The sequence below is a fragment of the Lentzea sp. JNUCC 0626 genome (assembly GCF_043632865.1).
GTDB lineage: Bacteria > Actinomycetota > Actinomycetes > Mycobacteriales > Pseudonocardiaceae > Lentzea.
On the sequence record NZ_CP171635.1, the window covers coordinates 3,374,954 to 3,490,296 of the forward strand.

Sequence of the window (115,343 nt, forward strand, 5' to 3'; positions counted from 1 at the left end):
GCGATCTCGATGCACCGTTGGACGTCAGCAGGCGAGACGACGCGGGCGATCGCGCTCGGACGTTGGGCGTCGTAGTGCGTGAAGTAGCCGAGCTTCGCGTCTCTGTAGGCGGCGTCGCCGGGCCTGATCAGCTGGACGTCCATTGTGGACTTGCCGGCCAACGCCGACACAGCTCCGAGCGCGACCGTTTGCAGAAGTGCCCTGCGACGCAACATCCCACGAACGTAGGAGTCGGACAAAGCAGGGCACAACGGAAGAACAGACCGGGACGAATCCCGGCTATGGGTTCACAGCCAGGAACAGGAACGCCGCCAGCAGAACCAGGTGCACGCCACCCTGAAGTCGCGTCGCGCGGCCCGGCACGACCGTCAGCACGCTGACCAGAACCGTGAGCAGCAGCAGGATCATCTGCGTCGACCCGAGGCCGAGCGTCAACGGTCCGTCCAGCCAGATCGTGGCCAGCGCGATCGTCGGGATGGTCAGGCCGATGGACGCGATCGCCGACCCGTAGCCGAGGTTGATGCTGGTCTGGATCCGGTCGCGCAACGCGGCCCGTGCGGCGGCGATCGTCTCCGGCAGCAGCACCAGCAGGGCGATCACGACGCCGACGAACGACTGGGGGAAGCCGGCCGCGCGCACGCCCGCCTCGATCGCGGGTGACTCGATCTTGGCCAGGCCGACCACCGCGATCAGGGCGACGAGCAGGAACCCGAGGGAGATCAGCGCGGCCTTGCCGGTCGGGGCGTCGGCGTGCTCGTCGGCCTCGATCACGCCGTCCTCGTCGACGGGCAGGAAGAAGTCGCGGTGCCGGACGGTCTGGGTGAACACGAACATCGCGTACAGGCCCAGCGAAGCGAGCGCCGCGAAGGCGAGTTGGGCGCCGGAGAACTCCGGGCCGGGCGTCGAGGTGGTGAACGTCGGCAGCACCAGGGTCAGGGTGGCCAGCGTGATCACGGTGGCGAGCGCGCCGCCGCTGCCTTCCGCGTTGAACAGGATCGTGTGGTGCTTCAGCGCGCCGAGCAGCAGCGAGATGCCGATGATGCCGTTCGTGGTGATCATGACCGCGGCGAACACCGTGTCGCGTGCCAGTGAAGAGGCCTCGGGGCCGCCGGACACCATCAGGGTGACGATCAGGGCCACCTCGATGATCGTCACCGCGACCGCGAGGACGAGGGAGCCGAACGGTTCGCCGACCCGCAGCGCGACCACCTCCGCGTGGTGCACGGCGGCGAGCACGGTCGCGGCGAGGACCACGGCGACGAGCGCGACGAGCACGCCCCCGAGGTCACGTCCCCAGAAGACGGCGAGCAGGACCATGCCGAGCACGGGGGTGATGGTCGTCCAGTGGAGCAGCGGGAAGCGCGGGGCGGCGGCCATGATCACACCTTCGCATACCTGACAGGCCTGCCGCCATTCGGCGCAGCAGTGATTTCGCCCGCAAGAAAATGTGGTGCGGAGCGCCCCTGCCGCGCCCCGCACCACATTTCTTTTTTGGTGCCGTGTCCGATCGTCAGAAATCGAAGAGGGCACCCGTGTGCGCCAGCATGACGCACGAGTTCGGGTAGGTGTGCACCTCGTGCACGGGCTGACCACGCCAGAAGCCGAACATCGAGACCTCGACCGGTGCGTAGTGGAACGTGCACGCACGGTTGTCGGCCTGCATGGTCGCCAGCTGCGTCCCGGCGGAGGCCAGCGTCGCGCAGGCGAGGGCCCTGCGCGGGTGCTGATCACCTCGTTCGCAGGTCAGCACGGTCGCCTTGAAGGCGTTGTCGTCGAACTCGGAGTACTGGGCGGTCAACACCAGGGCGGTGTTCCCACGGGGAGCGGGCGCGGCCTGCGCCGTGCCGGTGAAGGCGAAAAACGACGCGAGCAGAGCAACGAACGCACAAATGCGGCCGGACATGAAAGCGGTCCTCCTGAGACCTCACAAAAACGGGCCGGTTCTCGGCCGCCGCAGATGTTGCCACCCGGAATCGCCGTTGCGAAAGGGGCCAGGAAACGTTCACCGATCACATTTGATCGCCGCATCTAAAGTATCGTTGAGCCGAACGGATGTGTCGCGCGACACGTTCGCGGAGACGCAGCTGCCGACGGACTGTTACGGGTTGCTGACAGACCTCCGCCGCAAAGGACGTATTATCCGATTCATGTCCAAGACCTCCAGACGCGTCGTGTTCGGCGTGCTGCTGATCGTCACACTCGTGGTTTCCACTGGCGGTGCGCTGGGTTACCTGGGCAGATTGACGCTCGTGTTCGACCGCCATCCGGGAAAGCCGCTCGCGATCTTCGAAGAAGTGCCCGGACCGCCGGACGGACCGAACTGCGCGATCGACGCGCGGTACTTCGACGAGAAGCCGGAGGGCCTGCGCCCCGAGGTGCTCCAGGCGTGGCTGAAGCTCCGCCAGAAGGCCTCCGAGCAGGGCGTCACCCTCTGTCTGAACGACGGCAAGCGCAGCCGCGGGCAGCAGCAGGCGGAGTTCGACGAGGCGGTCAAGAAGTTCGGCACCGAAGAATTGGCGTCGAAGTACGTGCTGAACCCGCCGGACCGTTCGATGCACGTGATCGGATTCGCCGTCGACATTCAACCCATCGAATCCGCTCAATGGGTCGAGAAAAACGGCAACACCCTCGGCTGGTGCCGCCGTTACGAAAACGAGCAGTGGCATTTCGAGTACAACGCCGACTACCCCAGGGCTGGTTGTCCGGCCCTCATCCCCAGCGCGACGGGCAGCTGACCTCCCACGCAAAGGTCTAGACGCCTGAGGTGCGGGCGGGGTTGCCCGGACGTAATCTGACAAGCCCAGTTACCAGATTGGAGCGCCCCGGTGGCCCGTGCCTACGGCGGAATCTCACCCGAGCAGCGCAGGGCCGAGCGCCGGGCGAAGCTGCTGCAGGCGGGCCTCCAGCTGTTCACCAGCGCCGGGTTCACCACCACCAAGATCTCCGAGCTGTGCACCGAGGCGGGCGTCTCCACGCGCAACTTCTACGAGGAGTTCGCCTCCAAGGAAGAGCTGCTGCGCGAGCTGCACGACCTGATCAACGCCACGGCGTTCGCCGAGGTCCGCACGGCGCTGACCGAACTGGCCACCGCCGACCTCGACACCCGGATCACGACGCTGCTGGAGGTGTTCGTCCGCAGCGTCACCGCCGACCCGCGCGCGCCGCGCCTCAACTACGTCGAGGCCGTGGGCGTGAACGCGGAGATCGAGCAGCAGCACGTGCGCTGGGTCAACACGTGGGCGGAGTTCATCGAGTCGGAGGCGCTCCGGGCGGCGGCCGCGGGCGTGGCACCCCAGCGTTCGTACCGGCTCACGGCGATAGCGCTCGTCGGCGCCATCACGGGCCTGCTGCGCGAGTGGCAGGCGCACGAACCGCCACTCGCCATCGACGAGATCGCCGCCGAGATCCGTGAACTCATGCTGGCGTCGATCACCCGGCCAGCGGCCTAGGCGCTGTCCTGCAAGTTCGTCAGGTGGCAGGTGCGGGCGAGCGACCCGGAGACGGTGCCGCCGCAATGCCCTCATACCGGGCGTATTCGGGCTTTGCGGCGGTGCCGTCTCCGGGTCCCTCGGCCGCCACGGACGCCCGACGAGACTTACAGGACAGCGCCTAGGCCCCGAGCGACGCCAGCAGCTCGCGCAGGATCCCCAGCTCACCGGGCGTGAGGTCGGTGCCGGTGCCGGCCAGCAGCACCAGCAGGTGCCGAGCCGCGTCGGCCAGCTCCGACGAGCCCTCCGACACGACCAGGATCGAGGCCAGCACGGCCTCGCGGGTCCGTTCGGAGAGCTTCTCCATGCCGGGCTCGGACGGGTTCGTGATCAGCAGGATCGTGGTGCCGACGGTGGCCGCGTGCACGGTCTGCACGGCGTCGTCGACCGGCATCCGCAGCAGCCCGGCCTCGCCGATGCGCGTGATGATCCCGCGCAGGATCTCCTGGCCGAGCGCCATGGACGGGTGCGGCACGCTGCGGCCGCCGTACATCAGGCCGTAGATCGCGGGGTTGCGCACGCCGAACTCGACGTGGCCGTCCCAGCCGCGGCGCAGGTCCTCGACCGGGTCGGCGGACGGCTCGCGGGAGCGCTTCTCGGCGAGGTACCGCCCGAACCCGGCCGCGGCGACGGCGTCGAGCAGCCCGTTCTTGTCGCCGAAGTAGTGGTAGACGGTCGGCGGCGTGACCCCGGCCGCCGCGCACACGTCGCGGATCGACGCGTCCACGCCCAGCTCGGTCGCCGCGGCGAGGATGCGGTCCCGGACCTGGGAGTGCTCGCTCATCAGCGCGAACTATCGCATTGTAACCGCGTTATACCGCTTGTTGTCAGCGTTACAGAGATCGTGTTAGCGTCGATTCGGACATCACGCTATCAACGCTAACCAACGGGAGAAAAGTCATGAAGCGCGTCCTCGCCGCCACGTTCGCCGCAGCGCTCGCGTTCCCCGCCGTCGCGCACGCCCACCCGGACCATCCCGTGGCACCGCCGACGGCACCGGTGACGAACCCCGTCTACGGCGCCGGCTGGCAGTTGCGAGCACCGATCACCGGTGGCCCGCGCCAGGAGCACAGCGTCGCCGCGCTCGGCCGGCACGTGTACGTCATCGGCGGCATCCGCCCGGACGGCGCTGGCGGCGTCACCACCGTCGCGGACGTCGAGGTCTACGACACGCGCGCCAACACGTGGCGGCGAGCGGCCCCGCTGCCCGTGCCGATGAACCACCCCAACGCCGTGGCGGTCGGCGGCAGGATCTACGTCCTCGGTGGACTGTCCGGCGGAGCGTCGTGGCAGGCGCTGGCGGACAGCTTCGTCTACAACCCCGTCACGGACCGGTGGACGAAGCTCCCGCCCATGCCGAAGGGCTTCGAACGGGGCAGCGCCGCGATGGGCGTCCTCGGCACCCGCATCTACCTCGCGGGCGGCATGCGCACCCTCACGCCCGGCCCGGGCGGCCTCCAGGACACGATCGCCGACGTGCACACCTACGACGTCGTGACGCGCCGCTGGGCCACCCTGCCGTCGCTGCCGGAGGCCCGTGACCACGTCGGCGGCGCGATCGTCGGCGGCACCTTCTACGTCGTGGGCGGCCGCGACCGGGGCCAGGTCAACGTCCGCGACACCGTCTACGCCTACAGCCGCGGCAAGTGGACCGAAAGGGCACCGATGCCGACCCCGAGGGGCGGGATCGCGTCGGCCGTCGTCGGCTCGAAGATCTACACCTTCGGCGGCGAGGGCAAGGTCGTCGACGGCGTGAACACGGTGTTCTCCGAGACCGAGGCCTACGACACCCGCGCGAACCGCTGGGAGGTGCTCGCACCCATGCCGATCCCCCGCCACGGCACGGCGGCCATCGGCGTCGCCGACACGATCTACATCCCCGGCGGCGGCAACCGCGGTGGCGGCGCCCCCATGGACGTCAACGACGCCTACAAGCCCCGATGAACCACTGACGCATCGCTGTCCGTAATCCCCCGTGTGAGCCGATTCGCCGTTCTCGCGCTGCTCGTCGTTCTGGGTGCCTGCTCCGCACCAGCGGAGGAGGAGACAGCCTCACTGGACGAACTGGAGGCCGCTGCCGGTCCGGTCGTGGGGCCCACCCGGGTTCTTCCGAACGACATCGCGAAACTGCAGGTCGAGGAGTCGCCCGCGGTCGGCGCCGTTGTCGCCGACCGCGAGCACTACACGCTCTACTTCACCGTCCAGGACGGACCGTCCAAGTCGACCTGTCTCGAAGCCGACTGCACGCTCGTGTGGCCGCCGTTGCTCGCGGCCGGCGGCAAGATCGAGGCACCCGCCCTCGACGCGCAGCTCCTGGGCACGATGAAACGTCCGGACGGCACGGAGCAGGTGACGATCGCCGGCAAGCCCGTGTACCGGTACGTGGACGACGAGCAGGCGGGCGACACGACGGGCCACGGCGTCGACGACAGGTGGTTCGCGATCTCACCTAATGGGACGAAAGCGACCAAATAGCGGCCCGAAAATCCGGCGTCCCGCGCAACAGCGCGCAGTGACGCCGAGGGCACACACTGGAACCGGCAGCTCCGAAGGGTTGCCGGTTTGTCGCGTTCGGGTTACTCAACCGATTCGTTTGTACCGGAAATCCTGAAACCGGTTCCGCGCGGAACCGGTTTCAGGTATCTACTGTGAGAGCGCTCCCATAGACGCTGCCGCCGCACGAGCCCTCTCGGAGACCACATGGATCGCGACAAGGTGCCCTACCTCGACGCCACGCTGCCCACCGCAGAGCGGGTCGCCGACCTCCTCGGCCGCATGACGCTGGCCGAGAAGGTCGGCCAGATGATGCAGCTGGACTCGAGGGAGGACCTGGACGACCACGTGCTGCGCAAGCACGTCGGGTCGATCCTGCACACCTCGCCGGAACGAGTGCTGCGCGCGCAAGACCTCACCACCCAGACACGCCTGCGCGTGCCGTTGCTGATCGCCGAGGACTGCATCCACGGCCACTCGTTCTACGAGGGCTCGACGATCTTCCCGACCCAGCTCGGCATGGCCGCCTCGTGGGACCCGGCGCTCGTCGAGCAGGTCGCCCGCGTGACCGCCGTCGAGGCCGCCGCAACCGGCGTGCACTGGACGTTCTCGCCGGTCCTGTGCATCTCGCGGGACCTGCGCTGGGGTCGCGTGGACGAGACGTTCGGCGAGGACCCGGTGCTGATCGGTGAGCTCGCGGCCGCGATGGTGCGCGGCTACCAGGGCACCGGCCTGGCCGACGAGACGGCGATCCTCGCGACCGCGAAGCACTTCGCCGGGTACTCGGAGACCCAGGGCGGGCGCGACGCGAGCGAGGCGGACCTGTCGCGGCGCAAGCTGCGGTCGTGGTTCCTGCCGCCGTTCGAGAAGGTCGCCCGCGAGGGCTGCGCGACGTTCATGCTCGGCTACCAGTCGACCGACGGCGTGCCGATCACGGTCAACTCGTGGCTGCTCGACGAGGTGCTGCGCGGCGAGTGGGGGTACAAGGGCACGCTCATCACCGACTGGGACAACGTCGGCCGCATGGTCTGGGAGCAGAAGCTCCAGCCCGACTACATGCACGCCGCTGCCGCCGCCGTGAAGGCCGGCAACGACATGATCATGACGACCCCGCAGTTCTTCGACGGCGCGTTGCAGGCCGTCGAGGAGGGGCTGCTCGCCGAGTCCGATCTGGACCGCGCGGTCACCCGCATCCTGACGCTGAAGTTCGACCTGGGGCTGTTCGAGAACCCGCGCAGGCCCGACGCCGAACGCCAGCGGGTCATGATCAACCACGACGACCACGTGGCGTTGAACCTGCAGGTCGCGCGCCGGTCGCTGGTGCTGCTGAGCAACGACGGCGTGCTGCCGTTCGCGCAGCAGAAGGCCAAGATCGCGGTCGTCGGCCCGCTCGCGGACGACGCGCAGACGCAGCTCGGCGACTGGGCCGGGTCGTCCGGTCAGGCCGACTGGCTGCCCAACGGCCACCCGCGCGAGATGATCACCACCGTCCTCGACGGACTGCGCGAGCTGTCCTCGGGCGAGGTCACCTACGCCCGTGGCGCCGACATCCTGACGCTGGAGCCGGACCCCGAGGGCGACACGTTCCCGGACGGCCAGCCGCGCCCGAAGATCGTGCAGGCCTGCCCGCCGGACGCGAACCTGATCGCCGAGGCCGTCGCGGCCGCCGAGGACGCGGACTACGTGGTCGCGGTCGTCGGCGACCAGATCGAACTGGTCGGCGAGGGCCGGTCCACCGCCACGCTCGACCTGATCGGCGGCCAGATCGCCCTGCTCGACGCGCTGGCCGAGACCGGCAAGCCGCTGATCGTGGTGCTGCTGGCGTCGAAGCCGCTGGTGCTGCCGCCGTCGGCGCGCAACGCCGCCGCGCTGCTGTGGGTCGCGAACCCCGGCATGCAGGGCGGCCGGGCGATCGCGGAGGTGCTGCACGGCCTCGTCGAGCCGAGCGGCCGCCTGCCGATCTCGTTCGCCGCGCACGCCGGTCAGCAGCCGACGTACTACAACCAGATCCGCGGCCAGCACGGCACGCGCTACGCCGACCTGACGCAGGAGCCGGCGTTCGTGTTCGGCGAGGGCCTGTCGTACACCACGGTCGAGTACGGCGACCTGCACGTGGAGACGGCGGTGCTGCGCCCGGACGAGACGGTGCAGGCGTCGATCACGCTGACGAACACCGGGTCGCGGCCCGCGCGCGAGACCGTGCAGGTCTACGTGAGCGACGCCGTCACGTCGGTGAGCTGGGCGGACAAGGAGCTCAAGACGTTCACGCAGGTCGACGTGGCACCCGGCGAGACCGTCAAGGTCGACCTGGAACTGCCGGTGTCGGACTGCACGATCGTCGACGCCGCCGGTCTGCGGGTGGTGGAGCCCGGCGAGTTCGTCCTGCTCGTGGGGCCGAGCTCGAAGGACCTGCGCCGGGCCGAGTTCACCGTAAAGCCGCTGCCTTGAAGGGGCCGGGCGTGATCGTGAGGTAGCGGGGAGGAATCTCCACCGCCTTCGTGATCGCCTTCCGGACCGCCGGGACGAGGTCCGCGTCGACCAGTGCGACAGCGGGCCTGCCTGGTGGGTCGATCAGCATGCTGGCGCCGCGTGCGCCTGCCTGCAGCGCGGCCTGCACCACCGCGTCCTGCTCGGGATCCGGGCTCTGGGCGCGGTGGTAGGCCGTGAGTTCCGCCCCCAGGTCCTGAGTTCCCGGGGTGTACGGGCGCTCTTGCTGCGGTTCGTCGCGGCGGACGCGGGTGTCGATCACCAGCAACCGCTGGCCGGGCAGGTCGAGCACCTCGGTTTCCGGCTGGTCGGCCTCGTCGAGCGCGAGTTCGATCGCCGCGTTGAGCGCCTCGCTCGCGGACAGACCACTCCCCCGCGGCAGGTCCACGCTGCACATCAACGTGGCGCCGCCCCTCGCCCGCACGCCACTCGCCCAGGCCGGAACGTCCTCGGACGGCAGCACCGCGCGTTCGGCGGGCCGGTTCACCGACACCAGTTCGAGGACGCCGTCGTCGCGCCGATCGCCCGCGACGATCGCACCCCACCTGGCGGGCACCTTCACCGCGCCACCCAGCAGGTTGAGCATCCCTGGCGAGTACCAGACGCCCTGAGCAGGCCTGCCGAACGTGCGCCGGAACGCGTGCGGGACGAGCCGGAGTTCCGGTGCGATCTCCGGCCGGTCCGCGATGTCCGTCATGACTTCTGCGCCAGCAGCCGGTAGGCGTTGCCGTTGCCGGTGCGGGCGGCGATGAACCGGTTGACGGTCTGGTCCAGCGCCAGGGCGACGAAGAACGCCGGGATGCCGAGCGTCCACACCAGGAAGCTGCGGGTGCGGCGGAGCCTGACCTTCTCCGGACGCCACGGCGCGGGCGTGCGGGGCGCCTTGTCCCCCAGCCACAACAGCAACGCGAGCGTGAAGTCGTTGCAGAGGTGGGCTTCCTTGCGCTCGGTGGCCACCGTGGTCAGACCGCGGTCGGCCAGGGCGTGCTCCAGGTTGCCGATCGGCATCATGTGCTGGTGCTGCGGCTGGAACCACGGCATCCAGTACTGGCCGAACAACCGGCCGAGCCGCCACTCCGGGTCGGGCAGCTCGATCAGCAGGTACCCGCCCTGCGGCAGCACGTCCGCCACGAGGTCGAGTTCCTCCCACGGATCGCGCACGTGCTCGAGGTAGTGGTGCATGCTGATCACGTCGTAGCGGCCCTTGAGCTCGCCCGCGAACTCCTTGAAGTCGCCCCGGTAGGACTGCTCGATCCGGCCGAGCTTCGCGGCCTCCTCGATGGCCGCGCCCTGGTCGAGCCCGTCGAACTTGGTGTGCGGCAGCACTTCCTTGGCACCCAGGCAGAAGTGCGCGTGCCCGGAGCCGACGTCCAGCCACCGTTCGGGTTTCGTGAACGGCTCGACCATGCGCGCCCGGCCGTAGTAGGGGTCGGTCTTGCCGGAGAACACCGCCTCCGCCGACATCGCGCCGAGGCCGTCGTAGAAGTCGCGGTAGTAGAAGCCGAGGCCTTCCCCGGTGAGGCGCGGGTTCTGCCAGACGTGTCCACATCGGACACACCGGTCCATGGTGAACTTCCCGGGCTTGCGCTGCACCAGGTCCGTCGCGGTGACCCAGCGGCGGAGGTCGGTGCTGCCGCACGACGGGCAGTCCTCGCGCGGCGCCTCGTGGAAGTTCTTGCCGCGGTTCTCCTCGTACCAGGGCGTGGCCTGCTCGAGGACCTCGGCCTGCCGCTTCTCATCGGTGGACTTCTTGCCACCGGACGTCTTGAACCACAGGTACGGCGTGCGCAACACCCGCGGCACCCACAGGTCACGCGGCTTCAGCGGAGTGCCGGCGAACACCAGGATCGGGTGCGCCCAGTAGGCCGCGAGCGCGACGAGTCCCCACTGCCAGTTGGTGATCAGCGCGCCGACGACGGTCGCGTACCCGATGACCGAGCCCGCGATCCACAACGACGGCCGCTTGCCGAGCCGGCGGAGCATCGCCGCCCGGTACCCGAGGTCGTACGGCCCGGCCTTCAGCCCCGGCGCCACGGCGATGTCGACCTTGGCGTGCACGTGGTCCTTGACCCGCCGCACGAACGCCACGAACTCCGTGGGGTCGTCGGCGTTGAACTCCTCCACGTACTTCTCCCGCACCAGCACGGCCTGCGCCGCGCTGATCCCGCGCGCCCACTGGTCGTCGCGGTACTTGCCGGGGTCGACCGCGCCGAGCAGGTCGAGCGCCGCCACCGTCGGCAGGTCCCGCGGCACCAGGTCCACGAGGTCGTCGTCGATCTCCCACGAACCCTCGGGATGGACCCCGGTGGCGGCGAGCAGCGTGTGCTCGCCCGCGCCCTGGGCGAGCACACGCAGCTTGGACGCACGGGATCGCAGGCGCAGGACGTCCAGCAGGACGACCAGCACGACCACCACGGTGAGGATCACCCGGCCACCACCTTTTCGAGTCGGTCGGCTGCGGCGGCCGCGCCGCCCGCCGCCAGGAACGAGTCGCGCACTGCCCCTGCGGCGGCCGCGTACTCCGGCTCGTCCAGCACTGAGGTGAGTGCGCTGCGGATGTCTGCTGCTCGCGCCCGCGAGTACGTGAGCCGGACGCCCGCGCCCGCCTCGACGACCTGGGCGGCGACCGTGGGCTGGTCGTCGCGGATCGGGGCGACGACCAGCGGAAGTCCGTGGGCCAGCGCCTCGCAGACCGTGTTGTGGCCGCCGTGCGTGACGACGGCGTCCAGGTGCGGCATGAGCGCGAGTTGCGGGACGGACGGGAGGACCAGGACGTTGGACGGCGCCGGGCGGGGCTCGGCGACCATGACGACCTTGACCGGCAGGTCGGAGACCGCTTCCAAGGCCTGGCCGAGAAAACGCTCACCGGCAGGTCCGTTGAGGGTGCCGAGGGACACGAGCACGCACCGCTGGACCGGCTCTCTCACCAGCCAGTCCCACGGGAAGCCGCCGCGTTCCACCCGGTGCGCGAGCGCGGGTCCGACGAAGGCCACCTCGTCCCCGAACTCCCCCGCCACCAACGCCGTCGAGCTGTACACCAGCACCAGCCGTTCGGAGAACCTGATGTCCCCACCGGCGAAGTCGTGCAACAGGTCCCGCACCCAGGCGTCGACCTTCGGCATCGTCCTCAGTGGATTCACCAGCTCGGCCGACGTCGACGCGGACGTCACCCAGGGCAGTCCGGCCTCCCGCGCCACCACCGGTCCGGCCAGTGCCTGCTGGTCCGCGACCACCGCGTCCGGCCCGAACGCCCGCACCGCCGCCTCGACGCCGGGGACCATCGAGTGCCCGAGCGGGATCAGGAACTCCTCCCAGAAGAACTTGAGCACCGCCATCCCGCGCAACGCGAGCCACCGCTCCCGCTTCGCGCGGATGTCGGCCTCCAGCTCGTCGTCGATCGCCGGGAAGATCCTCGCGTTGTCCGGCAACAGGGTCCGCAACGTGCCGGGGTGCCCGACCCACGCCACCTCGTGCCCGCGCGCCAGCAACTCGCCGCCCACCGAGGCGGTCGGGTTGACGTGGCCGGTCAGCGGCGGCACCACGAACAGGAACCGGCTCATGACGGCAACCAGTCGAAGAGCACCTCGAGCAGTTCGGGGGTGGCCTCGCGAAGAACCGTGTGGCCCAGCCCGGACACGACGTGCAGGCGGCACGACGGGATGCGCTCGCGGAGTTCGGCGGCGGCACCGATGAGTTCGGACTCGGCGCCGTAGACGCCGAGCACCGGGCAGCGCACCTCGGTCAGGTCGAGCTTGGCGCCGGAGCCGAGGTCGTCGATCAGCGTCGTGCCGTTGAGCAACGCGTTGGCGTTCACGGCGAGCTTCGCGATCTTGCGCTGGCCCAGCGCCATCAGCTGGTCCTGGGTGCGGTCGAACTCCAACCCGAGCGCCGCGACAGTCAGGGTGTTGGTGATGTCCTCGAACCACGCGTCGCCGACCACACCGCCGACCGCCGACTCGACCAGCACGACGCCGCCGACCCGGTCGGGAGCCTGGACGGCCGCGTGCATCGCGACGACGCCGCCGTAGCTGTTGCCCAGCAGGTAGACGGGCTCGGTCACGCCGATCTCGTCCAGCACCGCGACCAGGTCGAGCGCGCTCTCCTCCGGCGTGTACCCGGTGGGCGGGCGTTCGGACAGGCCGTGGCCGCGCAGGTCGAACAGCACGGTGCCGAACCCGGCCTGGGCCAGCGGCGCGGCGAGCGTGTAGTAGAAGCTCGACAGGTTGTCCATGACCAGGCCGTGCACGAACACGACCGTCGGACCTTCTGACGGCCCGAGCCGCTGCACGTGGAACCGCAGCCCTCGGGCGTGAACGTCAGACACGGGCCGTGATGTGGTCGACGAGACGACCGACGGACATCGCCATGATCTCGTCGATGTCCATGTCCGCCAGGAAGGCCACGAGATCGACGCCGTAGTGGGCGTTGAGCTTGTCGGCCAGCGCGACGAACTCGATCGACTCCAGGCCCAGGTCGTCGCTGAACGTGGTGTCGCGGGTGATCTCCACGCCCAGCAGGAAGTCGGGCCCGACCACCTCGGTGATCAGCTTCGCGACCTGCTGCAGCACCTCGTCCATCAGATCTCCGTTCGCACGCGGGCCGCGGCGTGCCCTCGTTCACTGGTGACTTCGACGCGCGGGACGGCGAAGGCCCCGCGCACCCGTCCGTCGGCGGTGACGGTCAGTTCCGCCGGGTAGACCGGACCCGCCCCGCGACCCCACAGCCAGGTGCGGACGGCGTCCTTCAACGCGATCACGCGCAGCAGCCAGTCGCGTTGCGCGGGCACGTCCAGATCGCCGTAATGCCTGCGCTCAGCCGAGTTCAGGTAGCGGCGCATGATCAGGTCGCGGGTGGCGCTGTCCGACCAGTTCTCGGTGACGCGCGACCACTCACCGTCTGAAGTGGACAGCATCTCGGTGCCCGGCTTGAGCTTGACCTGCCAGATGCGGTCGTCCGTGGTGAAGCGCCGGGTGGTCCAGCCGGTGATCCGGCACCACAGCACGCCGTCGACGGTCAGTTCGAGGTCGCCGACCATGGTCTGATCGGTGAGTTCGCGAATCCACGCGGTGCACTGCACGTCGCCGGTCGGGGCAGGACCGTGGAACGTGATCCGCTCGATCCCGGTCGGCAGCACCGTCTGGTCGACCGTGTGGCAGACCTGCATCCAGTGACCGATCAGCTGCCCGGCGCTGTCCAGCAACGCCCCGGGAGCGGGCAGCGGGGTCAGCACGCCCGCGATCCCGTTGTCCGCCAGGCAGTCGATCTTCGTGACGCCCGCGAACGCCGGTCCGTGGAACATCCAGTTGTCCCGGTACAGCTCGCCGGCCGACACCGGGGCCTCGCGGACGCCTTCGAGCTGCTTGCCGACGCGTTCGGGGGTCTGCGGGGACATCAGCACGACGCCCTCGGCGTAGTCGCCGACCTTCACGACCACCCGGTCCGGACCTTCGGAGCGGGCCGAGATCTTGACCGTGGTGGCGGGCAGCGCGGTGAGCCAGCGCTTGGCCCTGACCTGGTCGAACCCGTGCACGGTGCCGCCGGTGAGCCGGCGCGCGGCGTCGGCGAACACCTCCAGCAGGCCGGTCGCGGGCACGATCGGGAACCCGTCGGCCAGGTCCGGCCAGCCGGGGGCCTGCGGGAACACCGAGTGGTCGACGAGTTCCGGCATGGTCCGCAGCGAGAACTCGCGGGTGAAGCCCGCCTCGTTCGGCCGGAGCGCACCGGCGACCTCGCGCGCCACCGCGTTGGTGTGCGCGAGCAGTTTGTTGACGGCGGCGGACATCGGGCTGTCGTCGTCGACCACGACCGGTTCGGTGCCCAGGACGGGTGCGGTGCGCAGCGGGTCGACCTTGATCTTCGGTGTGCCGAGCCGGAGCTTGACCTTGTGGGCCGTGCCTCGCTTGAGCCCGAACGCCCACAACGCCTCCGGCGCGATGTCGGCGTTGACGGCGATGTGCGGCTTGTCGTTCAGGATGTCGCCGACGAACCCGGGCAGGCTGCCCTGTCCGATCTGGACGAACGCCCGGAAGCCGTTGCCGTGCAGTCGTTCGAGCAGCGGCCGGAACCGGACGGGCTCGACCAGGTGCCGCAGCACGAGTTCGCGGACGTCGGCGGCGGCCATCGGCGCGAGCGAGTTCGCCGACCACACCGGGATGTCCGACGCGCGCACGGGCAGCGCGTCCAGCATCTCCTTGGCCCGGCCCAGGTACGGGGCGAGCGCCGGGGTGTGGAAGCCGGTGCGGAACGGCATCAGCTGCGCCATCACGCCGTTGGCCTTCAGCGTTGCCAGCACCTCTTCGAGCTTCTCGATCGGACCGCAGATCACCGACTGGTGCGGGCAGTTGTCGTGGCTGATCGTGACGCCGTCGATCAGGTACTGCTCGGCGGTGTCGGCCGAGCACCCCAGTGCGGCGTAGGCGATGTCGACGACGGCGACCGCGCCCGGTCCGAGGGCGGAGACGAACTGGTCGATCGTCGGGTAGATGCCGCCAACGACCATCGCGGTCCACTCGCCCATGCTGTGCCCGGCGAGCGCGCCCGGCGTGATGCCGAGCGCCATGAGTTCGCGGGCTTCCTTGCGGCCGTCCTGGAGCAGGCCGATCGCGTGGTCCACGACCTCGCCGCTGAACTCGCGTTCGAAGCCGGGGAACAGGAACGCGACCTGGTCGGTACCGGTGAGCAACGGTTGCGGGCTGAACCAGATGTCGTGCCGTCCCGGCCACGCCTTGCCCTGCTCCAGCACGCGTTCGGCGAGCTTGAGCTTGCGGTCGTCCGGGTTGCCGATGGCGAGCCGGAACGCCCGGTCGGCACTGGAGGTCCGGCGTTCCTTCAGCGCCCGGGCCAGTTCCTCGGCAGTGTCGGCGGCGAACGTCAGGACGGGCTTGCGCGGCTTGGCGATGGTGTGGCCGTCGAGGACCGCGTGGGCGTTGATCCCGCCGAACCCGAACGCGTTGACGACCGCGCGATGCCGTCCGGTCCACTCGCGAGCACTCGTCACGGGCGTGAACCTGGTGCCGGTCAAGCTGCTGTGCGGGTTCTCGACGTGCAGGGTCGGCGGAAGCGTGTGGTGGTGCAGGGCGAGCGCGGCCTTGATCAGCCCGGCCATCCCGGCGGCGGGCATCGCGTGGCCGATCATCGACTTGACCGTGCCGATGCCGATCTCGTCGCCCTGCTCGCCGAACGCGCTGATCATCGTCTGGAGCTCGGCGGCGTCCCCGGCGGGCGTGGCGGTGCCGTGCGCCTCGATCAACCCCGGTGCGTTGCGGCGCGGGTCGAGTCCGGCGCTGGCCCAAGCCCGTTGCACGGCCAGGAGTTGGCCTTCGGGGTTCGGCGTCATCATGCTGGTCGCGCGGCCGTCGCTCGCCGAGCCGATGCCGCGGATGACGGCGTAGACGCGGTCGTCGCCGACGTCTTCGAGGCGCTTGAGCACGACCATGCCGACGCCCTCGGACAGCAGCGTGCCGTCCGCGTTCGCGTCGAACGGCCTGATGCGCTCGGTCGGGCTCAACGCCCTGAGCTGGGTGAACACGCTCCACAGCGTCGGGTGGTGGCAGACGTGGACGGCGCCCGCGATCATGGCGTCCGCGCGGCCCTCCTGGAGTTCGCGGACGGCGTGCTCGACGGCGACGAGCCCGGACGCGCAGGCGGCGTCGACCGTGTACGCGGTGCCCTTGAGGTCGAACCGGTTGGCGATGCGCGACGCGGCGAGGTTCGGCACGAGTCCGATGGACGACTCGGGCTGCTCCGGCCCGAACCGCTCGCGGATGGCCTGCCGGACCGTGTCGATCTCGCTGCCGGCCAGGTTCGGGAACAGGTCCTTGACGACCGACACGACCTCGTCGGCGAGACGGACCCGCTGGTCGAGCCGCGCGCACCCCGGCGTGAGGTAGCCACCGCGCCCGACGACCACGCCGACGCGGTCGCGCGACGGCAGCGCGCTTTCGCCGCCTGCATCCGCGATGGCCTCGGCGGCCGTGGCGAGGGCGAGCAGCTGGTCGGGCTCCGCGCCATCCACAGTGGACGGCATGATGCCGAACCTGGTCGGGTCGAACTCGGCGAGGTCGTCGACGAACCCGCCGCGCTGACAGTAGAACCGGTCGCCGGAGCGGCTGTCCTGGTCGTAGTAGGTGGCCGGGTCCCAGCGTCCTGCCGGGATCTGGCCGATCGCGTCGACGCCGCCGGCGATGTTGCGCCAGAAGGCCACCGCGTCCGGGGCGCCGGGGAAGACGGCGCCGATCCCGACGATCGCTATGCCTCCCATCGGTAGACCACCTGCACGTCCTGGCCGGCCGCGAGTTCGTTCAGCAGCGCGTCCACGCCCTGGCCCGGTTCGATCAGCGGGATGCCGCGGCGCGCGTACTCGTCGGCGAGCCCGACGGCCATGCCCGCACCGGCCCAGGGACCCCAGTCGACGGCGACGACCCGGCGTTGCGCGCCCCAGAAGCGGGCCATCCGGTCGAGCGCGTCGTTGGCGGCCGAGTAGTCGGCCTGGCCGCGGTTGCCGAACACTCCGCTGACACTGCCGAACAGCACCAGGAAGCCGTCGTTGAACGCCTTGGCGCCGTTGACCTTCGTGGCCCAGACGCGGTCGAACGACTCCTGCGTCTTGGCCTCGATCAGCTTGTCGTCCAGCACGCCCGCGCCGTGGATGACGCCGTCGAGCCTGCCGAACCGGGCGGTGATGTCCTCGACCACCTTGCTCACGGCCTCGGCGTCAGTGACGTCACACTCGTGGTAGCGGACACTCGACGCCTTGTCGCGCAACCGTTCCATCGTCGCGCGGACCTCGCGTTCGGCGAGGACCTTGCGCGCCCGGGCCGGGACGTTGTCCTTCTCCCCCAGCTCGAACAACGCCTTCACCAGCTCGGGTTCGGTGGCGGCGTGGCTCAGCCGGTGGTCTTCGGCGGCGATCGGTGTGCGGCCGATGAGCTCGACGTGGCACCCGGTCCGTTCCGCGAGTTCCAGTGCCGCCAGGGCGGTGATGCCGCGAGCACCACCGGTCAGCAGCACGACGCTGTCCGCGCCCAGGCCGAGAACTCCTTGCGGGAGTTCAGCTTCGATCGCCTCGATGAGCTGGCGACGTCCGGCGTGATAGCCGACGACGGCCGGGCCGGGCCCGATCTCGGCGAGCAGGGCGGTGGCGATGTCGCGGTGGCTTTCCTTGGGGTTGACGTCGACCGAGCGCACGACGAGGTCCGGGTACTCCAGCGCGGCCGTGCGGATCAGGCCGTGCAGGCCGATGTCCGCGGGCAGCTCGTCGGGCTGGTGGTCGAAGCCGAACGTACCGCCGCCCGTGGTCACGACGACGAGCGCGACGCCGTTCGTCACGCAGGCCTTGACCTCGCTGAACGCCTCCGGCAGCCGGGCCTGCAGCCGCACGACGACGTCGACGCCGCTGAGGTCGTCCGGGAACGCGGGTTCGATGCGCGGGACGGCCTCGTGGCGTTCGAGGAGGTCGGCGAGTTCGAGGCCGATGCCGTTGTCGTCGATGATCAGCACGGACTTGCCGGTGAGATCGGCGGGTGAGGCGGGGTCGGCCGGGACGACCTGGGGCACGAGCCGCACCAGCCGTCCGGTCGAACCCGGCACGATCTGAGGGGCAGCGGGCGCGGGCGCAAGTGCTGGGGTTTCCCCGAACCAGGCGACGATCCCGTCGATCGTCTTCAGCTGCGCCAACTCGTCCACCTCGCCCGGCGCCCCCAGTTCCTGGGCCAGTTCGCCCACGATCTCGGCGCGCTTGATGGAGTCGATGGACAGGTCGGCTTCCAGGTCCAGCCCCGGTTGCAGCATCTCGACCGGGTAACCCGTCCGCGTACTGATCGTCTTCAGCACCACGGCCCGCACGTCCTTGCCCGGCAGGGCGACCGGGGCCGCCGCGCCGAACCAGCCGACGATCCCCTCGATCGTCTTGAGCTGCGCCAGTTCGTCGACCTCGCCCGCCGCGCCCAGCTCCGCGACCAGCTCGCCGACGATCTCGGTCCGCTTGATCGAGTCGATGGACAGGTCGGCTTCCAGGTCCAGGCCCGGCTGCAGCATCTCGACCGGGTAGCCGGTGCGAGCGCTGATCGTCCGCAGCACGACCGCGCCGACGTCCTCCTGCGGCTTGATCACGGGCTCCGCGACCACGACGGGCTGCTGGTCGATCACCTGCCGCGGCGCGGGCACCTCGGCGGGTGCGGTGCCGAGGTAGCTCAGCAGGACGTCGCGCTGGGCGCTGACCGCGTCCCGCATGCCGTCCAGGAACTTCTCGATGATCTCGTCGCGTCCCAGCCCGGACCCCACCTTCAGGGTCGGGAACTCGGTCGCGGGCCGCAGCCCGCCGGGCAGTGCGTTGCCGTTCGCGTCCCGCACGAGACCTCCATCCACGTACCAGCCCGGCCGCGGCGGCACGACCGTGGCGGGTTCGGCCCTGTCCTCGAACAGCGGCGCGGTGTCCACCTCGACACCGGCGACCGCGAGTGCGGCGAGCGTGCGCAGGAACGTCACGTGGTCGTCGCAGCGCAACGCCTGGTGCGGCCGGTCGCCGAGGGTCTTGCCGACCAGCGACGTGAGCACGCCACCGGGTCCGGCCTCGACGAAGATCCGCGCGCCCGCCTCGTACATCGACTCGATCTGGTCCACGAACCGGACGCGGCCCGCGAGTTGCGCGGACAGGCCTTCGCGGACGTCCCCGTGCGGTCGCGCGGACACGTTGGACCACACCGGGAACCGCAGGTCACCCGTCTCGACCTCGGCGAGCCTGGCAGCGAACCGGTCGCGCGCACCGGCCATCAGCGGGCTGTGGAACGCGGCGGCGACCGGGATGTTCTTGACGGTCAGCCCGGCCTCGCGCAGGACGTCGACCGCGCGATGCACGGCGTCGGTCGGGCCGGAGATCACGACCTGGTCGGGCGAGTTGTGGTTGGCGACCACGACGTCGTTCGGCAGCAACGCTTCCACGGCGTCGACCGTGGCCGTCACGGCGGCCATCGTGCCGGGGTCCTCGCCGACGGCCTCCAGCATCGCCTCGGCCCGTGCGGCGCTGAGGTCCAGCAGGTCAGCGGGTTCGAAGACACCGGCCGCCGCCAACGCCACCAGCTCGCCGTAGCTGTGTCCACCGGCCAGATCCGGCCGCACGCCAACGGAATCGAGCAGCGACGTGACCATGAGCCCGGCGATGCCGAGCGTCGGCTGGGCGTTGCGGGTGTCGGTGATCTCGGCGCGCTGCCGGGCCACGTCGTCGGCGGTCAGCGCGGCGGGCGGGTACATCACCCGCTCGTACCGGGCGTCCAGGAAGTCCTGCAGGCGCGGGAAAGCCGTGACGAGGTCGAGCAGCATGCCCGGCCGCTGGCTGCCCTGGCCGGGGTACAGGAACGCGACCTGCGGCCGTTCGCCGGTGCGCCACGACACCACGTCCGACTCGCGCCCGGCCTCGACGTCGTCCAACGCCTTCCGCAGCGCGGCGTGATCGCTGACCACGAACGCCGCCTGAACCGGTCCGGTGCCGCAGGCTGCTGCCAGTTCTCGCAACGGCGTCCGCTCGTCGGCCAAAGCCTTGAGGCGAGCGGCTTCCTCACGCGCGGCACCGCGGATCAGGAACAGCTCGGCGGGCCAGGCGGTCAGGCCGTGCCGGGGTTCGTCGGCGCCGGTGTAGCCGGTGAGCACGGTGTGGAAGTTCGTGCCGCCGAAGCCGAACGCGCTGACGCCCGCGACCCGGTGCCGGCTCGCCCACGTGCGGTGGCCGAAGGTGAACGGGCTGGTGGCCGCGTCCCAGAAGGCGTTAGGCTGCTGGACGTGCAACGTGCCGGGCCGGATGCCGGTGTGCACGGCCAGCGCCGCCTTGATCACGCCCGCGAGGCCCGCCGCGCACTTGGTGTGCCCGATCTGCGACTTGACCGAGCCGATCGTGCAGGTCCCGGGTTCGAGGCCGGCGAACATCTCGGTGAGCGCCGCGAGTTCGGTGCGGTCGCCGACGACCGTGCCGGTGCCGTGCGCCTCGACCAGGCCGACCTCGGTGACCGGCAGCCCGGCGGAGGCGTAGGCACGGGTCAGGGCGCGCTGCTGGCCTTCCGGGCGAGGTGCGGTGAGGCCCCGGGACCGGCCGTCGCTGGACGCGCCGATGCCCTTGATCACCGCGTACACCCGGTCGCCGTCGCGTTCGGCGTCGGCGAGGCGCTTCAGCACGACCGCCGCGACGCCCTCGCCGAGCGCGATGCCGTCCGCGGCCGAGTCGAACGTGGCGCAGCGTCCCTTGGCGGACAGGGCTTTGACCGACGCGAACATCTCGTAGTCGTGCGCGCTGTTGTGCAGGTCGACCGCGCCGCACACGACCATGTCGCTGGTGCCGCCGACGAGTTCCTTGCACGCCACGTCGAGCGCGGCGAGGCTGGACGCGCAGGCGGCGTCGACGGTGTAGTTCGCGCCGCCGAGGTCGAGCCGGTTCGCGACGCGGCCCGCGATGACGTTGCCGAGCACGCCGGGGAACGAGTCCTCGGTCAGCGCCGGCAGGTGGTCGTCGAGGCCGCGGATGCCCAGCGCGGGCAACGCGGTGCGGACGGTGTAGGCGTTCGCGAGGTCGGCACCGGCTTCCGCGCCGAAGATCACCGAGGTGCGTTCGCGGTCGAACACGCGGGTGGCGTACCCGGCGTCCTGCAGCGCTTTGGCCGAGACTTCCAGCGCCAGCAGCTGGGCTGGTTCGATCGAGGTCAGCGAGGCGGGCGGGATCCCGTACGCCAACGGGTCGAACGCCGTGCGCGGGATGAAGCCACCCCAGCGGAACGGGCTGCCGTAGCGTTCGGGCGACCAGCGGTCCGGCGGGATCTCGGTGATGGAGTCGGTGCCCGCGAGGACGTTCGCCCAGAACTCGGCGACGTCGCGCGCGCCCGGCATGATCGCGGCCATGCCGACGATGGCGACGTCGAGCGGCTGCGTTTCGGTGGTCTCCCTGGTGGTTTCGGGGAGGACGCCGGAGGTGATGTCCTCGTGCAGCTGCGCGATCGTGGTGCGTTCGTGCCGCAGCGTGGCGACCTGGCCGATCATGAACATGCCTTCGCGGCGTTGCGCGTCCTCGCCGACCTCGGTGAGCACGCCGTTCTCGCGCACGAGGCCGCGGCTGGCGAGCCGGAGCCTGCCGAGGTTGAGCTGTTCGAGCTGTTCCCAGCTCTCCTGCTTCGACAGGCCCTTGAGTTCGTCGCGCGCCTGCTCGAAGGTGTCCACATAGGACGTCTGGGCGCACCGGACGGCGTGGCCGGGCGAGGTCTCCAGCAGCGCGGTGTCCTCGCACTCCAGCGCGACCTGCTGGAACACGGGCTGGATCGCGCCGTGCTGGACGGCCTCTTCGGTGAACAGGTAGGCGGTGCCGACGAGCACGCCGACCGCCGCACCCTTGGCCGCGATCGGCGCGGTCATGGCGTCGATCATCGCGGCCGAACGGGCGTCGTGGATGCCGCCGGCGAAGAGCGCTGTCACGTCTTTCTCACGCCCTCGCAGCACGTCGATCTGCTGCTGCCACAACGTGAAGCTGGTGCGCGGACCGGTGTGCCCGCCGCACTCCGAGCCCTCGAAGACGAACTTGCGCGCGCCCTCGTCGAGGAACCGGCGCAGCAGCGCGGGTGACGGCACGTGCAGGAACGCCTCGATGCCGGCGTCCTCCAGTTCACGGGCCTGGGTCGGCGTGCCGCCGGCGACGATCGCGTACCTCGGCTTGACCGCCAGCACGGCCGCCATCTGGCGGGCCCGGAGTTCGGCCGGCGCGAAGCCGAGCAGACCGACGCCCCACGGCCGTTCGCCGAGCTTGGCCGCCGTCTCTTCGAGGAGCGCGCGGACCGCGTCGCCCTCCATCAGCGCGAGCGCGAGGAACGGCAGAGCGCCGCCCTCCGCGACGGCTGCGGCGAACGCGGGCTGGTCGCTGACGCGCGTCATCGGCCCCTGCGCGATGGGATAGCGCAGGCCGGGCACGCGGTCGCAGAACGGTCCGCCGGGCCGGACGGACCTCCGCTCACCCGCCAGGGTGAGATTGTGGGTCACACCCTGCCGAATGGCCCCTACGACGCCTCCGACGGTCCCAAACGAGGTGCGGTAAGAATCGGCAAAGGAACCTTCTTGACCAATTTCGAGCGTGTTTTGACGAACATGCACGCGTAACCCGTCGTTCACGACGGTGTCGGCCCCGTCCATCATCCGGACCGCGTTGACAATTTCGCCGGAAATATGTTTTCGGGCCTCCGCCACGAGCGCGAGCTGCCCTTCCAGCACCACCCCGCGGGCACCGCCGGCGAGGGCCGCAGCGGCGGTGTCAGGCCCGATCGACCCGGCCACCCAGACCGGCAGATCGGTCAGCGCGAGCACCTGCTGGAGCAACACGAACGCGGGCGAACCACCCACTCGGCCGCCGGACTCGGCACCCTTCGCGATCAGCCCACCGGCCCCGAACTCGATCGCCGCAGCCGCCTCCGCCACCGAGGTGACGACCGCGAGAACGCGACGTTCGCCCAGTTCAGCGAGTTTCGGACGATAGCGGACAAGATCGACCACGACGGTGTCGACAGCGTCCGGGAGAGGCACCACCACCGGCCCGTGCAGCCGCACCCCGAACGAGCGCGGGTGTCGTGCGGCGACCCGCGCGAGGTCGGCGGCGGCGTGTGGCCCGAGGTCGAGCACACCGAGTGCGCCCGCCCGTTCGGCGGCGACCACGAGGGCCGGGTTGGGGGTGCTGAAAGGGCTCAGGCACAGCACCCGATCTCGATCCGACAGCATGTTCACTGCGCTCACTTCCTCACCCTGCAGGGGTGGGGAGAAAGGAATTCAGCTAGGGTTCCTACTGACCGGTACGGTTACAGCGCGCTCACCGTACGCACAAACCGGAGGCGGCGTCGAGGGGGTAGTGAAACTTTCTCACATACGTAACCTGACGAATGGCACCAGATGGCGGGGCGCCTTACTCCGGTTCGCGGCTAGCGCGATGTGCTATGCCGGGTGAGGGTTTTCACCGCGTCCAGACGGGCAGACACCGGCGTCGCTGACGGAGATGTCGTGTCCGCCGCGACAGGTCGTCCACGGCTCGCCGAGGCAGAAGATCGCGTGGTCAGAGCCGCTGAGTTCCAGCTCGGTCAGGCCGAGGTCGCGTCGGCGCGGGAACCGGGCACGCACGAGTCCGTCCACAAGGGACGGAATCAGCCCTCCCAGCCCGGGCAGAGCTGGTCGAGCGTGCGGGTCGCGATGCCCGCGAGGAACCGGTTGGTGTCGCGGTAGTAGGGCAGCGCGATCACCGCGAGGTGCAGCGCCCAGCCGCTCGCCCTCGCCCAGGTGGCGTCGTCGAACTCGCTCAGCTCGCACCGCAGCCGTGCCCGCCCGCGTTCGTCCAGGTAGAGCCAGGCGGTCATGAGGTTGGCCGCCGGGTCGCCGACGCCCGCGCTGCCCCAGTCGATCACGCCGGTCAGTTTTCCCTCGCGGAACAGCAGGTTGCCGATGTGCAGGTCGGCGTGCACCCAACGGCTGGGCTCGGCCCAGGCCGGTGCGCTCAGTGCGTCTTCCCAGATGGCCATCAGCTTCGGGTTGCCGCCGAGCGCGGCGATGTTGAGGCGGACCAGTTCGTCGTCGTCGGGCGTGACGGGGCGGCCCCGGTTCGGGGTCCAGGTCCGGTCGGTCGCGTCGATTCCGTGCAGCGCGCGGATCACTGCGGCGAGCGCGTACGGCGTGTCCTCGCTGACGTCCTCGATCGGCGCCAGTGAGCCTTCGATCCAGCGCACCACCGACCACTGGTACGGATAGCGGTCACTTGGCCGGCCGAGCGCGACGGGTTCCGGTACCGCGACCGGGATGTGCGGCGCGACGTGCGGGACGATCGCCGCTTCCTTGGCCGCCTCGTTCCAGGCCCACTCCCGCCGGGGCAGCCGCACCGCCAGCTCGTCACCCAGCCGGAACAGCGAGTGGCTCGTGCCGCCATGTCGAACCTCGCGCAACGGCAGACCGTGCCAGCGCGGGAACTGAGTGCGGACAAGTTCGTCCACCAGCGACACGTCGATGGCGATCTCGCCGTCCTGCATCGATCAGCTCCCCCAGGTCTCCGTTGCCCCCGCATGCAACACGGGTGGCGCCGGTCGGGGCAACTCGATAAACAGGCCCACCTGCGCAGAGCAAAGGCAGGTGGGCCTGTCGGAGAACTACACGAGCGACTCCACGTGCGGCACGACGGACTCGACCGGCGGCAGGGCGAGCATCTCCTGACGAGCGCGCCGGACCTCCTGCTTGATGGAGGACGAGGAGAGCACGGCCTGGCAGGTGTCGTGCACGTCGGCCGCGGTGGTGGCGGGGATCGTCATCGCCAGGCCCAGCTTCTGCAACTGGTCGGCGTTGAACGGCTGGTCGCCGAACTGGGGCAGCACCGCCATCGGGGTTCCGGCGATCATCGCCTCGCGGATGCTGTTGTACCCGCCGTGGGTGATGAACAGGTCCGCGCACTGCAGCAGCAGCGGCTGCGCCATCTGGTCCACCACGTGCACGTTGGATCCGAACTCGACGCCGTCCGTGGGCAGGCCGCCGGTGGCCAGCACGGCGTAGCAGTCCAGTTCGGACAGTCCGGCCGCCAGCGACTGCAGCAGGACCTTGAACGGGTCGACGTCGGACGGCGGGCCGTACTGGGCGAACTGCCACAACGCCTTCAGCACGGTCCCCATGGCGGCGACGACGAGAGGCTTGTCGGTGGGCAGATCGGCGATCTCGCGGGACAGGACCTCGTCGCGGGCGACGGTGGCCGGCTGCCGGTAGCGGATCGCGGGCGGCAGGTCGAAGGCCGAGAACGCGTACCGCTCGGGCACCGAGTCGAACCGCCCGAACCGGTACAGCGCACCGGGATCGGACTTGGGCGTCAGTCCCAGTTCTTCCCTGCGCTCGTTCAAAGGCTCGACGAGGCGCTCGATGTCGATCAGCGGCGTGACCCCGGACGGCCCCGCGACGTGCGGCAGGCCGAGCTCCTCGGCGACCAGGGTGATGGCGACCTCGGCCGAGTCCCTGACCACGATGTCGGGCTGGAAGTCCTTGGCCAGCGCCATGATCAGGTGGTAGGTCGGGGTGATGTGCGGTCCGCCGGCCATCACCAGCATCTCGTCGAACACCGTCATGGGAGGAGGCGGGCGCTCGGGCAACCCGGACTCCGCCGCCTCGCGGGCTCGCGTCTCGGCACCGGCCCGGATCACCGCCATGATCGAGTCGGACATCTCGGGCAGGACGGCCTCGACGCGCACGGCCTCGTTCGCGTAGACCGGCGCCAGGGACGGCGGCAGCACGACCAGCACGTCGTGACCTGCTTCGGCGATGGCGCGCACCAGCGGGAGCATGTCCCGCGCGTGGCCCTGCGATCCGGTGATGCTGGTGAGGACTCGCATGGCGAACCCAGCCTCTCTGGTGGAGATCGGAACGGGAACCGTTCACTTCATCGGGAACTTGACCTGCCCGGACACGATCGGGTTCACGTAGTTGGTGCTGCTGATCTGCATCTTGCGCATGGCGAGCCCGGTGATGACCTCGAAGACCGCCCGGCGGGCGTTCAACGCGGTGGAGTAGCCGGGGTCGATGTTGGGCGCCACCTCGACGACGTCCATGCCGATCACGTTGGTCTCGTGCGCCAGCCTGCGCAGCGCGGGGAAGAGCTCGCGGGTGCTCAGCCCGGCAGGCTCCGGGGTGCCGGTGCCGGGCGCGTGGCTGGGGTCGAGGACGTCGATGTCGAGCGACAGGTACACGTTGGGCACGTGCGAGACGTCGGCGATGAGCTTGTCGATCACCGCGTTCATCCCGATCCGCTCGATCTCGGCCATGAAGTGCGACTTCATGCCCTGCCGCCGCATCCAGTTGAACTGCTTGTCGTCGGGTGCGGAGTGGGCGCGCAGACCGCACTGGATGATGTTCGTACCGGGGATCTTCTCGTCCTCGATGAGCCGGTAGATCGGCGTCGTGTGACTGACCGTGTTGCCGTAGACCTCCGCGTGGCAGTCGGGGTGCGCGTCGAAGTGCACGACCGCGACGGAACCGGGTCCGTGGACCTCGTTGAGCGCGGCGACGCTCGGCCACAGCAGCGTGTGGTCGCCACCGAGCAGGATCGGCGTGGCGCCCACCGAGGCGATCTCCGTGACCATCTCCTTGATGGGTGCCATGGAGTTGGGGTGGCTGAAGGGATCCACGGCGGCGTCGCCGTAGTCCACGACCCGCAGCTGCTGGAACGGGTGCACTCTGGTGGAGGCGTGCACCAGGTCCTCGTAGTTGTTGAACAGGTACCGCTCCTCGGAGCGGATGGCGCGCGGGCCGAAAGCGGCGCCGCGGTGACCGACGGACTGGTCGAGCGGAACACCCATGATCGCGACGTCGACCTCGCCCGCCCGCAGGTCCTCCTGCGTCAGGCAGACCGGCACACCCATGAAGGTCGCGATGCCCGAGTACGCGGGCTGGGCGAAGTTCCGGCGCAGGTCGATCGGTCCCGGCGTCCGCTGGGGGTTGATGGACGGTTGGATCCGGTGCGGCCAGCTCTCGTCGATCACGGTAGTGCCTCAGCTCTTCTTCGCGGGTTTCAGTGCTGTCTTCGGTGTCACGGCGGTGACACGGAAGTTCTTGGTCGTGCAGTGGAGTCGGTGGAAGAGGTTGTCGGCTCCGGTGAACCAGAGCTCGGTCACGTTCTCCTCGCGCAGCCCGGTCACGACGTCCGGCCAGTTGATCGGCTGGTCGAAGGTGTCGAGCAGCATCGTGCGCATGTCGGCGGCGGAGGTGACGACGGAACCGTTCTGGTCCGCGATCACCGGGATCCGCGGCGCCTCGACCTGGTAGCGGGAGAACACCTCGTCCTCCGCCTTGCGCCGCAGGTCGCCGAACGCCCTGGCGTGCACCGGCGGCCGCATCGAGTACATGGAGTACCCGCCCGCAGCCCGGATGCGCGACTTGAAATCGTCCAAGAAGGACTCACGGACGGACACGAAGTAGAAGTCCGAGTCGAGGAAACCGGAGATCTCGTGCCACTCCCCGACCGCCTCCATCTCCGCGAGGATCTCCATCGTCCGCTCCTTCGGGGCGCGGACGAAGGACTGGGTGACGACGTCGGAGTACTGGGTGGAGAAGAACTCCTCCTCGCACCGGGCGAGCTCCGCCGTCATCCGCACGACGTCGGCGAACGGCAGCGACCCGACGAACGCGGTCGCCGCCTTCTGCCCGAAGCTCGGGCCGACGCACACGTCCGGGGACAGCCCCATCACGTCGACGGCCCGGTCGGCCAGAGCCACCGAGTTGATCAGGAACGCGATCTGCGTCGCCTCGGAGTACTCGTCGTCGGCGCCGCGGAAGCGTTCCAGCACGGAGTACCCCAACGCCTCGTCGGCGGCGGCCAGCCGCCGACGGGCGTAGCGGTCGAGCACCATGTACCTGCCGACGTCGGCGAAGCTGGACGGTCCCATACCAGGAAACACGATGGCGGTGCGACCCTGTTCAGCCTCGGCCGTTGTGTTCTGCTTCTCCTCCACGGTGTTCCCCTCCCTCCCCTGGATGCCCAGTGGCTCTGGCGAATCGGTTGTGCTGACTGACTTCCTGGAAAACCTGACGCTCAGACGCTCAGGCGTGCGGCCTCTTCTTCGAGGGTCTCGGTGGCCACGCTCTCGACGCTGGTGAGCGCGATCTGCTCCAGCTGCAGGCGGTCGGGCTTCCCGTTGGCGTTCAACGGGAACCGGTCGAGCACCTGCACGCGGTTGGGCCACTCGTAGGCCGGCAGGACCTTGCAGAGCAGCTCGCGCCAGAACCGCGGTGCGCGGTTCTGCGAGTCCTCCACGAAGAACACCAGCTGGCAGCCGCGGCGGTCGTCGGGAACGGAGACGACCTTGGCCGAACAGCCCATCTCGGCGACCTGACGCTCGATGATCTCCGGGTAGAGCGTGTACCCCATGCGGGTCACGGCGAACTTCCTGCCGTACACCGACAGGTTGCCGTGCTCGTCCAGGCTGCCGAAGTCACCGGTCTGGTACCACGTCTCCCGGTGCGGCACGAGCGTGCCGTCCTCGGCGAGGTAGCCCTCCATCACGTCCGGGGTGTAGACGAGCACCTCGCCGATCTCGCCGGCGGGCACCTCGTTGCCGTCGTCGTCGACGACCTTGAGCGCCAGACCGTCCATGGCCTGGCCGCAGACGAACGGGTTCTCGAGCGTGGCGAACGAGACGTTGCCCATCTCGGTGCTGCCGTAGCTGTCGAGCAGTGGCAGGCCGAACCTCTCGACGTAGTCCTGGCTCAGCTTGGGGTCGAGCGGCGCGGCGCCGCTGCAGAACATGCGCACGGTGATGAGCTTCAGCCCGGCGTCCGCGCGCTTCTCCACGATGTTGAGCATGCTGCGGTAGGTCGAGGGGGTGGCGTCCACGACGGTGACCCCGGTCTGGCCCGCCATCACCAGCGCGCGGTCGATCCGGCGGTACGGCGCCACCACGAGGGAGCAGCGCTCCTGCCACGCGATCAGCACCATGGACAGGCCGTACTGGTGCGAGAACGGCAGCAATGGCATCAGCACGTCACCCTCGCGGTGCCCGACCTGGGCCGCGTTGCGGCGGAGGTTCTCGAGGAACTTGCCGCCGGACTTCACGATCCCCTTGGCGGAGCCCGTCGAGCCGGACGACCACATGAGCAGCCCGTCCGGGCGCTCGGCCCACTCGGTGAAGTCGAGCTTGTTCCGCAACGGCACGCGGCTGGCGGCGGCGACCAGCAGCTCGTAGACGTAGATCTTGCTCTGGTCGTGGGTGAGTGGCGCGTCCTCGTCGACGATGCACATCTTCACGCCCGCCTGGTCGGCGATCCGCCGCGTCTGCTCGGCGCGCTGCTGGCTGTCCACCATCACGATGGACGCTCCGGAGTGCATCAGCGCGAGCAGCGTGATGACCCAGCCGGCCGAGTTGCCCGCCTTCAGCATCACCCGGCAGCCGTGGCCGATACCGTTCTCACCCAGCACGTCGGCCACGCGCAGAGCGTTCTGTTCGATCTCGGAATAGGTCTGCACCGAGTCGGTCGAGAAGAGTTTCGCGGTCATCTGCGTCACTCCTCCTTCCTCTTGCTCGACGGGCTGCGGAGAAGCGCAGCAAAAATGTGGTTCTGAAGCACTGCGGTCCCGCGAGCTCAACTTCCGCACCGCTGGATCCTTTTCAAAACAATCTTATTGTTCACGGTACAACAGGGGAACCCCTACCCAATATGAGGAAACCCCTAAAGGAGACCCCTAGGACTCGCCATAAATGCGGCAGGCGAGTCCACCAGTCGATCCAGGAGCAGATCGGTGACGCGGTCCTGGTGAGTGCTGAGGTAGAAATGCCCACCGGGGTACACCTGGAGTTCGAACGCACTGGCGGTGTGTTCCGACCACGCCCTGGCTTCCTCGACGGTCGCTTTCGGGTCGTTGTCGCCGACCAGCACGCTCACCGGGCACATCACCTTCGCGCCGGGGTCGCAGCGATACGTTTCGACAGCTTTGTAGTCGGCCCTCACCACGGGGATGACCAGGCGCAACAGGTCTTCGTTGCCGAGCAGCCGGGAGTCGGTGCCGCTCAGCGTCTGCAGTTCCGCGACGATCCCGTTGTCGTCGCGCAGGTGCACCTGGTCGTCGCGGTAGCGCGACGGGGCACGCCTGCCGGAGGCGAACAGAGCGACCAGGGGACGCCCGTGCTGCTCCAACCTGCGTGCCACCTCGAAGGCGACGGTGGCGCCCATGCTGTGACCGAAGAGCGCGATCGGCCTTTCGTCGATCCACAGCTGGAGCGCCTCGACGATGAGATCTGCCAATTCTGTGACGGATTCGACGCACGGCTCGTTCCGGCGGTCCTGCCGGCCGGGGTATTGGACCGCCAGCACCTCCACTCCGGGCGTCAACGATTCCGACACCGGATAGTAGAAGCTCGCCGATCCTCCCGCGTGCGGCAGGCACACCAACCGAACATTCGCATCCGGGCTCGGATGAAATCGGCGGATCCACAGGGCGGTGTCCACAGCTGCCGAAAGCATGGCAGATCGTTCCTCTCGATACGTCACCGGAAGTGCGCATACCTCCAGGCTGAGCACAGGGTGTCTGAAAATTGAAAGATTGATTTCCCCGTCACGCGCCACGGATTGCGGTGTTCGTCATCACCGCTTCTCGGACAACCAGGTGTGCACGGCCGCCGCGGTGGTGGCCGAGTGTTCGCCCATCATCGAGAAGTGCGTGCCAGGGGTGTCCAGCACCGCGTGCTCGAAGTCCCAGGTCGACCTCCAGTCACTGCCGGGCTCGGTGCCGGGCAGCGGTTCGGTGGCGCGCACGAGGAGCGTCGGGGTGCTGATGGCCGTCGGCCGCCAGCCCGCGTAGATGCGGCAGTACGCGCCCATGGCCGTCAGTCGCTGGTCGTCGAGCACCTCGGCATCGCCCGCTTCCGCACCGCCTTCCGCGTCGCCCCCGACGAACTCGGGGTGCACGCGGGACAGGGACTCGCGGTCGTGCCGGAAGATGTCCATCAGCACGAGTGCCTCGGCGGGCCGGCCGATGCTCTCCAGGTGCGCGGCCACGCCGTGCGCCAGCGTGCCGCCCGAGGAGTGGCCGACGAGCACGAACGGCTCGCCTTCCGCCTGCTCGAGCACGGCCTGGGCCTGTGCCCGGACGATCGCGTCGATGGACGCGGGCACCAGCTCCCCCGTGAGGAAGCCGGGGGTCGAGACCACCGTGACGTCCCGCTCGTCGCGCAACGCGTGCGCGAACCGCGCGTAGACCTGGGGTCCGGAGTTGGCGAGGATCGGCGGGAAGCAGATCAGGCCGGGCTTGTCCTCCCCCTTCGCCATCTTGATGCGGTGCAACGGCTCGGGCAGGTCCTCCGGGCCGGCGAACGACGGCCGGAACGCCGACATCGCCATCAGCAGACCCATGAAGTCCTCGCCACGACCGGACTCGCTGGCCTGCCTGGACAGCAGACCGAGCGTGCCGACCGTGCTCGTAGCGGCGGTGGTGGCGGCGGGCACCTCGATCTCGCGGTTGAGGTGCTCGGCGACCAGCTCGGGCGTCGGGTGGTCGAACAGCAGGGTCGGCGGCAACCGCAGCCCGGTGACCTCGTTCAGCACGTTGCGCAGTTCGACCGAGGTGAGCGAGTCGAAGCCCAGCTCCAGGAACTGCTGGTCCGCCTCGACCTTCTTCGTGCCGTAGCCCAGCACGGCGGCGGTGTGCGTCAGGACGGCGTCCAGCAGGGCCGCACCCCGGTCCACTGTGGACAGACTGCGCAGGTCCAGCTTGGCGGTCGCCGACGCCGCACGCCGCGTCGTGGTGCGGACCAGGCCGCGCAGCAGGGCGGGCAGTCCCGCACCGGCGCCGCGCAGTCCGGCGGTGTCGAGCTTCATCGGCACCACGACCGGGTTCACGCCCCGAACGGCGCGGTCGAACAGCGCCAGTCCTTCTGCCGCACCGAGTGCCGCGACACCGGAGCGCTGGAGGCGGCCCTGGTCGGCGGTCATGCCGCCCAGGTCGTCCCACAGGCCCCAGGCCAGCGACAGGCCTGCCTGGCCGCGCGCCCGGCGTTGCTGCGCCACGGCGTCGAGGTAGGCGTTGGCGGCCGCGTAGTTGCCCTGGCCGGGCGTGCCGAACGTGCCCGCGGCCGAGGAGAACACCACGAACGCGTCCAGGTCGCCCGCCAGCTCGTGCAGGTTGCGCACGGCGTCGACCTTGGGCCGCAGGACCTGGTCGACCTGGTCGGCGGTCATCGAGCCGATGGTGGCGTCGGCCAGCACACCGGCGGTGTGCACCACGGCGCGCACCGGGTGGGCGGCCAGCAGCGCGGCGACCGAGTCACGGTCCGCCACGTCGCAGGCCACGATCTCGACACCGGCGCCGAGTTCGGTCAGTTCGGTGCGCAGATCTCCGGCTCCCGGAGCGGCCGGGCCGCGCCGGCTGGCGAGCACCAGGTGCCGCACGCCGTGCTCGGTGACGAGGTGGCGGGCGAACAGCGCGCCGAGGCCACCGGAGGCACCGGTGATCAGCACCGGTCCGGCCCCGAGGCCCGCCTGGCCGTCCACTTCGGACACCGTGCGGGTGAGCCTGGGCGCGAAGGCCTGGCCGTCGCGGACCGCGATGTCCGGCTCGTCGGCGCTGAGCACGATCTCCGCGCCCTCGGCCAGATCCACCAGCACGAACCGGCCGGGGTACTCGGCCTGGGCGGAGCGGACGAGGCCGCGCACGGCGGCGCCCGCCAGGTCGGTCACGTCGTCGCCGGGCCGGACCGCGACCGCGCCGCGCGTCACGAACGCCACCAGGGCGTCGGAGTCGGCGTGCTCCCGCACCTGCTGCAGTGCCGAGTGCACTGCCTCCGACACCGTGCCGGCGATCTCGACCACCTCGACGTCGGTGGAGGCGGCCTGGACCGGCACCCACTCGACGTGGAACAGCGAGTCAGTGGCGACAGGAGCGAGGGTGAGCGGGCGCAGCACCAGCGAGTCGATGGACGCGACCGGCGCACCGGTCGTGTCGGCGACCAGCAGTGAGATCGCGTCCGTTCCCGCGCTGGACATGCGGACCCGCAACTCCTGCGCGCCGATCGCGTGCAGGCGGACGCCGTTGAACGAGAACGGCAGGCGCGTGCCGTCGACGAAGTCGCCGACCTTGATGGCGTGCAGGGCGGCGTCGAGCAGCGCGGGGTGCAGGCCGAACGCGGTGGTGTCGGCGTCCAGCGCGACCTCGGCGAAGACCTCGTCCCCGCGACGCCAGGCGGACTTCAGGCCCTGGAACGCCTGGCCGTACTCGAGGCCCAGCGCGGCGAAGTCGTCGTAGAGCCCGTCCACCGGCACCTGCTCGGCGTCGGCGGGCGGCCAGGCCGTGAGGTCGTCGCCGGTCTCGCCGGTCGCCTTGGCCAGGACACCGGTCGCGTGCCGGGTCCACGGGCCGTCGTCGGTGATCCGCGAGAAGACGGACACCGTGCGGCGGTCGTTGTCCTCCTCGCCGACCATGACCCGCAACGCCACCCCGCCGTGCCCGGAGAGCACCAGCGGCGCTTCGAGGGTCAGTTCCTCCAGCACGTCACCGGCACCGGCCTGGAGCGCCATCTCGACGAAGGCGGTGCCGGGCAACAGGACCACACCGTTGACGGCGTGATCGGCGAGCCAGGGGTGGGTGTGCAGCGAGATCCGGCCGCTGAAGACGAGTACGCCCGACTCCGGCAGCGAGACCTCGGCGCCGAGCAGGGGGTGGCTCCCGGCGACCAGGCCGAGCCCGGCCGCGGTGCCGTCGTCGGATCCCGCCGGGGCCTCGAGCCAGTACCGCTCGCGCTGGAACGCGTACGTCGGCAGGCCGACCACGGTCGCACCGGCGAAGAACGCGGTCCAGTCGATCCGGACGCCACGGGTGTGCAGCGCCGCGACGGCGGTGGTGATGCCGAGGACCTCGGAGCGGTCCTTGCGCAGAGCCGGGATCACGGGCGCCTCGGCCATGGCGGCCAGCACGCCGTCCGGGCCCAGTTCCAGGAACGTCCGCACGCCCTCGTCGCCGAGGGTCTGCATGGCGTCGGCGAAGCGGACCGTGCCGCGCACGTGCCGCACCCAGTACTCCGGGTCCGTCACGTCGCCGAGCATGGCGATCTTGGGCTCGTTGAACGTGAGTTCCGCGACCACGGCCCGGAAGTCGTCCAGCATCGGGTCCATCAACGGCGAGTGGAACGCGTGCGAGACGGTGAGCCGCTTGGACTTGCGGTCCGGGAACTGCGCGACGACCTGCTCGACGGCGGCTTCCTCACCGGCGACCACGACCGCGCTCGGGCCGTTGATCGCGGCCAGTGAGACCACATCGGACAGATGAGGTGTTACCTCGTCCTCGGTGGCCTGCAACGCGACCATCGCGCCACCCTCCGGCAGGGCCTGCATCAGCCGGGCCCGCGCGCTGATCAACGTGGCGGCGTCTTCCAGCGAGAGCACGCCGGAGACGTGGGCGGCCGCGATCTCGCCGATCGAGTGCCCAGCCAGGAAGTCCGGGCGGATGCCCCACGACTCGACGAGCCGGTACAGCGCTACTTCCAACGCAAAGATCGCGGGCTGGGTGAACTCGGTGCGATCCAGTTCCTCGTCCCGCACATCAACCAGAGCAGCGACTTCGTCAAAGGCCTTGGCGTACACAGGGAATGCGTCGTACAGCTCACGGCCCATGCCGACCCGCTGGCTGCCCTGACCGGTGAACAGGAACGCGAGCCTGCCGCCGGCCGGGGTCGCGATCGCCGGGTTCTCCAGTGCTGCCAGCAGTTCGTCGCGGTCACTCGCGACGACGGCGGTGCGGTGGTCGAGCAGCGACCGGGTCGTGGCGAGTGAGAAGGCCACGTCGGCCGGGTTGGCGTCGGGGTGGGCGGTCAGGTGGTCGCGGAGCTTGCCGGCCTGGGCGGCGAGGGCCTCGGGGGTCTTGCCGGACAGCACGAACGGCAGCGTCGTCCACTCCCCCGGCTCCTCGGCCGTCTCGGGGGCCTGCTCCAGCACGACGTGCGCGTTGGTGCCGCTGATGCCGAACGACGACACCGCCGAACGGCGCGTGCGACCCGTCTCGGGCCACGGGGTCGTCTCCGTGACGAGCGAGACGGCGCCGGACGTCCAGTCGATGTGCGGGGACGGCGCGTCGACGTGCAGCGTCTTGGGCAGCACGCCGTGCCGCATGGCCAGGACCATCTTGATGACGCCCGCGACACCGGCGGCGGCCTGGGTGTGGCCCAGGTTGGACTTGACCGCGCCCAGCAGCACCGGCGTGGACCGGTTCTGCCCGTAGGTCTCCAGGATGGCCTGGGCCTCGATCGGGTCGCCGAGCTTCGTGCCGGTGCCGTGCGCCTCGATCGCGTCGACGTCCGAAGTGGACAGACCGGCGTTGGCGAGTGCCTGGCGGATCACGCGTTGCTGCGACGGGCCGTTCGGGGCGGTGAGGCCGTTGGAGGCGCCGTCCTGGTTGACCGCCGTGCCCTTGAGGACCGCGAGCACCGGGTGGCCGTTGCGGCGGGCGTCGGACAACCGCTCGACGACGAGCATGCCCGCGCCCTCGCCCCAGCTCGACCCGTCGGCACCGGCCGCGAACGGCTTGCAGCGCGAGTCGGGTGCCATGGCTCCCTGGGTGCTGAACTCGACGAACACGCCGGGCGTGGCCATCACCGTGACACCACCGGCCAGGGCCAGGTCGCACTCGCCGCTGCGCAGTGCCTGTGCCGCGAGGTGCAGCGCGACCAGCGAGGACGAGCACGCGGTGTCGACGGTGACCGCCGGGCCTTCCAGGCCGAGGGTGTAGGCGATCCGGCCGGAGGCGACGCTGCCCGCGGTGCCGGTGCCGAAGTAGCCGCCGACCTCTTCGGGCAACGAGGCGAGTTGCGTGCCGTAGTCGTGGTACATCATGCCGGCGAACACGCCGGTCTGGCTGCCGCGCAACGACTGCGGGTCGATGCCCGCCCGTTCCACGGCCTCCCAGGAGGTCTCCATCAGCAGGCGCTGCTGGGGGTCCATGGCGAGGGCTTCGCGCGGGTTGATGCCGAAGAACGCCGGGTCGAACTCGCTGGCGTCGTAGATGAACCCGCCCTCGGCGGCGTTCGAGGCCTTGGTCAGGTAGTCGATGTTCCAGCCGCGGTCGGGCGGGAACCCGCCGATCGCGTCCCCGCCGCCCGCGAGCAGCGCCCACAGGTCCTCGGGCGTCTTGACGCCGCCGGGGAACCGGCAGGCCATCGCGACGATGGCGATCTGGTCGTCGTCCGCTCCGGAGGTCGCCGCCTTGACGACGGCCGCCCCTCCACCCGCGCCGACGATCTTCTCGCGCAGGTGTTCGGCGAGCACGTCCGAGGTCGGATAGTCGAAGACCAGGGTGGCTGGCAGTTTGAGGCCGGTGGCGGCGTTGATCCGGTTGCGCAGCTCGACGGCCGTCAGCGAGTCGAAACCCAGTTCCCGGAACGCCTTCGACGAGTCGACGGACTCGGCCGAGGAGAACCCGAGCACGGCGGAGACGTGCGTGCCGATCAGCGTGACCAGGGTGCGGATCTGCTCGTTCTGCGGCAGCGCGGACAGCTGCTGCGCCAGCGAGGACGCGGCGGCCTGGTCCGCGGCCGACGCGGTGCGCCTGCCCGGCGCGCGGGTGAAGCCGCGCAGCAGCGGCGGCACCGAGGCGCCCGCTCCGCGCAGTCCGGCGGTGTCGAGGTGCATCGGCACGAGGACCGGCTCGGTGGCGGTGAGGGTCGCGTCGAACAGCTCCAGACCGTCCGCTGAGGACAGACCGGCGCCCACGCGGCCGCGGTCGGTGTCGGCCATCTCGCCGGTCATCTCGCTGGCCTGCTCCCACAGGCCCCAGGCCAGGGACAGCGCAGGCTGCCCGGCGGTCCTGCGCTGCACGGCGAACGCGTCCAGGAAGGCGTTGGCGGCGGCGTAGTTGGCCTGGCCCGCGTTGCCGAACGTGCCGGCCGCCGAGGAGAACAGGACGAACGCGTCCAGCTCGCCGGTCAGCTCGTGCAGGTTCAGCACCGCGTCGACCTTGGGCCGCAGCACGAGGTCGAGTCGTTCGGGGGTGAGCGAGGACAGCACGCCGTCGTCCAGGACGCCGGCGGTGTGCACGACGGCGGTCACCGGGTGCTCGGCCAGCAACGCGGCCAGCGCCTCGCGGTCGGCGGCGTCGCAGGCCGCGATGGTGACGTTCGCGCCGAGCCCGATGAGTTCGTCGCGCAGGTCGGTGGCGCCGGGGGCGTCGAGGCCGCGCCTGCTGGTCAGCACCAGGTCACGCACGCCGTGCACGGTCACCAGGTGGCGGGCCAGCAGCGCGCCCAGCACTCCGGTGGCACCGGTGAGGAGCACCTTGCCGTCGGGGCGGAACGCGGGCGCGTCCGAAGTGGACACCGCGGCGCGGGTCAGCCTGGGCACGCGGACGACGCCGTCGCGGATCGCGAGTTCGGGTTCGCCGGTGGCCACGGCGGCGGCCAGCACGGCGGCCGACGCGGGGGTGTCGTCGGTGTCGACCAGGACGAAGCGGTCGGGGTTCTCGGTCTGGGCGGAGCGGATCAGGCCCCACACGGCGGCACCGGCGAGGTCGGTGAGTTCGCCGACCGGCACGGCGCCGGAGGTGAGGAAGACCAGGCGGGACTCGGTGTCGAGCGCGGTCTGCGCGCGCTCCAGGGCGGAGTGGACGGTCGCGCGAACGCTGTCGGCATTCGACGCGGAAGGTGCGAGCGTGACCACCTCGACGTCCGGCACGTCGGCGAGCTGGGTCTGGTCCGCCTCGACCGGCAGCACCTGCCAGTCGACCCGGAACAGCGACCTGGCCGTGCCGGTGACGGCCTGCTGCTGCGAGATGGGCCGCAGCACCAGTTCGTCGGCCGAGGCGACCGGCTGACCGGTCTCGTCGGCGACGGTGACGGACACCGAACCCGAGCCGACGGCGGCGATCCGCACCCGGAGCGCGGCGGCACCGGCGGCGTCCAGGCGGACGCCGGTCCAGGAGAACGGCAGCCACGGCGTGGTCGTGACGTCCAGGAAGGTCCCGAGGCCGACGGCGTGCAGTGCGGCGTCGAGGAGCGCGGGGTGCAGGCCGAAGCCCGCCACCTTCACCCCCTCGGGCAGCGCCACCTCGGCGAAGACCTCGTCGCCCGCGCGCCAGGCGGCCCGCAGGCCGCGGAACGTCGGCCCGTAGCCCAGGCCGATCGCGGCGAGTCCGTCGTACAGCTGGGAGGTGTCGACCGGCTCGGCTCCGGGCGGCGGCCACGCGGTCAGGTCCGCGGCGGTCGCGCCACCGTCGGCGACCAGGGTGCCGGTGGCGTGGCGGGTCCACGGCTCGTCGTCGTCCGCGTGCTCGACGCGGGAGAACACCGAGACGGCGCGCACGCCGTCCTCGCCGGCCTCGTCGAGCGCCACGCGGACCACGACGGCCTCGTGCTCGCCGAGCACGAGCGGCGCTTCCAGGGTGAGTTCGTCCAGCACGCCGCAGCCGACCTGGTCGCCGGCGCGGATGGCGAGTTCGACGAACGCCGTGCCGGGCAGCAGGACCGCGTCGTTGACGCGGTGGTCGGTCAGCCACGGGTGGCTGCGCAGGGAGAGCCTGCCGGTGAACAGGTAGCCGCCGGAGTCCGGCAGCGCGACGGCGGCGCCGAGCAGCGCGTGGTCGGTGACCGCGAGGCCGGCGGACGACACGTCGCCGTAGCCGGAACCGCTGGTGTCGAGCCAGAACGACTGGCGCTGGAACGCGTAGGTGGGCAGCTCGGCCGCGCGGGCGCCGTGTCCGGCGAACACCGCCTCCCAGTCGAGCGGCAGGCCGCGGACGTGGGCCTGGGCCAGCGAGGTCAGCAGCCGGGGCAGGCCGCCCTCGTCGCGGCGCAGCGACCCGAGCACGACGGCCTCGGTGCCGGTCTCGTCGACGATGTCCTGGACGGACATGGTGAGCACCGGGTGCGGGCTCATCTCCAGGAAGAACCGGTGGCCCTTCTCGACCAGCAGCCGGACGCCCTGCTCGAACTCGACGGTCTCGCGCAGGTTCGTGTACCAGTACTCGGCGTCGAGCGCGGTGCCGTCGACCGGCAGGCCGGTGACGGTGGAGTAGAACGGGATCTCGGCCGCGACGGGCTTGACCGGGGCGAGGAGTTTCGCCAGTTCGTCACGGATGATCTCGACGTGCGCGGAGTGCGAGGCGTAGTCCACCGCGATGCGGCGGGCGCGGACCTCGTCGGCCTCGCACGACGCCAGCAGCTCTTCCAACGCATCGTCGTCGCCGGACACCACGGTGGCGCGCGGGCCGTTGACGGTGGCGACGGAGAGCTTGCCGTCCCACCGGGTCAGGCGTTCGCGGACCTGCGCGACCGGCAGCGAGACCGAGACCATGCCGCCGAGGCCGGACAACGCGCCGAGAGCCTGGCTGCGCAACGCGACCACGCGAGCGGCGTCGTCCAGTGAGAGCGCTCCCGCGACGCAGGCGGCGGCGATCTCACCCTGCGAGCTGCCGACGACGGCCGAGGGCGTGACGCCCAGCGAACGCCAGACCTGCGCCAGCGACACCATCACGGCCCACAGCGCGGGCTGCACGACGTCGACGCGGTCGAAGCCCGGCGCGCCGGGAGTCTCGCGCAACACGTCGATCAACGACCAGTCCACGTAGGACGACAGCGCCTGCTCGCACTCGGCCATGCGAGCGCGGAAGACCTCGTTGGTGTCCAACAGGTCCAGGGCCATGCCGACCCACTGCGAACCCTGACCGGGGAACACGAACGCGACCTTGCCGCGCACGTCCGCGACGCCCTCGACGACGTCGGCCGTGACCTCGGAGCCGATCAGCGCGTCCAGCGCGAAGTCGGACTTCCGCGTGCCGAGCAGCACCGCGCGGTGCGGGAAGCGGGAGCGGGTGGTGGCGAGCGAGTAGCCGATGTCGGCGGCGGACGCGCCGGAAGTGGTCAGGTGGTCACGCAGCTGCGCGGCCTGCGCCCGCAGCGCGGCCTCGCCGTGGGCGGACAACACCCAGGGCAGCACCTGCTCCGCACCGGCCGGGCGACCGTCCTGCACGGACTCCGGCGCCTGCTCGATGATCGTGTGGGCGTTCGTGCCGCTGAACCCGAACGACGACACGGCGGCACGGCGCGGTTCGCCGGTCTCCGGCCAGGAGCGCTGCTCGGTCAGCAGTTCGACCGCACCGGCCGACCAGTCGATGTGCGGGGACGGCTCGTCCACGTGCAGGGTCTTCGGCATCACGCCCTGGCGGATCGCCATGACCATCTTGATGATGCCCGCGACGCCCGCGGCGGCCTGGGTGTGGCCGATGTTCGACTTGATCGAGCCGAGCCGCAGCGGTTCCGCGCGGTCCTGGCCGTAGGTCGCGAGCAGCGCCTGGGCCTCGATCGGGTCGCCGAGCTTGGTGCCGGTGCCGTGCGCCTCCACCAGGTCGACCTGGCGGGTCGTCAGACCGGCGTCGGCCAGCGCCTGCCCGATGACGCGGCGCTGCGACGGGCCGCTGGGCGCGGTGAGGCCGTTCGAGGCGCCGTCCTGGTTGATCGCGCTGCCGCGGATGACCGCGAGGACGTTGTGGCCCAAGCGTTGCGCGTCGGACAGCCGCTCGACGAGGAGCATGCCGACGCCCTCGCCCCAGCCGGTGCCGTCGGCCGACGCCGCGAACGCCTTGCAGCGGCCGTCGGACGCGAGCCCCTTCTGGCGGGAGAACTCGAGGAACGTGCCGGGCGTGGCCATCACCGTGACGCCACCGGCGAGCGCGAGCGTGCACTCTCCCTTGCGCAGCGCCTGGATCGCCCAGTGCAGCGCGACGAGCGACGACGAGCACGCCGTGTCGATCGTGACGGCCGGGCCCTCCAGGCCGAGCGTGTAGGCGACGCGGCCGGAGACGACGCTGCCGGACGTGCCGGTGCTCAGGTAGCCGCCGACCTCCTCGGGCACCTCGGTCAGCCCGGTCGCGTAATCGTGGTACATCACGCCGGCGTAGACACCGGTCTTGCTGCCCTTGACCGCGGCCGGGTCGATCCCGGCGCGTTCGAACGCCTCCCACGACGCCTCCAGCAGCAGCCGCTGCTGCGGGTCCATCGCCAGCGCCTCGCGGGGAGAGATCCCGAAGAACGCCGGGTCGAACTCGCTGGCGTCGTAGAGGAACCCGCCCTTCGCGACGTAGCTCTGGCCGGTCGCCTCGGGGTCGGTGCCGAACAGGCCGTCGATGTCCCAGCCCCGGTCGGTCGGCAGCGGCGCGATGGCGTCGCGCTCGCCGGAGACCAGGTCCCACAGGTCCTCGGGGCTCTTGACGCCACCGGGGTACCGGCAGGCCATGCCGACGATGGCGATGGGCTCCCGGTCCGCGTCCTCGACCTCCTTCAGACGCCGCTTGACCTGGCGCAGGTCCGCTGTGGCGCGCTTGAGGTAGTCGCGGAGCTTTTCCTCGTTGTCCATCGTCACGTCAGCTCCTGGTCGAGCAGGTCGAAGAGTTCGTCGTCGCTGGCCGCGTCGAGGTCCGCGTCGGACTCCGGTGCCGCCAGTCCGGCAAGGACCGCCTGCAGCCGTTCGGTGATCCGCGCACGCGCGGTGTCGTCGCGACCGAGCTCGATCAGCTCGGCGGCCAGCCGGTCGAGATCACCGAGCGCGAGTGGCGCCCCGGCGGGTGTGTCGGGTTTGACCTCGTCGCGCAGCTGGTCGACCAGCGCCGCCGGGGTCGGGTAGTCGAACACCAGCGTGGCGGGCAGTTTCAGGCCCGTGGCGGCGTTCAGGCTGTTGCGCAGCTCGACCGCGCTGAGCGAGTCGAAGCCGAGGTCCTGAAACGCGCGGTGCTCGTCGACGGCGTCCGGGCCGGACAGGCCCAGGGCCTTCGCGACGTGCGAGCGCACGACGTCGAGCAGGAGCTGGTCCCGGTCGCCGTCGGAGAGCCCGGCGATCCGCTTGCTCAGCGGTTCCTCGGCCACCGCGGCCTCCGCGCGCCGCGCCTTGCCGCGGACCAGTCCGCTGAGCAGGGCGGGCACCCGGTCGCCGATTCCCGAGGTGTCGAGGTGCATCGGCACGACCGCCGCGTCCGCGCCGGCGAGCGCGGTGTCGAAGAGCGCCACACCCTCCTCTTCGGACAGTGCGGTGCCGAGCCGGGCGGAGTCGGCGGTCATGCCGCCGGTGTCCTCCCAGAGGCCCCAGCCGAGCGACAGGCCGGGCTTGCCCTGGTCGCGCCGGTGTTGCGCGAGTGCGTCGAGGAACGAGTTCGCGGCGGCGTAGTTGGCCTGGCCTGGGTTGCCGAACGTGCCGGCGGCGGACGAGAACAGGACGAACGCGTCCAGGTCGCCGGTCAGCTCGTGCAGGTTCCAGGCCGCGTCCACCTTGGGCCGCAACACCTTCTCCAGGCGCTGCGGGGTGAGCGAGGTCAGCACGCCGTCGTCGAGCACACCAGCAGCGTGCACCACGGCGGTAACCGGGTGCTCATTCAGCAAGCCTGCCAACGCTTCCCGATCGGCCACGTCGCACGCGGCGATCTCGACCGTCGCCCCCAGGGCGCGCAGTTCGTCGCGCAGCTCGGGCGCACCGGGCGCGTCCAGGCCGCGCCTGCTGGTGAGCAGGAGGCCGTCGACGCCGTACTCGGTGATCAGGTGCTTCGCGAACAACGCGCCGAGCGCGCCCGTCGCACCGGTCAGCAGCACCGTGCCACCGGCCCGGAACTCCGGCTTGGCGTCCTCGGCCGCCCGCACCCGCGCGAGCCTCGGCACGTGCAGGGCACCCTCGCGGATCGCGATCCGCGGCTCACCGGTGGCGAGCGCGGCGGCCAGTGCCCGCGGCGAGTCCTCGTGGTCGTCCAGTTCCACCTGCACGAACCGGTCGGGGTTCTCGGCCTGGGCCGAGCGGACCAGGCCGTGCACGGCGGCACCCGCCACGTCGCCCTTGGTCACCACGATCAGTCGCGCGTCGCGGTCCTGTGCCACCCAATCCTGGGCGAGGCCCAGGATCCGTTCGACACCGGCCCTCGTGGCGTCCGCGTACCCGTTGCCGACGCTCAGGTCCGCCACCGCGGAGACGAGCACCGCGTCCACCTCGCCGATCTCGGCGAGGGTGGCGTGCACCGGGAGGTCCAGCAGGTGGCCGAGCTTCAGGTCGTCCGGGCCGAGCACCGCCCACGTGGCCGCGGAGGCGGCCGGGCTGGTGGTCGGCGTCCAGTCGACCCGGTAGAGCGAGCGGGTGAAGCCGCCGCCGAGCTGGTCGGTCGCGAGCGGCCGCAGCACCAGCGACTCGACCGAGGCGACCGGCGCGCCGGTCGGGTCCGCGATCTCCAGCGTCACCGCGTCCGCACCGGACTTGGCCATCCGGATCCGCAACGCCGACGCGCCGACCGCGTGCACCCGGACACCGCTCCAGGCGAACGGAAGCCGGGCCTGGCCGGTGTTCTCGAAGAACTCGCCGATGCCGACCGCGTGCAGCGACGCGTCGAGCAGCGCCGGGTGCAGCCCGTACTCCCCCGCGTCCTCCGCGTCGACGGTGATCTCGGCGAACACCTCGTCGTCACGGCGCCAGGCCGCCTTGAGGCCCTGGAACGCCGGGCCGTACTCGAGACCGATGGCCTCGAAGCCGTCGTAGAGACCGCCGACGTCGACCTGCATGGCGTCGAGCGGAGGCCACACGTCCAGTCCGCCGGCCGGCCGGTCCCCGGCCACCGCCAGCACACCGGTGGCGTGCCGGGTCCACGGCTCGTCGTCGAGTCGCGAGTGGACGGTGACGGTGCGCCGGTCCTCGTGGTCGGGGCCGCCGACGAACACCTGCACCTGGACGGCACCGTGCTCGGGCAGGACCAGCGGCGCGGCGAGGGTGAGCTCCTCGAGCACCCCGCAGCCGGCCTCCTCACCCGCCCGCAGCGCCATCTCGACGAACGCCGTGCCGGGCAGCAGGACCGTGCCGGAGACCGCGTGGTCGCCGAGCCACGCCAGGCTGCCGCGGCCGACGCTGCCGGTGAAGAGGTGGCCGTCGGAGTCGGGCAGGCCGATGGCGGCGCCGAGCAACGGGTGCCCGGTCGCGGCGAGCCCCTGGCCGGCGGCGGACGAGCCGTCGTTCAGCCAGTAGCGCTCGTCGTCGAACGCGTAGGTCGGCAGGTCGACGCGGCGGGCGTCGGTGCCCGCGAAGAACGTCGTCCAGTCGATCTTCGCGCCCCGCACGTAGGCGGTGCCGAGAGCGTGGAACAGGGTCTGGATCTCGCCGCGGCCCTTGCGCAGCGACGGCACGAACACCGCGTCCTGGGCGCTCTCCGCGCCCATGGCGGTGAGCACGGCGTCCGGGCCGAGCTCCACGAACGTCCGCACGCCCTTGGCTTCCAGCGTCGTGACGGCCTCGGCGAACCGGACGGTGTCCCGCACGTGCCGCACCCAGTGCTCGGGGTCGGTCACGTCGCCGAGCACCGCGATCTTGGGCTCGTGGAACGTCAAACCCGTGACCACAGCGCGGAAGTCGGCCAGCATCGGGTCCATCAACGGCGAGTGGAACGCGTGCGACACGCTGAGCCGCTTGGACTTCCGGTCCGGGAACTCCGCGACCACCTGCTGTACGGCGTCTTCGGTGCCGGCGAGGACGATCGCGCTGGGCCCGTTGATCGCGGCGATGGACACGGCGTCGGTCAGGTGACCGGCGACCTCGTCCTCGGTGGCCTGCACCGCGACCATCGCGCCGCCCGTCGGCAGTGCCTGCATGAGGCGGCCGCGAGCGCTGACCAGCTTGCCCGCGTCGGCCAGGGACAGCACCCCGGCGACGTGGGCGGCGGCGATCTCGCCGATGGAGTGGCCCGCCAGGAAGTCCGGCTTCACACCCCAGTGCTCGAACAGCCGGTACAGCGCGACCTCGATGGCGAACAGCGCGGGCTGCGTCGTGCCGGTCTCGTCGAGCGCCTTGGCGTCGATGCCGAAGACGACCTCCTGCACCGGCGCCTCCAGCTCGGCGCACGCGGCGTCGAAGGCCTCGGCGAACACCGGGAACCGGTCGTACAGGTCGCGGCCCATGCCGAGCCGCTGGCTGCCCTGGCCGGTGAACAGGAACGCGAGCTTGCCGTGACCCGCCACCCCGGTGAGCGCGACCTCGTCGAGCCCGTCCTGAGCCGGCTGCACCACAAAGGCGCGGTGTTCGAAGGCAGACCTGCTGGTGGCCAGCGAGTACGCGACGTCGAGCGTGCGCAGATCGCGGTCACGCAGGTGCCGTCCGAGCCGCTCGACCTGGCCGCGCAACGATCCCGCGGTCCGCGCCGAGATCATCCACGGCAGTTCGACGTCGGCGCCGGTCTCGACCGGCTCCTGCTCCGGTGCCTGCTCGATGATCGTGTGGGCGTTGGTGCCGCTGATGCCGAACGACGACACCGCGGCCCGGCGCGGCCGGTCGACCGACGGCCACGCGACCTGCTCGGTGAGCAGCTCGACCGCGCCCGCGGTCCAGTCGATGCGCGGCGAGGGCTCCCCGACGTGCAACGTCTTCGGCAGCACGCCGTGGCGCAGCGCCATGACCATCTTGATGATGCCCGCGACGCCGGCGGCGGCCTGGGTGTGGCCGAGGTTGGACTTGATCGAGCCGAGCAGCAGCGGCTGCTCGCGGTCCTGGCCGTAGGTCGCCAGCAGCGCCTGTGCCTCGATCGGGTCGCCCAGCGAGGTGCCGGTGCCGTGCGCCTCGACCACGTCGACGTCCGAAGTGGACAGACCGGCGTTGGCGAGCGCCTGGCGGATGACCCGTTGCTGGGAAGGACCGTTCGGGGCGGTGAGACCGTTGGACGCACCGTCCTGGTTGATCGCGCTGCCGCGGACGATGGCGAGCACCGGGTGGCCGTTGCGGCGGGCGTCGGAGAGCCGCTCGACGAGCAGCATGCCCGCGCCCTCGCCCCAGCCGGTGCCGTCCGCGTCGGCGGAGAACGCCTTGCAGCGACCGTCGGCGGCGAGACCGCGCTGGCGGCTGAAGCCGATGAACGTGCCGGGCGTGGCCATGACGGTCACACCGCCCGCCAGCGCCAGGGTGCACTCACCGCTGCGCAACGCCTGCACGGCGAGGTGCAGCGCCACCAACGACGAGGAGCACGCGGTGTCGACCGTGACGGCCGGGCCTTCCAGGCCGAACGTGTAGGAGACGCGACCGGAGATGACGCTGCCCGAGCTGCCGGTGCCGAGGTAGCCCTCGATGCCGTCCGGCACGGACCGCAGTCGCGACGCGTAGTCGTGGTACATGACGCCGGCGAACACGCCGGTCCGGCTGCCGCGCACCGTGTGCGGGTCGATGCCCGCGCGTTCCAAGGCCTCCCAGGACGTCTGCAGCAGCAGGCGCTGCTGCGGGTCCATCGCCAGTGCTTCCTTCGGGTTGATGCCGAAGAACGCGGGGTCGAACTCGCTGGCGTTGTAGAGGAAGCCGCCTTCGCGCGAGTACGAGGTGCCCTGGTGGCTCGGGTCCGGGTGGTACAGGTTCTCGATGTCCCAGCCGCGGTCGGTGGGGAACCCGCCGATGGCGTCGGCGCCGTCCTCCAGCAGGCGCCACAGGTCCTCCGGGGAGGTGACGCCGCCGGGGAACCGGCAGCCGATGCCAACGATGGCGATGGGCTCGTCGTCGACGACGTCGACCGTCACCGGGCCGGTCACCGCGGTGGCCGCTCCGCCGAGTTCGGCACGCAGGTGCTCGACCAGCGCAAGGGGTGACGGGTAGTCGAAGACGAGCGTCGCGGGCAGCCGCAGGCCGGTGTCGGCCGCGAGCCGGTTGCGCAGCTCGACCGCGGTGAGCGAGTCGAAGCCGAGTTCGCGGAACGACCGGACGGCGTCCACGTCGTCCGCGCCGCCGTAGCCGAGCACGTCGGCCGCCTGGCCGCGCACCAGGTCGAGCAGCACCGCGTCCTGCTCGGCCGAGGTCAGCCCGGCGAGCCGGTCGCGCAGCCCCGCGTCCCCGGCCACCGCGGTGACGGCCCGGCGGGTCGTGCGGACGAGCCCGCTGAGCAGCGGCGGGACGGCCGTGCCCTTGAGCGCGGCGACGTCGAGGCGCATCGGCACCACGACCGGGTTCCCGGTGGCAGGCGCCAGGTCGAACAACCGGACGCCTTCGTCCGCCGACAGCGTGGCGAGCCGGCTGAGGTGTTCGGCGGTCATGCCGCCGGTGTCCTCCCACAGGCCCCACGCGAGCGACAGCGCCGGAAGTCCCTGCGCCACGCGGTGTTGCGCGAGGGCGTCGAGGTAGGCGTTGGCGGCGGCGTAGTTGCCCTGGCCCGCGTTGCCGAACGTGCCCGCCGCCGAGGAGAAGACGACGAACGCGGACAGGTCGCGGGTCAGCGCGTGCAGGTTGCGCGCCGCGTCCACCTTGGGCCGCAGCACGGTCTCGATCTGCTCCGGGGTGAGCGAGGTGATCGTGGCGTCGTCCAGCACACCGGCGGTGTGCACGACGGCGTTGACCACCCGGTCGTCCAGGAGGTTCTTCAGCGCCGTGAAGTCGGCGACGTCGCAGGCGACGATCTCGGCCGAAGCGCCGAGTGCGACCAGGTCGTCGCGCAGCTCGGTGGCGCCGGGGGCGTCCAGGCCGCGACGAGACGTGAGCAGCAGGTCGCGGACGCCGTACTCGGTGACGAGGTGCTTCGCGAAGACCGCGCCCAGCGCGCCGGTGGCGCCGGTGACCAGCACCGTGCCGTCGAACGACAGCCTGGCGTCCACAGTGGACGAAGCACGGGCGAGTCGCGGAGCGAGCGCGACGCCCTGGCGCACCGCGATCTCGGGCTCACCGGTCGCCACCGCGGCCGCGAGGTCGAGCGTGAAGTCGGTGTCCACCAGCACGAACCGGTCCGGGTTCTCCGACTGCGCCGACCGCACCAGGCCGCGCACGGCGGCACCGATCAGGTCGGTGACGTCGTCGCCGGGCTTGACCGCGACGGCGTCACGGGTGACGAAGACCAGTCGCTCGGTGGGACGGTCCTCGGCGAGCCAGGAGCGCACCGAGGCCAGCGCCTGGTGCACGGCCGCGGACACGGACTCGTCGGTGATCTCCGCCTCGACCACGCCGACCTGCTCGGCGCCGGTGACCGGCACCCAGTCGACCTGGAAGAGCGACCGGCTCACCGGCGGCGCGCCGACCTCGTCGGGCGAGAACGCCCGCAGCACCAGCGAGTCCACCGAGGCGACCGGCGCGCCGGTGCCGTCGGCGATCTCCAGCGCGAAGCCGTCGCCGGCCTTGCTGAGGCGCACGCGCAGTGCCGTGGCACCCTCGGCGTGCAGGGCCACACCCCGCCACGCGAAGGGCAGCCGGGTCTCCCCCGCCGCCGCGCCCAGGGACAGCGCGTGCAGCACCGAGTCGAACAGGGCGGGGTGCAGGCCGAACCGGTCGGCCGTGCCGTCGAGAGCGACCTCGGCGAAGATCTCCTCGCCGGTGCGCCACGCGGCACGCAGGCCCTGGAACGCCGGGCCGTACTCCAGTCCGGCGGCCGCGAGCCCGGGGTAGATCTCCTCCACCGCAACGGCTTCCGCCGCGGGAGGCCACTGGGCGAGCGAGAAGCCCGCCCGGGGTGCCTGCGGCAGCAGCGATCCGGTGGCGTGCCGGGTCCACGGCTCGTCGCCCTCCGGCCGCGAGTGCACGGTCAGCGAACGGCGGCCGTCGTCGTCCGGCTCGCCGAGGGCCAGTCGCAGCTGGACCGGGCCGTGCAGGGCGAGCGGTGCTTCCAGGGTCAGTTCCTCGACCAGGTCGCAGCCGACCTCGGCACCCGCGCGGAACGCCATCTCGGCGAACGCGGTGCCGGGCACCAGGACCGTGCCGGACACGACGTGGTCGGCCAGCCAGGGGTGGGTCTCGACGGAGAGCCGGGCGGTGAACAGGTGGCCGTCGGGCAGGGACACCGCGGCACCCAGCAACGGGTGGTCGGCGTCGCCGAGACCGACGGACGTGACGTCGCCGAACACCACACCGGCGGTCGGCCAGTAGTGCTGGCGCTGGAACGCGTACGTGGGCAGGTCGACCGTGCGGCCACCGTGCAGCAGCTTCGCCCAGTCCACGTCCGCGCCGGCCGCGTAGGCCTGGCCGACGGCCTGGAGCAGCGTCGTGACCTCGGGGCGGTCCTTGCGCAGCACCGGGAAGACCGGCACCTCGGCCATCGCGGCCAGCACGCCGTCCGGGCCCACCTCGACGAACGTCCCGGCGCCCGCGGCCTCCAGCTCGGCCATCGTGTCGGCGAACCGGACCGTGCCGCGCACGTGCCTCACCCAGTACTCCGGGTCCGTCACCTCACCCAGCATCGCGATCTTCGGCTCGTGGAACGTCAGCTTCGACGCCACAGCGCGGAAGTCGTCCAGCATCGGATCCATCAACGGCGAGTGGAACGCGTGAGACACGCTGAGCCGCTTGGACTTCCGGTCCGGGAACTGCGCGACAACCTGCTGCACAGCCTCTTCGTCACCGGCGACGACCACGGACGAGGACCCGTTGATCGCGGCCAGCGACACCAGGTCGGTGAGGTGAGGGGTGACCTCGTCCTCGGTGGCCTGCAACGCCACCATCGCACCACCGGCGGGCAGCGCCTGCATCAGCCGGCCGCGTGCCTCGACGAGCACGGCCGCGTCGTCGAGCGAGAGAACGCCCGCGACGTGGGCCGCGGCGATCTCACCGATCGAGTGGCCCGCCAGGTGGTCCGGGGTCATCCCCCAGTGCTCCAGCGTGCGGAACAACGCGACCTCGATCGCGAACAGCGCGGGCTGGGTGACCGCGGTCTGGTCGAGAGCCTCGGCGTCGGCGCCGAACACGATGTCCCGCAACGGGAGTTCGAAGTGCGACCGCACCTCGTCGAAGGCCCGCGCGAACTCCGGCACCGCGTCGTACAGCTCGCGGCCCATGCCGAGCCGCTGGCTGCCCTGACCGGTGAAGAGGAACGCCAGCTTGCCGCCGGTGGACTCCGCGCGACCGACCGAGGCCAGGTCGCGCAGCACGTTCTCGCCGGAGACGACCACGGCCCGGTGTTCGTGGGACGTGCGGGTGGTCAGCAGCGAGTGGCCGATGTCCAGCGGGTCCAGTTCCGGGTGCGCCTCGACGTGCGCGGCGAGCGCGAGCGCCTGACCGCGCAGGGCGGCCGGGGTGCGGCCGGAGAGCACCCACGGACGCGGGAACTCGCTGACCTCACGGGTTTCGGGAACGTCCTCGGCCGGCGGCTGCTCGATGATCACGTGGGCGTTGGTGCCGCTGATGCCGAACGACGAGACGCCGGCGCGACGGGCCCTGCCGGTCTCCGGCCACGGACGCGCGGCCGTCGTCAGCTCGACGGCACCGGCGGTCCAGTCGACCTCGGGGGTCGGCTCGTCGACGTGCAGCGTCTTCGGCACGACGCCGTGCCGCATCGCCTCGACGACCTTGATGATGCCCGCGACACCGGCCGCTGCCTGCGGGTGGCCCATGTTGGACTTGATCGAGCCGAGCAGCAGCGGGATGGAGCGGTCCTGGCCGTAGGTGGCCAGCAGGGCCTGCGCCTCGATCGGGTCGCCGAGCCTCGTGCCGGTGCCGTGGGCCTCGACCAGGTCGACGTCCGCGGTGGAAAGTCGGGCGCTGGCCAGGGCCTGCTGGATCACGCGGCGCTGCGACGGGCCGTTGGGGGCGGTGAGGCCGTTGGACGCGCCGTCCTGGTTGACCGCGCTGCCGCGGACGATGGCGAGCACCGGGTGTCCGTTGCGCCGGGCGTCGGACAGGCGCTCGACGAGCAGCATGCCCGCGCCCTCGCTCCAGCTCGTGCCGTCCGCCGCGCCCGCGAAGGACTTGGAACGGCCGTCCGGGGCGAGACCGCGCTGACGGCTGAAGCCGACGAACGTGGAGGGGGTCGCCATCACGGTGGCGCCACCGGCCAGGGCCAGCGTGCACTCGCCGTTGCGGAGCGCCTGCACGGCGAGGTGCAGTGCCACCAACGAGGACGAGCACGCGGTGTCGACCGTGACCGCGGGGCCCTCCAGCCCGAACGTGTAGGAGACGCGGCCGGACGCGAGGCTGCCACCGGTGCCGAGGTAGCCCTCGACCTCCTCGACGCCGCGCTCCACGACCGACGCGTAGTCGTGGTACATGATCCCGGCGAACACACCGGTGCGGCTGCCGCGCACGGACGCGGGGTCGATGCCGCCGCGTTCGAAGGCCTCCCAGGTGGTTTCCAGCAGCAGCCGGTGCTGCGGGTCCAGCGCGAGGGCCTCGCGGGGGCTGATGCCGAAGAACGCGGGGTCGAACTCGGCGGCGTCGTGCAGGAAGCCACCGTCGCGGACGTAGGACGTGCCGGGGTGGTCGGGGTCCTCGTTGTACAGGCCGTCGAGGTCCCAGCCGCGGTTGGCCGGGAAGCGGGTGATGGCGTCCGCGCCCTCGTCGACGAGTCGCCACAGGTCTTCCGGCGTCGCGACACCACCGGGGAACCGGCAGCTCATGCCGATGATGGCGATCGGTTCGTCGTTGGCGAGGACGACCGGCTCGGTCACCGTGGCGGTCGTGTCGGCGCCGCCCAGTTCCTCCCGCAGGTGCTCGGCGAGCGCGAGCGGCGTCGGGTAGTCGAAGACCAGGGTGGCGGGCAGCCGGAGGCCGGTGTGGCCGCCGAGCCGGTTGCGCAGCTCGACCGCGGTGAGCGAGTCGAAGCCCAGTTCCTTGAACGCCAGCAACGGTTCCACGTCATCACCGGAGGCGTAGCCGAGGACCTCGGCCACGTGGTGGCGGACGATGTCGATCAGCTCGGCGCGCGACAGCACGGCCTGGGCGGCGCTGGCGGCCGCGGCGCGGGCGGAGCGCTTCGCCGGGCGGACCAGGCCGCGCAGCAGCGCGGACACGCTGGAGTGTCCACTCAGGACCTTGGTGTCGAGGTGCACGGGCACCTGCACCGGCAGGCCGGAGGTGAACGCGGCGTCGAACAACGCCAGGCCCTCGGACTCGGTCAGCGGGCGCGCGCCCATGCGGGTCATCAACGCGACCGTGGCGTCGTCGACCTCCATGCCGCCGACCCCGGTCCACAGGCCCCAGGCGAGCGACAGGCCGTGCTGCCCTGCGGCCCGGCGGTGCCGGACCAGGTTGTCCAGCACCGAGTTGGCCGCGGCGTAGTTGGCCTGACCGGCGTTGCCCAGCGCGCAGGCGGAGGACGAGAACACCACGAACGCCTTGAGGTCCGTGGTCAGCTCGTGCAGGTTGATCGCGCCGTCGACCTTCGGCCGCAGCACGCGGGTGACCTGCTCGGGGGTCAACGCCTCGAGCACGCCGTCGTCCAGCACGCCGGCGGAGTGCACGACGGCGGTCACCGGGTGCTCGGCCAGCAGTGCGGCCAGCGCGTCGCGGTCCGCCGCGTCGCAGGCCGCGACCACGACCGTCGCGCCGAGGTTCTCCAGCTCGGCCACCACGTCCGCCGCGCCGGGGGATTCCGGGCCGCGCCGCGAGATCAGCAGCAGCTGCCGGACGCCGTACTCGGTGACGAGGTGCTTGGCGAACAACGCGCCCAGGCCGCTGGTGCCGCCGGTGACGAGGACCGTTCCGTCGAGCACGGGCGCGTCGACGCGGGCCTGCGGGCTGCGGGCGAGCCGGGCAGCGCGAACGCCGCCGTCGCGGAGCAGGAGCTGGGTCTCGTCGGCGAGCACGGCCGCGGGCAGGACTCGCTGGGAGGCCTCGGAACCGTCGGTCTCGACGAGCAGGAAGCGGTTCGGGTGCTCGCTCTGGGCGGACCGGATCAGGCCGTGCACGGCACTCCCCGGGCCGTCCTCGGCCAGGTCGCCGGTCAGGAAGGCCAGGCGGGCGGCGGCGAACCGCTCGTCCGCGAGCCACGCCTGGACCAGTCGCAGCGCGGCCTGCGCGGCGTCGTGGACCTCGTCGGCGCGGAACCCGTTGGAGTGCGGGGAAACCAGCACGACGTCGGGCACCGTGCCGATCGTCGCCAGGTCGACGTCCAGGTCGGCCTCGACGATCGTGGCCCGCGCGTCCCCCACCGCGATCGGCGACCAGTCGACGTGGAAGAGCGACTCGACGGAGGTCTGGGCGAGCTGGCCGACCTCGCGCAGCACCAGCGATCCGATGGTGGCGACGGGTACGCCGGTGCCGTCGGCGACGTGGAGCTCGACGCCGGCCCCGCCGGTGACCAGCCGCACGCGCAGTTCGGTGGCACCGACGGCGTGCAGGGCGACGTTGCGCCACGAGAACGGCAGCCTGGCGGCACCTTCGGTGACCAGTGCCAACGGGTGCAGGGCCGCGTCCAGCAGGGCGGGGTGCAGGCCGAACGCCTCGATGTCGGCGTCGACGGAGATCTCGGCGAACAGCTCGTCCCCGCGCCGCCAGACCGCCTGAACGCCCTGGAACAGCGGGCCGTAGACCAGTCCGGCGCTCGCCAGGCCGTCGTAGAGCGCGTCGAGGGAGACCGGCTCGGCGGCGGGCGGCCACTCGGACAGGTCGTGGGCGGGTGCGAGCGTGGCCGGCAGCACCGTGCCGGTGGCGTGCCGGGTCCACGGGCCGTCGAGTCGCGAGTGGACGGTCAGCGAGCGGCGGCCGGCGCCGTCCGGGCCGCCGACGGCGACCTGGACCTGCACGATGCCGCGCTCCGGCACGACCAGGGGCGCTTCGAGGGTGAGCTCCTCCAGCAGGTCGCAGCCGACCTCGTCACCGGCCCGGATCGCCAGCTCGACGAAAGCGGTGCCGGGCAACAGGACCACGCCGTGCACCGCGTGGTCGGCCAGCCACTCGTGGGTGTCCAGCGAGAGGTGGCCGCTCAGGACCAGACCGTCCGAGTCGGCGAGCGACACGGCGGAGCCGAGCAGCGGGTGGATCGACGCGCCGAGGCGGACGCCGTGCACCTCGGACAGCCAGTAGCGGTCGCGCTGGAACGCGTAGGTGGGCAGGTCGACCCGGTTGCCGCCGCCGAAGAACGCGGCCCAGTCGAGCGCGACACCGCTGACGTGCAGGGCGCCGGCCGCGGCCGCGACGGTCTCGGTCTCGGGGCGGTCCTTGCGCAGCAACGGGATGACCGGGACGTCGGCCATCGCGGCCAGCACGCCGTCCGGGCCGATCTCCAGGAACTTGCGGACGTGCCGGGATTCCAGCTCGGCCATCGTGTCGGCGAACCGGACGGTGTTCCGGACGTGGCTGACCCAGTACTCCGGGTCCGTCACCTCGCCCAGCATCGCGATCTTCGGTGCGTTGAACGTCAGCTTCGACACCACAGCGCGGAAGTCGTCGAGCATCGGGTCCATCAACGGCGAGTGGAACGCGTGCGACACGGTGAGCCGCTTCGACTTCCGGTCCGGGAAGTGCGCGATCACCTGCTGCACGGCGTCTTCGGCACCGGCGACGACCACGGACGAAGGTCCGTTGATCGCGGCCAGCGACACCGGGCCGGAGAGGTGCGGCGTGACCTCGGCCTCGGTGGCCTGCAACGCCACCATCGCCCCGCCCTCGGGCAGAGCCTGCATCAACCGGGCTCGCGCCGACACCAGCGTCGCCGCGTCCTTCAGCGACAGCACCCCGGAAACGTGGGCGGCCGCGATCTCACCGATCGAGTGTCCTGCGAGGAAGTCCGGGCGGATGCCCCACGACTCGACCAGGCGGTACAGAGCCACTTCCAGCGCGAAGATCGCGGGCTGCGTGAACTCCGTGCGGTCGAGCTGGTCGTCCCGCACGTCCACCAGCGCGGCGACCTCGTCAAAAGCCTTGGCGTACACCGGGAAGGCGTCGTACAGCTCGCGGCCCATGCCGGTGCGCTGGCTGCCCTGACCGGTGAACAGGAAGGCGAGGCCGGATTCCTGCGCGACACCGATGGAGAGGTTGTCGAGCCCACGCGTGACGTCGGCCAGGTCACGGCCCACGATCGCGGCGCGGTGGCTGTGCGCGGTGCGGGTGGTGGCGAGCGACCAGGCGAGGTCGCGCGGGTTCAGCTCGGGGTGCGCGGCCAGGTGGTCGCGGAGCTTGGCGGCCTGCGCGCGCAGTGCCTGCTTGGTCTTGCCCGACAGCACGAACGGCACGGTCGCCGGACCGGTGAAGGCACTCAGTTCCGCGGCGTCCGGTGCCTGCTCGAGGATCGTGTGTGCGTTGGTGCCGCTGATGCCGAACGACGACACGCCCACGCGGCGCGGACGGTCGGAGGCGGGCCACTCGCGCGCCTCGGTCAGCAGCGCGACGTTGCCTTCCGACCAGTCGACCTGCGGCGTCGGCGTGTCGGCGTGCAGGGTCTTGGGCAGCACGCCGTTCTGCAGCGCCATGACCATCTTGATGACACCGGAGACACCGGCGGCGGCCTGGGTGTGGCCGATGTTGGACTTCAGCGAACCCAGGTACAGCGGCTCGGCGCGGTCCTGGCCGTAGGTGGCCAGCAGCGCCTGCGCCTCGATCGGGTCGCCCAGCCGGGTGCCCGTGCCGTGCGCCTCGACCACGTCGACGTCCGAAGTGGACAGACCGGCGGAGGCGAGCGCCTGCCGGATGACCCGCTGCTGCGCCGGTCCGTTCGGGGCGGTCAGGCCGCTCGACGCACCGTCCTGGTTGATCGCGCTGCCGCGCACCACCGCGAGCACGGGGTGGCCGTTGGCCACGGCGTCGGACAGCCGCTCCACGAGGAGCATGCCGGCGCCCTCGCCCCAGCCGGTGCCGTCGGCCTCCGCCGCGAACGCCTTGCAGCGGCCGTCGGCGGCCAGCGCGCCCTGACGGGCGAAGTCGATGAACGTGCTGGGCGTGGACATCACGGCCACACCGCCGGCCAGTGCCAGGTCGCACTCGCCCAGCCTCAGGGCCTGCACGGCCCAGTGCAGCGCCACCAACGACGACGAGCACGCGGTGTCGATGGTGACGGCCGGACCCTCGAGTCCCAGCGTGTAAGCGATCCGGCCGGTGGCGATGCTGCCCGCGCTGCCGTTGCCGAGGTACGCCTCGACGCCCTCCGGCGGCGCGATGTCGCGCATGACGTAGTCGTGGTACATCAGACCGGCGAACACACCGGTCCGGCTGCCCCGCAACGTCGTGGGGTCGATGCCCGCGCGTTCGAAGGCCTCCCACGAGATCTCCAGCAGCAACCGCTGCTGCGGGTCCGTCCCCAGTGCCTCACGCGGCGAGATCCCGAAGAACGCCGGGTCGAACTCGCTGGCGCCGTAGAGGAAACCTCCCTCCAGCGGGACGTCCTCCACCTGCCAGCCGCGGTCGGCCGGGAAGCCGGAGATCGCGTCGTGGCGGCCCGCGACGAGGTCCCACAGCTCCTCCGGGGTGGAGACACCGCCGGGCAGGCGGCACGACATCCCGACGATCGCGATGGGCTCGGTCGCCTTGTCCTCGACGTCGCGCAGGCGCTTGCGCGCCTCACGCAGGTCGGCGGTGGCCCGCTTCAGGTACTCGAGGTACTTGTCCTCAGTCGCCACGTGGTCATCTCCTCAGGGCAGCGGCGTCGGTCACGTGGGTCAGGACAGCTCGTTGTCGAGCAGGTCGAAGAGCTCGTCGGCGGTCACGGAGTCGAGGTCGTCCCCGGCCGCCTCCGCAGCGGCTCCCGTGTCCCAGTCGGCGAGCAGGGAACGCAGCCGTTCGGCCACCTGCCGTCGTTCGGTCTCGTCCGGCGCGGCCGTCGCGAGCGCGGCGGCCAGCCGGTCCAGTTCGGTGTGCACCGGCGACGCCACGTCCTCGGCGGGCACGACCGTGCCGAGGTGCTGGGCGAGCGCGGTCGGTGACGGGTAGTCGAAGATCAGCGTGGCCGGCAGGCGCACCCCGATCGCCGCGCTGACCTGGTTGCGGAACTCGACGGCGGTCAGCGAGTCGAAGCCCAGCTCCAGGAAGCCCCTGCCGGGTTCGACCGCCGTGTGGGAGTCGTAGCCGAGCACCGCGGCGGCGTGGCCGCGGACCAGGTCGAGCAGAGCCTTGTCGCGGTCCGCACCGACCAGCCCCGCGAGCGCGGCGGTCGCCGACACCTCGTTGGCCGCTTCGGTGGCCCGGCGGGCGGGCACGCGGACCAGGCCGCGCAGCACCGGTGCGAGCGTCCCGGCCGCGGCCAGCGTGCGCAGGACGGCGGTGTCGAGGTTGATCGGCACCAGTCCGGCGAGGTCGTGGCCGAGCGCGATGTCGAACAGCGCCAGGCCTTCCTCCGGGGTGAGCGGCGCGACACCGGCACGGGCCATGCGCTGGAGGTCGGCCTCGGCGAGGTCGGCGTCCATGCCGCCCGAGCTGGCCCACAGGCCCCACGCCACCGAGGTGGCGGCCAGTCCGGTCGACTTCCGGTGCTGGGCGAGGGCGTCCAGGTAGGCGTTCGCCGCGGCGTAGTTGCCCTGGCCCGCGGCACCGAAGACGCCGCCGGTCGAGGAGAACAGGACGAACGCGGTGAGGTCCAGGTCGCGGGTCAGTTCGTGCAACACCTGCGCGGCATCGACCTTCGGCCGCAGCACGCGGTCGAACTGGTCGGCGGTGAGCGAGGTGATCGTGCCGTCGTCCAGCACACCGGCGGTGTGCACGACGGCGGTCAGCGGGTGCGCGGCCGGCACCGCGGCCAGCAGCGCGGTCACGGCGTCGCGGTCGGCGACGTCGCAGGCGACGAAGTCCACCTCGGCACCGCTCGCCACCAGCCGGTCGCGCAGGTCCTCCGCACCGGGGGCGGCCAGGCCGCGCCTGCTGGTGAGGACCAGGTGCCGAACTCCGTGCTGCGCGACGAGGTGCTCGGCCACCAGCCCGCCGAGCGTGCCCGTGGCACCCGTGACGAGCACGGTTCCGTTCGGGTCGAGGACGGCCTGCTGGTCGGGCGTGGCCGCCTTGGCGAGCCTCGGCGTGAACGCGGCACCGTCGCGCAGGGCCAGTTCCTGCTCGCCGGCGGCCAGTGCGGCGGTCAACGCCTGGTAGGAGCTGTCCGCCTCGTCCAGGTCGACGAGGACGAACCGGCCGGGGTTCTCGGCCTGCGCCGAGCGGACCAGGCCACGGGCGGCGGCACCGGCCAGGTCGGCGACGTCGTCGCCGGACCGGACCGCGACGGCGTTCCTGGTGACCAGCACCAGGTGCGAGTCGTGCTCCTCGGTCAGCCACGTGCGCAGCAGCTCCAGCACACCCGCCGTGGTCGCGCGGACCGATCCGTCCTGGGTCGCCGCGCAGGACACGAAGACCACGTCGGCGTCGGCCGCGGGCACCAGGTGGATCCCTGCGGTTTCGAGGCCCGCGCCCACCTTGAGCTCGTCGTTGCCGAGCACGGCGTACTTCACGCCGGACTCGGGCGTGCCGGGCGCGACCGAGGTCCACTCGACCCGGTACAGCGACTCGACGTGCCTGGCCTGACCGGTGAGCTGGTCGGCCGAGATCGCCCGCAGCGCAAGGGACTGCACCGAGGCGACCGGCGCGCCGGTGCCGTCGGCGAGCTGGATGGCCACGGACTCACCGGTCGCGGTCAGCTTGACCCGCAACGACTTCGCGCCCGTGGAGTGCAGCCGGACACCGCTCCAGGCGAACGGCAGCAGTCCCGCTCCGGTGAGCAGGCCGCCCGCGCCGATGGCGTGCAGCGCGGAGTCCAGCAGCGCCGGGTGGACGCCGTAGCCGTCGCTGTCGGCGCCGGCCGGGAGCGAGACCTCCGCCCACACGTCGTCACCGAGTCGCCAGGCCGCGTTCAGGCCCTGGAACAGCGGCCCGTAGCCGAAGCCCGCGTCCGCGAACCCGCCGTAGACGTCGGTCACGTCGATCGGCTCGGCACCGGCCGGCGGCCACTGGGCCAGGTCGAACGTCGCGGCCTGCGTCTCGGTCAGCGCACCGGTGGCGTGCCGCGTCCACGGCTCGTCCCCGACGCGGCTGTGCAGCGTGAACGACCGCGCACCCGACTCGGGCGCCCCGACCACGGCCTGCACCTGGACCGACCCCGTCCGCGGCAGCACCAGGGGTGCCTGCAACGTCAGTTCGTCCAGCGTGCCGCAGCCGACCTGCTCGCCGGCCGTCAGCGCGAGTTCCACGAAAGCGGTGCCGGGCAACAGGACCACGTCGTGGACCTCGTGCTCACCGATCCACGGGTGGGTGTCGAGCGAGAGCCTGCCGGTGAACAGGAAGCCGTCGGAGTCCGCCAGCGGCACGGCCGCGCCGAGCAGCGGGTGGTCGGCCGTGTCCAGACCGGCGGACGACACGTCGACCGGGACGGCCGCGTCCTCCAGCCAGTAGCGCGAGGTCTGGAACGCGTAGGTGGGCAGGTCGGCCTGGCGGGTGGCGCGGCCGGTGAAGAACGCCCGCCAGTCCACGGAGATGCCTCGGACGTGCAGGTCACCGAGCGCCGCGGTGAGCGTGGCGACCTCGGCGCGGTCCTTGCGCAGCACCGGCACCGCGGTCACGTCGGCCTCGGCGGCCATCGCGGTGAGCACCCCGTCCGGGCCGACCTCCAGGAAGGTCGTCGCACCGAGACCGGTCAGCGTGGTGAGCGCGTCGGCGAACCGGACGGCGTCGCGGACGTGGCGGACCCAGTGCTCCGGGGACGTCACCTCCCCCAGCATCGCGATCCGCGGTGCCGAGTAGGTCAGGCTTGCGGCGACCTCGCGGAACTCGTCCAGCATCGGGTCCATCAGCGGCGAGTGGAACGCGTGCGACACCCTCAGCCGCTTGGTCTTGAAGCCCTGCTCCGAGAGCTGTCCCGCCACGGAGAGGACCGCGTCCTCGTCACCGGCGACGACCACGGACCGCGGCCCGTTGACGGCGGCGATCGAGACGCCCTCGGTCAGCAGCGGCAGCACGTCGGACTCGGCCGCGCGGATCGCGATCATCAGGCCGCCGGTCGGCAGCGCCTGCATGAGCCGGGCACGGGCGCCGACGAGCGTCGTCGCGTCTTCCAGCGAGAGCACCCCGGCCACGTGCGCCGCGGCGAGCTCGCCGATCGAGTGGCCCGCCAGGAAGTCGGCGTGCACGCCCCAGCTCTCGAGGAGCCGGTAGAGCGCGACCTCGACGGCGAACAGGGCGGGCTGCGTCATCTCGGTGCGGTCCAGCGCATCCGCGTCGACGCCGAACACGACGTCGCGCACCGGCACGGAGAACCGGTCGCACACCGCGTCGAAGGCCTCGGCGAACACCGGGAAGGCGTCGTAGAGCTCGCGGCCCATGCCGAGCCGCTGGCTGCCCTGACCGGTGAACAGGAACGCCACCTTGCCCGCGCCGTCGGAGTTGCCGGTGCTCGCGTCGAACGCGCTGAGCTTGTCCAGCAGCTCGATCCGGGACCCGGCGACGAAGGCCGCGCGGTGCTCCAGTGCCGCGCGGTGCGTGGCCAGGCTTCCGGCGGCCTCGACCAGGTCGAGGCCGGGGTTCGCCGTGACGTGCGCGTGCAGCTGGGCCGCCTGCGCCTTCAGGGCTTCCTCGCCGCGCGCCGACAACAGCACCGGGACCACCTGCTCGGTGATCGTCGGGAGTGCGGCGGCCGGAACGTCGGGCGCCTGCTCGATGATCGCGTGGGCGTTGGTGCCGCTGATGCCGAACGACGACACGGCGGCGCGGCGCGGACGTCCGGTGGCGGGCCAGTCGCGCTGCTCGGTCAGCAGCTCGACCTCGCCCTCGGTCCAGTCGATGTGCGGGGACGGCGCGTCGACGTTGAGGGTCTTCGGCAGCACGCCGTGGCGCATCGCCTCGACCATCTTGATCACGCCCGCGACCCCCGCGGCGGCCTGGGTGTGGCCGATGTTGGACTTGATCGAGCCGAGCCACAGCGGCTCGTCGCCGGCGCGCTCCTGGCCGTAGGTGGCCAGCAGGGCCTGCGCCTCGATCGGGTCGCCCAGCGTGGTGCCGGTGCCGTGCGCCTCGACGACGTCCACTTCGGACGCTCCGAGCCGCGCGTTGGCCAGCGCCTGCCGGATCACCCGCTGCTGCGAGGGACCGTTGGGGGCGGTGAGGCCGTTGGAGGCGCCGTCCTGGTTCACGGCGGTGCCGCGCACGATGGCGAGCACCGGGTGACCGTTGCGGCGCGCATCGGACAGCCGCTCGACGAGCAGCAGACCGGCGCCCTCGCCCCAGGCCGTGCCGTCGGCGCCCGCGGCGAACGACTTGACCCGGCCGTCGGCGGCGAGACCGCGCTGACGGGCGAACGAGGTGAACGTGCCGGGCGACGGCATCACCGTGACGCCACCGGCCAGAGCCAGGTCGCATTCGCCGCTGCGCAACGCCTGCACCGCGAGGTGCAGGGCCACCAACGAAGAGGAGCACGCGGTGTCGACCGTGACGGCCGGACCTTCCAGCCCGAACGTGTAGGCGACGCGGCCGGAGACGACGCTGGCGGAGTTGCCGGTGCCGACGAAACCCTCGACCTCCGCCGGGATCACGGCGAGCCGGGACGCGTAGTCGTAGTACATGACACCGGCGAAGACACCAGTCTTGCTGCCGCGCACGGCGGTCGGGTCGATGCCCGCCCGCTCGAAGGTCTCCCACGCGGTCTCCAGCAGCAGGCGCTGCTGGGGGTCGGTGGCGATCGCCTCACGCGGGCCCATCCCGAAGAACGCCGGGTCGAACTGCGCGGCGTCGTGCAGGAAGCCACCCTCGCGGGCGTAGGTGGTGCCGGGGGTGTCCGCGTCGTCGTCGAACAGGTTCTCCAGGTCCCAGCCTCGGTCCTGCGGGAACGGCGAGATGCCGTCGCGGCCCGCGATCACCATCTCCCACAGCTGTTCCGGGGTGCGCACACCGCCGGGGTAGCGGCAGCTCATCCCGACGATCGCGATGGGCTCGTCGTCGACGACCTTGGCCGCGCGGACCTCGGCGACCGGGGTGTCGTCGGCGCCGAACATCTCCGCGACGAGGTGCTCGGCCAGCGCGGCGGCGTTCGGGTAGTCGAAGACCAGCGTGGCGGGCAGGCGCATCCCGGTGACGGTGTTGAGGCCGTTGCGGAGCTCGACCGCGGTGAGCGAGTCGAAGCCCAGTTCCTTGAACGCCCTGGCGGCCGGCACGGCGTCCGGCGTGTCGTAGCCGAGCACGGCCGCGACCTGCGTGCGGACCAGGTCCAGCACGGCCTCGGCGCGCTGCGGACCGGCCAGCTCGGCGAGCCCGAGGCGGGCGGCGGAGTCGGCGGCCCGCGCGGCCCGGCGGGCCGGGCGGACGAGACCCTGCAGGATCGTCGGCACCACCGGGTAGGTGCGCAGCACCGCGAGGTCCAGGCTCACCGGCACGAAGCAGGCCTCGCCGGTGGCCAGCGCGGCGTCGAGCAGCGCCAGACCGTCCGTTGTGGACAGCATGCCGATGCCGCCGCGACCGGCGCGGTCGGTTGCCATGCCGGTGTCGGTCTGCCACAGGCCCCAGGCCAGCGAGGTGGCGGCGAGGCCGTTCGCCCGGCGGTGCTGGGCGAGGCCGTCGAGGTAGGCGTTGGCGGCGGCGTAGTTCGCCTGGCCCGCGGTGCCGTAGGTGCCGGAGAGCGAGGAGAACAGCACGAACATCGCGAGGTCTTCGGTCAGCTCGTGCAGGTGGCGGGCGGCCTCGGCCTTGGGCAGGGCCACCGCGTCCAGCCGCTCGGGGGTGAGCGACTCGAACGTGCCGTCGTCCAGGACACCGGCGGTGTGCACGACACCGGTCAGCGGGTGCTCGGCCGGCACGGCCGCGAGCAGCCGTTCGAGGGCGGCGCGGTCGGCGACGTCGCAGGCCGCGAACGTCGTCGTGGCACCGAGTTCGAGCAGTTCGGTGGCCAGCTCGGCGGCACCGGGCGCGTCGACGCCGCGCCTGCTGACGAGCAGCAGGTTCGTGACGCCGTACTCGGTGACCAGGTGCTTGGCGACGAGGCCGCCCAGCGCGCCGGTGGCGCCGGTGATCAGGACGGTGCCGGCCGGGTCGAGCTCGACCCGTGCGCCGGCGGGCTCGGTGACGCGGGCCAGGCGCGGCACCGAGACGGTCCCGGAGCGCAGTGCCAGCTGCGGCGCGCCGTCGGCCAGGGCGGCCGGCAGCGCGGTGCGCGAGGAGTCCGTGCCGTCGAGGTCGGCGAGCACGAACCGGTCCGGATTCTCGGTCTGGGCCGAGCGGATCAGGCCCCACACCGAGGAGGCGTTCGGGTCGGTGACGTCCTCGCCCGCCGTCGTGGCGACGGCGCCGGTGGTGACGAACACCAGGCGGCTCTCGGCGAAGCGGTCGTCCGCGAGCCAGGACTGCGCCAGTGCGAGTGCCTGCCGCGCGTCGGCGGGCCGGGTCAGCACGAAGTCCGGCACGTCGGTGAGCGACTGGAGGTCCTCAAAGGACACTTCGGTGATCGACGCCGCGTCCTCGCCGAGCGACACCGTCCGCCAGTCCACACGGAACAGCGAGTCGTTGTGCGACTTCGTGTTCACCGCGTCGGCGGACACCTCGCGCAGGACCAGCGACTCGACGTGCGCGACCGGGGCACCGGTCTGGTCGGCCACGGCGAGGGTGATGCCCTCGCCCTGGCCGCGCGTCAGCCGGACCCGCAGGGCGGTGGCGCCGACCGCGTGCAGCGAGACGCCGGACCAGGCGAACGGGATGCGCGCCTTGTCTCCGCCGGGCAGCAGCCCACCGAAGCGGGTGGCGTGCAGCGCGGCGTCGAGCAGGGCGGGGTGCAGGTCGAAGCCAGCGCCCTCGGCGGGCAGCGCGACCTCCGCGTACACCTCGTCGCCCGCGACCCAGACGCCCGTCAGGCCCTGGAACGCCGGGCCGTAGCCGTAGCCCGAGTCGGCCATCGACTCGTAGAAGCCGGTCAGGTCAACGGTTTCCCCGGCGGGCGGCCACTCGGTGAGGCTGGTCCGCGCGCCGTCGCCGGTGGCGAGCGAGCCACTGGCGTGCCGGGTCCACGGGCCGTCGGCGACGCTGGAGTGCACGTGCAGCGACCGGCGGCCGTGCTCGTCGGCCGCGCCGACGGTGAGCTGGATCGCGACGTCGCCGTCGATGGCCAGCGGAGCTTCGAGGGTGAGCTCTTCGAGCAGGTCGCAGCCGACCTGCTCCCCCGCGTGCAGGGCGAGCTCGACGAACGCGGTGCCGGGCACCAGCACCGAGCCGAGCACGACGTGGTCGGCGAGCCACGGCTGGGCGTCCGTCGACAGGCGGCCGGTGAGGACGAGGCCGTCCCCCTCCGCGAGCGACAGGGCCGCGCCGAGCATCGGGTGGCCGACCTCGCGCAGGCCGATGGCCGTGACGTCGGCCCAGCCCTGCGCGGGACGGGGCCAGAAGCTCTCGTGCTGGAAGGCGTAGGTCGGCAGCTCGGTGCGGCGGGCGCCGGTGCCGGTGAAGAACGCGGGCCAGTCGATCGCGATGCCCCGCACGTGCAGGGAGCCGAGCGCCTTGACGAGCGTCGTCGGCTCGGGACGGTCGGCACGCAGCGCGGGCACCAGCACGGCGTCGGTGACGCTCTCGGCGCCCATCGCGGTGAGCACCGCGTCCGGGCCGAGCTCCAGGAACGTCGTGACGCCACGGCTTTCGAGGTCCTGCACGGTGGCCGCGAACCGCACGGCCTCCCGGACGTGGCGGACCCAGTGCTCGGGGTTCGTGACGTCGCCGAGCATGCCGATCTTCGGCTCGCTGAACGTCAGCTTCGAGACCACGGCCCGGAAGTCGTCCAGCATCGGGTCCATCAACGGCGAGTGGAACGCGTGCGACACGGCCAGACGCTTGGACTTCCGATCCGGGAACTGTGCGATCACCTGCTGCACAGCGGCTTCCTCACCGGCGACCACGACGGACGAAGGTCCGTTGACAGCGGCCAGCGACACCAGGTCGGAAAGGTGAGGCGTGACCTCGTCCTCGGTCGCCTGCAACGCGACCATCGCGCCCCCCTCGGGCAACGCCTGCATCATCCGCGCCCGAGCCGAGATCAGCGTCGCCGCGTCCTCCAGCGACAGCACACCGGAGACGTGCGCGGCAGCGATCTCACCGATCGAGTGGCCCGCCAGGAAGTCCGGTCGCACACCCCAGGACTCGACCAGCCGGTACAGAGCCACTTCCAGCGCGAAGATCGCCGGCTGGGTGAACTCAGTGCGGTCCAACTCCTCGTCCCGCACGTCCACCAACGCCGCGACCTCGTCAAAAGCCTTGGCGTACACCGGGAACGCGTCGTAGAGCTCGCGCCCCATGCCGAGCCGCTGGCTGCCCTGGCCGGTGAACAGCACGGCCAGCCTGCCCTCGGTGACCTCGCCGCGCACCAGGCTCGCGTCCTGGGTGCCGCCGGCCAGCGCGGTCAGGCCGCGGACCAGGTCGTCGCGGCCGGTGCCGACCACGGCGGCGCCGTGCTCCAGCCGGGCGCGGGTGGTGGCCGCGGAGAACGCGAGGTCGGTCAAGCTGGCCACGGTGCGGTCGAGGTGGCCGAGCATCCGTTCGGCCTGCTGCGCCAACGCCTGCGGGGTCTTCGCCGAGAGCACCAGCGGCAGCACCGGCGACTCGGTCCGCTCGGTCTGCTCGACCTCGACGGACGGGGCCTGCTCGATGATCGTGTGGGCGTTGGTGCCGCTGATGCCGAACGACGACACGGCGGCGCGGCGCGGACGGCCGGTCTCGGGCCAGTCGCGGGCCTGGGTCAGCAGCTCCACCGCGCCGGAGGTCCAGTCGACCTTGGGGGTGGGCGTGTCGACGTGCAGCGTCTTGGGGGCGACGCCGTGCCGGATCGCCATGACCATCTTGATGATGCCGCCGACACCGGCCGCCGACTGGGCGTGGCCGATGTTGGACTTCAGCGAGCCGAGCAGCAGCGGGATCTCGCGGTCCTGGCCGTAGGTGGCGAGGACGGCCTGCGCCTCGATCGGGTCGCCGAGAACAGTGCCCGTGCCGTGCGCCTCGACCACGTCGACGTCCGAAGTGGACAGACCGGCGTTCGCGAGCGCCTGGCGGATCACGCGTTGCTGCGCCGGGCCGTTCGGGGCGGTGAGACCGTTGGACGCGCCGTCCTGGTTGATCGCGGAACCCCGCACGACGGCGAGGACCTGGTGGCCGTTGCGCTGGGCGTCCGAGAGCCGCTCGACGAGCAGCATGCCGACGCCCTCACCCCAGCCGGTGCCGTCCGCGCTCTCCGCGAACGCCTTGCAGCGGCCGTCGGTGGAGAGGCCGCGCTGGCGGGAGAACTCGATGAACGTGCCGGGCGTGGACATGATCGTCACGCCGCCGGCCAGCGCCATCGTGCACTCGCCGCTGCGCAGCGCCTGGGCCGCGAGGTGCAGGGCCACCAACGACGACGAGCAGGCGGTGTCGACCGTGACGGCCGGGCCTTCGAGGCCGAACGTGTAGGCGACGCGGCCGGAGTGGACGCTGGTGATGTTGCCGGTGCCGAGGTAGCCCTCGACGTTGTCGCCGCCCGCGACGAGCAGCGCGGAGTAGTCCTGGTGCGCGGTGCCGGCGAAGACGCCGATCTGCTGACCGCGCAACGAGGTGGGGTCGATGCCCGCGCGTTCGAAGGCTTCCCACGAGGTCTCCAGCAGCATGCGCTGCTGCGGGTCCATCGCCAGCGCCTCACGCGGGTTGATCCCGAAGAAGGCCGGGTCGAACCGGCTGATGCCGTCGAGGAAGCCGCCTTCGACGACGTAGGACGAGCCCTTGCTGTCCGGGTCCTCGTCGAAGAGGGCGCCCACGTCCCAGCCGCGGTCGGAGGGGAACGGCGAGATCGCGTCCCTGCCCTCGTCGACCAGCTGCCAGAGCTGCTCGGGCGTGGCGACGCCGCCGGGGAAGCGGCAGGACATCGCGACGATGGCGATCGGCTCGTCGTCCACCGGCGTGTTCGCCGTGACGACCGCACGGGTCGCGCTCGCGCCGCCCAGTTCGCCGTCGAGGTACTCGGCGAGCGCGGCCGGGCTCGGGTAGTCGAACGCGAGCGTGGCGGGCAGGGCCAGGCCGGTCTCGGCGGTGAGGCGGTTGCGCAGCTCCACTGCGGTCAGCGAGTCGAAGCCCAGCTCGCGGAACGAACGGGTGCTCGACACCTCGTCGGCGGAGGAGTACCCGCAGACCAGCGCGGCCTGGGTGCGCACGAGCTCCAGCAGGGCGCGCGACCGGTCCTGGGCGGACAGTCCGGCGAACGCGTTGTTCTGCGCCACCTCGGCCGGCGCGTCCTGGGTGAGGGCCTCCTGGACCTCGGGCAGGTCGCTGATCAGCGGGCTGGGCCGCAGCGTGGTGAAGATCTGGCCGAACTTCGCCCAGTCGATGTCCGCGACCGCCACGACGGTGTCGTCGTGCCGGATCGCCTGACGCAACGAGGTCAGCGCGGCGTCCGGGTTCATCGGCGTGACACCGCGGCGGCGCAGCTGCTCCCCCGCCTCGCCGTCGGCCATGCCGCCGTCGGCCCAGGCACCCCAACCGACCGACAGCGCGGTCAGGCCACGGGAGCGGCGGGCCGACGCGAGGGCGTCGAGGTAGGCGTTCGCGGCGGCGTAGGCGGACTGGCCGCCACTGCCCCACGTGCCGGCGATCGAGGAGAACAGCACGAACGCGTCGACCTCGCCGACGAGCTCGTCGAGGTGCCGGGCGCCGTCGACCTTGGGGGCCAGCAGGTTCGCGAAGTCCGCGTGGTCGTACTCCGCGATCGGCGTGAAGTGCTCGGCGCCAGCGGCGTGGATGACGGCGTTGGGCGGGAACTCCGCCACGAGGGCGGCCACGGAGTCGCGGTCGGCCACGTCGCACGCGGCCAGCGTGACCCGGACACCCAGCGTTTCGAGCGAGGCGGCCAGTTCGGCGGCGCCGGGCGCGTCCGGGCCGCGGCGGGAGGTGAGCACCAGGTGCTCCGCGCCCGCCTCGGCGAGCCAGTGGGCGACCCGTGCGCCGAGCGCGCCGGTACCGCCCGTGACGAGCACGGTGCCGCGCGGCGCGAAGTTCCCCGCGGTGTCCGCGATCTGAGCGTGGGCGAGGCGGCGGGCGTAGACGCCGGAGCCGCGCAGGGCGACCTGGTCCTCGGTGCCCGCGAGCACGGCGGCCAGCCGCTCGTACCCGCGCTGGTCGAGCTCCTCCGGCAGGTCGACCAGACCGCCCCAGCGGTCCGGGTGCTCCAGTCCGGCGACCATGCCGACGCCCCAGATCGTGGCCTGGTCCGGTGCCGTGACCGCGTCCGAGCGACCGGTGGCGACGGCGCCCCTGGTCGTGCACCACAGCGGCGCGGTGAGCCCGGCGTCGCCGTGCGCCTGCACCAGTGCGAGCACCTCGGCGACGTCCGCGCAGGTCGACAGCACGCCGTCGAGCGCGCCGGCGGACTCCAGCCTTGCCTTCAGTTCCGCGCGGTCGGCCGAGGCCTCGACGCGGACGATCTCGACGCCGGGCAGGGTGAGCTCCCGCGGCCCGACGACCAGCCAGCGGCCGGTGACCCTGGCGGTCCCGGTCTGCACGGACCGCCACTCGACCCGGTACCGCCAGCCCTCCACAGTGGACTCGGCACGGCGGCTCCTGCGCCACTGCGCCAGCGCCGGGACGATCCCGCCGACCTCGTCGACGTTCAGGGACAACGACTTCGCGAACGACTCCAGGTCCTCGCGCTCGACGGTCTCCCAGAACCGGGCCTCGAGGTCGTCGACCCCGGCGGCCACGACCGGCCGCTCGAGCCAGTACTGCTGGTGCTGGAACGCGTAGGTAGGCAGGTCGATCCGGCGGGCGCCGGTGCCGGCGAAGAACCCGGCCCAGTCCACCCGGACACCGCGGGCGTGCAGCGCGCCGAGCGCGGTCACGATCGCCTTGGCCTCCGGGCGGTCCCTGCGCAGACCCGCGACCAGAGCCGCGTCCTGCACGCTGTCCGCGGCCATCGCGGTGAGCACGCCGTCCGGGCCGATCTCCAGGAACGTCCGGACGCCCTGGGCTTCCAGGGAGGTCACGGCGTCGGCGAACCGGACGGTGCCGCGCACGTGGCGCACCCAGTACTCCGGGTCCGTCACGTCGCCGGGCATCGCGATCTTGGGCGCGTTGAACGTCAGACCCGTGACGACAGAACGGAAGTCGTCCAGCATGGGGTCCATCAACGGCGAGTGGAACGCGTGCGAAACGATGAGCTGCTTGGACTTGCGGTCCGGGAAACGGGCGACGATCTCGCGCACCGCGTCCTCGTCACCGGCGACGACCACGGACTTCGGCCCGTTGATCGCGGCCAGCGACACCACGTCGCTCAGGTGCGGCGTGACCTCGTCCTCGGAGGCCTGCAACGCCACCATCACGCCGCCCTCGGGCAGCGCCTGCATGAGCCGGGCGCGGGCGTTGATCAACGTGGCCGCGTCCTCCAGCGACAGCACGCCGGAGACGTGCGCCGCCGCGATCTCACCGATCGAGTGCCCGGCCAGGAAGTCAGGCTTGACGCCCCACGACTCGACGAGCCGGTACAGAGCGACTTCCAGCGCGAAGATCGCGGGCTGCGCGAACTCCGTGCGGTCCAGCTCCTCGTCACGCACGTCCACCAACGCCGCGACCTCGTCAAAAGCCTTGGCGTACACCGGATACGCGTCGTACAACTCACGGCCCATGCCGGCCCGCTGGCTGCCCTGCCCCGTGAAGAGGAACGCGAGCCTGCCGGGCACGACCGAGTCCTGAACGTCCAGGGTGCTCAGACCGGTGAGGAGTTCGGCGTGGTCAGCAGCGACGACGACCGCGCGGTGTTCCAGGTGCGCGCGGGTGGTGGCGGCGGAGAACGCGAGGTCGGTCAGGTCGGCCTCGGTCAGCGACGCCAGGTTCGCGGCCTGGTCGCGCAACGCCTCGGCGGTCCTGGCCGACAGCACCACCGGGGTGACCGGCGGCGCGACGCGGGGTGCGGCGGCGGTCTTCTCTGCGGGCGCCTGCTCGATGATCGTGTGCGCGTTGGTACCGCCGATGCCGAAGGACGACACACCGGCCCGGCGCGGCCGGCCGGTCTCCGGCCAGTCCCGCTGCTCGGTGAGCAGTTCGACGGAGCCGGCGGTCCAGTCGACGTGCGGCGTCGGCGCGTCGGTGTGCAGCGTCTTGGGCAGCACGCCGTGCTGCATCGCGAGCACCATCTTGATGACGCCCGCGGCACCGGCGGCGGCCTGCGTGTGGCCGAGGTTCGACTTGAGCGCGCCCAGCAGCAGCGGGGTCTCGCGGTCCTGGCCGTAGGTGGCCAGCAGGGCCTGCGCCTCGATCGGGTCGCCGAGCCTCGTGCCGGTGCCGTGCGCCTCGACCACGTCGACGTCCGAAGTGGACAGACCGGCGTCGGTGAGCGCCTGGCGGATCACGCGTTGCTGCGAGGGGCCGTTGGGGGCGGTGAGGCCGTTGGACGCGCCGTCCTGGTTCACGGCGGTGCCGCGGACCACGGCGAGGACCTGGTGGCCGTTGCGGCGCGCGTCGGACAGCCGCTCCACGAGCAGCAGGCCGACACCTTCCGACCAGCTCGCGCCGTCGGCCGCGGCGGCGAACGGCTTGCAGCGGCCGTCTGCCGCCATGCCGCCCTGGCTCGCGAAGTCGACGAACACGCCGGGCGTGGACATCACCGCGACACCGCCGACCAGGGCCATGTCGCACTCGCCGGCGCGCAGCGCGCGGACGGCCATGTGCAGTGCCACCAGCGAGGAGGAGCACGCGGTGTCGATGGTGACCGCAGGGCCTTCCAGGCCGAACGTGTAGGAGATCCGGCCGGACGCCACGCTGCCGGAGTTGCCGGTGCTGAGGTAGCCCGACACCTCCTCCGGGATCGTGGTGAGCCCGTTGACGTAGTCGTGGTACATCAGTCCGGTGTAGACACCCGTGCGGCTGCCGCGCAGCGTCGCCGGGTCGATGCCCGCGCGCTCGAACGTCTCGTAGGACACCTCCAGCAACTGGCGCTGCTGGGGGTCCATCGCGAGGGCCTCGCGCGGCGTGATGCCGAAGAAGGACGAGTCGAACTCGCTGGCGTTGTGCAGGAAGCCGCCCTCGTCGGAGTCCGTGACGAGGCGCAGCAGGTCGATGTCCCAGCCGCGGTCGGTCGGGAACGGCGAGATGGCGTCGACGCCCTCGGTCATCACCCGCCACAGGTCCTCGGGCGAACCGATGCCGCCGGGGAAGCGGCAGGCCATCGACACGATCGCCATCGGCTCGTCGGTGGTGGCGCGGGCGGTCGTGGCGACCACCTCGGGCGCGGTGCCGAGCAGTTCGCCGCAGAGGAACTCGGTCAGCACGGCGGCGGTCGGGTAGTCGAACACCAGGGTGGCGGGCAGCTTCAGGCCGGTCGCGGCACCGAGCTGGTTGCGCAGCTCGACGGCGGTCAGCGAGTCGAAGCCGAGCTCCTTGAACGCCCGGTCCGGGGCCACCTCGGCCGGCGAGGAGTAGCCGAGCACGGCGGCGACGTAGGCGCAGACGATCTCCAGCACCTCGGAGACGCGTTCCTCGGCGGGCAGCGCCATGATCCGGCCGACCAGGCCGGCCACGGCCGCCTCGTCGGCGGCGCGGGCGCGACGACGGGCCGGCGTGCGGACCAGGCCGCGCCACAACCTCGGCACCGTGCCGTCGCCCGCGCGCAACGCGCTGAGCGTCACGCGGACGGGCAGCAGGAGTTCGTGGCCGGTGCCGAGCGCCGCGTCGAACAGGGCCAGGCCCTCGTCGTCGGTCAACGCGTGGAAACCACCGCGGGCCAGGCGTTCCTGGCCACCGGCGCCCATCGCGGCGGACAGCCCGCTCGCGCGCTCCCACAGGCCCCAGGCCAGCGAGGTGGCGGGGCGGCCGGACGCGCGGCGGTGTGCCGTCAGGGCGTCGAGGAACGCGTTGGCGGCGGCGTAGTTGCCCTGGCCGGGCGAGCCGAGCACGCCCGCGGCCGAGGAGAAGGAGACGAACAGCGCGAGGTCGTCGCCGGAGGTGAGCTCGTGCAGGTGCCAGGCGGCGTCGGCCTTGGGGGCCAGCACGGCGTCGATCCGCTCGGGCGTGAGCGACGCCAGAATCCCGTCGTCCAGGACACCGGCGGCGTGCACGACACCGGTGAGCGGACGTTCCTGCCGGATGTCCTCCAGCACGGCGGACAGCGCGTCGCGGTCGGCCGCGTCGCAGGCCACGACGTAGGCGTCCGCGCCGAGTTCGGTCAGTTCGCGGACCAGGTCGAGGGCTCCGGCGGCGGCGTTGCCCTGGCGCGAGGTCAGCACCAGGTGACGCACACCGTGCTCGGTGACGAGGTGCTTGGCGATCAGGCCGCCCAGCACGCCGGTGCCGCCCGTGACGAGCACCGCTCCCCCGGCGTCGAGCGCGGGACGGTCCACCACGGACGTGGGCTTGGCGAGCCGGGGCGCGGACACCACGCCGTCGCGGATCACGAGCTCGGACTCGTCGGCGGCCAGCGCGGTGGCGAGAGCGGCCTCGGAGGTGGCCAGGCCGTCGGTGTCGACCAGCACGAACCGGCCGGGGTTCTCGGACTGGGCCGAGCGCACCAGGCCGCGGGCCGTGGCGGCGGCGAGGTCGGTGACGTCCTCGCCGGGCAGGGCGACCGCGCCGGTCGTGACGAGCACGAGACGCTCGTCGTGGTCTTCGGACAGCCAGTCCTGCAGGGTCCGCAGGACGGAGTGGGTGGTGGCGTGCACGGCGTCCAGGCCGGCGCCGCCGCTGATCGGCCGCACGACGAACTTGCCGGCGTCGTCGCCGTTGGTCGCGACGGGCACCCAGGTGAGCTGGAACAGCGCGTCCGGCGCGGTGACGCGGAGCTGGTCGGCCGAGATCGGCCGCAGCACCAGCGATCCGACGGCGGCGGTCGCCTGCCCGTTGCCGTCGGCGACCAGCAGCGACACCGCGTCGGTGCCGGCCTTGGTCAGCCGGACCCGCACCGAGGTGGCGCCGGTGGCGAGCAGCTCCACGTCGTTCCACGAGAACGGCAGGTACGGGCCGCCCTCGGAGCCGAGGAAACCGCTGTGCGCCAAAGCGTGCAGCACGGCGTCGAGCAGCGCGGGGTGCAGGCCGAAGCCGGTGACGTCGGTGCCCGCGGGCAACTCGGCCTCGGCGTAGACGGTCTCGCCGTCCCGCCAGACGGCGCGCAGGCCCTGGAACACCGGGCCGTAGTGCAGACCGGCGGTGGCGAGCGCGTCGTACGAGCCGGTGAGGTCGACTGCTTCGGCGTTCGCGGGCGGCCACTCGGTCAGGTCGTCGACGGTGGCCGCGGCGGCCGGGGCCAGCACACCGGAGGCGTGGCGGGTCCACGTGCCGTCGTCGGGGCGGCTGGAGACGGTGAACGTGCGTCGCCCGGCCTGGTCGGCCTCGGCGACGGCGAGCTGCAGCTGGACGCCGCCGTGGGCGGGCAGGACCAGCGGGGCGCGCAGGGTCAGGTCGTCGAGCGACGCGCAGCCCACGTGGTCGCCCGCGCGGATGGCGAGGTCGACGAAGGCCGTGCCGGGAACGAAGATCAGGCCCGCCACGACGTGGTCGGCGAGCCACGGGTGGGTGCTCGCCGAGATGCGGCCGGTGAACAGCACACCGCCGTCGTCGGGCAGCTCGACCACCGCGCCGAACAGGGGGTGGTCGACCTCGCCGAGACCGGCGGAGGTCACGTCGACGACGGCCGTGCCGTCGGCGGTCAGCCAGTAGCGGCGGCGCTGGAAGGCGTAGGTGGGCAACGGGATCCGGCGCGCGCCCGGCAGCATCGACGCCCAGTCGACCGGCAGGCCGCGGACGTGGGCCTGTGCCACCGAGTTGAGCAGCCGGGGCAGGCCGCCCTCGTCGCGGCGCAGCGAGCCGACCACGACCGCGTCGGTGCCGGTCTCGTCGACGATGTCCTGCACGGACATGGTGAGCACCGGGTGCGGGCTCATCTCGAGGAAGAACCGGTGGCCGCTCGCGACGAGCGTGCGCACGCCCTGCTCGAACTCGACCGTCTGGCGCAGGTTGGTGTACCAGTAGTCGGCTCCGAGCTCGGTGCCGTCGATCAACTGGCCGGTGACCGTGGAGCAGAAGGGGATCTCGGCCGCGACCGGGCGGACCGGCGCGAGCACCGCGGCCAGCTCGTCGCGGACGCTCTCGACCTGGGCGGAGTGCGAGGGGTAGTCGATCGCGAGCCGGCGGGCGCGGACCTCGTCCGCCTCGCACGCGGTCAGCAGCTCGTCCAGCGCGTCGTTGTCGCCGGACACCACGGTCGCGTTCGGGCCGTTGACCGTCGCGACGGAGATCCTGCCGTCCCAGCGGGTCAGGAGTTCACGGACCTCGGCGACCGGCAGCAGGACCGACACCATGCCGCCGATGCCGGACAACGAGTTCAACGCCTTGCCGCGCAACGCGATCACGCGGGCCGCGTCGTCCAGCGAGAGCGCTCCCGCGACGCACGCGGCGGCGATCTCACCCTGCGAACCGCCGATCACGGTGGAGGGCGTGACGCCGAACGAGCGCCACACCTGCGCCAGCGACACCATGACCGCCCACGACGCGGACTGCACGACGTCCGCCCGCTCGAAGCCCGGTGCGCCGGGAACCTCGCGCAGCACGTCGGTCAGCGACCAGTCCACATAGGACGAAAGCGCCTGCTCGCACTCGGCCATGCGAGCGCGGAAGACCTCGTTGGTCTCCAGGAGTTCCAGGGCCATGCCGGCCCACTGGGCGCCCTGACCGGGGAACACGAACGCGACCTTGCCGCGCACGTCCGCGACACCCCTGACCACACCGGCGGCCGGGTCGTCGGAGACCAGCCCGCGCAACCCGGCGACCGGGTCGCCGCCGACGACCACGGCGCGGTGGTCGAACTGGGTGCGGCCCAGCAGGGAGAACGCCAGGTCGGCCGGGTCGGCCTCGGCGGCGGTGGAGGTGAGCCGGTCGGCCTGCGCGCGCAACGCGTCCTGGGTCTTGCCGGTGAGCACCAGCGGCACGACCGGGAGCGCGGGACGCTCGACCGGCTCGCTGTCAGCCGGGGCCGGGGCCTGCTCGATGATGGTGTGGGCGTTGGTGCCGCTGATGCCGAACGACGACACGGCGGCACGGCGCGGACGCCCGGTCTCGGGCCACGCGCGGTTGCCGGTCACCAGCTCGACCGCGCCGGAGGACCAGTCGACGTGCGAGGTCGGGTTCTCCGCGTGCAGCGTCTGCGGGACGACGCCGTCGCGGATGGCCATGACCATCTTGATGATGCCCGCGACACCGGCGGCCGCCTGCGCGTGACCGATGTTGGACTTGAAGGAGCCGAGCAGCAACGGGGTCTCGCGCTGGCGGCCGTAGGTGGCTAGCAGGGCCTGCGCCTCGATCGGGTCGCCGAGCTTGGTGCCGGTGCCGTGCGCCTCGACGACGTCCACGTCGGACGGAGTGAGTCGGCCGCTCGACAGCGCGTCCTTGATGACGCGTTCCTGGGCGAGGCCGTTGGGGGCGCTCAGCCCGTTGGAGGCGCCGTCCTGGTTGATCGCGGAGCCGCGCACGACGGCGAGGACCTCGTGGCCGTTGCGGCGCGCGTCCGACAGCTTCTCGACGAGCAGCAGGCCGACGCCCTCCGCCCAGCCGGTGCCGTCCGCGTCCTCGGAGAACGCCTTGCAGCGGCCGTCGGTGGCGAGCCCCTTCTGCCGGGAGAACTCGACGAACATGCCGGGCGTGGCCATGACCGCGACACCGCCCGCGAGCGCGAGCGAGCACTCGCCGCTGCGCAGCGCCTGCATCGCGAGGTGCAGCGCCACCAACGAAGAGGAGCACGCGGTGTCGATGGTGACCGCGGGACCTTCCAGGCCCAGCGAGTAGGAGATGCGGCCGGACGCGACACTGGTCGCGTTGCCGGTCAGCAGGTAGCCCTCGGTGCCCTCCTCCTCGTCGGAGTTCGCGGCGGCGTGGCCGTACTGGTACTGCGCCGCACCGACGAAGACACCGGTCTTGCTGCCGCGCAACGACTCGGGGTCGATGCCCGCGTGCTCCAGCGTCTCCCACGAGGTCTCCAGCAGGATCCGCTGCTGCGGGTCCATCGCCAGCGCCTCGCGCGGGGAGATGCCGAAGAAGCCCGCGTCGAACTCGCCCGCGTCGTGCAGGAACCCACCGGTGCCGACGTAGGAGGTGCCCGCGGCCTCCGGGTCGTCGTCCACGGTGAGGTCCCAGCCGCGGTCGGCCGGCATGCCGCCGATCGCGTCCCCGCCCTCCACGACGAACCGGATCAGGTCCTCGGGAGAGGAGATCCCGCCCGGGAACCGGCAGCCCATGCCGACGATGGCGATGGGCTCCTGGCCGTCTCGGTCGAGCTCGCGCAGCCTGCGCTTGGCGTCGTCGAGCTCGCTCGTCACCTTTCGCAGGTAGCCGAGGACCTTGTCTTCGTTCGACATGCGGGTTCGTCTCCTCTTAACGGGCAGACTGGGTGAGGAAGGTCAGGAGGAGCTGAGGTTGTTGTCGATGAAGGCGAAGAGCTCGTCGAAGCTCGCCTCTTCCAGGGCGGGCTTCGCCTCCCCCTCCTCCGCGCCGCTGTCGGTCAGCCGTGCCAGCACCTGGCGCAGCCGGCCGGCGAGCTGGTCGCGCAGCGGGTCGTCCCGGCCGACGGCGGCGAGGGCGAGGTCGAGGCGGTCGAGCTCGTCGAGCAGCGTCGACGAGGGGCTGTCGTCGCCCGCCAGCTCGGTGCGCAGGTGCGCGGCGAGCTCGACGGCGTTGGGGTAGTTGAAGACCAGCGTGGCGGGCAGCTTGACGCCGGTCGCGGCGGAGAGCATGTTGCGGAACTCGACCGCGGACAGCGAGTCGAAGCCGAGTTCCTTGAACGCCAGCGTGGGCTTGATGTCCTGCGGTGACTCGTAGCCGAGCACCACCGCGACCTGGCCGATCACGAGGTCCAGCAGCAGTTCGTCCTGCTCGGCCGCGGATCGGCCGGCGAGCCGCTGCGACCAGGAGGCCGGTTCCGCCGCACCGGTGGCGGCGCTCCCCCGCTTGGTCTGGGTGCGGACCAGGCCGCGCAGCAACGGGTGCACCTCCCCTGCGGCGCGCAACGTGCCGAGGTCGAGCTTGACCGGGGCGAGCACCGCGTCGTCGGTGGTGCGGGCGAGGTCGAAGAGCGCCAGGCCGTCGGCGGCGGACAGCACCGGCATGCCTGCGCGGGCCATGCGGGCGATGTCGTTGTCGGACAGCGACGCGCCCATGCCCGCGGTCTGGTCCCACGGGCCCCAGGCGAGCGAGACGGCCGGGAGTCCGCGCGAGCGGCGGTGCACGGCGAGTGCGTCGAGGTAGGTGTTGGCGGCGGCGTAGTTCGCCTGTCCCGCACCGCCCATGAGGCCGGACGAGGAGGAGAACACCACGAACATCGCGAGGTCGTCCTGCGCGGTCAGCTCGTGCAGGTGCGCGGCGGCGTCCGACTTCGGACCGAGCACAGTGGACAGTCGCTCGGGCGTGAGCGAACCGAGCACGCCGTCGGCCAGCACACCGGCCGCGTGCACGACACCGGTGAGCGGGTGCTCGGCCGGGATCGCCTTGAGCAGCGCGGCCACCGCCGCGTGGTCGGACACGTCGCACGCAGCGAGCTGCACGTTCGCGCCGAGTTCGGTGAGCTCCGCGGCCAGGTCCGTCGCGCCCGGTGCGTCCGCGCCACGACGGGAGGTGAGCACGAGGTGGCGGACGCCGTGGTCGGTGACGAGGTGCTTGGCCACCAGCGCGCCCAGTCCCCCGGTGCCGCCGGTGACCAGCACGGTGCCCTCGGGGTTCAGCGGCGCCGGGATGGTCAGCACGACCTTGCCGACGTGCTTGGCCTGGCCCAGGTAGCGGAACGCCTCCGGCGCGCGGTGCAGGTCCCAGGTCGTGACCGGCAGCGGCCGCAGCGCACCGGCGTTGAACCACTCGTAGAGCCGGTGCAGCAGCTCGCCGATGCGGTCGGGGCCGGCCTCGAACAGGTCGAACGAGGTGTAGGCGACGCCGTGCTTGCGGTCGACCTCGGCGGGGTCGCGGACGTCGGTCTTGCCCATCTCCAGGAACCGGCCGGGGTCGCCCTGCGCCACGAGACGCATCGAGGCGTCGACGAACTCGCCGGAGAGCGCGTTGAGGACGACGTCGACGCCGTGGCCGTCCGTCGTGATGGTGAACTCGTGCTCGAAGTCGGTGGTGCGCGACGACGCGATGTGGTCGTCCGCGAGACCGGCGGCGCGCAGCACGTCCTGCTTGCCCGTGCTGGCGGTGCCGAACACCTCGGCGCCGAGGTGCTGGGCGATCTGCGTGGCGGCCATGCCGACACCACCGGCGGCGGCGTGCACCAGGATCTTCTCGCCGGCCTTCAGGCCGCCGAGGTCGTCCAGGGCGTACAGCGCGGTGAGGAACACCAGCGGCACACCGGCGGCCTGGGTGAACGACCAGCCGTCCGGGATCGGGCAGACCTTGCGGCGGTCCGCGACCACGACGGGGGCGAACGCGGCGTTGAACATGCCCATCACGCGGTCGCCGGGGGCGAGGTCGGTGACGCCCGCGCCCACTTCGAGCACGACGCCCGCGCCTTCGAGGCCCATGATCCCGGCGTCGCCGGGGTACATGCCGAGCACGTTCATGACGTCGCGGAAGTTGACGCCCGCGGCCCGGATGGCGATGCGGACCTCACCGGCCTCCAGCGGTGCCGCGGCGGGCGGCCACGCGATGGGCGTGAGGTTGTCGACCGTGCCGGCGGTGGTGAAGTCGAGCCGCCACGGGCCGTCCGGCGCCGGTGCGATCGTGCCGGTGTTCGCCCGCACCAGCCGGGGCGCGTGCAGCACCCCCGCCCTGGCGGCGACCTCGGGCTCGTCCCCGGCCAGGATCGCGGGCAGCACGTCGTCGAGTTCGGTCCTGGCGTCGAGGTCCACGAGGACGATCGCGCCGGGCTGTTCGGTCTGCGCCGAGCGCACCAGGCCGGACGCGGCGGCCTGGGCGGGGACCGCGACGTCCTCGCCGGGCAGCGCGGCGACCGCGTTGCGGGTCACGACGACGAGCAGCGCGTCGTCGGAGCGCTCACCGTCCAGGTAGGACTTGAGGCCGGCCAGGAGTTCGGTCGTCACCTCGTGCACGTCGGCGGACGACGAGACGGCGAGCACCGTCACGTCCGCCGGGGCGCCGCCTTCGGCCGGGGGCAGCTGGGTCCAGTCGACGCGGAACAGCGAGTCGCTGCCACCGCGGGGACGGAACTGCTCGCCGCTGATCGGCCGCAGCACCAGGGAGTCGACGCGGGCGACCGGGTTCCCGGCGCCGTCCGCGACGTCCACGCTGATGCCGTCACCGGCCGGGCGGACGCGGGCGCGCAGCACCTGGGCACCGGCGGCGAAGAGGCTGACCCCGTTCCAGGCGAACGGAAGCGAGGCGGTGCCGCCCTCCCCGGCGTCGTCCCCCGAGGGGATGCCGAGGGTGTGCAGCACGGAGTCGAGCAGCGCCGGGTGCACGCCGAAAGCGGCGGCCCGGCGCTGTTCCGCCTCGGGCAGCGCGACTTCCGCGTACACGTCGTCGCCGCTGCGCCAGGCGTTCACCAGCCCGCGGAAGACCGGGCCGTAACCCAGTCCGATCTCGGCGAGGTCCTCGTAAAGGCCGGTCAGGTCAAGAGCCACGGCACCGGCGGGCGGCCACGTGGTCAGGTCGAAGGCAGGGGTCGCGGGCTCGTCGGTGAGCGCACCGGTGGCGTGCACGAGCCAGGTGGTGTCATCGTCGTCGGTCCGCGAGTACACGGTGATCAGGCGGCGGCCGGCGTCGTCGCCGGGCGCGCCGAGTTCGACGTGCAGGCTGATCCCGCCGTTCTCGGGCAGCACCAACGGGGTCTGCAGCAGCAGCTCTTCGAGGTGGCCGCAGCCGACCTGGTCGCCGGCCTTGATCGCGAGCTCCACCAGCGCGGTGCCGGGCACCACGACGTTGCCGGAGACCACGTGGTCGGCGAGCCAGCCGTGCGTGGCGACCGAGAGCCGGGCGGTGGCGAGGACACCGCCGCCGGGCAGCGGGAGCACCGCGCCGAGCAGCGGGTGGTCGGCGGCGAGCAGGCCCGCGGAGGTGACGTCAGCCACGGAACCCTTGTCCACCAACCACAAGCGCTGGCGGTCGAAGGCGTAGGTCGGCAGGTCGACGCGGCGCGCGCCGGTGCCGTCGAAGAACTGCTTCCAGTCGATCTTGGTGCCGCGCACGTGCAGACCGGCCAGCGCAGCGGTGATCGCGGCGGCCTCGGGGCGGTCCTTGCGTAGCGACGCGACGAGCACGCCCTTGGTGACGGTCTCGGCGCCCATCGCGGTGAGCACGCCGTCCGGGCCGAGTTCGAGGAACGTCGCGACGCCCGCGTTCTCCAGCGTGGTGACGGCGTCGGCGAAGCGAACGGCGGTGCGGACGTGCCGCACCCAGTAGTCGGGGGTGGTCAGCTCGGCGGCGGTGGCGACCTCGCCGGTGGCGGTCGACACGATCGGGATCGTCGGCGCCTGGTAGGTCAGCTGTTCCGCGACGGCGCGGAAGTCTTCGAGCATCGGGTCCATCAACGGCGAGTGGAACGCGTGCGACACAGCAAGACGCTTCGACTTGCGATCCGCGAACTGCGCAACCACCTGCTCGACCGCAGCCTCGTCACCGGCGACGACCACAGACGAAGGTCCGTTGATCGCCGCGATCGACACCAGATCCGTGAGGTGAGGCGTGACCTCGTCCTCGGTCGCCTGCAACGCGACCATCGCGCCGCCCTCGGGCAACGCCTGCATCAACCGCGCCCGAGCACTGATCAACGTCGCCGCATCCTCCAGCGACAACACACCGGCCACATGCGCGGCCGCGATCTCACCGATCGAATGCCCAGCCAGGAAGTCCGGCCGCACACCCCACGACTCGACCAACCGGAACAAAGCCACTTCCAGCGCGAAGATCGCCGGCTGCGTGAACTCCGTGCGATCAAGCTCCTCATCCCGCACGTCCACCAGCGCAGCAACCTCGTCGAACGCCTTGGCGTACACCGGGAACGCCTCGTACAGCTCGCGGCCCATGCCGAGCCGCTGGCTGCCCTGGCCGGTGAACAGCACGGCCAGGCCGCCGTCCGTGGCGGCACCGCGCACCACCGAGGCCGCGTTCGTGCCGTCCGCCAGGGCGTCGAGCCCGGCGATCAGCGCGGCGCGGTCCGCTCCGACGACCACGGCGCGCTGGGCCAGCGCGGTGCGGGTCGTGGCGAGCGAGAACGCCACGTCGTCGATGTGGGCGTCGGTGGTGTCGAGTCGCTCGCGCAGCTTGCGGGCCTGCTCGCGCAGCCCGTCCTCGGTCCGCGCCGAGAGCGGCCACGGGCGCACTGGGCGGTCTTCGCGGGCCACGTCCGGGGTGTCGGCCGTCGGGGCCTGCTCCAGGACGACGTGCGCGTTGGTGCCGCTCACACCGAACGACGAGACACCCGCACGGCGCGGCTGCCCGGTCTCCGGCCACGGCTGGGCCTCGGTGAGCAGGGTCAGGTTGCCGTCGGCCCAGTCGACCTGGTGCGAGGGCTCGTCGATGTGCAGGGTCTGCGGCGCCAGGCCGTGCTGGAGGGCCAGCACCATCTTGATCACGCCACCGACGCCGGCGGCGGCCTGCGAGTGGCCGATGTTGGACTTGAGCGAGCCGAGCAGCACCGGGCGTTCGCGGTCCTGGCCGTAGGTGGCGAGGATGGCCTGCGCCTCGATCGGGTCGCCGAGCCGGGTACCGGTGCCGTGCGCCTCGACGACGTCCACGTCGGACGGCGAGAGCGTCGCGTTGGCCAGTGCCTGCAGGATCACGCGCTGCTGCGACGGGCCGTTGGGGGCGGTGAGGCCGTTGGACGCGCCGTCCTGGTTGACCGCGCTGCCGCGGACGACCGCGAGCACCTCGTGGCCGTTGCGGCGGGCGTCGGAGAGGCGTTCGACGAGCAGCAGGCCGACGCCCTCGGACCAGCCGGTGCCGTCGGCGGCGTCGGCGAAGGCGCGGCAGCGGCCGTCCTGCGACAGGCCGCCCTGCTTGTCGAACTCGACGAACACGGCCGGGGTGCTCATCACCATCACGCCGCCGGCGAGGGCGAGCGAGCACTCGCCGTTGCGCAGCGCCATGACGGCGAGGTGCAGGGCGGTGAGGGACGAGGAGCAGGCGGTGTCGACGGTGACGGCCGGGCCTTCGAGGCCGAACGTGTAGGAGATGCGGCCGGAGAGCACGCTGGGGGCGGCGCCGGTGAGCAGGTGGCCCGCGACCTCGTCGGGCACCTCGGTCAGCCCGATCCCGTAGCCCATCGCGCTGCCGCCGACGAACACGCCGGTCTGGCTGCCGCGCAGGCTCCGCGGGTCGATGCCCGCGCGTTCGAAGACCTCCCACGAGGTCTCCAGCAGCAGTCGTTGCTGCGGGTCCATCGCGAGGGCTTCACGCGGGGAAATGCCGAAGAAGGCGGGCTCGAAATCACCCGCGTCGTAGAGGAAGCCGCCACCCTCGACGCCGAAGCCACCGTTCTCGGTGCCCCAGCCGCGATCGCCGGGCAGCGGGGAAATCGCGTCCCCGCCGGTGGCGACGAGCTGCCACAAATCCTCCGGCGTGCGCACTCCGCCGGGGTAGCGGCAACTCATGGCGACGATCGCGATCGGTTCCCTGTCGCCTTCCTCAAGCTCGCGAAGGCGCTGTCGGGTGGCCTTGAGATCCGCCGTCGCCAGCTTGAGATACTCCCGGAGCGTCTCTTCATTCGCCATTTAAGAGTACCTCTTCGCTACTGGACACTAGGTGATTTCCGGCGCAGATAACGACATGCGTAAAACCGAAGGCCCCCGCCCGACGCTGCGGAGAAACTCCAGTTCACGAACCGATTCTGTCCGTGCGCCCAATCACCCTCAACCCCTAACCGGCCCCTACGCTCCCCCAGCGGAAATATCTAATAAAAGACCCAGTAGAAATGCCGCTACCCCCTCTCGGAACAGGTCCGGGAGGGGGTAGCGGGGGTCGATCCGAGTGGTGCGGCTACCTGCCGAGCTCCTCGTTGATCAGCGCGAACAGGTCGTCGTCCGAGGCGTCGTCGAGGCTCGCCGCCGCCTCACCCTTGGCCGAGCCCCACTGCGAGACCAGCGCCTGGAGCTTGATGGTGATCTTCGTCCGGGTAAGGGTGTCGGGCGTCGCACTGGCGAGCACGGCCTCCAGCCGGTCCAGCTCGTCGAGCACCGGCACCGTCGCGCCGCCGACCACGAGCTGGGAGTGCAGGAACTTCGCCAAGTGTTCGGCGCTGGGGTGGTCGAACACCAGCGTCGCGGGCAGCTTCAGGCCCGTGGCGGCGGTGAGGTTGTTGCGCAGCTCGACCGCGGTCAGCGAGTCGAAGCCCAGCTCCTGGAACGCCCGGTCCTTCGCGACCGCGTCGGCCGAGTCGTGGCCGAGCACCGCCGCGACCCTCGTCCGCACCAGGTCGACCAGCACCGCGTGCTGCTCCGGCTCGGACAGGGCGGCCAGCTGGGCGCTCAGCCCGGACTCGGTCTCGACGACCTCGTCCTCGGCCAGCGCCTTCTCCACCTCCGGCAGGTCGCCGAGCAGTGGGCTGGTGCGGGCCATCGTGAACGCGGGCGCGAACTTCTCCCACTCGACGTTCACCACGGTCACCGTCGGCCTGCTGGAGCGGATGGCCCGTTCCAGCGCGGCCAGCGTCAGCGCGGGCGGCATCGCGATCAGGCCACGACGGCGCAGGTGCTCCTCGGTGTCCCCGACCGTGGCCATGCCGGCCTCGGCCCACGGGCCCCACGACACGGACGTCGCGACCAGGCCACGAGCCCGCCTGGACGCAGCCAGACCGTCGAGGAACGCGCTGGCCGCCGAGTACGCGGACTGGCCACCACTGCCCCACGTGCCGGCGATCGAGGAGAACACGACGAACGCGTCCAGCTCACCCAGCAGTTCGTCCAGCACGACCGCACCGGACACCTTCGCCGCCAGCACGTCCTCGAACGTCCCGAGGTCGTGGTCGTCGATGGCCTGGTAGTGGTCGGCACCCGCCGCGTGCACCACGGCGTTCGGCGGGAACTCGGTGACCAGACCGCTCACCGCGTCCCGGTCGGACACGTCGCACGCGGCGATCGTGACCCGCGCGCCGAGTTCTTCCAGCTCCGCCTGGAGCTCTGCCGCACCCGGCGCGGCCAGACCGCGTCGGGACGTCAGCACCAGATGCTCGGCACCGTTCTCGGCCAGCCAGCGGGCGACCCGGCCACCGAGCGCACCGGTACCACCGGTGACCAGGACCGTGCCGCGCGGCGACCAGTCGGACAGCTTCTCCGTCTGCGGCGCGTGCACCAGCCTGCGGCCGAACACACCCGAGGCCCTGACCGCGACCTGGTCCTCACCGCCCGCCAGCACACCCGCGATCCGGTCGAACGCGCGGTCGTCGAGCGTCTCGGGCAGGTCGACCAGGCCACCCCAGCGTTCGGGGTGCTCCAGCGCGGCCACGTACCCGGCGCCCCAGATCGTCGACTGGGCCGGGTCCACCAGACCGTCGGACTTGCCGGTCGACACCGCACCACGCGTCGCGACCCACAGCGGGGCCTCGACACCGGCGTCACCCAGTGCCTGCACGGCCAGCACGACGGACGTGACCTCGGTGGACAGCGCGAGCACACCGGCCACCGGTCCGTCCACGACGGCCTTCTCGAACGCCGTGGCCAGCGCGGCCCGGTCGTCCGCCCACGCCACCGACACGACCTCCACGCCGCGGGCTTCGAGCCCGGCGAGCAGCGGGTGCGCGGTGTCGCCCGGCACGACCGCGAGCCAACGGCCCTCGGCGCGCACCTTGTTCTGCGGCAGGGACTTCCACTCGACGTGGTAGCGCCAGCCGTCCATCGTGGCCTGCTCGTTGTGCTTGCGGCGCCACTGCGCCAGCGCGGGCAGCACCTCGCCGAGCGGCTGGCTCAGGTCGATCCCGGCGTCGAGCGACGCCAGGTCCTCGCTGTCGACCGCGGCCCAGAAGCGGGCGTCGATCTCCGCCACCTCGGCGGACGCCGAGCTGGTCGGCCACGGCTGCGAGTCGAGCCAGAGGTGCTGGTGCTGGAACGGGTACGTGGGCAGGTCGACGCGCCGCACCCCGGTGCCCGCGAAGAACTTCGCCCAGTCGACCGCGACGCCCCGCGCGTGGAGCCGGCCGACGGCCTGCACCAGCGTGGTGACCTCGGAACGGTCCTTGCGCTGCCCGGCCACGAGCACGGCGTCCGTGACGCTCTCGGCGCCCATCGCGGTCAGCACGCCGTCCGGGCCCAGCTCCAGGAACGTCCGCACGCCCGACGACTCCAGGGTGGTCACGGTGTCGGCGAACCGCACCGCGTCCCGCACGTGCCGCACCCAGTACTCCGGGTCCGTCACGTCGCCCAGCATCGGAATCTTCGGAGCGTTGAACGTCAGCCCGCCGACCACCTCGCGGAAGTCGTCGAGCATCGGCTCCATCAACGGCGAGTGGAACGCGTGCGAAACGCTGAGCCGCTTGGACTTCCGGTCCGCGAACTGCGCGACGACCTGCTGCACAGCGGCTTCCTCACCAGCGACGACCACGGCGTTCGGTCCGTTGATCGCCGCGATCGACACCAGGTCGGTGAGGTGAAGCGTGACCTCGTCCTCGGTGGCCTGCAACGCGACCATCGCGCCGCCCTCGGGCAGGGCCTGCATCAACTTGCCCCGCTCCCCCACCAGCTTCGCGGCGTCGGCCAGCGAAAGCACGCCGGAAACGTGGGCCGCCGCGATCTCGCCGATCGAGTGGCCGCCGAGGAAGTCCGGCCGCACACCCCACGACTCGACGAGCCGGTAGAGCGCGACCTCCATCGCGAAGATCGCGGGCTGGGTGAACTCGGTGCGGTCCAGCTCGTCGTCGCGGACGTCCACCAGCGCGGCGATCTCGTCGAACGCCTTGGCGTACAACGGGAACGCCTCGTACAGCTCGCGGCCCATGCCAGAACGCTGGCTGCCCTGCCCCGTGAAGAGGATCGCGAGCCTGCCCTCGGCCACGACGTCCCCGGTCTCGACGCCGTCAAGCGCACGAACGAGACCGTCGGTGTCCGCGGCCACGACCACCGCGCGGTGGCTGAACCCGGACCTGGTGGTGGCCAGCGAGAACGCGACGTCCGCCGGGTTCGCACCGGACGCCAGGTGCTCGCGCAGCTGCTGAGCCTGCTCGCGCAACGCCTGCTCGCCGCGGGCGGCGACGATCATCGGGATGACCGGGAGCTCCCGGTCCTTGGCGGGCACCACGACGTCGGTGACGGGTGCCTGCTCGATGATGGCGTGCGCGTTGGTGCCGCTCATGCCGAACGAGGAGATCGCCGCGCGCCGCGGGCGGCCCGTCTCGGGCCACGCCTTGGCCTGCGTGAGCAGCTCCACGGACCCGGAGGTCCAGTCGATCTGCGGCGACGGCTCGTCCACGTGCAGCGTCTGCGGCGCAAGGCCGTGCTGCAACGCCAGCACCGTCTTGATGACGCCGGCGACACCGGACGCGGCCTGGGCGTGGCCGATGTTGGACTTCAGCGAGCCGAGCAGCAGGGGGCGTTCGCGGTCCTGGCCGTAGGTGGACAGGATCGCCTGCGCCTCGATCGGGTCGCCGAGCTTGGTGCCGGTGCCGTGCGCCTCGACCAGATCGACGTCCGAAGTGGACAGACCAGCGGCCGCCAGCGCCTGCCGGATCACGCGTTGCTGCGACGGGCCGTTGGGCGCGGTGAGGCCGTTGGACGCACCGTCCTGGTTCACCGCGGAACCGCGGATCACCGCGAGCACCTGGTGACCGTTGCGCTGGGCGTCGGAGAGCCGCTCGACCACGAGCATGCCGACACCTTCACCCCACGCCGTGCCGTCCGCCGCCGCGGCGAAGGACTTGCACGTGCCGTCGACCGAGAGGCCGCGCTGGCGGGAGAAGTCGATGAACGCACCCGGCGTCGACATCATCGACGCGCCACCGGCCAGCGCCAGTTCGCACTCACCGGCCCGCAACGCCTGCACCGCGAGGTGAATCGCCACGAGCGACGCCGAGCACGCGGTGTCGACCGTGACCGCCGGGCCTTCCAGCCCGAACGTGTAGGACAGGCGGCCGGAGACGACACTGGCCGCGAGTCCGGTGCCGAGGTAGCCCTCGATGCCGGCCGGCAGCTCGTAGGTCTGCATCGCGTAGTCCTGGCCGTTCGTGCCGGTGAAGACACCGGTCCTGCTGCCGCGCAACGACTCGGGGTCGATGCCGGCCCGTTCCATGGCCTCCCACGACGTCTCCAGCAGCATGCGCTGCTGCGGGTCCATCGCCAGTGCCTCGCGCGGGTTGATCCCGAAGAACGCCGGGTCGAACTCACCCGCGTCGTGCAGGAACCCGCCGCGCGTCACGTAGGTCGTGCCCTCGTGGTCGGGGTCCGGGTCGTACAGGCCCTCCACGTCCCAGCCGCGGTTGGTCGGGAAGTCCGAGATCGCGTCGCGACCGGACGTGACCAGCTCCCACAGCTGTTCCGGCGTCTCGATGCCGCCGGGCAGTCGCAGACCCATGCCGACGATGGCGATCGGCTCGTCGAACCCGGCGCGGGTCGCGGTCTGCACGACCACGTCCTCGCGGCCGCCGACCAGCTCCTCGCGCAGGAACGCGGCGAGCGTGGCCAGATTCGGGTAGTCGAACACCAGCGTGGCGGGCAGGCGCAACCCAGTGACGTCGTTCAGCTTGCCGCGCAGCTCCACGGCGGTCAGCGAGTCGAAACCCAGTTCCCGGAACGCGGTGCCGAGCTCGATCGCGTGCGGCGCGGCGTAGCCGAGCACGTCAGCGACCTCGACCCGGACGAGTTCGACGAGAGCGGACAGCTGGTCGGCCTCGGGCAGGCCGGTGAGCCTGGCCGCGAGCGGCGAGTCGCTCACCGCGGTCTCGGCCACCGGCTCCAGCGCCTTCGCCACCTCCGGCAGCGACCCGAGCAGCGGGCTCGGCCGTGCGGCGGTGAACGCCGGGGCGAACCGCGCCCAGTCGACGTCGGCGACGACCACGGTGGGCTCGCCGAGTCCGACGGCCCGGCGCAGCGCCGGGATCGCGGTCTCCGGCGTCAGGGCGAACAAACCCCTGCGCCGCAGTGCTTCGCGGCCCTCCTCGGTCATCGCGCCCTCGGCCCACGGGCCCCAGGCGATCGACGTGGCGGCCAGCCCGGCGGCGTGCCGGCGTTCGGCCAGCGCGTCCAGGTAGGCGTCCGACGCGGCGTACGCACCCTGGCGGCCGGAGCCCCAGACGCCCGCGGTGGACGAGAACAGCACGAACGCGTCGACCTCGCCGACCAGTGCGTCCAGGTTCGCCGCGCCTTCGACGCGGGCGGCCATGACGTAGGCCAGTTCCTCGAGATCGGTGTCCGCCACCGGGTTGTCCTGACCGGCGCCCGCCAGGTGCACCACCGCGTTCGGCGGGTACTCGGCGACGACGGCGGCCAGCGCGTCGCGGTCGGTCACGTCGCACGCGACGACCGTGGCGCCCGGCACCTCGCCGCCGCTGCGGCCGATCACGACCACCTTCTCCGCCCCGGCCTCGGTGAGCCAGGCGGTGAGGTGGCGGCCGATGGCGCCCGTGCCGCCGGTGACGAGCACCGTGCCGCGCGGGGTCCAGTCGGTACCCGCGCCGGCCGGAGCCGTCACGAGCCGGCGGGCGTAGACGGCCGAGCCGCGCACGGCGACCTGGTCCTCCGTGCCCGCGAGGAGCGCGGCGATCCGGTCCAGTGCCCGGACGTCCACCGTCTCCGGCAGGTCGATCAGCCCGCCCCAGTTCTCCGGCTGCTCCAGCGCGACCACGCGACCGAGGCCCCAGACCTGGGCGGCCAGCGGGTCGGCGACGGCGTCGGCGGGGCCGGTGGCGACCGCGCCTCGGGTGGCGACCCAGATCTTGGCGTCGCCGTGGGACTTCACGAGCTCCAGCGTCTCGGCGACGTCGTTGCTCACGACGAGCACGCCGTCGAACGGGCCTTCCTCGACCACGTCGACACCGCGCTCGGCCAGACCGGCCGCGAGCTCCGGGTCGGTGACCAGCCAGCGGCCGGACGCGATGGCCGTGCCCGTCTGGACGGACCGCCAGTCGATCCGGTAGCGGCCGCGGTCGTCGGCCTGGGCGACCGGCTCGCCGTCGACCAGCCAGTAGCGGTCCCGCTGGAACGCGTAGGTCGGCAGGTCGACGCGCTGAGCGCCCGACTTCGCGAAGTACGCGGCCCAGTCGACCCGGACACCCCGCACGTGCACGGCGCCGAGCGCCTTCACCAGCGTGGTGACCTCGTCGCGGTCCTTGCGCAGCGCGCTGACCAGCACCGCGTCCGTAACGCTCTCGGCGCCCATCGCGGTGAGCACGCCGTCGGGGCCCAGCTCCAGGAACGTCCGGACGCCACGGCCTTCCAGCGTCGTGACGGTCTCGGCGAACCGGACCGTGCCGCGCACGTGGCGCACCCAGTACTCCGGGTCCGTCACCTCGCCCAGCATCGGAATCTTCGGAGCGTTGAACGTGAGCTGTCCGACGACCTCGCGGAAGTCGTCCAGCATCGGGTCCATCAACGGCGAGTGGAAAGCGTGCGAAACCGTGAGGCGCTTGGACTTCCGGTCGCCGAACTGCGCGACCACCTGCTGCACAGCCTCTTCGTCACCCGCGACGACCACGGCGTTGGGGCCGTTGATCGCGGCGATCGACACCAGGTCGGTGAGGTGAGGCGTGACCTCGTCCTCGGTGGCCTGCAACGCAACCATCGCGCCACCGGCCGGAAGGGCCTGCATCAACCGGCCACGAGCGGCGACCAGCTTGGCGGCGTCTTCCAGCGACAGCACCCCGGCCACGTGGGCCGCGGCGATCTCGCCGATGGAGTGCCCGGCCAGGAAGTCCGGCCGCACACCCCACGCCTCGACGGTCCGGAACAGCGCCACCTCGATCGCGAACAACGCGGGCTGCGTGTACTCCGTGCGGTCGAGCGCTTCGGCGTCACCGAACACGACCTCGCGCAACGGCCGGTCGAGCAGACCGTCGAGCTGCGCACACACCGCGTCGAACGCATCCGCGAACACCGGGAACGCTTCGTACAGCTCACGCCCCATGCCGACCCGCTGGCTGCCCTGTCCGGTGAACAGGAACGCCAGTGGCGCGTCGATCAGGGTGCTGCCCGAACCGCCCCGGCTCGCCGCCGAGAGGGCCTCGATCGCCGCGCCGCGGTCCTCCGCGGCGACGACCAGCCGGTGCGCCAGAGAGGCGCGGGTGGTGGCCAGCGAGTAGGCCACGTCCACGGTGTCCACATCGGACTGGAGGAGCAGATCCGTCAGCCTGGAGGCCTGCTCCGCCAACGCGGCCGCGGTCTTCGCCGACACCACGAACGGCACGACCGGCGGGGCGACCCGCGCGGCGGCCGGGACCTCGGCGAACGGTGCCTGCTCGATGATCGTGTGCGCGTTCGTGCCGCTGACGCCGAACGACGACACCGCGGCCCGGCGCGGACGCCCGGTCTCCGGCCACGCCACCTGCGACCTCACCAGCTGGACCGCACCGGCCGCCCAGTCGATCGCGGGCGACGGCTCGTCCACGTGCAGCGTCTTCGGCACCAGGCCGTGCCGCATGGCCATGACCATCTTGATGATGCCGCCGACACCGGCCGCGGCCTGGGTGTGACCGATGTTCGACTTGACCGAACCCAGCAGCAGCGGGGTCTCCCGGTCCTGGCCGTAGGTGGCGAGAAGTGCCTGAGCCTCGATCGGGTCGCCCAACGACGTGCCCGTGCCGTGCGCCTCGACCACGTCGACGTCCGAAGTGGACAGACCGGCGCTGGCGAGTGCCTTGCGGATCACCCGCTGCTGCGCCGGACCGTTCGGGGCGGTCAGACCGTTGGACGCACCGTCCTGGTTGATCGCGGAACCCCGCACCACGGCGAGGATCTCGTGGCCGTTGCGCTGGGCGTCCGACAGCCGCTCGACGAGCAGCATGCCGACACCCTCACCCCAGCCCGTGCCGTCGGCGGCGGCCGCGAACGACTTGCAGCGACCGTCGACCGCGAGCCCGCGCTGACGCGAGAAGTCGATGAACGTGCCCGGCGTGGACATGATCGTGACACCACCGGCCAGCGCCAGATCGCACTCGCCGGACCGCAGCGACTGCACCGCCATGTGCAGCGCCACCAGCGAAGACGAGCACGCGGTGTCGACGGTGACGGCCGGGCCCTCCAGCCCGAACGTGTAGGAGATGCGGCCGGACGCGATCGCGGCCGCGTTGCCAGTGCCGAGGTGACCCTCGACGCCCTCCGGGATCTCTTCCAGCAACGCCAGGTAGTCCTGACCGTTGCTGCCCACGAACACACCGGTCTGGCTGCCGCGCACCACCGCGGGGTCGATCCCGGCGCGTTCGAAGGCCTCCCACGAGGTCTCCAGCAGCAAGCGCTGCTGCGGGTCCATCGCGGTCGCCTCACGCGGCGAGATCCCGAAGAACGTCGGGTCGAACTTGGCCGCGTCGTGCAGGAACGCACCCTCGCGGGCGTAGGACGTGCCCTGGTGGTCGGGGTCGGGGTGGTACAGGTTCGCCAGGTCCCAGCCCCGGTCGGTCGGGAACCCGCTGATTGCGTCCTCGCCGGCCAGGACCATCCGCCACAGGTCCTCCGGGGACGCCACGTCGCCCGCGTACCGGCAGCTCATCGCGACGATGGCGATCGGCTCGTCGTTGTTCGCCGCGACGGTCGAGACCTCGGCGACCTGCGTTGCCGCACCGAGGAGTTCGGTGCGCAGGTGGCCTGCCAGTGTGACGGCGTTCGGGTAGTCGAACACCAGGGTCGCCGGCAGCTTCAAGCCCGTCGCCGTGGTCAGCGTGTTGCGCAGCTCGACCGCCGTGAGCGAGTCGAAGCCCAGCTCCTGGAACGCCCTGTCCTTCTCGACCGCGTCGACCGAGGAGTGGCCGAGCACGGAGGAGACCTGCGTGCGGACCAGGTCCACCAGCAACGAGTGCTGCTCCTGCTCGGAGAGCGCCACCAGGCTGCGGGCCAGCTCCGAGTCCGCCTCGGTGCCGCCCTCGTCGGCCAGCGCGGCACGCACCTCCGGCAGGTCGGAGATGAACGGGCTCGGGCGGGCCAGCGTGAACGCGGGCGTGAACTTCTCCCACTCCATGTTCACGACGGTCACGGTCGGCTCGCCGGAGCGGATCGCCCGCTGCAGCGCGGCGAGCGTCATGGCGGGCGGCATCGAGATCAGGCCGCGCTTGCGCAGGTGCTCCTCGGTGTCGCCGACCGTCGCCATGCCGGCCTCGGCCCACGGACCCCACGAGACGGAGGTCGCGACCAGGCCGCGAGCACGGCGCGACTCGGCCAGACCGTCCAGGAACGCGCTGGCCGCCGAGTACGCGGCCTGCCCACCGGAACCCCAGGTACCGGCGATCGACGAGAACACGACGAACGCGTCCAGCTCGCCCAGCACCTCGTCCAGCAGCACGGCACCGGACACCTTGGCCCGCAGCACGTCCTCGAACGTCGGCAGGTCGTGGTCCGCCAGGGCCATCGTGTGGTCGGCACCGGCGGCGTGCACCACGGCGTTCGGCGGGAACTCCGTGACGAGGCTGGTCACCGCGTCGCGGTCCGCCACGTCGCACGCGGCGATCGTGACGCGCGCACCGAGTTCTTCCAGCTCTGTCTGGAGTTCCGCCGCACCCGGCGCGGCCAGACCGCGTCGGGACGTCAGCACCAGGTGCTCAGCGCCGTTCTCCGCCAGCCAGCGGGCAACGCGGCCACCCAGCGCACCGGTACCACCGGTGACGAGGACCGTGCCGCGCGGCGACCAGTCGGACAGCTTGTCGCCCAACGGGGCGTGCACCAGTCGGCGACCGAAGACGCCGGAGGCGCGGACCGCGACCTGGTCCTCCAGTCCGTTGAGGACACTCACGAGCCGGTCCAGCACCCGTGCGTCGAGCGTCTCGGGCAGGTCGACGAGGCCACCCCAGCGTTCGGGGTGCTCCAGGCCGACCACGTAACCCATGCCCCATATGCCGGTCTGCGCCGGGTCGACCACGCCGTCGGACCGGCCGGTCGACACCGCGCCGCGCGTCGCGATCCAGAGCGGCGCCGCGACACCCGCGTCGCCGAGCGCCTGCACGACCTCGACGGACGCGGTGAGCCCGGTGAGCGCCAGCACGCCTTCGAACTGGCCGAGTTCGGCGAACGCCGCGTTCAGCGTGGCGCGGTCGGCGCTCGCGACCGTGACGACCTCAGCACCGCGAGCCGCCAGCCCGGCGGTGATCTCCTCTGCCGCAAAGCCTTCCGGCACCACGACCGCCCAGCGGCCCGTCAACGTCGACGCGCCCAGGTCGGTCAGCGGCAGCCAGGAGGCGCGGTAACGCCAGCTGTCGATCTTGTTGTTGGCCCGGCGGGCCTTGCGCCAGGACGACAGCGCGGGCAGGACCACGCCCAGCTCGTCCTCGTCCAGCGCGAGGGTGCTGCCGACCAGGCTGAAGTCCTCCCGTTCGACGGCCTCCCAGAACTTGAGCTCGGCGGAGTCCGCACCGCCTTCGAGGGCGGGGAACCCGGTCGACTCCAGCCAGAACTTCTGCCGCTGGAACGCGTAGGTCGGCAGGTCGACGCGGCGGGCGCCGGTACCGGCGAAGAACGCGTCCCAGTCGACCCGCACACCGGCGGTGTGCAGGGCGCCGAGCGCGGTGGTGACGCCGAGGACCTCGGACCGGTCCTTGCGCAGGGCAGGGATCACCGGCACCTCGGCCATCGCGGCCAGCACGGCGTCCGGGCCCAGTTCGAGGAACGTTCGCACCCCCTCGTCGGCGAGGGTCTGCACGGCGTCGGCGAACCGGACGGCGTTGCGGACGTGGCTCACCCAGTACTCCGGGTCCGTCACCTCGCCCAGCATCGCGATCTTGGGCTCGTTGAACGTCAACTCCGAGACCACGGCCCGGAAGTCGTCGAGCATCGGGTCCATCAACGGCGAGTGGAACGCGTGCGAGACGGCCAGTCGCTTGGACTTGCGGTCCGCGAACTGCGCGACGACCTGCTCGACGGCGGCTTCCTCACCGGCGACGACCACGGCGTCGGGCCCGTTGACGGCCGCGAGCGAGACCAGGTCACCCAGGTGTGGCGTGACCTCGGCCTCGTTGGCCTGCAACGCGATCATCGCGCCGCCCTCGGGCAGTGCCTGCATCAGGCGGGCCCGAGCACTGATCAACGTGGCAGCGTCTTCGAGCGACAGCACACCGGAGACGTGCGCGGCCGCGATCTCACCGATCGAGTGGCCCGCAAGGTAGTCCGGACGGACACCCCACGACTCGACCAGGCGGTAGAGCGCGACCTCGAGTGCGAAGATCGCGGGCTGGGTGAACTCCGTGCGGTCCAGTTCCTCGTCCCGCACGTCAACCAACGCCGCGACCTCGTCAAAAGCCTTGGCATACACGGGGAACGCGTCGTACAGCTCGCGACCCATGCCGACCCGCTGGCTGCCCTGCCCGGTGAAGAGGAAGGCCAGCTTGCCGTCGGCCGTCGTGCCGAGCCCGTGCCCGGCGGCGACGGCGGTGAGGCCGCGGACCAGGTCGTCGTGGTCGGCGGCGACTACGGCCGCCCGGTGCGGCATCGGGGTGCGCAGCAGGGCGGAGTGCGCGACGTCGGTCAGCGACCACGCCTCGTCCACGCCCGCGAGCAGCGCCGCCGCCTGGCCCTTCAGCGCCTCGGCGGACTTCGCCGACAGCACGACCGGAACCATCGGCACGGTCCGGGTCGCCTCGACGGTCGCGGTCTGCACCGGCGGGGCCTGCTCGACGATCAGGTGGGCGTTGGTGCCGCTCATGCCGAACGCCGAGACGGCCGCGCGGCGCGGACGGCCGGTCTCCGGCCAGTCCTGGTTCTCCGTCAGCAGCTCCACCGAGCCGGAGGTCCAGTCGATGTGCGGCGACGGCTCGTCGACGTGCAGTGTCTTCGGCAGCACGCCGTTCCGCAGCGCCATCACCATCTTGATGACACCGGAGACACCGGCGGCGGCCTGCGTGTGACCGATGTTGGACTTCAGCGAACCCAGGTACAACGGGACGTCACGGTCCCGGCCGTAGGTCGAGAGCAGCGCCTGCGCCTCGATCGGGTCACCGAGCTTGGTGCCGGTGCCGTGCGCCTCGACCAGGTCGACGTCCGAAGTGGACAGACCGGCGTTGGCCAGCGCCTGGCGGATGACTCGCTGCTGCGACGGGCCGTTGGGCGCGGTGAGGCCGTTGGACGCGCCGTCCTGGTTCACGGCGGAGCCGCGGATGACCGCGAGCACCTGGTGCCCGTTGGCCTGCGCGTCCGACAGCCGCTCGACGAGCAGGATGCCGACGCCCTCGCCCCAGCCGGTGCCGTCGGCGGCGGCCGCGAAGGACTTGCAGCGACCGTCGACCGCGAGACCGCGCTGACGGGAGAAGTCGATGAACGCGCCCGGCGTCGACATCATCGACGCACCACCGGCCAGCGCCAGATCACACTCACCGGCCCGCAGTGCCTGCACCGCAAGGTGAATCGCCACCAACGACGCCGAGCACGCGGTGTCGACCGTGACCGCCGGACCTTCCAGGCCAAGCGCGTAAGAGATGCGGCCCGACACGACACTGGCCGCGACACCCGTACCGAGGTAACCCTCGATGCCCGGCGGCAGCTCAAAGGTCGCCGCCGCGTAGTCCTGCCCGTTCGTACCGGTGAACACACCGGTCCGGCTGCCACGCAACGATTCCGGGTCGATGCCGGCCCGCTCGACGGCCTCCCACGACGTCTCCAGCAGCATGCGCTGCTGCGGGTCCATCGCCAGCGCTTCACGCGGGTTGATCCCGAAGAAGCCGGCGTCGAACTCACCGGCCTGGTAGAGGAACCCGCCTTCGCGGGCGTACGAGGTGCCCTCGTGGTCGGGGTCCGGGTCGTACAGGTTCTCGAGGTCCCAGCCTCGGTCCGTGGGCCAGCCGCCGACGGCGTCGCTGCCGGTGGACACCAGGCGCCACAGGTCTTCCGGCGTCCAGACGTCACCGGGCAGGCGGCAGCCCATGCCCACGATGGCGATCGGCTCGTCGGACAGCAAGCCCTGCGCGGCGACGATCGCGCCGTCGGCCTCGGTGCCGAGGAGCTCGTCGCGCAGGTGCGTGGCCAGCGTGGCCAGGTTGGGGTAGTCGAACACGAGGGTGGCGGGCAGCCGGAGTCCGGTGGCCTCGGCCAGCCTGGTGCGCAGTTCGACGGCGGTCAGCGAGTCGAAGCCCAGGTCGCGGAAGGCGAGACCGGGTTCGATCGAGTCCGCGGACGCGTAGCCGAGCACGGCGGCGACCTCGGTGAGCACCAGGTCGACCAGGGTCGATTCCTGTTCGGCCGCAGAGAGTCCGCGCAGGCGCACGACCAGTTCGGACGCCGCCGCGTCGTCCTCGGTCGCGGGCTTGAGCGCGGCCACGACCTCGGGCAGGTCGCCGAGCAGCGGGCTCGGCCGGGTCGCGGTGAACGCCGGGGCGAACCGCGCCCAGTCGACGTCCGCCACGACGAGCGAGGTCAGCTTCCAGGCCAGGGCGTTGCGCAACGCGGTGAGGGCCGTCTTGGGGGCCAGGGGCATGACACCCTGACGCCGCAACAGGTCCGCCCACTCGACGTTCGAGGTGGCCCAGGGGCCCCACGAGATCGACAGGGCGGCGAGGCCACGGGCGCGGCGGGACTCGGCCAGCGCGTCCAGGAACGCGTCACCGGCCGCGTAACCGCACTGGCGGCCCGCACCCCACACGCCGGAGGTCGACGAGAACAGCACGAACGCGTCCACGTCGCCGACCAGCTCGTCCAGCAGCCTGGCGCCCTCGACGCGGGCCGAGCGGACCTCGTCGAGCAGCGCGGCGTCGGTGTCGGCGAGCGCGCTGTCCTGGCCGATGCCGGCCAGGTGCAGCACGGAGTTCGGCGCGAACTCCTCGACCAGCGCGGACATCGCGGCCCGGTCGGTCACGTCGCACGCGACGATGGTGACCCGGTCGCCGAGCTCGGCCTGGAGAGCGGCCGCACCGGGCGCGTCCTCGCCACGACGTGACGTCAGCACGAGGTGTTCGGCGCCCTCGGCGGCGAGCCAGCGGGCGACGTGCCCGCCGAGCGTGCCGGTGCCACCGGTGACGAGCACGGTGCCGCGCGGCGCCCACGTGCCGGCCTCGACGGAAGCGTGCTTGAGACGACGGACGTAGATCCCGTTGTCACGGATGGAAACCTGGTCTTCGGCGCCGGTGAGCACGGTGGCGAGCCGATCGAGCGCCGGGCCGTCGAGCACGTCGGGCAGGTCGGGCAGGTCGATCAGGCCACCCCAGCGGTCGGGGTGCTCCAGCGCGGCGACCCGGCCGAAGCCCCAGACCTGCGCGGCGTCCGGAGTGGACTCCGCGCCGCGGGTGACGCACCACAGCGGTGCGGTCGTGCGCTGCACCAGCAGCAGCGCCGACTCGACGCCCGCCGCCGAGAGGACACCGTCGAACTCCTCGTTCGGCAGGTCAGCCACGTCGTCGATCGCAACGACGTGGACGCCTCGGTCGGCGAGTCCGGTCGCGATCTCCGCGTCCCCGACGACGAGCCAGCGGCCGTAGGCCATGGCGGTGCCGGGATTGACGGCCTGCTGCCACGCGACGCGGTAGGCCGAGGTGTCCTTGGCCTTCGCGGGCGTGACGTCGAACCAGAAGCGTTCGCGCTGGAACGCGTAGGTGGGCAGGTCGACGCGCTGCGCGCCGGTGCCCTCGTAGAACGCCGCCCAGTCGACCGCGACACCGCGGTTGTGCAGGACGCCGAGGGCCCGCAGGATCGTCGGCACCTCGTCGCGGTCCTTGCGCAGCGCGCTGACCAGCACCGCGTCCGTGACGCTCTCGGCACCCATCGCGGTGAGCACGCCGTCCGGGCCCAGCTCCACGAAGGTCCGGACGCCCCGACCCTCCAGGGTGGTGACGGCCTCGGCGAACCGGACCGTGCCGCGGACGTGGCTCACCCAGTACTCCGGGTCCGTCACGTCACCGAGCATCGCGATCCTCGGCGCGCTGAACGTCAGCTTCGAGACCACGGCCCGGAAGTCGTCGAGCATCGGCTCCATCAACGGCGAATGGAACGCATGCGACACGCTGAGCCGCTTGGACTTCCGGTCCGCGAACTGCGCGACAACCTGCTGCACAGCCTCTTCGTCACCAGCGACGACCACGGACGAGGGCCCGTTGATCGCGGCCAGCGACACCAGGTCATTGAGATGAGGCGTGACCTCGTCCTCGGTGGCCTGCAAAGCCACCATCGCGCCGCCAGTCGGCAGCGCCTGCATCAGACGGCCACGCGCGGCAACCAGCTTGGCAGCGTCTTCCAGCGACAGCACCCCGGCCACGTGAGCCGCGGCGATCTCACCGATCGAGTGCCCGGCCAGGAAGTCCGGCTTGATGCCCCACGCCTGCAAGGTCCGGAACAACGCGACCTCGATCGCGAAGATCGCGGGCTGCGTGTAGCCGGTCTGGTCGAGCGCTTCGGCGTCACCGAACACGACCTCGCGCAACGGGCGGTCCAGCAGACCGTCGAGCTGAGCGCAAACGGCGTCGAACGCGTCCGCGAACGCCGGGAAGGCTTCGTAGAGCTCGCGACCCATGCCGAGGCGCTGGCTGCCCTGCCCGGTGAAGAGGAAGGCCGTGCGGCCCTCACCCGGCATGCCGCGCTCACCGCGACCGGCGGCCACGTCGGCCAGACCGGCGAGCAGCTCGGAGTGGTCGCGGGCGACCACGGTCGCGCGGTGCTCCAGCTGAGCGCGGGAGGTGGCGAGCGAGAAGGCGAGGTCGGTCAGGTCGGCACCGTCCACACCGGACTGGAGCCGGGCGGCCTGCGCCCGCAGTGCGGCGGCGGTCCGGCCGGACAGCACGACCGGCACGGCGGGCAGCGGCGTGCGCTCGACCTGCGAGACCTCGACCGCGGGCGCCTGCTCGATCACGGCGTGCGCGTTGGTGCCGCTGAACCCGAACGACGACACGGCGGCCCGGCGCGGACGCCCGGTCGCAGGCCACTCGACGGGCGAGGTCACCAGTTCGACCGCACCGGCCGACCAGTCGACCTGCGCCGACGGCTCGTCGACGTGCAGCGTCTGCGGCACCAGGCCGTGCTGCATCGCCATGACCATCTTGATCACGCCGCCGACGCCGGACGCCGACTGCGTGTGGCCGATGTTGGACTTCAGCGAACCGAGCAGCAGCGGGCGTTCGCGGTCCTGGCCGTAGGTCGACAGGATCGCCTGCGCCTCGATCGGGTCACCCAGAGCGGTACCCGTGCCGTGCGCCTCGACGACGTCCACTTCGGACGGTGCGAGGCCGGCGTTGCCGAGCGCGTGCCGGATGACCCGCTGCTGGGACGGGCCGTTCGGCGCGGTGAGCCCGTTGGACGCGCCGTCCTGGTTGACCGCGGTGCCGCGGACGACCGCCAGCACCTGGTGGCCGTTGCGCTGCGCGTCGGACAGCCGCTCGACGAGCAGCATGCCGACGCCCTCGCCCCAGCCGGTGCCGTCGGCCGCGTCGGCGAACGCCTTGCAGCGCCCGTCGACCGCGAGGCCGCGCTGGCGGGAGAAGTCGATGAACGTGCCGGGCGTCGCCATCACCGTGACACCACCGGCGAGCGCCAGGTCGCAGTCACCGGCGCGCAACGCCTGCACGGCGAGGTGCAGCGCCACCAACGACGAGGAGCACGCGGTGTCGACCGTGACGGCCGGCCCTTCGAGGCCGAACGTGTAGGACACGCGACCGGACACGATGCTGGCCGCGTTGCCGGTGCCGAGGTGGCCTTCGAGGCCGTCCGGCACCTCCTCCAGCAGCTGGAGGTAGTCGTGGTTGTTGGTACCGGCGAACACACCGGTCCGGCTGCCGCGCAACGAGTTCGGGTCGATCCCGGCGCGTTCGAAGGCTTCCCACGAGGTCTCCAGCAGCAGTCGCTGCTGCGGGTCCATCGCGGTCGCCTCGCGCGGCGAGATCCCGAAGAACGTGGGGTCGAACATCGGCGCGTCGTGCAGGAAGCCGCCCTCGCGGGCGTAGGAGGTGCCCTGGCGAGTGGGATCGGGGTCGTACAACGCCTCCAGGTCCCAGCCGCGGTCGGTCGGCATGCCGGAGACCGCGTCGGTGCCGGTGGCGACGAGCTTCCACAGGTCCTCCGGCGACATGACATCACCGGCGTAGCGGCAGCTCATCGCGACGATGGCGATGGGCTCGCCGTCGTGCGAGGAGACCGTGGTGGCCTCGGTTTCGGTCTGCGCGCCAACGAGTTCGGCGTGCAGGAACGCGGCCAGCACGGCGGCGTTCGGGTAGTCGAACACCAGCGTCGCGGGCAGCCGCAGACCGGTGTCGGCGGTGAGCCGGTTGCGCAGGTCGACCGCGGTGAGCGAGTCGAAGCCCAGTTCGCGGAACGCGCGCCCGGTCTCGATCGCGTCGGCCGACGAGTACGCCAGCACGGCCGCGGTGTGCGTGCGGACCAGCTCGACCACGGCGTCGCGCTGCTCGGACTCGGTGAGCCCGGCCAGCTTGCGCACCAGCTCGGAATCGCCGGTGGCAGGCGCGGGCGCGTCGGCTTCGAGCGCCGCGCGGACCTCGGGGAGATCACCGATCAACGGGCTCGGGCGGGCCATCGTGAACGCGGGCGTGAACTTCGCCCAGTCCATGTCGACCACGGTCACGGCCGTTTCGCCGGAGCGGATCGCCCGTTCCAGCGCGGTGATCGCGAGTTCCGGCGCCATCGAGGTGAGACCGCGCTTGCGCAGGTGCTCCTCGGTGTCGCCGACCGTCGCCATGCCGCTCTCGGCCCACGGGCCCCACGACACCGACGTCGCGACCAGGCCGCGGGCCCGGCGCGACTCGGCCAGACCGTCGAGGAACGCGCTGGCCGCCGAGTACGCGGCCTGTCCGCCGGAACCCCAGGTACCGGCGATCGACGAGAACACCACGAACGCGCTCACGTCGCCGAGCAGCTCGTCCAGGTGGACGGCGCCGGAAACCTTGCCGCGCAACACCTCGTCGAACTCGGCGAGGCCGTGGTCCTCGATCGCCATCAGGTAGTCGGCGCCCGCCGCGTGCACCACGGCGTCCGGCGGGTACTCGGCGAGCAGGGCGGCGACCGCGTCGCGGTCCGCCACGTCGCACGCGACGATCGAGACCCGAGCGCCGAGTTCTTCCAGCTCCGCCTGGAGTTCGGCCGCGCCGGGCGCGTCCGGACCTCGACGGGAGGTCAGGACTAGATGGTCACAGCCAGAACCAGCAAGCCAGCGAGCTACACGCCCACCCAGTGACCCGGTACCACCAGTGACGATGGTCGTGCCGTTCGGCGTCCATTCCGATCCCTCCGAAGTCAGCGGGGCGTGACCGAGCCTGCGGCCGAAGACACCGGAACCGCGCACGGCGACCTGGTCCTCGGTTCCGGCCAGCACGGCCGCGAAGCGGTCCAGCGCCCGCTTGTCCAGCACCTCCGGCAGGTCCACGACGCCGCCCCAGCGGTCGGCGTGCTCCAGACCCACCACGTAGCCGATGCCCCACACCTGGGTCTGCGCCGGGTCGACCACGCCGTCGGACCGGCCGGTCGACACCGCGCCGCGGGTCGTGACCCACAGCGGGGCCGTGATCTCCGCGTCGCCCAGGGCCTGCACCACGACGAGCGTCGAGGTCGCGGGCTCCGTCAGGGCCACCAGCGACAGCACCCCGTCGACCGCGCCGACGTCCCGCAGCGTCGCGGCGAGGGTCTCCCGGTCGGCGTCGTAGGCGACCCGAACGACCTCGACGCCGCGCTCGGTCAGGCCGGCGGCGATCTCGTCGTGGCCGGTGCCGAGCACCAGCCATCGTCCCGACGCCGTGGCGGCGCCGAGGTTCGTCAGCGGCAGCCACGAGACGCGGTAGCGCCACGCGTCCACCTTGTTGCTCGTCCTGCTCTTGCGCCGCCACTCGGCGAGCGCCTCCAGCGCGTCCTGCCCGAGCGACAGCGAGTCGCCCAGCGACTCCAGGTCGCCGCTCTCCACCGCGGCCCAGAACTCGGAGTCCTCGCCACCACCGGTGGCGGCCGCGCTCGACGAGCCCACCTCTAGCCAGAAGTGCTCGCGCTGGAACGGGTAGGTCGGCAGGGCCACCGGCCGCGCGTGCACGAAGAACGCCGACCAGTCGACCTTCACCCCGCGCACGTGCAGCTCGGCGACCGCGCGGACGATCGTGGCGACCTCGTCACGACCCTTGCGCTGCCCCGCCACCAGCACGGCCTCGGTGACGGACTCCTGGCCCATCGCGGTCAGCACGCCGTCAGGGCCGATCTCCAGGAACGTCCGCACGCCCTGGGCCTCCAGGGAGGTCACGGCATCGGCGAACCGCACCGCATCCCGCACGTGGCGCACCCAGTACTCGGGGTTCGTCACGTCACCGAGCATTGCGATCTTCGGCGCGCTGAACGTCAGCTTCGACACCACAGCGCGGAAGTCGTCCAGCATCGGGTCCATCAACGGCGAGTGGAAAGCATGCGACACGCTGAGGCGCTTCGACTTCCGGTCCGCGAACTGCGCGACAACCTGCTCGACCGCGGCCTCGTCACCCGCGACCACGACCGACTGCGGGCCGTTGATCGCGGCGATCGACACCAGCTCGGTGAGGTGAGGCGTGACCTCTTCTTCGGTGGCCTGCAAAGCCACCATCGCGCCACCCTCGGGCAGCGCCTGCATCAGACGAGCCCGAGCACTGATCAACGTCGCCGCGTCTTCCAGCGACAACACACCGGCCACGTGGGCTGCGGCGATCTCGCCGATCGAGTGGCCCGCCAGGAAGTCCGGACGGACACCCCACGACTCGACCAGCCGGTACAGAGCCACTTCCAGCGCGAAGATCGCAGGCTGCGTGAACTCCGTGCGGTCCAGTTCCTCGTCCCGCACGTCAACCAACGCGGCAACCTCGTCAAACGCCTTGGCGTACAACGGGAACGCGTAGTACAGCTCACGACCCATGCCGGCGCGCTGGCTGCCCTGACCGGTGAACAGGAAGGCCGTGCGGCCCTCGACCGTCCGGCCGGACACGACGTGCTCGGCGCGCTCTCCACCGGCCAATGCGGCGACACCGGTCTCGACGTCACCGAGGACGACGGCGCGGTGCTCGAACGGCGTGCGGGTGGTGGCCAGCGAGAAACCGACGTCCACCGGGTCGCCGCCGACGCTCTGCAGCCCGGCGGCCTGGGCGCGCAACGCCTCCGCGGTGCGCGCGGACAGCACCCACGGCAGCACGCCGACGTTCCGCGGCGACTCGCGAGTGTCCTCTTCGGACTCGGGGGCCTGCTCGATGATCGTGTGCGCGTTGGTGCCGCTGACCCCGAACGAGGACACGGCGCCACGGCGCGGCCGGCCGGTCTCGGGCCAGGCCTGTTCCCGCACGAGCAGTTCGACGTCACCCGCCTCCCAGTCGACCTGCGGGGTCGGCTCGGTGACGTGCAACGTGCGCGGGGCGATGCCGTGCCGGATGGCCATGACCATCTTGATCACGCCACCGACACCGGCGGCGGCCTGCGAGTGGCCGATGTTGGACTTCAGCGAGCCCAGCAGCAACGGGCGTTCTCGGTCCTGGCCGTAGGTCGAGAGGATCGCCTGCGCCTCGATCGGGTCACCGAGCCGGGTGCCGGTGCCGTGCGCCTCGACGACGTCCACCTCGGACGGCGTGAGCTTCGCACCGGAGAGCGCCTGGCGGATGACCCGCTGCTGCGCCGGGCCGTTCGGGGCGGTGAGACCGTTGGACGCGCCGTCCTGGTTGATCGCGGATCCGCGCACCACGGCGAGGATCTGGTGACCGTTGCGCTGGGCGTCGGAAAGCCTCTCCAGCAACAGGACGCCGGCGCCCTCGGACCAGCCGGTGCCGTCGGCGGAGGCGGAGAACGCCTTGCAGCGCCCGTCTCCCGACAGGCCGCCCTGCTTGTCGAACTCGGCGAACACCGAGGGGTTCGCCATGACCATGACGCCACCGGCGAGCGCCAGCGAGCACTCGCCGTTGCGCAGCGCCTGCGCCGCGAGGTGGATGGCGACCAGCGAGGAGGAGCACGCCGTGTCGATGGTGACCGCGGGGCCCTCGAAGCCGAGCGTGTAGGCGACCCGGCCGGACATCACGCTGGGCGTGCTGCCGGTCAGCAGGTGGCCTTCGAGGCCTTCGGGCACCTCCTCGAGGCCGGTGCCGTAGCCGGTGGCGCTGCCGCCGACGAACACACCGGTGTGGCTGCCGCGCAACGACCTCGGGTCGATGCCCGCCCGTTCCACGGCCTCCCACGAGGTCTCCAGCAGCAGGCGCTGCTGGGGGTCCATGGCCAGGGCCTCGCGCGGCGAGATGCCGAAGAAGGCCGGGTCGAACTCGGCGGCGTCGTGCAGGAACCCGCCGCCGCTGACGCCGAACGTCAGGTCGTCGTCGAGCCAGCCTCGGTCGGCGGGCAACGCCGAGATGGCGTCGCCACCGGTGGACACCAGGTGCCACAGGTCTTCCGGCGAGCTGACGCCGCCGGGGTACCGGCAGCTCATCGACACGATCGCGATGGGTTCGCGGGCCGCGGCCGCGAGTTGCTGGTTCTGCTTGCGCAGGCGCTCGGTCTCCTTCAGAGACGCCCGCAGTGCCGCAACGACCTTATCGTTGGACGAGGTGGTCATCTTTTCGCTCCGCACTTCGGGCTGATCAGGAGTTCTTGGTGTCGAGGGCCATCTCGACGAGGTTGTCGATGTCCATGTCGTCGATCGAGTCCCCTTCGTCGTCGACCGGTTCCGCTTCGCCGTTCGCGAGCCGCAGCAGCGCGTCCAGCAGGCCCGCCTCGCGCAACTTCTCCAGCGAGAGGCCTGTGAGCGCCTGGCGCACCTCGGCCTCCGCGGTGTCACCGATCAGCTCGGTGCGCAGGAGGTCGACCAGGACGAGCGGGGTCGGGTAGTCGAAGACCAGGGTCGCGGGGAGCCGCAGCCCGGTCAGGGTGTTGAGGCGGTTGCGCAGTTCGACCGCGGTGATCGAGGAGAACCCGAGCTCGCGGAACGCGCGGTCGGCCTCGACGGCACCGGCGGACTGGTGACCGAGCACCGCGGCCGCCTCGTCGCGCACCAGGTCGAGCAGCAGCCGGTCGCGGTCGTCCGCGGGCAGGGCTGTCAGCTTCGCCCGGAACGCGGCACCGGTGTCCACGTCGGACGCCTCGTCGCTCGCACGCCGCACCTCGGGCAGGTCCGCGATCAGCGGGCTCGGCCGCCCGGCGGTGAAGATCGGCGCGAACCGGGCCCACTCGACGTCGGCCAGGGTGATCGCATCGTCCCCGGACTCGACGGCCTGCCGCAGCGCGGCGATGGCACGGTCCGGTGCCATGGCCGGAAGTCCGCTGCGGCGCAGCAGTTCGTCCTGGTCGCCGCCGGCCCACGGGCCCCAGGCGACCGATGCTCCGGCAAGGCCGTTGGCCCGGCGCCGGTCCACCAGTGCGTCGAGGAACGCGCTGCCCGCGGCGTAGGCCGCCTGGTTCGCGGCGCCCCAGACACCGGCGGTCGAGGAGAACACCACGAACGCGTCGAGCGGCGTCTCCCCCAGCAGGTCGTCGAGGTGGGCGGCACCGAGGATCTTCGCGGAGAGGACCGCGGAGAACTCGGCGAAGTCCTGCTCCCCCAACGACGTCGACTGGGTGACCTCGACCGCGTGCATGACGGCGTCCGGCGTGTGCTCGCCGACCAGTGCGGCGAGCTGCTCCCGGTCGGTCACGTCGCACCGGACCACCGTGGTCCGCACGGCCAGGTCCGCGAGGAGTTCGTCGGCCGAGCCGTCGTGGTCCGAGGTGAGCACCAGGTGTTCGGCACCCGCTCCGGCGAGCCAGCGGGCGACCTGCCCGCCGAGCACCCCGGTGCCCCCGGTCACCAGCACCGTGCCGCGCGGCGTCCAGCCTCCGGTGGCCGGACCGGCCGGCGCGTGCGCCAGCCGTCGGGCCAGCACTCCGTCAGCGCGGATCGCGACCTGGTCCTCGGTGCCCGCGAGCACGTCGGTCAGGTGGTCGAGCACGACCTCGTCCCACTCGGCCGGCACGTCGATCAGGCCACCCCAGCGGTCGGGGTGCTCCAGCGCGGCGACCACGCCGAGGCCCCAGTTCTGGGCCTGGGCCGGGTCGCGCACCGGGTCGTCGGCGCCGGTGGAGACCGCGCCGCGAGTGATCGCCCACAGCGGCGCGGTGAGGCCCGCGTCGCCGAGTGCCTGCACCAGCACGAGGTTCTCCGCGGCGGAACCGGCCAGGGCCAGCACGCCGTCCACGGTTCCGACACCGGTCAACGCCTCGGTGAGCGCTGCCCGGTCGGTCGAGGCCGCGATGGTGCCGACCTCGAGGCCGCGATGCATGAGGCCGTGCAGCAGTTCGGTCTCCTCGGCACCGACGACGAGCCAACGTCCGGCAGGCTGCCCGCCGTGGGCGGCGACCGGGGTCCACTCGACGCGGTACCGCAGGCTGTTCGTGTCCGGCGTCTCGTCGGAGGTCAGCCAGAACCGCTCGCGCTGGAACGGGTAGGTCGGCAGGTCGATCCGCCGCGCGCCGGAGCCCGCGAAGAACGGCGACCAGTCGACCGGCACCCCGCGCACGTGCAGTCCGGCCAGTGCGGTGACGACCGAACCGGACTCGGGCTTGTCGGCGCGCAGGGCGGACACGAGCACCGCGTCCTGCGTGCTCTCCGCGGCCATCGCGGTGAGCACCGCGTCCGGCCCCAGCTCCAGGAACGTCGACACGCCGGCGTTTTCCAGCGTCGTGACCGCGTCGGCGAACCGGACGGCCTCGCGGACGTGGCGGACCCAGTAGTCCGCCGACGTCAACTCGGCCGCGGTGGCGAGCTGACCGGTCAGGGTCGAGACGATCGGGATCCGCGGCGCGGCGAAGGCAAGTCCCTTGGCCACGACCCGGAACTCCTCGAGCATGGCGTCCATCCGCGGCGAGTGGAACGCGTGGGACACGCTGAGCCGCTTGGACTTCCGGTCGCCGAACTGCGCGACGACCTGCTCGACGGCGTCCTCGTCACCCGCGACCACCACGGAGTTCAGCCCGTTGACCGCCGCGAGCGACACCCGGTCGTCCAGCAGCGGCGTGACCTCGGCTTCGGTGGCCTGCAAGGCGATCATCGCGCCACCGGTCGGCAGTGCCTGCATCAGCCGGCCGCGCGCGGCGACCAGCGTCACGGCGTCGTCCAGCGCCAGCACACCGGAGACGTGCGCGGCGGCCAGCTCGCCGATCGAGTGCCCGGCCAGGAAGTCCGGCCGCACACCCCAGTGCTCGTAGAGGCGGAACAGCGCGACTTCCAGCGCGAACAGGGCGGGCTGGGTGTTGCCGGTCTCGTTCAGGGCCGCCGCGTCGGTGCCGAAGACGACGTCGCGCAGCGGCAGGTCGAACCGGGCGCAGACGGCGTCGAACGCGTCGGCGAACACCGGCTGGGTCTCGTAGAGCTCGCGGCCCATGCCGATCCGCTGGCTGCCCTGGCCGGTGAACAGGAAGGCGAGCCTGCCGTTCGCCGTGCCGCCGCGCACCACCTCGGGTGCGTCGGTGCCGCCGGCCACCGCGAGCAGGCCGCGGTCGAGGTCGTCCCGGTCACCGGCGATGATCACCGCGCGGTGCTCCAGGTTCGCCCTGCCGGTGGCGAGGGTGAAGCCGAGACCGGCCAGGTCTGTGTCCACAACGGACTGGAGCCGGGTGGCCTGGGCTCGCAACGCCGCCGGGGTCCTGGCGGACAGCACGACCGGCACCACGGCGACTTCGGCACGTTCAGCGACCGGCGTGACCGGTACCTGCTCGATGATCGCGTGGGCGTTGGTGCCGCTGTAGCCGAACGACGACACACCGGCCCGGCGGGCGCGGCCCGTCTCGGGCCACGGCGTGGTCTCGGTGGCCAGCTCGACCGCGCCGGAGCTCCAGTCGATCTGCGGCGACGGCTCGTCCACGTGCAACGTCTTCGGCACCACACCGTGCCGCATCGCCAGCACCGCCTTGATCACGGCGGCGACACCGGACGCGGCCTGCGTGTGGCCGATGTTCGACTTCACCGAGCCGAGCAGCAACGGTGCCTGGCGGTCCTGGCCGTAGGTGGCCAGCAGCGCCTGCGCCTCGATCGGGTCACCGAGCGCGGTGCCCGTGCCGTGCGCCTCCACGACGTCCACATCGGACGGTGCGACGCCCGCGCGGGCCAGGGCCCTGCGGATCACCCGCTGCTGCGAAGGTCCGTTCGGCGCGGTCAGGCCGTTGGAGGCACCGTCCTGGTTGACGGCGGTGCCGCGGACGATGGCGAGCACCTCGTGGCCGTTGCGCTGGGCGTCCGACAACCGCTCGACGAGCAGCATGCCGACACCCTCGCCCCACGCCGTGCCGTCGGCTCCGGCGGCGAACGCCTTGCAGCGCCCGTCGGCCGCGAGTCCGCGCTGACGGGAGAAGTCCACGAACGCGGCGGGCGTCGACATGATCGTCACGCCGCCGGCCAACGCGAGATCGCACTCGCCGTTGCGCAGCGCCTGAGCCGCGAGGTGCAGGGCCACCAACGAAGACGAGCACGCCGTGTCGACGGTGACCGCCGGTCCCTCGAAGCCGAACGTGTAGGAGATGCGGCCGGAGAACACGCTGGCCGCGTTGCCGGTGCCGAAGTAGCCCTCCAGCTCGGCCGGCAGCGACGTGAGTTGCGCGCCGTAGTCCTGGCCGTTGGTGCCCGCGAAGACACCGACCTGGGCACCCCGCAACGAGTTCGGGTCGATCCCGGCCCGTTCGAACGCCTCCCACGAGGTCTCCAGCAGCAGTCGCTGCTGCGGGTCCATCGCCAGCGCCTCACGCGGCGAGATCCCGAAGAAGCCGGGGTCGAACTCCCCTGCCGCGTGCAGGAACGCGCCCTCGCGGGCGTAGGACTTGCCGGGTGCGTCCGGGTCCGGGTCGTACAGCCCGGCCAGGTCCCAGCCCCGGTCCGCCGGGAAGCCGGTCACGGCGTCGCCACCGTCGACCAGCAGCCTCCACAGGTCCTCCGGCGACGAGACGCCGCCCGCGAACCGGCACGACATCGCGACGATCGCGATGGGGTCGTCCGCGACGGCGGTCGTGACCGGCGTCAGCTCGGCCGGCCGGGCGCCGAGGAGTTCGCCACGCAGGTGCGCGGCGAGAGCGGCCGTGTTCGGGTAGTCGAAAACGAGCGTGGCCGACAGGCCCAGACCCGTTGCGGCGACGAGACTGTTGCGCAGCTCGACCGCGGTGAGCGAGTCGAAGCCCAGGTCCTTGAACGCCCGGTCGGGCCGGACGTCGTCCGCGGAGCCGTGGCCGAGTGCGGCCGCGACCTGCTCGCGCACGAGTTCCACGAGCGTGTGCAGCTGCTCGCCCTCGGACAGTTCGGCGATCCGGCGGGCCAGTGACGACTCCCCGGTCACCGCGACGGTCTGCTCGGCGACCTCCGGGAGTTCGCTCAGCAGCGGGCTCGGCCGGACGGCGGTGAACACCGGTGCGAACCGAGTCCAGTCGACGTCCGCGACGGTGATCGTGGTGTCGCCGGAGCGGATCGCCTGGCGCAGCGCGGTCATGGCGGCGGCCGAGTCCATCGTGACCACACCGCGCAGGCGCAGCTGCTCGGCGGCGTCACCCTCGACGGCCATGCCGCCGTCGGCCCACGGGCCCCAGGCGACCGCCAGCGCGGTCAGCCCACGGGCACGGCGGGACTCGGCCAGCGCGTCCAGGTGTGCGTTCGCGGCCGCGTAGGCCGACTGGCCACCGCTGCCCCACACCCCGGCGATCGACGAGAACAGCACGAACGCGTCGACGTCACCGACCAGCTCGTCCAGGTTCCGCGCGCCGGAAACCTTGCCCTCCAACACCTTCCGGAACGTCTCGGGGTCATGTCCCTCGACCGCCTCGGTGTGGTCGACGCCGGCCGCGTGGAACACCGCCGTGGGCGGGTGTGCCGCGACCACTGCGGCGACGGCGTCGCGGTCGGCCGCGTCGCACGCGGCGATCGTGACGCGTGCGCCGAGTTCTTCCAGTTCTACCTGGAGTTCAGCCGCACCGGGCGTGTCGGAGCCACGGCGGGAGGTCAGGATCAGGTGCTCGGCACCCGCGCCCGCCAGCCACCGGGCCACGTGCCCGCCCAGCGCACCCGTGCCACCGGTGATCAGCACCGTGCCCCGCGGCGTCCACGCCGAACCACCGGCGATCGGCGCGTGCACCAGCCGGCGGCCGAAGACGCCACTGGCGCGCACGGCGACCTGGTCCTCGGACCCGGCCAGCACGGCGGCGAACCGATCGAGGGCGCGGTCGTCGAGCGTGCCGGGCAGGTCGACCAGACCGCCCCAGCGCTCGGAGAGTTCCAACGCCGCCACCCGGCCGAAGCCCCAGATCTGAGCGGCTTCCGGCTCGACCGCGTTGCCGGCCTTCACGGCTTCCCGCGTCACCAGCCACAGCGGCGCGTCCACACCAGCAAGCGCCTGCGTCACGGCGAGCGCCTCGGCGACATCGGCCGGGAACGCCAGCACACCGTCGAACTCACCGAGGTCGGCCACCGTCGCCAGATCCGTGACGGTGACGACCTCGACGCCCCTCGCGCTGAGCGAGTCCACGACGGGGTCGGCGCCGACGGCGAGCCAACGACCGGAAACCTCGGCCTGGCCCGCGGGCACCGGCTTCCACTCGACCCGGTAACGCCAGCCCTCCACAGTGGACTCACCACGGCTGTCCCGCCTCCAGCGGGACAACACCGGCAGCACCGCGTCGAACGCCTGCGAGTCCTCCTCGCTCAGTGAGGCACCGAGCGACTCCAGGTCCTCCCGCTCGACCGCGTCCCAGAACCGGGCCTCGATCGAGTCCTGCCCGCGGGTGGAGGCCGTCTCCAGCCACAACCGCTCGCGCTGGAACGCGTAGGTGGGCAGATCCACCCGCCGCGCACCGGTACCGGCGAAGAACTTCGCCCAGTCGACCTCGACCCCGCGGGCGTGGATCCGGCCGAGCGCGGTCAGCAGCGACCGCGCCTCCGGTCGTCCCTTGCGCAGGGCGGGCACGAACTCCGCGCCGCCACCGGCCATGGCCGACAGCACCGCGTCCGGGCCCAACTCCAGGAACGTCGTGACGTCCTGGGCCTGCAACTCCGCCACGGCGTCGGCGAACCGGACCGTGTTCCGGACGTGGCTCACCCAGTGCTCCGGGTCGCTGACCTCGCCCGGCATCGGGATCTCCGGTGCGTTGAACGTCAGCTTCGACACCACAGTGCGGAAGTCGTCCAGCATCGGGTCCATCAACGGCGAGTGGAACGCGTGCGAAACACTGAGCCGCTTCGACTTGCGGTCCGGGAACCGCGCCACGACCTGCTCCACCGCGGCCTCGTCACCGGCGACCACGACCGCGTCCGGCCCGTTGACCGCCGCGATCGACACCAGCTCCGTGAGCAGCGGCAGCACTTCCGCCTCGGTGGCCTGCAGGGCCACCATCGCGCCGCCCTCGGGCAACGCCTGCATCAGGCGAGCCCGAGCACTGATCAACGTGGCCGCGTCTTCCAGCGACAACACACCGGAGACGTGCGCGGCCGCGATCTCACCGATCGAGTGGCCCGCCAGGAAGTCCGGACGGACACCCCACGACTCGACCAGCCGGTACAACGCCACTTCCAGCGCGAAGATCGCCGGCTGAGTGAACTCCGTGCGGTCCAGTTCCTCGTCCCGCACGTCAACCAGCGCGGCAACCTCGTCAAAGGCCTTGGCGTACACGGGGAAAGCCTCGTACAGCTCACGGCCCATGCCGGCCCGCTGGCTGCCCTGCCCCGTGAAGAGGAACGCGAGGCGGCCCGGCACGACCGTCGCCGGCTCCACCGCGCCGAGGTTCTCGACCAGGTCGTCCCGGTCGGCGACGACCACGACGGCCCGGTGGTCGAACCGGGCGCGCGTCGTCGCCAGCGAGAAGCCGAGGTCCGTCAGGTCCACCGGCGCCGACGCGGCCAGGCGGTCCGCCTGCTCCCGCAACGCTTCCGGCGACTTGGCCGACAGCACGACCGGCACCAGCGGCAGCGGCTTGTGCTCGACCTTGCTCGGCCGGACGGCGGGGGCCTGCTCGACGATCAGGTGCGCGTTGGTGCCACCGATGCCGAACGACGACACACCCGCACGGCGCGGCCTGCTCACCGCGGGCCACTCGCGCGCCTCGGTCAGCAGCTCGACCGCGCCGGACTCCCAGTCGACGTGCGGAGTCGGCTCAGCAAGGTGCAACGTCTTGGGCGCGACGCCGTGCCGCAGCGCCATCACCATCTTGATCACACCGGCGACACCGGCGGCCGACTGCGAGTGCCCGATGTTGGACTTCAACGAGCCCAGCAGCACCGGCTGCTCGCGGTCCTGGCCGTAGGTGGCGAGGATGGCCTGGGCCTCGATCGGGTCGCCCAGCTTCGTGCCGGTGCCGTGCGCCTCGACCAGATCGACGTCCGAAGTGGACAGACCGGCGTTCGCAAGCGCTTGCCGGATCACCCGCTGCTGCGACGGACCGTTCGGCGCCGTCAACGTGCTCGACGCACCGTCCTGGTTCACCGCCGAACCCCGCACCACCGCGAGCACCTCGTGCCCGTTGCGACGCGCGTCCGACAGCCGTTCGACCATGATCACGCCGACGCCCTCGGACCAGCCGGTGCCGTCCGCGTCGGCCGAGAAGGCCTTGCAACGACCGTCCGGCGAGAGCCCGTTCTGCTTCGCGAACTCGGCGAACAGCGCCGGCGTCGAGAGCACCATCACGCCACCGGCCAAAGCGAAGTCGCACTCACCACGACGCAACGCCTGCACGGCGAGGTGAATCGCCACCAACGACGACGAACAGGCCGTGTCGACCGTCAGCGCGGGACCTTCCAGGCCGAACGTGTAAGCGATCCGGCCGGACATCACGCTCGGCGTGCTGCCGGTGAGCACCAGCCCCGCCAGCTCCTCGGGAACGACCTGACCCGCGGAGCCGTAGTCGGTCGAACTGCCACCGATGAAGACGCCGGCCTGCTTGCCCCGCACCGAAGCCGGGTCGATGCCCGCCCGCTCGAAGGTCTCCCACGTCGTCTCCAGCAGCAACCGCTGCTGGGGATCCATCGCGAGGGCCTCACGAGGCGAGATGCCGAAGAAGTCGCGGTCGAAGTCCATGGCGTGGTCGACGAAACCCGCACCCGCGACGTCGAAGTCGAACTCCTGCAACAACCAGCCGCGGTCGACGGGCAACGGCGTGATCGCGTCCGTGCCCGTGGCGACGAGCTCCCAGAGATCCTCCGGCGACCGGACTCCACCGGGGAAGCGGCAGGCCATCGACACGATCGCGATCGGCTCGTCCGACCCGGCGGTGGCAGCGGTCACCTCCGCTCGCACCGGCGCATCGGCCGAGCCCACCAGTTCACCGCGCAGGTGCACCGCGAGCGCTTGCGGAGTCGGGTAGTCGAACACCACCGTCGCCGGCAGCCGCAGACCGGTCGCGGCACTCAACGTGTTGCGCAACTCCACTGCCGACAGCGAGTCCAGCCCCATGTCGACCAGACCGCGGGTCACCTGGACCTGCTGTGCCGAGGAGAACCCCAGCACCACCGCGACCTGGCCGCGCACCAGCTCCAGCAGCAGGTCGTCCTGCTCGGCGACCGACAGCGAACCCAGTTTCTGGTGCCACTGCGTGGCTCCCGCCGCGACGCCCGCGGCGTTGCGGCGCGTGGGCACGCGGACCAGGCCGCGCAGCAACGGGTGCAGGTCGTTCTTGCTCGCCCGCAACGCGACGAGGTCGAGCTTCATCGGCACGGAGACCGGTTCGTCCAGCACGAGCGCCGAGTCGAACAACTCGAAGCCCTCGGCGACGGACATCGCGGGCATCCCGGCACGGGTCATCCGCGACAGGTCCACCCGGGACAGACCGGCGCCCATGCCCGTGCTCTGGTTCCACAGACCCCACGCGAGCGAGACACCCGGCAGACCGAGGAAACGCCGGTGCGCGGCCAGACCGTTCAGGTACGTGTTCGCGGCCGCGTAGTTGGCCTGACCGGGAGAACCCATCAAGCCGGCCGTCGACGAGAACAGCGCGAACATCGCGAGGTCACGATCCCGCGTCAGCTCGTGCAGGTGCCACGCCGCGTCCACCTTGGGCGCGAACACGGTGTCCAGACGCTCCGGCGTCAACGACGCCAGAACACCGTCATCCAACACACCAGCCGTGTGCACAACACCAGTCAGATCCTCCACATTCGCAAGGACAGCGGCCAGAGCCGCGCGATCGGACACGTCACACGCCACGACGTCGACCTGGGCATCCAGCTCCGCCACCAACTCGGCGGCACCCGGCGCGTCCAGACCGCGACGAGAAGTCAGCACCAGACGCCGCACACCGCGCTCGGCGACCAGATGACGGGCCAACTCCGCACCCAGCCCACCGGTACCACCGGTGATCAGCACGGTGCCGTCGGGATCGAGCGGTGCCGGAACGGTCAGCACGACCTTGCCGATGTTCTTGGCCTGCCCCAGGTACCGGAACGCCTCGGGCGCGCGGTGCACGTCCCACGTCGTCACGGGCAGCGGACGCAGCTCACCGGCGTTGAACCACTCGTACAGACGCGTCAGCAGTTCGCCGATGCGGTCGAAGCCGGCCTCGATCAGGTCGAACGCCTTGTACCGGACGCCGGAGTGCGCGGCGGCGACGTCGTCGGCGTCGCGGACGTCGGTCTTGCCCATCTCCAGGAACCGGCCGCCCTCCCCTTGTGCGACCAGGCGAAGCGAGGAGTCGACGAACTCACCGGACAACGCGTTGAGCACCACGTCCACACCACGGCCGTCGGTCGCGGCGGTGAACTCCTGCTCGAAGTCCGTCGTGCGCGACGACGCGATGTGGTCGTCGTCCAGACCGGCGCCCCGCAGCACGTCCCACTTGCCGGTGCTCGCGGTGCCGAACACGTCCGCACCGAGCAGCCGGGCCACCTGCGTCGCGGCCATGCCCACACCACCGGCGGCGGCGTGGATGAGGATCTTCTCCCCGGCCTGCAACCCGCCCAGGTCGTCCAACGCGTACAACGCGGTCAGGTACACCAGCGGCACACCGGCCGCCTGGGTGTACGACCAGCCGTCCGGGATGAGGCAGATCTGCCTGCGGTCAGCCACCGCCACCGGCGCGAACGCGGCGGCGAACATGCCCATCACCCGGTCGCCGGGCACGAGGTCCGTGACCCCGGAACCCACTTCCAGCACGACGCCCGCGCCTTCGAGACCCATCAGGCCGGCATCGCCCGGATACATGCCGAGCACGTTCATCACGTCGCGGAAGTTCACGCCCGCCGCGCGCACCGCGATCCGGACCTCACCGGCCCCGAGCTCCGTCTCGGCGGTGGGCCACGGGATGGTGACCAGGTTGTCGAAGGTGCCCTTCTCGGTGAAGTCCAGTCGCCACGGCCCCTTGCCCGCGAACGGCGACACCGAACCGGCGAAACCACGGGCCAGGCGAGGCACGAACGCCGCACCGGAACGAACGGCCACCTCGCTCTCGCCCGACAGCACGAGAGCGGCCGCCAGGCCCTCGACGTCACGGGGCACGTCGGCGTCGACGAGCACGATCCGGTCGAGGTACTCCGCCTGCGCTGCCCGCACCAGGCCGGACACCGCAGCGTGCGCCAGCGACTTCACGTCCTCACCGGGCAGCACCGACACCGCCCGGCTGGTCACCACGACCAGCACGGACTCCTCGTCGGCGGCCAGGAAGCCCTGCACGTCGGCCAGCACGCGGCCCGCGACGTCCCGGACTTCGCCCTGCGGCACCACCAGCGTCACAACGCGCGGCGCACCGTCCTTGCGGTCCAGGGACAGCGGAAGCCACTCGACGCGGAACAACGAATCAGGCTGACCCGCGCCCGGCTTCGCCAGCTGGCCACCGATCGGCCGCAGCACCAACGAGTCGACCCGGGCCACCGGCACACCGGCGCCGTCGGCGACGCTCACCGAGACCGCGTCGCCCTGCCCGCTCGGGGAGATCCGGGCCCGCAGCACCGAGGCACCCGTCGCGTGCAGGG

Annotated in this window: 27 protein-coding genes and 2 pseudogenes (2 of these 29 running past the window's edge); 5 read left to right on the forward strand and 24 right to left on the reverse strand. The window is 71.8% G+C overall.

Going from position 1 to position 115,343, the window contains the following annotated elements; genetic code table 11:
- From JNUCC0626_RS14675 to JNUCC0626_RS14685, 3 genes are all read right to left on the reverse strand, one after another.
- A protein-coding gene (locus JNUCC0626_RS14675) for an FAD-binding oxidoreductase (RefSeq protein WP_394620295.1) crosses the window boundary here: on the reverse strand, nt 1-215 show its 5' end (the start). It extends 1,192 nt beyond the left edge of the window; only the first 215 of its 1,407 coding nucleotides appear in the window; the start codon lies at nt 213-215; its stop codon lies beyond the left edge, outside the window.
- Nucleotides 216-279: 64 nt separating this feature from the next.
- Entirely contained in the window at nt 280-1,377 is a 1,098-nt protein-coding gene (locus tag JNUCC0626_RS14680) for a calcium:proton antiporter (protein ID WP_394620296.1), read from the reverse strand.
- A 133-nt stretch (nt 1,378-1,510) separates the two neighbouring features.
- The gene (locus JNUCC0626_RS14685) at nt 1,511-1,903 is read right to left on the reverse strand and encodes an SSI family serine proteinase inhibitor (RefSeq protein ID WP_394620297.1); all 393 of its coding nucleotides are present in this window, start codon (nt 1,901-1,903) and stop codon (nt 1,511-1,513) included.
- 244 nt (nt 1,904-2,147) lie between these two features.
- Between JNUCC0626_RS14685 and JNUCC0626_RS14690 the strand changes: the two genes are divergently transcribed.
- A complete protein-coding gene (locus JNUCC0626_RS14690; RefSeq protein WP_394620298.1) occupies nt 2,148-2,735 on the forward strand; it encodes a D-alanyl-D-alanine carboxypeptidase family protein in 588 nt (195 codons plus the stop codon).
- Nucleotides 2,736-2,825: 90 nt separating this feature from the next.
- Nucleotides 2,826-3,449 carry a TetR/AcrR family transcriptional regulator gene (locus JNUCC0626_RS14695; protein ID WP_394620299.1) on the forward strand — a complete coding sequence of 208 codons (624 nt, stop codon included), beginning with the start codon at nt 2,826-2,828 and terminating at the stop codon, nt 3,447-3,449.
- Between the two features lie 160 nt (nt 3,450-3,609).
- On the opposite strand, the gene JNUCC0626_RS14700 is transcribed toward JNUCC0626_RS14695, so the two are convergent.
- The gene (locus JNUCC0626_RS14700) at nt 3,610-4,272 is read right to left on the reverse strand and encodes a TetR/AcrR family transcriptional regulator (RefSeq protein ID WP_394620300.1); all 663 of its coding nucleotides are present in this window, start codon (nt 4,270-4,272) and stop codon (nt 3,610-3,612) included.
- Between the two features lie 116 nt (nt 4,273-4,388).
- On the opposite strand from JNUCC0626_RS14700, the gene JNUCC0626_RS14705 reads away from it, so the two are divergent.
- The 3 genes from JNUCC0626_RS14705 to JNUCC0626_RS14715 all read left to right on the forward strand — a co-directional run bounded on the left by JNUCC0626_RS14705 (nt 4,389) and on the right by JNUCC0626_RS14715 (nt 8,429).
- The gene (locus JNUCC0626_RS14705) at nt 4,389-5,432 is read left to right on the forward strand and encodes a Kelch repeat-containing protein (RefSeq protein ID WP_394620301.1); all 1,044 of its coding nucleotides are present in this window, start codon (nt 4,389-4,391) and stop codon (nt 5,430-5,432) included.
- A gap of 33 nt (nt 5,433-5,465) precedes the next feature.
- A complete protein-coding gene (locus JNUCC0626_RS14710; protein WP_394620302.1) occupies nt 5,466-5,963 on the forward strand; it encodes a COG4315 family predicted lipoprotein in 498 nt (165 codons plus the stop codon).
- Nucleotides 5,964-6,188: 225 nt separating this feature from the next.
- Nucleotides 6,189-8,429 carry a glycoside hydrolase family 3 N-terminal domain-containing protein gene (locus tag JNUCC0626_RS14715; RefSeq protein ID WP_394620303.1) on the forward strand — a complete coding sequence of 747 codons (2,241 nt, stop codon included), beginning with the start codon at nt 6,189-6,191 and terminating at the stop codon, nt 8,427-8,429.
- Here JNUCC0626_RS14715 and JNUCC0626_RS14720 read toward each other — a convergent pair.
- The 20 genes and pseudogenes from JNUCC0626_RS14720 to JNUCC0626_RS14810 all read right to left on the reverse strand — a co-directional run.
- Nucleotides 8,407-9,165: a hypothetical protein gene (locus JNUCC0626_RS14720; protein ID WP_394620304.1), complete on the reverse strand. Its 759-nt coding sequence runs from the start codon at nt 9,163-9,165 to the stop codon at nt 8,407-8,409. The genes JNUCC0626_RS14715 and JNUCC0626_RS14720 overlap by 23 nt on opposite strands.
- Nucleotides 9,162-10,895, reverse strand: a complete 1,734-nt coding sequence (locus JNUCC0626_RS14725; protein ID WP_394620305.1) for a methyltransferase domain-containing protein — start codon at nt 10,893-10,895, stop codon at nt 9,162-9,164. Before JNUCC0626_RS14725 ends, JNUCC0626_RS14720 begins: the two co-directional genes overlap by 4 nt.
- Nucleotides 10,892-12,028: a glycosyltransferase gene (locus JNUCC0626_RS14730; protein WP_394620306.1), complete on the reverse strand. Its 1,137-nt coding sequence runs from the start codon at nt 12,026-12,028 to the stop codon at nt 10,892-10,894. The genes JNUCC0626_RS14725 and JNUCC0626_RS14730 overlap by 4 nt, the downstream gene beginning before the upstream one ends.
- On the reverse strand, nt 12,025-12,792 hold the full coding sequence (locus tag JNUCC0626_RS14735) for an alpha/beta fold hydrolase (protein WP_394620307.1): 768 nt from the start codon (nt 12,790-12,792) through the stop codon (nt 12,025-12,027). The genes JNUCC0626_RS14730 and JNUCC0626_RS14735 overlap by 4 nt, the downstream gene beginning before the upstream one ends.
- Complete coding sequence (locus JNUCC0626_RS14740) at nt 12,785-13,045, reverse strand: acyl carrier protein (protein ID WP_036014077.1); 261 nt, start codon at nt 13,043-13,045, stop codon at nt 12,785-12,787. Before JNUCC0626_RS14740 ends, JNUCC0626_RS14735 begins: the two co-directional genes overlap by 8 nt.
- Nucleotides 13,045-16,728 (reverse strand): beta-ketoacyl synthase N-terminal-like domain-containing protein, encoded by a 3,684-nt coding sequence (locus JNUCC0626_RS14745; protein ID WP_394620308.1) that lies wholly within the window; start codon nt 16,726-16,728, stop codon nt 13,045-13,047. The genes JNUCC0626_RS14740 and JNUCC0626_RS14745 overlap by 1 nt, the downstream gene beginning before the upstream one ends.
- On the reverse strand, nt 16,716-23,216 hold the full coding sequence (locus JNUCC0626_RS14750; RefSeq protein WP_394620309.1) for an SDR family NAD(P)-dependent oxidoreductase: 6,501 nt from the start codon (nt 23,214-23,216) through the stop codon (nt 16,716-16,718). The genes JNUCC0626_RS14745 and JNUCC0626_RS14750 overlap by 13 nt, the downstream gene beginning before the upstream one ends.
- A gap of 401 nt (nt 23,217-23,617) precedes the next feature.
- Nucleotides 23,618-24,490 (reverse strand): aminoglycoside phosphotransferase family protein, encoded by an 873-nt coding sequence (locus JNUCC0626_RS14755; RefSeq protein WP_394620310.1) that lies wholly within the window; start codon nt 24,488-24,490, stop codon nt 23,618-23,620.
- 117 nt (nt 24,491-24,607) lie between these two features.
- Nucleotides 24,608-25,828 (reverse strand): glycosyltransferase, encoded by a 1,221-nt coding sequence (locus JNUCC0626_RS14760; RefSeq protein WP_394620311.1) that lies wholly within the window; start codon nt 25,826-25,828, stop codon nt 24,608-24,610.
- Nucleotides 25,829-25,870: 42 nt separating this feature from the next.
- Nucleotides 25,871-26,974 (reverse strand): agmatinase family protein, encoded by a 1,104-nt coding sequence (locus tag JNUCC0626_RS14765; RefSeq protein WP_394620312.1) that lies wholly within the window; start codon nt 26,972-26,974, stop codon nt 25,871-25,873.
- Between the two features lie 9 nt (nt 26,975-26,983).
- Complete coding sequence (locus tag JNUCC0626_RS14770; protein WP_394620313.1) at nt 26,984-27,877, reverse strand: ACP S-malonyltransferase; 894 nt, start codon at nt 27,875-27,877, stop codon at nt 26,984-26,986.
- Between the two features lie 146 nt (nt 27,878-28,023).
- Nucleotides 28,024-29,484: a class I adenylate-forming enzyme family protein gene (locus tag JNUCC0626_RS14775; RefSeq protein ID WP_394620314.1), complete on the reverse strand. Its 1,461-nt coding sequence runs from the start codon at nt 29,482-29,484 to the stop codon at nt 28,024-28,026.
- Between the two features lie 173 nt (nt 29,485-29,657).
- Entirely contained in the window at nt 29,658-30,551 is an 894-nt protein-coding gene (locus JNUCC0626_RS14780) for a thioesterase II family protein (RefSeq protein ID WP_394620315.1), read from the reverse strand.
- Nucleotides 30,552-30,569: 18 nt separating this feature from the next.
- A complete protein-coding gene (locus JNUCC0626_RS14785) occupies nt 30,570-41,318 on the reverse strand; it encodes an SDR family NAD(P)-dependent oxidoreductase (RefSeq protein WP_430623495.1) in 10,749 nt (3,582 codons plus the stop codon).
- On the reverse strand, nt 41,315-56,134 hold the full coding sequence (locus tag JNUCC0626_RS14790; RefSeq protein WP_430623502.1) for an SDR family NAD(P)-dependent oxidoreductase: 14,820 nt from the start codon (nt 56,132-56,134) through the stop codon (nt 41,315-41,317). Before JNUCC0626_RS14790 ends, JNUCC0626_RS14785 begins: the two co-directional genes overlap by 4 nt.
- Nucleotides 56,135-56,185 (reverse strand): annotated as a pseudogene (locus JNUCC0626_RS50535) (polyketide synthase docking domain-containing protein); the annotation flags it as partial.
- A gap of 39 nt (nt 56,186-56,224) precedes the next feature.
- Nucleotides 56,225-75,850, reverse strand: coding sequence for a type I polyketide synthase (locus tag JNUCC0626_RS14795; RefSeq protein WP_394620317.1), 19,626 nt, complete (start codon nt 75,848-75,850; stop codon nt 56,225-56,227).
- Between the two features lie 42 nt (nt 75,851-75,892).
- Nucleotides 75,893-82,144: an SDR family NAD(P)-dependent oxidoreductase gene (locus JNUCC0626_RS14800; RefSeq protein ID WP_394620318.1), complete on the reverse strand. Its 6,252-nt coding sequence runs from the start codon at nt 82,142-82,144 to the stop codon at nt 75,893-75,895.
- A 265-nt stretch (nt 82,145-82,409) separates the two neighbouring features.
- Nucleotides 82,410-103,982, reverse strand: a pseudogene (locus JNUCC0626_RS14805) (type I polyketide synthase); the annotation flags it as partial.
- A 43-nt stretch (nt 103,983-104,025) separates the two neighbouring features.
- Nucleotides 104,026-115,343, reverse strand: the 3' portion of a protein-coding gene (locus JNUCC0626_RS14810) for a type I polyketide synthase (protein ID WP_394620320.1). It continues 9,226 nt past the right edge of the window; only the last 11,318 of its 20,544 coding nucleotides appear in the window; its start codon lies off the right edge, out of view — the gene reads right to left on this strand; its stop codon occupies nt 104,026-104,028.

Bases quoted from the DNA above. Each gene is read 5' to 3' on its own strand.
- JNUCC0626_RS14680 (WP_394620296.1), bottom strand. From the start codon at position 1,377: ATGGCCGCCGCCCCGCGCTTCCCGCTGCTCCACTGGACGACCATCACC.
- JNUCC0626_RS14685 (WP_394620297.1), bottom strand. From the start codon at position 1,903: ATGTCCGGCCGCATTTGTGCGTTCGTTGCTCTGCTCGCGTCGTTTTTC.
- JNUCC0626_RS14690 (WP_394620298.1), top strand. From the start codon at position 2,148: ATGTCCAAGACCTCCAGACGCGTCGTGTTCGGCGTGCTGCTGATCGTC.
- JNUCC0626_RS14700 (WP_394620300.1), bottom strand. From the start codon at position 4,272: ATGAGCGAGCACTCCCAGGTCCGGGACCGCATCCTCGCCGCGGCGACC.
- JNUCC0626_RS14705 (WP_394620301.1), top strand. From the start codon at position 4,389: ATGAAGCGCGTCCTCGCCGCCACGTTCGCCGCAGCGCTCGCGTTCCCC.
- JNUCC0626_RS14715 (WP_394620303.1), top strand. From the start codon at position 6,189: ATGGATCGCGACAAGGTGCCCTACCTCGACGCCACGCTGCCCACCGCA.
- JNUCC0626_RS14720 (WP_394620304.1), bottom strand. From the start codon at position 9,165: ATGACGGACATCGCGGACCGGCCGGAGATCGCACCGGAACTCCGGCTC.
- JNUCC0626_RS14730 (WP_394620306.1), bottom strand. From the start codon at position 12,028: ATGAGCCGGTTCCTGTTCGTGGTGCCGCCGCTGACCGGCCACGTCAAC.
- JNUCC0626_RS14740 (WP_036014077.1), bottom strand. From the start codon at position 13,045: ATGGACGAGGTGCTGCAGCAGGTCGCGAAGCTGATCACCGAGGTGGTC.
- JNUCC0626_RS14745 (WP_394620308.1), bottom strand. From the start codon at position 16,728: ATGGGAGGCATAGCGATCGTCGGGATCGGCGCCGTCTTCCCCGGCGCC.
- JNUCC0626_RS14755 (WP_394620310.1), bottom strand. From the start codon at position 24,490: ATGCAGGACGGCGAGATCGCCATCGACGTGTCGCTGGTGGACGAACTT.
- JNUCC0626_RS14760 (WP_394620311.1), bottom strand. From the start codon at position 25,828: ATGCGAGTCCTCACCAGCATCACCGGATCGCAGGGCCACGCGCGGGAC.
- JNUCC0626_RS14770 (WP_394620313.1), bottom strand. From the start codon at position 27,877: ATGGGACCGTCCAGCTTCGCCGACGTCGGCAGGTACATGGTGCTCGAC.
- JNUCC0626_RS14775 (WP_394620314.1), bottom strand. From the start codon at position 29,484: ATGACCGCGAAACTCTTCTCGACCGACTCGGTGCAGACCTATTCCGAG.
- JNUCC0626_RS14795 (WP_394620317.1), bottom strand. From the start codon at position 75,850: ATGTCGAACGAAGACAAGGTCCTCGGCTACCTGCGAAAGGTGACGAGC.
- JNUCC0626_RS14800 (WP_394620318.1), bottom strand. From the start codon at position 82,144: ATGGCGAATGAAGAGACGCTCCGGGAGTATCTCAAGCTGGCGACGGCG.